This is a genomic window from Desulfocicer niacini (genome assembly GCF_054657595.1).
Window position 1 is genome coordinate 1 of sequence record NZ_BAAHYK010000017.1, and the last position, 115343, is coordinate 115343.

92 protein-coding genes and 3 tRNA genes (1 of these 95 running past the window's edge) are annotated in these 115343 nt (G+C 48.5%); 56 read left to right on the plus strand and 39 right to left on the minus strand.

Translation table 11 applies throughout. The features are described 5' to 3' along the window. Positions 1–1236 precede the first annotated feature (1236 nt). From dctP to ACYQ2M_RS10710, 6 genes are all read left to right on the plus strand, one after another. Positions 1237–2292, plus strand: coding sequence for a TRAP transporter substrate-binding protein DctP (gene dctP, locus ACYQ2M_RS10685; RefSeq protein ID WP_459916328.1), 1056 nt, complete (start codon positions 1237–1239; stop codon positions 2290–2292). Positions 2293–2678: 386 nt separating this feature from the next. Further along, entirely contained in the window at positions 2679–3134 is a 456-nt protein-coding gene (locus tag ACYQ2M_RS10690; RefSeq protein ID WP_459916329.1) for a TRAP transporter small permease subunit, read from the plus strand. Then, on the plus strand, positions 3131–4450 hold the full coding sequence (locus ACYQ2M_RS10695; RefSeq protein WP_459916330.1) for a TRAP transporter large permease: 1320 nt from the start codon (positions 3131–3133) through the stop codon (positions 4448–4450). Before ACYQ2M_RS10690 ends, ACYQ2M_RS10695 begins: the two co-directional genes overlap by 4 nt. A 104-nt stretch (positions 4451–4554) precedes the next feature. Next, entirely contained in the window at positions 4555–5283 is a 729-nt protein-coding gene (locus ACYQ2M_RS10700; RefSeq protein ID WP_459916331.1) for a (Fe-S)-binding protein, read from the plus strand. A 12-nt stretch (positions 5284–5295) separates the two neighbouring features. Beyond that, positions 5296–6732, plus strand: coding sequence for a LutB/LldF family L-lactate oxidation iron-sulfur protein (locus ACYQ2M_RS10705; protein ID WP_459916332.1), 1437 nt, complete (start codon positions 5296–5298; stop codon positions 6730–6732). Further along, positions 6732–7478 (plus strand): LutC/YkgG family protein, encoded by a 747-nt coding sequence (locus ACYQ2M_RS10710; RefSeq protein ID WP_459916333.1) that lies wholly within the window; start codon positions 6732–6734, stop codon positions 7476–7478. The genes ACYQ2M_RS10705 and ACYQ2M_RS10710 overlap by 1 nt, the downstream gene beginning before the upstream one ends. Positions 7479–7910: 432 nt before the next feature. On the opposite strand, the gene dapB is transcribed toward ACYQ2M_RS10710, so the two are convergent. The 3 genes from dapB to ACYQ2M_RS10725 all read right to left on the minus strand — a co-directional run bounded on the left by dapB (position 7911) and on the right by ACYQ2M_RS10725 (position 13514). Then, a complete protein-coding gene (gene dapB / locus ACYQ2M_RS10715; protein WP_459916334.1) occupies positions 7911–8753 on the minus strand; it encodes a dihydrodipicolinate reductase in 843 nt (280 codons plus the stop codon). 127 nt (positions 8754–8880) lie between these two features. Continuing rightward, the gene (locus ACYQ2M_RS10720; protein ID WP_459916335.1) at positions 8881–10740 is read right to left on the minus strand and encodes a sugar phosphate nucleotidyltransferase; all 1860 of its coding nucleotides are present in this window, start codon (positions 10738–10740) and stop codon (positions 8881–8883) included. 128 nt (positions 10741–10868) lie between these two features. Then, positions 10869–13514 (minus strand): 1-acyl-sn-glycerol-3-phosphate acyltransferase, encoded by a 2646-nt coding sequence (locus ACYQ2M_RS10725; RefSeq protein ID WP_459916336.1) that lies wholly within the window; start codon positions 13512–13514, stop codon positions 10869–10871. A 263-nt stretch (positions 13515–13777) separates the two neighbouring features. Here ACYQ2M_RS10725 and ACYQ2M_RS10730 point away from each other — a divergent pair, with 263 nt between their 5' ends. After that, positions 13778–14035, plus strand: a complete 258-nt coding sequence (locus ACYQ2M_RS10730; RefSeq protein ID WP_459916337.1) for a hypothetical protein — start codon at positions 13778–13780, stop codon at positions 14033–14035. Positions 14036–14299: 264 nt separating this feature from the next. On the opposite strand, the gene ACYQ2M_RS10735 is transcribed toward ACYQ2M_RS10730, so the two are convergent. Next, positions 14300–15478 (minus strand): exo-beta-N-acetylmuramidase NamZ family protein, encoded by a 1179-nt coding sequence (locus ACYQ2M_RS10735; protein ID WP_459916338.1) that lies wholly within the window; start codon positions 15476–15478, stop codon positions 14300–14302. 174 nt (positions 15479–15652) lie between these two features. Between ACYQ2M_RS10735 and hisC the strand changes: the two genes are divergently transcribed. From hisC to sppA, 4 genes are all read left to right on the plus strand, one after another. Beyond that, positions 15653–16759: a histidinol-phosphate transaminase gene (hisC, locus tag ACYQ2M_RS10740; RefSeq protein WP_459916339.1), complete on the plus strand. Its 1107-nt coding sequence runs from the start codon at positions 15653–15655 to the stop codon at positions 16757–16759. Then, positions 16756–17439 carry a (d)CMP kinase gene (gene cmk, locus ACYQ2M_RS10745; protein WP_459916340.1) on the plus strand — a complete coding sequence of 228 codons (684 nt, stop codon included), beginning with the start codon at positions 16756–16758 and terminating at the stop codon, positions 17437–17439. Before hisC ends, cmk begins: the two co-directional genes overlap by 4 nt. 247 nt (positions 17440–17686) lie before the next feature. After that, the gene (locus tag ACYQ2M_RS10750; RefSeq protein ID WP_459916341.1) at positions 17687–19477 is read left to right on the plus strand and encodes a 30S ribosomal protein S1; all 1791 of its coding nucleotides are present in this window, start codon (positions 17687–17689) and stop codon (positions 19475–19477) included. A gap of 189 nt (positions 19478–19666) precedes the next feature. Next, positions 19667–20566 carry a signal peptide peptidase SppA gene (gene sppA / locus ACYQ2M_RS10755; protein WP_459916342.1) on the plus strand — a complete coding sequence of 300 codons (900 nt, stop codon included), beginning with the start codon at positions 19667–19669 and terminating at the stop codon, positions 20564–20566. Here sppA and ACYQ2M_RS10760 read toward each other — a convergent pair. After that, positions 20504–21112 carry an L-threonylcarbamoyladenylate synthase gene (locus tag ACYQ2M_RS10760; protein ID WP_459916343.1) on the minus strand — a complete coding sequence of 203 codons (609 nt, stop codon included), beginning with the start codon at positions 21110–21112 and terminating at the stop codon, positions 20504–20506. The genes sppA and ACYQ2M_RS10760 overlap by 63 nt on opposite strands. 526 nt (positions 21113–21638) lie before the next feature. Here ACYQ2M_RS10760 and guaB point away from each other — a divergent pair. The 3 genes from guaB (at position 21639) to ACYQ2M_RS10775 (ending at position 27784) form a co-directional block, all read left to right on the plus strand. Further along, positions 21639–23111 carry an IMP dehydrogenase gene (gene guaB, locus ACYQ2M_RS10765; RefSeq protein ID WP_459916344.1) on the plus strand — a complete coding sequence of 491 codons (1473 nt, stop codon included), beginning with the start codon at positions 21639–21641 and terminating at the stop codon, positions 23109–23111. A 344-nt stretch (positions 23112–23455) separates the two neighbouring features. Then, positions 23456–26992, plus strand: a complete 3537-nt coding sequence (dnaE, locus tag ACYQ2M_RS10770) for a DNA polymerase III subunit alpha (protein ID WP_459916345.1) — start codon at positions 23456–23458, stop codon at positions 26990–26992. 33 nt (positions 26993–27025) lie between these two features. Next, positions 27026–27784: a TerB family tellurite resistance protein gene (locus ACYQ2M_RS10775; RefSeq protein ID WP_459916346.1), complete on the plus strand. Its 759-nt coding sequence runs from the start codon at positions 27026–27028 to the stop codon at positions 27782–27784. A 118-nt stretch (positions 27785–27902) separates the two neighbouring features. Here the strand turns inward: ACYQ2M_RS10775 and ACYQ2M_RS10780 are convergent, their stop codons facing one another. From ACYQ2M_RS10780 to ACYQ2M_RS10805, 6 genes are all read right to left on the minus strand, one after another. Further along, positions 27903–28268, minus strand: a complete 366-nt coding sequence (locus tag ACYQ2M_RS10780; protein WP_459916347.1) for a hypothetical protein — start codon at positions 28266–28268, stop codon at positions 27903–27905. A 70-nt stretch (positions 28269–28338) separates the two neighbouring features. After that, the gene (locus tag ACYQ2M_RS10785) at positions 28339–29085 is read right to left on the minus strand and encodes an N-acyl homoserine lactonase family protein (RefSeq protein ID WP_459916348.1); all 747 of its coding nucleotides are present in this window, start codon (positions 29083–29085) and stop codon (positions 28339–28341) included. After that, positions 29082–29474: a CGGC domain-containing protein gene (locus ACYQ2M_RS10790; protein WP_459916349.1), complete on the minus strand. Its 393-nt coding sequence runs from the start codon at positions 29472–29474 to the stop codon at positions 29082–29084. The genes ACYQ2M_RS10785 and ACYQ2M_RS10790 overlap by 4 nt, the downstream gene beginning before the upstream one ends. 150 nt (positions 29475–29624) lie before the next feature. Beyond that, entirely contained in the window at positions 29625–31046 is a 1422-nt protein-coding gene (gene mtaB, locus ACYQ2M_RS10795) for a tRNA (N(6)-L-threonylcarbamoyladenosine(37)-C(2))-methylthiotransferase MtaB (protein ID WP_459916350.1), read from the minus strand. Continuing rightward, entirely contained in the window at positions 31043–32074 is a 1032-nt protein-coding gene (mnmA, locus tag ACYQ2M_RS10800) for a tRNA 2-thiouridine(34) synthase MnmA (RefSeq protein WP_459916351.1), read from the minus strand. The genes mtaB and mnmA overlap by 4 nt, the downstream gene beginning before the upstream one ends. Further along, the gene (locus ACYQ2M_RS10805; protein ID WP_459916352.1) at positions 32071–32502 is read right to left on the minus strand and encodes an NIL domain-containing protein; all 432 of its coding nucleotides are present in this window, start codon (positions 32500–32502) and stop codon (positions 32071–32073) included. Before ACYQ2M_RS10805 ends, mnmA begins: the two co-directional genes overlap by 4 nt. Positions 32503–32684: 182 nt before the next feature. Here ACYQ2M_RS10805 and ACYQ2M_RS10810 point away from each other — a divergent pair, with 182 nt between their 5' ends. Continuing rightward, positions 32685–34886 (plus strand): serine aminopeptidase domain-containing protein, encoded by a 2202-nt coding sequence (locus ACYQ2M_RS10810; RefSeq protein ID WP_459916353.1) that lies wholly within the window; start codon positions 32685–32687, stop codon positions 34884–34886. A gap of 51 nt (positions 34887–34937) precedes the next feature. On the opposite strand, the gene ACYQ2M_RS10815 is transcribed toward ACYQ2M_RS10810, so the two are convergent. Continuing rightward, positions 34938–35627, minus strand: a complete 690-nt coding sequence (locus tag ACYQ2M_RS10815; RefSeq protein ID WP_459916354.1) for a hypothetical protein — start codon at positions 35625–35627, stop codon at positions 34938–34940. Between the two features lie 213 nt (positions 35628–35840). Next, a complete protein-coding gene (gene fusA, locus ACYQ2M_RS10820; RefSeq protein ID WP_459916355.1) occupies positions 35841–37919 on the minus strand; it encodes an elongation factor G in 2079 nt (692 codons plus the stop codon). A 548-nt stretch (positions 37920–38467) separates the two neighbouring features. On the opposite strand from fusA, the gene rsmG reads away from it, so the two are divergent. Beyond that, positions 38468–39130, plus strand: a complete 663-nt coding sequence (gene rsmG / locus ACYQ2M_RS10825) for a 16S rRNA (guanine(527)-N(7))-methyltransferase RsmG (protein ID WP_459916356.1) — start codon at positions 38468–38470, stop codon at positions 39128–39130. Between the two features lie 286 nt (positions 39131–39416). Here rsmG and ACYQ2M_RS10830 read toward each other — a convergent pair. From ACYQ2M_RS10830 to ACYQ2M_RS10845, 4 genes are all read right to left on the minus strand, one after another. Further along, positions 39417–39493, minus strand: a tRNA-Met gene (locus tag ACYQ2M_RS10830). A 42-nt stretch (positions 39494–39535) separates the two neighbouring features. After that, positions 39536–39612 (minus strand) — tRNA-Met (locus tag ACYQ2M_RS10835). Positions 39613–39833: 221 nt separating this feature from the next. Continuing rightward, positions 39834–40442 (minus strand): bifunctional phosphoserine phosphatase/homoserine phosphotransferase ThrH, encoded by a 609-nt coding sequence (thrH, locus tag ACYQ2M_RS10840; RefSeq protein ID WP_459916357.1) that lies wholly within the window; start codon positions 40440–40442, stop codon positions 39834–39836. Between the two features lie 8 nt (positions 40443–40450). Next, positions 40451–41767: a homoserine dehydrogenase gene (locus tag ACYQ2M_RS10845; RefSeq protein WP_459916358.1), complete on the minus strand. Its 1317-nt coding sequence runs from the start codon at positions 41765–41767 to the stop codon at positions 40451–40453. Between the two features lie 272 nt (positions 41768–42039). On the opposite strand from ACYQ2M_RS10845, the gene purM reads away from it, so the two are divergent. Both purM and tsaD read left to right on the plus strand, forming a co-directional pair. Next, on the plus strand, positions 42040–43083 hold the full coding sequence (gene purM, locus ACYQ2M_RS10850; RefSeq protein WP_459916359.1) for a phosphoribosylformylglycinamidine cyclo-ligase: 1044 nt from the start codon (positions 42040–42042) through the stop codon (positions 43081–43083). 11 nt (positions 43084–43094) lie between these two features. Continuing rightward, complete coding sequence (gene tsaD, locus ACYQ2M_RS10855) at positions 43095–44096, plus strand: tRNA (adenosine(37)-N6)-threonylcarbamoyltransferase complex transferase subunit TsaD (RefSeq protein ID WP_459916360.1); 1002 nt, start codon at positions 43095–43097, stop codon at positions 44094–44096. Between the two features lie 146 nt (positions 44097–44242). On the opposite strand, the gene ACYQ2M_RS10860 is transcribed toward tsaD, so the two are convergent. Next, the gene (locus tag ACYQ2M_RS10860) at positions 44243–45283 is read right to left on the minus strand and encodes a glycoside hydrolase family 3 N-terminal domain-containing protein (protein WP_459916361.1); all 1041 of its coding nucleotides are present in this window, start codon (positions 45281–45283) and stop codon (positions 44243–44245) included. Positions 45284–45817: 534 nt separating this feature from the next. On the opposite strand from ACYQ2M_RS10860, the gene ACYQ2M_RS10865 reads away from it, so the two are divergent. Beyond that, positions 45818–46804, plus strand: a complete 987-nt coding sequence (locus ACYQ2M_RS10865) for a DMT family transporter (protein ID WP_459916362.1) — start codon at positions 45818–45820, stop codon at positions 46802–46804. 164 nt (positions 46805–46968) lie between these two features. Here ACYQ2M_RS10865 and ACYQ2M_RS10870 read toward each other — a convergent pair whose 3' ends face one another. Together ACYQ2M_RS10870 and ACYQ2M_RS10875 are read right to left on the minus strand one after the other, a co-directional pair. Beyond that, a complete protein-coding gene (locus tag ACYQ2M_RS10870; RefSeq protein WP_459916363.1) occupies positions 46969–47295 on the minus strand; it encodes a DUF8180 domain-containing protein in 327 nt (108 codons plus the stop codon). Between the two features lie 110 nt (positions 47296–47405). Next, the gene (locus ACYQ2M_RS10875; RefSeq protein ID WP_459916364.1) at positions 47406–48068 is read right to left on the minus strand and encodes an L-fuculose-phosphate aldolase; all 663 of its coding nucleotides are present in this window, start codon (positions 48066–48068) and stop codon (positions 47406–47408) included. Positions 48069–48372: 304 nt separating this feature from the next. On the opposite strand from ACYQ2M_RS10875, the gene ACYQ2M_RS10880 reads away from it, so the two are divergent. Together ACYQ2M_RS10880 and ACYQ2M_RS10885 are read left to right on the plus strand one after the other, a co-directional pair. Beyond that, on the plus strand, positions 48373–49125 hold the full coding sequence (locus ACYQ2M_RS10880) for a TIGR04211 family SH3 domain-containing protein (RefSeq protein ID WP_459916365.1): 753 nt from the start codon (positions 48373–48375) through the stop codon (positions 49123–49125). After that, positions 49122–50300 carry an iron-containing alcohol dehydrogenase gene (locus tag ACYQ2M_RS10885; RefSeq protein WP_459916366.1) on the plus strand — a complete coding sequence of 393 codons (1179 nt, stop codon included), beginning with the start codon at positions 49122–49124 and terminating at the stop codon, positions 50298–50300. Before ACYQ2M_RS10880 ends, ACYQ2M_RS10885 begins: the two co-directional genes overlap by 4 nt. A gap of 38 nt (positions 50301–50338) precedes the next feature. Here the strand turns inward: ACYQ2M_RS10885 and ACYQ2M_RS10890 are convergent, their stop codons facing one another. Both ACYQ2M_RS10890 and larB read right to left on the minus strand, forming a co-directional pair. After that, the gene (locus ACYQ2M_RS10890; RefSeq protein WP_459916367.1) at positions 50339–51835 is read right to left on the minus strand and encodes a two-component system sensor histidine kinase NtrB; all 1497 of its coding nucleotides are present in this window, start codon (positions 51833–51835) and stop codon (positions 50339–50341) included. Next, the gene (gene larB, locus ACYQ2M_RS10895) at positions 51835–52629 is read right to left on the minus strand and encodes a nickel pincer cofactor biosynthesis protein LarB (RefSeq protein WP_459916368.1); all 795 of its coding nucleotides are present in this window, start codon (positions 52627–52629) and stop codon (positions 51835–51837) included. Before larB ends, ACYQ2M_RS10890 begins: the two co-directional genes overlap by 1 nt. 416 nt (positions 52630–53045) lie before the next feature. On the opposite strand from larB, the gene ACYQ2M_RS10900 reads away from it, so the two are divergent. Continuing rightward, positions 53046–53318, plus strand: coding sequence for a Trp family transcriptional regulator (locus tag ACYQ2M_RS10900; protein ID WP_459916369.1), 273 nt, complete (start codon positions 53046–53048; stop codon positions 53316–53318). Further along, positions 53311–54612 carry an MFS transporter gene (locus ACYQ2M_RS10905; protein ID WP_459916370.1) on the plus strand — a complete coding sequence of 434 codons (1302 nt, stop codon included), beginning with the start codon at positions 53311–53313 and terminating at the stop codon, positions 54610–54612. The genes ACYQ2M_RS10900 and ACYQ2M_RS10905 overlap by 8 nt, the downstream gene beginning before the upstream one ends. Before the next feature lie 281 nt (positions 54613–54893). On the opposite strand, the gene ACYQ2M_RS10910 is transcribed toward ACYQ2M_RS10905, so the two are convergent. Together ACYQ2M_RS10910 and ACYQ2M_RS10915 are read right to left on the minus strand one after the other, a co-directional pair. Next, positions 54894–55640 carry a class I SAM-dependent methyltransferase gene (locus ACYQ2M_RS10910; protein WP_459916371.1) on the minus strand — a complete coding sequence of 249 codons (747 nt, stop codon included), beginning with the start codon at positions 55638–55640 and terminating at the stop codon, positions 54894–54896. A gap of 132 nt (positions 55641–55772) precedes the next feature. Continuing rightward, complete coding sequence (locus tag ACYQ2M_RS10915; protein WP_459916372.1) at positions 55773–57008, minus strand: OmpA family protein; 1236 nt, start codon at positions 57006–57008, stop codon at positions 55773–55775. 428 nt (positions 57009–57436) lie between these two features. Here ACYQ2M_RS10915 and resB point away from each other — a divergent pair, with 428 nt between their 5' ends. From resB to qrcD, 6 genes are all read left to right on the plus strand, one after another. After that, a complete protein-coding gene (resB, locus tag ACYQ2M_RS10920; protein ID WP_459916373.1) occupies positions 57437–58813 on the plus strand; it encodes a cytochrome c biogenesis protein ResB in 1377 nt (458 codons plus the stop codon). Beyond that, a complete protein-coding gene (ccsB, locus tag ACYQ2M_RS10925; protein ID WP_459916374.1) occupies positions 58813–59643 on the plus strand; it encodes a c-type cytochrome biogenesis protein CcsB in 831 nt (276 codons plus the stop codon). The genes resB and ccsB overlap by 1 nt, the downstream gene beginning before the upstream one ends. 192 nt (positions 59644–59835) lie before the next feature. Beyond that, on the plus strand, positions 59836–60510 hold the full coding sequence (qrcA, locus tag ACYQ2M_RS10930; protein ID WP_459916375.1) for a menaquinone reductase multiheme cytochrome c subunit QrcA: 675 nt from the start codon (positions 59836–59838) through the stop codon (positions 60508–60510). A gap of 51 nt (positions 60511–60561) precedes the next feature. After that, positions 60562–62715, plus strand: a complete 2154-nt coding sequence (gene qrcB / locus ACYQ2M_RS10935; RefSeq protein WP_459916376.1) for a menaquinone reductase molybdopterin-binding-like subunit QrcB — start codon at positions 60562–60564, stop codon at positions 62713–62715. A 123-nt stretch (positions 62716–62838) separates the two neighbouring features. Continuing rightward, positions 62839–63678, plus strand: a complete 840-nt coding sequence (gene qrcC / locus ACYQ2M_RS10940) for a menaquinone reductase iron-sulfur cluster-binding subunit QrcC (protein ID WP_459916377.1) — start codon at positions 62839–62841, stop codon at positions 63676–63678. A gap of 27 nt (positions 63679–63705) precedes the next feature. Continuing rightward, positions 63706–64944: a menaquinone reductase integral membrane subunit QrcD gene (qrcD, locus tag ACYQ2M_RS10945; protein WP_459916378.1), complete on the plus strand. Its 1239-nt coding sequence runs from the start codon at positions 63706–63708 to the stop codon at positions 64942–64944. On the opposite strand, the gene ACYQ2M_RS10950 is transcribed toward qrcD, so the two are convergent. Both ACYQ2M_RS10950 and ACYQ2M_RS10955 read right to left on the minus strand, forming a co-directional pair. After that, positions 64927–65325, minus strand: coding sequence for a hypothetical protein (locus tag ACYQ2M_RS10950; RefSeq protein WP_459916379.1), 399 nt, complete (start codon positions 65323–65325; stop codon positions 64927–64929). The genes qrcD and ACYQ2M_RS10950 overlap by 18 nt on opposite strands. Positions 65326–65571: 246 nt before the next feature. Beyond that, positions 65572–66213 carry a GntR family transcriptional regulator gene (locus tag ACYQ2M_RS10955; RefSeq protein WP_459916380.1) on the minus strand — a complete coding sequence of 214 codons (642 nt, stop codon included), beginning with the start codon at positions 66211–66213 and terminating at the stop codon, positions 65572–65574. Positions 66214–66894: 681 nt separating this feature from the next. Between ACYQ2M_RS10955 and ACYQ2M_RS10960 the strand changes: the two genes are divergently transcribed. From ACYQ2M_RS10960 to ACYQ2M_RS11005, 10 genes are all read left to right on the plus strand, one after another. Continuing rightward, complete coding sequence (locus ACYQ2M_RS10960; RefSeq protein WP_459916381.1) at positions 66895–67659, plus strand: ABC transporter ATP-binding protein; 765 nt, start codon at positions 66895–66897, stop codon at positions 67657–67659. Between the two features lie 140 nt (positions 67660–67799). Beyond that, the gene (locus ACYQ2M_RS10965) at positions 67800–68936 is read left to right on the plus strand and encodes a branched-chain amino acid ABC transporter substrate-binding protein (RefSeq protein WP_459916382.1); all 1137 of its coding nucleotides are present in this window, start codon (positions 67800–67802) and stop codon (positions 68934–68936) included. Between the two features lie 118 nt (positions 68937–69054). After that, a complete protein-coding gene (locus tag ACYQ2M_RS10970) occupies positions 69055–69969 on the plus strand; it encodes a branched-chain amino acid ABC transporter permease (RefSeq protein ID WP_459916383.1) in 915 nt (304 codons plus the stop codon). Next, on the plus strand, positions 69953–71176 hold the full coding sequence (locus tag ACYQ2M_RS10975; RefSeq protein WP_459916384.1) for an ABC transporter permease subunit: 1224 nt from the start codon (positions 69953–69955) through the stop codon (positions 71174–71176). Before ACYQ2M_RS10970 ends, ACYQ2M_RS10975 begins: the two co-directional genes overlap by 17 nt. Before the next feature lie 3 nt (positions 71177–71179). Continuing rightward, positions 71180–71902 carry an ABC transporter ATP-binding protein gene (locus tag ACYQ2M_RS10980; RefSeq protein ID WP_459916385.1) on the plus strand — a complete coding sequence of 241 codons (723 nt, stop codon included), beginning with the start codon at positions 71180–71182 and terminating at the stop codon, positions 71900–71902. 144 nt (positions 71903–72046) lie between these two features. Beyond that, complete coding sequence (locus ACYQ2M_RS10985) at positions 72047–73288, plus strand: DEAD/DEAH box helicase (RefSeq protein ID WP_459916386.1); 1242 nt, start codon at positions 72047–72049, stop codon at positions 73286–73288. Further along, positions 73285–74325: a TRAP transporter substrate-binding protein gene (locus tag ACYQ2M_RS10990; protein WP_459916387.1), complete on the plus strand. Its 1041-nt coding sequence runs from the start codon at positions 73285–73287 to the stop codon at positions 74323–74325. The genes ACYQ2M_RS10985 and ACYQ2M_RS10990 overlap by 4 nt, the downstream gene beginning before the upstream one ends. Then, entirely contained in the window at positions 74309–74869 is a 561-nt protein-coding gene (locus ACYQ2M_RS10995) for a TRAP transporter small permease (RefSeq protein WP_459916388.1), read from the plus strand. The genes ACYQ2M_RS10990 and ACYQ2M_RS10995 overlap by 17 nt, the downstream gene beginning before the upstream one ends. A 12-nt stretch (positions 74870–74881) precedes the next feature. Further along, entirely contained in the window at positions 74882–76183 is a 1302-nt protein-coding gene (locus ACYQ2M_RS11000) for a TRAP transporter large permease (RefSeq protein ID WP_459916389.1), read from the plus strand. A 367-nt stretch (positions 76184–76550) separates the two neighbouring features. Further along, positions 76551–78416 (plus strand): bifunctional acetyl-CoA hydrolase/transferase family protein/GNAT family N-acetyltransferase, encoded by a 1866-nt coding sequence (locus ACYQ2M_RS11005; RefSeq protein WP_459916390.1) that lies wholly within the window; start codon positions 76551–76553, stop codon positions 78414–78416. A gap of 71 nt (positions 78417–78487) precedes the next feature. Here the strand turns inward: ACYQ2M_RS11005 and ACYQ2M_RS11010 are convergent. Beyond that, a tRNA-Phe gene (locus ACYQ2M_RS11010) sits at positions 78488–78563 on the minus strand. Between the two features lie 42 nt (positions 78564–78605). Then, complete coding sequence (locus ACYQ2M_RS11015; protein ID WP_459916391.1) at positions 78606–79358, minus strand: 16S rRNA (uracil(1498)-N(3))-methyltransferase; 753 nt, start codon at positions 79356–79358, stop codon at positions 78606–78608. A 131-nt stretch (positions 79359–79489) separates the two neighbouring features. Here ACYQ2M_RS11015 and ACYQ2M_RS11020 point away from each other — a divergent pair, with 131 nt between their 5' ends. The 4 genes from ACYQ2M_RS11020 (at position 79490) to ACYQ2M_RS11035 (ending at position 86040) form a co-directional block, all read left to right on the plus strand. Then, positions 79490–79855, plus strand: coding sequence for a hypothetical protein (locus ACYQ2M_RS11020; RefSeq protein ID WP_459916392.1), 366 nt, complete (start codon positions 79490–79492; stop codon positions 79853–79855). 343 nt (positions 79856–80198) lie between these two features. Then, on the plus strand, positions 80199–82859 hold the full coding sequence (locus ACYQ2M_RS11025; protein WP_459916393.1) for a valine--tRNA ligase: 2661 nt from the start codon (positions 80199–80201) through the stop codon (positions 82857–82859). 640 nt (positions 82860–83499) lie between these two features. After that, a complete protein-coding gene (gene lepA, locus ACYQ2M_RS11030; RefSeq protein ID WP_459916427.1) occupies positions 83500–85293 on the plus strand; it encodes a translation elongation factor 4 in 1794 nt (597 codons plus the stop codon). Between the two features lie 174 nt (positions 85294–85467). Beyond that, a complete protein-coding gene (locus tag ACYQ2M_RS11035) occupies positions 85468–86040 on the plus strand; it encodes a chalcone isomerase family protein (RefSeq protein ID WP_459916394.1) in 573 nt (190 codons plus the stop codon). 188 nt (positions 86041–86228) lie between these two features. Here ACYQ2M_RS11035 and ACYQ2M_RS11040 read toward each other — a convergent pair whose 3' ends face one another. The 5 genes from ACYQ2M_RS11040 to ilvD form a co-directional block, all read right to left on the minus strand. Next, positions 86229–87776, minus strand: coding sequence for a 2-isopropylmalate synthase (locus ACYQ2M_RS11040; protein WP_459916395.1), 1548 nt, complete (start codon positions 87774–87776; stop codon positions 86229–86231). Positions 87777–87821: 45 nt separating this feature from the next. Next, complete coding sequence (gene cimA / locus ACYQ2M_RS11045) at positions 87822–89417, minus strand: citramalate synthase (RefSeq protein WP_459916396.1); 1596 nt, start codon at positions 89415–89417, stop codon at positions 87822–87824. Positions 89418–89433: 16 nt separating this feature from the next. Further along, positions 89434–89931 carry an acetolactate synthase small subunit gene (gene ilvN / locus ACYQ2M_RS11050; RefSeq protein WP_459916428.1) on the minus strand — a complete coding sequence of 166 codons (498 nt, stop codon included), beginning with the start codon at positions 89929–89931 and terminating at the stop codon, positions 89434–89436. Between the two features lie 143 nt (positions 89932–90074). Beyond that, a complete protein-coding gene (gene ilvB, locus ACYQ2M_RS11055; RefSeq protein WP_459916397.1) occupies positions 90075–91775 on the minus strand; it encodes a biosynthetic-type acetolactate synthase large subunit in 1701 nt (566 codons plus the stop codon). Position 91776: 1 nt separating this feature from the next. Continuing rightward, positions 91777–93450, minus strand: coding sequence for a dihydroxy-acid dehydratase (gene ilvD, locus ACYQ2M_RS11060; protein WP_459916398.1), 1674 nt, complete (start codon positions 93448–93450; stop codon positions 91777–91779). 450 nt (positions 93451–93900) lie between these two features. Between ilvD and ACYQ2M_RS11065 the strand changes: the two genes are divergently transcribed. The 3 genes from ACYQ2M_RS11065 to ACYQ2M_RS11075 all read left to right on the plus strand — a co-directional run bounded on the left by ACYQ2M_RS11065 (position 93901) and on the right by ACYQ2M_RS11075 (position 99531). Continuing rightward, positions 93901–96243, plus strand: coding sequence for a sensor histidine kinase (locus tag ACYQ2M_RS11065; RefSeq protein WP_459916399.1), 2343 nt, complete (start codon positions 93901–93903; stop codon positions 96241–96243). 6 nt (positions 96244–96249) lie between these two features. Continuing rightward, entirely contained in the window at positions 96250–96891 is a 642-nt protein-coding gene (locus tag ACYQ2M_RS11070) for a response regulator (RefSeq protein WP_459916400.1), read from the plus strand. Positions 96892–97683: 792 nt separating this feature from the next. Then, positions 97684–99531, plus strand: a complete 1848-nt coding sequence (locus ACYQ2M_RS11075) for an EAL domain-containing protein (protein WP_459916401.1) — start codon at positions 97684–97686, stop codon at positions 99529–99531. Here the strand turns inward: ACYQ2M_RS11075 and ACYQ2M_RS11080 are convergent. Beyond that, complete coding sequence (locus ACYQ2M_RS11080) at positions 99508–99741, minus strand: hypothetical protein (protein WP_459916402.1); 234 nt, start codon at positions 99739–99741, stop codon at positions 99508–99510. The two genes, ACYQ2M_RS11075 and ACYQ2M_RS11080, sit on opposite strands and share 24 nt — an antisense overlap. A 97-nt stretch (positions 99742–99838) precedes the next feature. Between ACYQ2M_RS11080 and ACYQ2M_RS11085 the strand changes: the two genes are divergently transcribed. Together ACYQ2M_RS11085 and ACYQ2M_RS11090 are read left to right on the plus strand one after the other, a co-directional pair. Then, a complete protein-coding gene (locus ACYQ2M_RS11085) occupies positions 99839–101161 on the plus strand; it encodes a PhoH family protein (protein WP_459916403.1) in 1323 nt (440 codons plus the stop codon). Between the two features lie 297 nt (positions 101162–101458). Beyond that, a complete protein-coding gene (locus ACYQ2M_RS11090) occupies positions 101459–101821 on the plus strand; it encodes an HMA2 domain-containing protein (RefSeq protein ID WP_459916404.1) in 363 nt (120 codons plus the stop codon). Between the two features lie 73 nt (positions 101822–101894). Here ACYQ2M_RS11090 and ACYQ2M_RS11095 read toward each other — a convergent pair whose 3' ends face one another. From ACYQ2M_RS11095 to ACYQ2M_RS11115, 5 genes are all read right to left on the minus strand, one after another. Further along, on the minus strand, positions 101895–102785 hold the full coding sequence (locus tag ACYQ2M_RS11095) for a hypothetical protein (RefSeq protein ID WP_459916405.1): 891 nt from the start codon (positions 102783–102785) through the stop codon (positions 101895–101897). 358 nt (positions 102786–103143) lie between these two features. Further along, entirely contained in the window at positions 103144–104169 is a 1026-nt protein-coding gene (locus ACYQ2M_RS11100; protein WP_459916406.1) for a sodium:calcium antiporter, read from the minus strand. Positions 104170–104326: 157 nt separating this feature from the next. Beyond that, a complete protein-coding gene (locus tag ACYQ2M_RS11105; RefSeq protein WP_459916407.1) occupies positions 104327–107587 on the minus strand; it encodes a cation-translocating P-type ATPase in 3261 nt (1086 codons plus the stop codon). Further along, a complete protein-coding gene (locus tag ACYQ2M_RS11110) occupies positions 107584–108117 on the minus strand; it encodes a hypothetical protein (RefSeq protein WP_459916408.1) in 534 nt (177 codons plus the stop codon). Before ACYQ2M_RS11110 ends, ACYQ2M_RS11105 begins: the two co-directional genes overlap by 4 nt. Before the next feature lie 152 nt (positions 108118–108269). Then, on the minus strand, positions 108270–108527 hold the full coding sequence (locus ACYQ2M_RS11115) for a DUF5132 domain-containing protein (protein ID WP_459916409.1): 258 nt from the start codon (positions 108525–108527) through the stop codon (positions 108270–108272). A gap of 569 nt (positions 108528–109096) precedes the next feature. Here ACYQ2M_RS11115 and phnG point away from each other — a divergent pair. From phnG to ACYQ2M_RS11155, 8 genes are all read left to right on the plus strand, one after another. Continuing rightward, entirely contained in the window at positions 109097–109576 is a 480-nt protein-coding gene (gene phnG, locus ACYQ2M_RS11120; protein WP_459916410.1) for a phosphonate C-P lyase system protein PhnG, read from the plus strand. After that, complete coding sequence (phnH, locus tag ACYQ2M_RS11125) at positions 109573–110154, plus strand: phosphonate C-P lyase system protein PhnH (RefSeq protein WP_459916411.1); 582 nt, start codon at positions 109573–109575, stop codon at positions 110152–110154. The genes phnG and phnH overlap by 4 nt, the downstream gene beginning before the upstream one ends. After that, positions 110151–111323 carry a carbon-phosphorus lyase complex subunit PhnI gene (locus ACYQ2M_RS11130; RefSeq protein ID WP_459916412.1) on the plus strand — a complete coding sequence of 391 codons (1173 nt, stop codon included), beginning with the start codon at positions 110151–110153 and terminating at the stop codon, positions 111321–111323. Before phnH ends, ACYQ2M_RS11130 begins: the two co-directional genes overlap by 4 nt. Next, on the plus strand, positions 111320–112174 hold the full coding sequence (locus ACYQ2M_RS11135) for an alpha-D-ribose 1-methylphosphonate 5-phosphate C-P-lyase PhnJ (RefSeq protein WP_459916413.1): 855 nt from the start codon (positions 111320–111322) through the stop codon (positions 112172–112174). Before ACYQ2M_RS11130 ends, ACYQ2M_RS11135 begins: the two co-directional genes overlap by 4 nt. Next, entirely contained in the window at positions 112171–112932 is a 762-nt protein-coding gene (locus tag ACYQ2M_RS11140; RefSeq protein ID WP_459916414.1) for an ATP-binding cassette domain-containing protein, read from the plus strand. Before ACYQ2M_RS11135 ends, ACYQ2M_RS11140 begins: the two co-directional genes overlap by 4 nt. A 185-nt stretch (positions 112933–113117) precedes the next feature. Continuing rightward, positions 113118–114125 carry a phosphatidylserine decarboxylase gene (locus ACYQ2M_RS11145; protein ID WP_459916415.1) on the plus strand — a complete coding sequence of 336 codons (1008 nt, stop codon included), beginning with the start codon at positions 113118–113120 and terminating at the stop codon, positions 114123–114125. Beyond that, positions 114125–115174: a prolipoprotein diacylglyceryl transferase family protein gene (locus ACYQ2M_RS11150; RefSeq protein ID WP_459916416.1), complete on the plus strand. Its 1050-nt coding sequence runs from the start codon at positions 114125–114127 to the stop codon at positions 115172–115174. The genes ACYQ2M_RS11145 and ACYQ2M_RS11150 overlap by 1 nt, the downstream gene beginning before the upstream one ends. A gap of 2 nt (positions 115175–115176) precedes the next feature. After that, on the plus strand, positions 115177–115343 hold the start of the coding sequence (locus ACYQ2M_RS11155; protein ID WP_459916417.1) for a hypothetical protein. It continues 247 nt past the right edge of the window; only the first 167 of its 414 coding nucleotides appear in the window; its start codon is at positions 115177–115179; the stop codon falls past the right edge of the window.

Sequence of the window (115343 nt, forward strand, 5' to 3'; positions counted from 1 at the left end):
ATACGGTCAATCATAGATTGCCTCCTATATTAGAATGGGTGATTTTAAGTTATAAGCAATATACGTGCCATAAATATTGATTTGCTAAAAAGCTAGTGTGATAAGTTATTTGCCTCTCTTTTTTTAGGAGCATGAACGGTGGTTTGGGTAGTTACGTGATACTATTTTCCTGTGATAGGGAAATAATTGCCCACTTTGAAAATGGTCTGTCTGAGCAATGGAATCGCCGAGCAAATGGATAAGTCCTGCCATATGATAAGAAAATATCTTTTGGGGAATATCGGGTAGGTGATGCGCCTTCAATAAAATGATTTTTTTTAAGACGAAGCAGAGTTAACGCAATTCCTGCAAAGCATGGTTCGGCAATGGCACCAATAGATCCAGACGTTCAAGGTCTTGAATATGTGCCTTGCTTCAGACCGCCTCCATCAGGCTGGGTGTGGGACTTGCCTTGACCTTCATAATCCTAAGGTGTAGGCTCACCCTTAAGACGTGTGCCGTGCCCAGCATGCAATAATCAAATTCAGGGGACGCAAAATAGGCCATGAAAATATCTAACCTACAATCCCGTTTCATATTTTCTTCTCCTACGATGGCGCAGACAGCTGTGTGTGGAGCAGAGATAATGTGGGGGACAGGTGCGCTCCTTGTTCTAAGTATTTGGGCCTTGGGGAACAGAACCTCAACACTAAATGATGGCACATAAGCCAATATAGTGGCAATAACGCCCATAACCTTTGATTTAATTGTTTATCTTAGCGCAGCCCAAAATTGAAAATATATAACGAACAAGGATAGATCGTGTGAACGCAGCAAACCACGATCTTATCCTGTTGTTGAACAAGCCCTATAAATATTCGGGGTATCGCTATAAGAAAATGTCCTTTTTCAAAGAGGCGTCAGGAATTTTTTTATGTGCCCCTTTAATTTATCAATTTTTGCAGAAAGGGGGACACCCCCCTTCTGACTGTTTCATGGTATACTTTCCTGTTAAAAAGGTTTGTGAAGCGCTTCCGTATGAACGCGCCACATAGTATACATGACTTCAGCTTTTTTTGCCGCGTAGCGGCTTGGTTCATCATCCTCTGATTTTTATACACCCCTTGACAAAGCCAGGGTGATTATCTTAAAAGATGCCCTGCTGCCGGAGTCGTAACCATGCGCCGGCCAGCGGATGGCCCCATGGTGTTTACTGAATTTATTTTTTAACTTTTTATCAAAGAGAAGGTTTTTAGAATGAAAATTAGATCCTCCATATCTGCACTTGCTGTGAGTTTGCTGTTCTTTACTGTCATGGGCGGCAGTGCCTTTGCGTCAGACAAGATTGTCTGGAAAATGGCCAGTTCCTGGCCAAAGGGAACCATACTCCAGGAAATTGCCGATGATTTTGCAGCCCAGGTCACCAAAATGAGTGATGGACGACTTACCATTAAGAGTTATCCGGCCGGTGTTTTAATGGGCGCTCTGGAAGTGACCGAAGCCACACGCATGGGAACCATAGATGCTGCCCACAGCTCTCCGAGCTACTCCGTGGGACAACTTCCCGCCGCCCCGCTTTTTGGATATATTCCCTTTGGCATGGAAGTCATTCCCTACCTGACTTGGATGTACGAAGGAGAAGGAAAAGCGCTATTAACAAAGCTCTACGAGAAGTATGATTTTGGTTATGTGGCCCCCTGCGGCATTCTTCCCAGTGAGGATCTGGCCTGGTCCAATAAGCCCATTACAAGCATGGAAGACTTTAAGGGACTTAAGTTCCGAACCTCTGGTTATTGGGGAGAAATTCTCAGTGCCGCTGGTGCATCGGTGATGATGCTGCCTGCCGGTGAGGTTTATGAAGCTCTCCAGAGAAACGTTCTGGACGCCGGTGAGTTCAGTATCCCCAGCATTGATAAGGACCTGGCTTTTTATGAAATTGCCGAATACCTTCTGGTTCCCGGCATCCATCAGACCAGTACCTTCATGGATATTAAAATCAACAAACGTTCCTGGAATAAATTGCCCGAAGACCTTAAAGAGATCGTCCGGGTGGCCAGTGAATCTGCCACCATGCGCCTGTTAACCAGATCCATCAGCAGGGATATCCCCGCCCTGGATTTCTTTAAAGCCAAGGGCGTAAAAATTCAGTATTTGGATGCCAAGATCCAGACAGAACTTGCCAAGACCTCCCGGGAACTCATGGAAAAGAAAGCAGCCAATGACCCCTTCTTTAAGGAAGTGTGGGAATCACAGAAAAAATTTCGGGCAGGGTATGAAAATTATAAATCGCTTATGACCCCCTCCTATCAGTAAAGGTCTCGTCCTGGAACAACCGGCTGATTTTCAGTTTTCCATATAACTGCCATGGGCAAACCTCATTCTGACCCGGTTCCGCCCACAATAAAGCTTGAAATATTCCCTGTATTTACGGAGTATTTCATATAAACCGTCATGGAAAAAAGTGCGGGCCGGAAATCCAGTGTTGAGATTTTAATCATATAAGAGCCGCCATGACACATCGTGCGGCTTTTATGTATTCTTCTGGACTTGCTCATACCATCGGCCACTTTGCCCGCCAATGATGACGGCTGGTCGATGTTATGAGCAGGCTCCTTTTTTTAGGGCAGGTCAAAATAATGAACCAGATACAGACGATAATAAAATTTATAGATGGATTGAGTGAATTTACCGGAAGGATTATGATCTGGCTTGTGGTTGTACTCACGGCGGTGATCGGGTACGAAATTTTCTCCCGATATGCCCTGAATGCACCCACAAAATGGGCCTTTGATATCAGCTACATGATCGGTGGAACTTTTTTCCTCATGGGCGAAGCCTGGACATTGAAGAAAAAGCAGCATGTAAGAATCGATATCTTTTACAATCAGTTTTCAGAACGAAAAAGGGCCTTCATTGATATTTTTTTCTACCTTCTCTTTTTTTTCCCCCTCTGGGCTGGGCTTCTTTATGCCCTGATTCCCTATGTCCGGTTTTCCTGGGAAATGGGTGAGCGATCCATGCAGGGATACTGGCAACCCATTCTCTATCCATTTAAAACCATCATGCCCGTGGGTGTGTTCCTTTTGCTTCTCCAGGGAGTGGCGGAATTTTTAAAAAGCGTTGTCATCGCATGCGGGGGAGATGAAATTCAATGAGTCCCGAATTAACCGTTCTTTTAATGTTTATCATGCTTTTAACAGGGATTTTCATGGGATTTCCCACCGCGTTCGTACTGGGGGGTGTCTCTGTTATTTTCGGCACCATTTTCATGGGGGGAGATATATTCGGGCTTTTTATTGCCCGTCTTTTTGGCCTCATGAAAAACTACACCCTGCTGGCGGTACCCCTTTTTCTTTTCATGGGGGTATTCATGGAAAAATCCGGAATGGCTGAACGACTTTTCAGCGCCATGCACCTGCTGTGGGGGCGCATGAGAGGAGGGCTTGGCATTTCCACCATTGCCATCTCTGCCATTTTTGCTGCGGCAACGGGGGTGGTGGGTGCGTCTGAAATAACCATCGGTCTTATGGCACTTCCCATCATGCTGGAAAAGAAATACAACACCTCCATGGCCTGCGGTGCCATCTGTGCTGGCGGTACCCTGGGTATTCTGATTCCCCCCAGTGTCATGATCATTATTTATGGGCCCATTGCCCGCATATCCGTGGGGAAACTTTTCCTTGGTACCCTGGTGCCGGGGCTGTTGCTGACCTTCCTTTACATGCTCTACATTGGCATAAGATGTTATTTAAATCCCCAGGATGGACCTCCCATGCCCAGGGAAGAGCGCCAGGTTTCGTTTAAAGGAAAACTGCGGATTCTTTTTACCTCTGTGATTCCCCCGGCCCTGATTATCTTTTCGGTGCTGGGAAGTATTTTTTTTGGCATAGCCGCCGTGACCGAAGCCGCCGCCGTGGGCGCTGCGGCAAGTATGATCCTTGCCGCAGGATATGGCCGTCTGAACATGGCCGTGGTCCGGGAGGCGTGCCAGCAGACCCTGACCATCACCTGCATGATCATGATGATTGCCATTGGTGCAAGCTTTTTTTCCACGGTGTTTGTGGCCATTGGCGGAGATGAGGTGATAACAAATCTGTTTTTAAATCTTCCCATGGGTAAATGGGGCATATTAATGGCCATCATGCTTCTGCTTGTTCTGTGCGGCATGTTCATTGACTGGATGGGTATCCTTTTTATTATTGTACCCTTGATTACCCCCATTGCGGCAAAACTGGGATTTGATCCCGTGTGGTTTGCGGTGCTTGTCATGGTAAACCTGCAGATATCCTTTCTGACCCCACCCTTTGCCTACTCTATTTTTTATTTAAAGGGGATAACGCCTCCGGAAGTGGAAACAACCGATATTTATCGAGGGGTTATGCCCTTTGTGGGGCTGCAGTTGGTGACCATTATCCTTTGTATACTCATTCCCGGGATTATCACGTGGCTTCCCAGTCACTTTATTCATTGAGGTATGCTTTATACCCTGTATCTTTTGACGGGTCCGGCATGTTTTATGGTATTTTTGTTCCACACCATATGGAATCCCCAAAATCAACCAATGGAAGGTTTCTGATGTACAATAAAAAAGTAACCCTGTTTATCCAATGTCTTGTGGACACCCTTTATCCCGAGGTGGGGGGAGCCATGGTCTCTGTTCTGGAGAATCTGGGACTGAAACTTGACTGCCCCACGGACCAAACCTGTTGTGGACAGCCTGCCTTTAACGCCGGACATCAAGCCCAGGCTCGGAAGGCTGCGGTGAAATTTCTTGAATGTTTCAAGGATGCTGAGGTGATTGTCTCTCCGTCCGGTTCCTGCGTCAACATGGTGAGAAACCACTATCCTGAACTTTTAAGGGATGATCCCATTTTGTTGAAACAGGCCCAGCTCATTTCAGAAAAAACTTTTGAATTCAGTGAGTTTCTGGTGGACGTGCTCAAGGTGGAGGATCTCAATGCACGATTTTCCGGCAGGGTGACCTACCACGATTCCTGTCATCTCAACCGCAATCTTGGCATTAACCATCAGCCAAGGACCCTGTTGGCAAATATCCGGGAGTTGACCTTTGTGGAAATGAAGGCTCCTGATAAATGCTGCGGTTTCGGCGGCACCTTTGCCGTTAAATATTCCGATATCTCCACGGCAATTCTTGAGGAAAAGGTCAACAACATTATTGATTCCGGTGCAGAGGTGGTCACCGGGTGCGACATGAGCTGCCTTATGAATATCCAGGGGATGTTGACGCGTAAAAAAGCCCCTGTTCAGGTGATGCACATCGCCCAACTTCTTTCCCGAAAATAGCAGGTACCCAAGATGGAATTAACAAGTAAAGACTATAAAAAATCGGCCAGAAAGGCCATTGGGGACCCTGTACTTCAGTCGGCCCTCACCGGATTGCAGGGCCGTCTGGGACCGGCCACGGCAACACTTTATAAGAATCTTCCGGAAGGCCCGGGCCTTCGAAATGTGGCCTACCAATACCGTAGGAAAGCCGTGGATAATCTGGATGTCATGCTCACCACCCTGGCTGAGAATATTCGAAAACAAGGTGGGGAGGTTCATTTTGCTCCCACAGCCCGGGATGCCGTTAACATTTGCCTTGATATTGCCGCCAGGAACAATGTCAAAAGGGTGGTCAAGGGTAAATCCATGGTCACCGAAGAGCTTGGCCTGAACCGCGCTCTCATGGACAAGGGCATTGAAGTAAATGAAACCGATCTTGGTGAATATATCATCCAGCTGGCCGGGGAAAAACCCTCTCACATTGTTGCCCCGGCCATCCATAAAACCCGTAAAGAGATTGGCAGGCTCTTTACAGAAAAATTGGGTACTCCCTACACCGATGATCCCCCCACTCTGACATGGGATGCCAGACAGGCCCTGAGAAAGAAATTTTTGGAAGCCGATATGGGGATTTCCGGGTGTAATCTGGCCTGTGCGGAAACCGGCCACATCACCACTGTGTCCAATGAGGGAAATATCCGCATGTCCACCACCCTGCCACGGGTACATGTGGCCTTCATGGGCATGGAACGTATTGCCGCCAACCTGGAGGAGCACCAGGCCATTTTAAGGCTCATGTCCATGGGGGCCGCAGCCCAGCAAATCGGCGGTTATGTGAGCTACATCGGCGGCCCGGCGGGTCCGGACCATGTTGACGGTCCCCGATCATTTCATCTTGTGATAGTGGACAATGGTCGATCCCGGATACTGGCGGATGATGAGTTCCGGGAAATGCTTTGCTGTATCCGGTGCGGGGCCTGCCTGAATGTATGTCCGGTTTATGGAAAGGTTGGCGGGCATACCTACGGATCTGCCTACACCGGACCTGTGGGGGCCGTGGTTACGCCTCTTCTGGGGGGGATAAACGAGGCCGGAGATCTGTGCCAGGGAGAGACCCTTTGCGGGGCCTGCCGTCAGGCCTGTCCCCTTCAGTTGAATCTTCCCAGAATGCTTCTTGCCCTTCGTTCCAAACTCTCCCAGGGAGATCCCCAATGGAATGTCAAACCCAAAAGCCGCTGGGAAAAACTTCTTTTTAATGGGTGGAATTTAATTAACAGCCATCGCAGGGTCTATGATGCATCCCTTGCCATTGGGCGGGTGATTCAAAAAATCATGCCCAAAAGTGAACAGATGCTGACGAAATTGCCTTACCCGTTCAACGGATGGACACAAAGTCGCGACATGAAACCCCTGGCTGCCAAGACCTTCATGGAACAGTGGAAAGAAAAAAAGGAGGGGAGGTCCTGATGGACATGGAAAAAGAATTTATCAAAACCATTCAGACGGCCTTGAATAGACCTGAAACCAAGGTACCTGAAGATCTTTTTACCAGAACGCCCTCTCCGGAGGAAGTGAGCCTTCTTGAAAAAATCCGGACAAGGACAGACCAGGAAAGACAGCCCCTGATCGAGGTGCTGAAGCAGGTCGTGCCCGCTCTTCACATGGATCTTCATGTGGAAGAGAGCATCCAGGATGTGGCCCGGGGTATTGAAAAGCTTATTCTTGAGAAAAAACCGGAATGGGGAACCCAAAAAAGCGTGGTATGCTGGGATCACCCCCTGATCAATGAGTTGAAACTCACAGATCGTCCCAATCTCAAGGGAATTGATGTTTATACCACCACCATGGCAGAGGACTCTCCCCGGCGTAGAGAAGAGATTCGCAAAGAGGTGGAAGACTCCTTTATTGGTATTACCTCTGCGGATTACTGCGCTGCAGCCACTGCTACCCTGGCCATGAAAACCCGCCCGGGACATGCCCGATCGGTATCTCTGGTACCGTCCATCCATGTGGCAGTGGTAAGGCGGGAGGACATCCTTGCCGATCTCCGGGAACTTTATACCCTTTTAAAATGGGATGAAAAGGAGAGAAAAGAGGGTTTAACCAACAACCTTTCCTTGATTTCAGGGCCAAGCAAAACCGGTGATATTGAGCTTGTCATGGTCCATGGTGCCCACGGCCCCCGGGAGCTGCATCTTTTTGTTATCCCTTGATCCTTATGTCCTGGCGGACACAACGAATATAGGGTCGTAGACGTGGAGCCAAATGGCATTATGCCGCCCCTCCCCCGACGGGCAATGGGCCCGGACCGGAACTGTAGACAGCTCGATTGTCCGGTTTCTATTGCCAATCGGGGGAGGGGCTCTGCTGAGGTAGACTTGAAGGCTACCTTTTCATATAAAACCCACATGGCTGTAAACACCTGTCACAACGAAAGTTGAAACTCTAATCATTGCAGCGCCTTGGATGGAGTTTTATATAAAAAGTATCAATAAATGCGCTGTTTTACCCTATTGAATGTATTATTTGATGATTTCAAGCCCTTATAATCAAACACAAAAATAAGACCCCGGAATCCAACAAGAGCCTGAGAAAATATTTCTTGGTGAACCTGGGGTAGGTGATGCGCCTTCAATACCTGCCCTTTATTTCCCCTTGAGCACATCAATCATGGTAAAAATCCGGCCCTTTGCGGGCTTTTTTTCCATTCCCTTTAGTTTTTCGTGCAGAAAAATTACAGCATCCATGGTGCCCTGGGCATAGATATCCCTGCCGTTAATGTTGTGGGTAAATTCAAAACACACGGTGTTGTCCGGTGAGGTCAGGGTATAGGTGTGCCAGGCATGGCCGTTAATATGCTGTTCCGGGATTTTCCACTGGTTTTTCTGGATGGCAGGATCTCTTTCCTGGTGAATATCGCTGTCGGTGAAGGGAATGCCCAGCTGGTTGAAATAGCCCACCATGGCCTTTGCCGTGCCGCTGGTGTCCGCCTTGGTTTTTTGATGACTTTCCCGTATTGTAAGACTGTAATCCTTAAAAAGATCGGGAAACGTGGTGGCGGCATATGCCATCATGGCCTGGAATCCCACGATCTGCTTTGCCATGTTGGGGGCAATGACCGCGGGGGTTGTGCCGGATAATATGGTTTCATAAAGTTTTTCCCTGTCCCCTCCGGTGGTCCCCATGACAAAGGGGATGTTGTGGGCAACATAAAATTTTGCATTGTCATTCACCGCCGTGGGGTGGGTGAAATCAATGCAGATAAAGTCGGGAACGTCTTTTTTTATGTTTTCTATGGCACCCTCCCGGTCCCCGGGTCGGATGAGACGAATTTCTGTGTCACCCAGGAGATGGGTTTCAGTCGTGATCTCCGGGCCGGTCATGGCATAGGGTAAAAGTTGAAACCGGGGATCCTTTTGTATATGTCCGGCAATGGTGGTGACCACGTTTCCGGGGATACCGTTCATCATGACTTGTATCTTTTTCATGGTAGTATTTCCTTATTTAAGTCAATTTTTTGGGTTGGTCATAGCATCGGCCAGCCGCCATCATTGACGGCCCAATGGGTTCGGGCTTTTGTTGTTGAATACTGACTACTCCCCAGATTGGCCGATATTATGAGCAATCCCGGCTTTTTTGTGATGTGGCCTTGAGGGCCTTGTAGATGGTTTCTTTCAGGGCCTCGGTCCTGGGCACCGTAACGGCATGGATGGCGGTGGCAAGGGTCTCAAGGGCTGGGCGGATAAAGGGTTCAAACCAGGTCTTTCCACGGTTGCGGCTCAAATGACTGAAGGCCCCCAGCATCTGAAAATTCCGGGTGAGGGAACAATAATAATATCCTGTTTTAAATGTGTTTTCATCAAATCCTGTACGATGATTCACAGCCTTGGCACAATGGTCAAGAAGCATCTTTTTTAGATTGGTACTAAGATTAACATAAGGATCAATAAGCAAAGATGCCACATCATACTGCAGAGGTCCCGTTCTTGCCGATTGAAAATCAATGATTTTGAGGTGGCCTTGGGTGACCATTATATTTCTGGACTGCATGTCCCGGTGCATGAGGCCGGTGAAGGCATGGTTCAGGCATTGATCTGCTATGAATTCAAACGGGGGCAGGAGATCTTCAAATTTAATTTTAAGATTTAGATATCCCCTTAAAAATGAATCCACAAAATACCGGCATTCTTTTTCAAGAATGAGCTCCCGGGAATAATCCGGTGTCTGGAAGGTCCAGGCAGTATTAAACCCCTGGCGGCCTTTTATGGAAAGATCCATGACAAGATCCAGGGCTGTTTTGTACCATGAAAAAATTTCCTGTTCATTGTTTTCATGCTTCCGGAGCTCCAGGATGATTTTTTGAAGATGAACATCCCCCAGATCCTCCAGCATCACCAGGCCGGAAAAAAGATCATACCCCATGATTCTCGGCACGGGGATCTGGTGATTATAAAGGTGGGTGCCAATGTTGATAAAGGCATCCACTTCCCGGGGGCAAGGGGGCAACTTACCAAGGGGTAAGGGGGCAATGCCATGGTCTGCCACCACAAAGGCTGTGTCGCCATGGCTCAGGCGGTACCATTTTCTATCTGAACCATCCCCGGCAAGGGGGGCGATGCTCAGCTCCTGGCGCAGCTTTTCATTCCGGATGTAAGCCAAGGGGGTGGCGGTACCCTGGATGGCATTTTCCCTTTGCATTGATATACGGGTTTCCATGAAAAGTTCCCGGAGTCCTGCATCTGTATATGTATCTGGGGTACCCATGTCCTGCCAGTAAAAATCTTTCGCCACAAAGGCTTTGACGGTATTGCCCTGACGGCACAGGGTTTTATAAAGATCAATACTACTGAAAATGTTTGTATCCGGCAGGTGATTAAATATGGACGGAGACAGAATTTGAATACCCGTGAAGGCCATTTTCCGGGGGGAAGGTGTGGTAAATATGTCTGTGCATGGATTTTGTGCCCATTGATCCGGGGAGGTGTGTGTTTCAGGCATTAAAGAAAGTGCACCGGTGCCGGGAAAGGCCGTGATAAAGCCTGTGTCATTTACATTCACCCCGTTAAACCGGGGATAATCATGGAGCACAAGGGTGGCGGGCCAGTGCCCGTTCATGTGGAAGTCCCATACCTTCGTCAGATCAAGATCCGTGATTATATCTGAGTTGATCACCCAGAAGGGGTGATCTGCCATGATATCTTGCACATTTTTAATGGCCCCCCCGGTGTCCAGAAGCATTGGCTCATGCCGAGTTTCCACCGGAACGGGCCAGGTTCCCTCATGAATAAATTTTGCCACCTGCCCATGCAGGTGGTGGGTGTTGACAACGATGTGTTCACATCCCGCATGGATGAGTCTGTCAATGGTCATCCCCAGAAGGGGGGTACCGCATAGGGTAAACAATGGTTTGGGGCGGTGGGCGGTGTGGGGAAGCAGCCGGGTACCCCGTCCCGCAGCCAGGATAAGTGCTTTCATGGATTTTTTATTTTGCCTTTGGTCCCGGGTTTGCGTTCTGTTGGAGTCTGATGTCGGGGGAGCGTTGTTGTGATCTTAGGCCCTCCAGTCAATTGGTTGTATCGATGCAATTGGGTTCATGCAGGTGCTTACACCGCCAGTATGGCCAAAAATTTTTCAATGGTTTCTTTATTTTTTAAAATGGCTTCCTCGTCTTCAGGTCCTGTTACGCCATTGTTCAAGAAAAAGGTAACTGCATTGATATAATTGATTTTGGACAGGGATTCCTTAAGAAATATATCCTGTCGCTTGTACATTTTAAGGCCCTTGGCCTGGATCTTTTTAATACGTTCCTTATCATCGTGCTTGTCTTTGGGATACTTCTCAAAATAAAGCAGAGCGACTTTGTAGGATTCCAGGAACGGTCTTAAGAATACGGCAAAGGAGCGCAATTTTCTAAGTCCCTCGGAGGTGAGGTTAAAGGTGTCTGGAGCATCGGGATGGGGAACGAGTACACCCTCTTCCATAAAGGCTTTTATGCTCATGGCAATGAGTTCACTGCAGGTTCTCTCATCATCGTAGGAGAACTCATCAATGAAGAAATTCTGGAGAAAGGTATAGGTTTCAATGAGATCCGTTGAAGAAAACTGAAAACGATCAATTTTTAAGATGGCAAGGGCGGTGTATGCCGCCGGGATAAAAAAAGCAATGGCATTGTTTTTGTAATAATCCAGAATGGGACGCTTGTTATCCTTTACAAAAAAGCGGGTATTTTCTGTTATTTCATCGTCCTCTTCATCGGCAAGTTCAATGAACTTTCTGGAAACGAAATTTTCCAGTACCCGGTTAAGGGCATTGTCCGGGTCAATGGTCAGGGTGTCTGCAAGTTCTGCATTGCAGAAGGTGAGCATATTCATGTATGCGCTCACTCTGAACATCAACTCTTTTTTAGAGAATCGACTTATGGGCGAGTTTAAAATGCCGCTTGCAATAATGCCGTGGGGGGTAATGATGGTGGTATTGTTGATGGCGTTGATCAGCTTGTACCCCATGCTCCGGCACAATTTTTTGTGCTGATCTTCACCCATATACCGCTGAAACTCATCCTTTTCCCGGAGGTAGGCATTCAACGAGATAGGTTCGTGAAATTTGATGTACACCTTGCCGTATTTTTTCTTGAGAAATTTTCTGGCCTTGATGAGCTGGGAGAGATTTTCCGATTGTTTTTTCCCCCCCTCGATTTCGTGGAGGTAGGCATCTTCTTCCAGCACCCGGTCATATCCCACATAGGTGGGAATAAAGATCAGATCCTCGCAGGCCTGGTTGCGATGGGCCTTTATAATCATGCTTAAAAAACCCAGTTTGGGGGATAACAGCTTGCCGGTGCGGCTTCTTCCGCCCTCTATGAAAAATTCCAGGTTAAAGCCTTCAATCAGCAGTTTTTCAATGTACGCGGCAAATATTTTTGAATAAAGAGGTATCCCCTTGAAGGTTCGACGAAGAAAAAATGCCCCGCCACTTCTAAAAATGGGACCAAGGGGCCAGAAGGACAGATTTTTACCGGCGGCGATGTGGGGGCAGGGCATGTTGTTTTTAAACATGAGATAGGACAAAAGCAGATAATCAAGATGGCTTTTATGACAGGGGGCAAGAATTACCGGGGCTTTTTTTGACTCTTCCCGAATGCGGTCAAGTCCGTCCTGGTCCACCACCACCCCTTCAAAAATATTATTAAATGCCCAGGTCAGGATTTTTTCAAGGATGTAAATCACCGGAAGGCTGTAGCTTGCGGCGATTTCCTTGATATAGCTTGCGGCTTTTTTATGGGTCACCATCAGAGACTGTTCATTCTGTTCTGAATGGGTCTTCATGAACTCCTGGAGAGATTTCTGGGTCAGGATATCTTCCGTGATTTCCGCCTGGGTTTTGAGCACCGGACCGGTGAAGCTTTTCTTCTGGCGATTCAAGAGATCAATGAGATGATTTCTAAGACTGTAGGCCTGGAAATCCTCATCAATATTTCTGATGTCCGGCCGGTCAAGAAATTCTTTGAGATTAACCGGTTCGGCAATTTCAACACAGATTTTATCGGGCTTCTGGAACATGGCTGCCAGACGTTTGAGCCGTCCTGGCTTTTCATTGCTGCCCAAAAGAATATCAAACAGAGAAGAGGTGCTTCTGATGGGTTTCAAGCTGTATACGATGGTTTGGGGAAGCAGTAACAGGGGGCGCTCACTGGTTTTCTGGAAATGAATCAGGTGCAGCAGGGGGCTTGGCCGGGAGCGGATGAACCGTTTATAAAAACTTTTGCTCTCCACCAGATGAATAAAACCGGATCTGCCCCGGGAGAACTCATCAAAAAAATATCCCGATGCATAAGGATCTTTTAAAGAAAAATGGCGGAGGAAATGGTCCATTTGGGTGATGAAAATCTGGAAAAGGCGTTTCACCGGTAAAAGAAAGAAAAAAGTGGTGTCGAAAATAATTTCAGGGTAGGGCAGTGCCTTTTTTTCAAAGATGGTCCGGTAAAAGCAAAAATCGATCAGACTCTTATATTTACTCACATAGATGACTGTTCCTGCCTCATTGAGCCGGGTCAGTTGGGCCGCTTTTTTTTTGTCCAGGCCAATTCGGGAAAAGAGTTTGCCAAATAAAAAAGGAGAAAGAAAACCAGTATTCCCGGGATAAAAACAGGCAAAATAATTTGTCCGTCCACTGAGGGTTGCGGTGATCACCCGGTTATAGAGCCTTTTGGCTGTCTGTGAAATGTCACGGAATATTGAAAAGCGTTTCATTCTTATTTCCTTGGGTTCCATGGTGTACCATGGGGATCTTCTGTTTTTGTCTGACGCTTGATACAGAAAAATTTTTTTATCACAGGCCTTGATCCCATGGCAACAAAATAATTGCCATCCAAAAATTGCCTTGATTTACTTGTTTTCATATGCTAATTGATTGATCTTAATTGACGTAAAGTGGAGTAATTTAAGATTTAGTTGTGATTTTATATAGTTATTTTATATTTTGCAATCATTAACATGGTAAGGAGGGTTAATTTATGAAGACTTTGATTGGTGGTGCGGTTGCCGTTCTATTGGGTATTATTGGTATTGCTGTCTGGTTTGGCGAGTTTCTGCAGATTCTTGCCGGAGCCATTCCACCGGTTCTCTTGCTGGGTGGCGGACTTGCCCTTTACCTGGGTTTTGATGAACTCAAGGACAGCTGGAAAAAAAATGACGGGGACGATGCCCCTGTGGCTGACGATAAAGATAGAATTGCTGAGCTGGAAAAAGAGCTGGCAGACCTTAAGAAATAAGTATTTTTCATCATTTCAGGGGCATCAGGTTTCAGCCTGTTGCCCCTGTTTTGCCTTTGCCTCCGACGACGATAAGATATTTACGGTTTCCTTTCCAACCCCCTCCCTTTTCTACAGCCCCCCCATGTTGTGACCAAGCCCTTTTTTCTTGATTTTGTCGTGTACATGTCCGTCATAGGTTTTTCAATTTACCATCACATAATGTGGCGGGAAATCGGAGAGATTATGCTTTGCCATGTGGTATGATAAATAAAAACCCAGACATCATGTGTAAAGATGATATTGTTGTGTTTTCTGTTTGAAATTCGACAGTTCCTGGCTCCATGATTGTTCCAGGTCATCCATGGGTTCCTGATCGGCAATGCGTTGTTTTAAGTTTCGGTTGCCAAGGATCATATCCATGGGGGATTTATGAAATTCATATTCATAGGGAGGTTCCTTCCAGCGAAAATCATTTTCATGTCGTTTAATGATCTGCTGCAAAAGAAGAAGGGCCGTGCGATAGGGCTTAAACTGTAGCGTGTCGGTGACATGGATTTGGAATCCACGGCAACATTGCCCGGCCCATTTTCCGGAGGTGGGCTCAAAACAGATGGGGCGAAGGTGAGCACCTGAAATATCCCGGCTGATTGATTCCACAATGGCTAACGGATTAATAAAAGGAGCCCCCAGAAATTCAAAGGGCTGGGTGGTTCCCCTTCCTTCTGAAAGATTGGTTCCTTCAAAGATCACCTGGCCTGGGTACACCAGGGCCGACGCAGGTGTGGGAAGATTGGGGGAGGGAGCCACCCAGTCAAGGCCGGTATCGTTAAAGAACATCTCTCTTTTCCATCCCTTCATGGGGATCACCGTGACATCGGCATGGATGCGATATTCCTGGTTGAAAAAAAGGGCAAGTTCCCCCATGGTCAAACCATGGCGCATGGGCAGGGGAAATCGCCCCACAAAGGAACGGCAATCATCACAAAGGATATTGCCCTCCACTGAATGGCCACCCACAGGATTGGGCCGGTCCAGAATAAATACCTGTCTTCCCTGTTTTGCAGCTGCTTCCAGGCAATAGGACATTGTGTACATGAAGGTGTAGACCCGTGTGCCCACATCCTGGAGATCAATGATTAGTACATCAATGAGATCCATCATGTCCCGGGTGGGAATCCGGGTGTTGCTGTAAAGGCTGAATACCGGTATATTTAATTGTGGGTCCACCCCATGATCTGATTCGATCATGTTGTCCTGCTTGTCGGCATAAAATCCATGCTGGGGGGAAAAAAGGGCCTTTAGTTGTCCGGGGAACACATTATCAATAATGTGGGAGGCATGGGTGAATTTGCTGTCCACGGATGCCGGATTGGCCAGAAGGCCAAGTCTTTTTCCCTTTAATTCATGGGGGGGTGTTATTCCAAGTGCTTCAAGGCCTGTTTTGACTTCAGGGTGTGTCATGTGATCTCCTTTCTGGGGCATCCTTGATTTGAGAGTCTCTTAGCATAAATATTGACAAAATATCAAATCCAAACTAATCAAATGGGTAAAAATTGATCCTGTTTCACGACCGGGGCAATAAATCTTGCCATGGCCGTTTTATAAAATAAAGAAGAGGAGTGCATAAAAGACTTCATGAAATTAAATATTCCTGAGTATATCAAGACCATCAAAGCCTACGAGCCGGGCCGACCCATAGAGGCCATAGAGCGTGAATATGGAATTAAAAATTCCGTAAAACTTGCCTCCAACGAAAATCCCCTGGGACCTTCTCCCAAAGCCCTGGCTGCCGTTCAAAACCAGCTTGCATCCATGCATCGTTATCCCGATGGCAGCGCCCACGTCTTGACTGATAAGCTTGCACAGAAATATGGTGTGAAGCCTGAAAATGTGATTGTCGGCAACGGCTCTGATGATATTATTGCCCTGTTGGCCCAGGGATTTCTCAGCCGGGGAAACGAAGCGCTGATGCCGCTGCCCTCCTTTTTAATGTATGAAATATCCGTGAAGGTTGCAGGCGGTGTTCCGGTGATGCTGCCCCTGAAAGGTCTTGATATTGATCTTGATGCCATTTTGTCCGGTATTACCCCCCGAACCACCATGATTTTTCTGACAAATCCCAATAATCCCACGGGCAGTCATATCACAGGAAAGGCCCTGTCGGAGTTCATGAAAGGGGTGCCTGAAAACGTTCTGGTGATCATGGATGAAGCTTACATTGAGTTTGCAAGGGATAAGGGTGTGTTTGACGCCCTGGCGGACCCACTGAAAGATCCTCGGATTATTTCCCTGAGAACCTTTTCCAAGGCCTATGGTCTTGCCGGTTTCCGGGTGGGGTATGGTATAATGGACAGTGCCGTTGCGCAAATACTTCACCGGGTGCGACAGCCCTTTAATGTCAACGCCCTTGCCCAGGTGGCTGCTGCTGCTGCCCTGGATGACCTTGAGTTTCTTGATAAAAGTGTCAGGGCCATGCACCAGGGTATTGATTTTCTTCGGGCGGAACTGAGTAGCATGGGGGTTGAATCCTTTCCCACCCAAGCCAATTTCTTCTTGCTGGATGTCAGAACCGATGCCACGGCGGTGTTTCAGAAAATGCTTGAAAAAGGGGTTATTACCCGCTCCATGAAATCCTATGGGTTTGACACCTATCTGAGAATAAGCGCCGGGACTGAAGCGGAAAACAGGCGGTTTCTTTCTGTGCTTGAACAGGTGCTGGCACAAGGCGGGTTGCCTGGATGATAAATCGAATTATCACCATTGATGGACCGGCCGGTGCCGGTAAAACCAGTGTGAGCAGCGCCCTTGCCCGGCGTATTGGCTTTATATATGTGGACACCGGTGCCCTTTACCGGGGGGTGGCCCTGGAGGTGAAACGCTCCGGCATTGATTGGGAAAAAGATGCAGTATTGGAACCTTTTTTAGATCAGATTTCCCTGGGGTTTGTCATGGATGGTCATGAGCCGGTGCTGACAAGCGGGGAGGAAAATATTGCTTCACTCATACGCACCCCGGAGATTGCCATGCTGGCCTCGGCCATTTCGGCTCGTCCTTGTGTCAGAAAGGCACTGCTGGGGCTTCAACGCGCCATTGCCGAAAAAAATAATGCCGTGTTTGAAGGAAGGGACATGGGAACGGTGGTGTTTCCCCATGCGGATTACAAGTTTTTTCTCTTTGCGGATCTGGATACCCGTGCCCTGCGCCGATTCAAGGAAAATCACGTACCATCCCTAAAAATTTCAGAGGTAAAAGAGTTGATGAGTAGCCGGGATGAAATGGATAGCAACCGGGACATTGCCCCCCTGAAACCGGCAGCGGATGCCGTTTTGATTGATTCCACTCACATGACCCTGAAAGAGGTGGTGGACAAGATGTTGTCGATAATGGGGTCATGGTGCTGCAATGCTGCGCCCCGGCACTAAAATAAGAATGATTGTTTTTTTAAATCGGCGCTCTTTAAAAAAGTGTCTGGCGCGTGTTATGCATTATTGATAAGGCTTTTCGTGAACCCGGAGTCCTTCAGATAATACCCATAGCACGCGCCTGAGCCCTCCTTATGTGAAAAAAATATTTTTTTTATATTGTTTTTCCCCTTTTGTTTTGATATTTATATTAGATTATACTTTTTTGCGAAGAAGTGTAAAATTTGTCTATGGGGGATTAATATTAATGAATAACATTGCTGAAACAAACGAGAACAACGAAATGAATGAAGAATTAGAAACTGCTGAAGAATTAGAGGCGTCCATGGCTTCGGAACCTGTGTTTACCGGAGAAGAAACCATGGAAGAATTAATGGGCATTTATGAAGAGAGCTTCAAGCGCTTCGAAGAGGGCCAGGTTGTAACCGGTACCATCATTGCCGTGGACAGAGACCACGTCTTGGTGGATGTGGGTTACAAGTCTGAAGGGCAGATCTCAATTCATGAGTTCAGAGACGAGGAAGGCAATGTCAATGTCAACCTGAATGATCGGGTTGAGGTAATGGTTGAAGTCTGGGACGAAGAAGAAGAAACAGTTATTCTGTCCAAGGAAAAGGCCGCCAAGGTTAAAGTATGGGATGCCATCCGGGATATCTATGAAGAGGATGGAACCATTGAAGGTGTCATCACAAGCCGTGTCAAGGGTGGATTCTCCGTTGATATCGGCCTGCCAGCATTCCTGCCTGGTTCCCAGGCAGATCTTCGGCCCATCCGGAACATGGATGAAATGGTGGGTCAGACCTATACCTTTAAAGTGCTTAAATACAACAGAAAAAGAAGCAACATTGTTCTTTCACGACGGGTTATCCTTGAGAAGGTGCGTGAGGAAGCCAGGGCCAATACCCTCAGCTCCATTGAGAGCGGAAAGGTCATGGAAGGCGTTGTTAAAAATATTACAGAATATGGCGTTTTTGTTGATCTCGGCGGTGTTGACGGACTCCTTCACATCACTGACATCTCCTGGGGCCGCGTAAAACATCCTTCAGAGTTGTTTTCCGTTGGCGATAAGATCAATGTGAAAATTCTTTCCTACGATATGGAAAAAGAGCGGGTATCTCTGGGTATGAAACAGCTGACGCCTGATCCCTGGACCATGGCGCAGGAAAAATATCCTGTGGGTTCCAAGGTTCTCGGGAAAGTGGTCAGCCTCACCGATTATGGTGCCTTTGTGGAGCTTGAAGAAGGTGTTGAGGGTCTCATTCATGTGTCTGAGATGTCCTGGACTCGCAAGATCCGTCACCCATCCAAGATGGTTTCCGTGGGTGAAGAGGTGGAGGCCGTTGTCCTTGATCTCAAACCGGATAACAGAAGAATTTCCCTTGGTATCAAACAGACCGTTGAGAATCCCTGGGAAGTCATCAGTGATAAGTACCCCGTGGGCACCGTCATTGAAGGAAAGATTAAAAATATCACGGATTTTGGTCTTTTCATCGGTATTGATGATGACATTGATGGTCTGGTACATATCTCAGACATTTCCTGGACCAAGCGCATCAAACATCCTTCCGAGGTTTACAAGAAGGGTGATGTGATCCAGGCTGTGGTTCTTGATATTGACAAGGGCAGTGAGCGTTTCTCCCTTGGCATCAAACAGACCCAGCCCGATCCCTGGGAAACCGTGGGACAGCGCTATGAAGTGGGTACTGAAATTTCCGGCGTTATCACCAATATTACTGATTTTGGTGTGTTTGTGGAACTTGAAGAGGGCATTGAAGGTCTTGTTCATGTGTCTGAAATCAGCAAGGAAAAAATCAAAACGCCTTCAGATCAGTTCAATGTTGGTGACTCCATTACCGCACGGGTTATGAACATCAACAGTGACGAAAGGCGTATTGGACTTTCCATTAAACGACTTGAAGAAGAGGAAGAAGAGGATATTATCCAGGATTTTGCAAAGAACATGAAGCCCGCAACTTCTTCTTTTGGTGAGCTGCTTAGGAACAACCTTGAGGAGGCTGCCAGGTCTGAAGATAAATGATCAATCCTGCAGGGCCACCTTTTTTAAGTTGGTTGCTTTTTGATCGGGGAATGATATCAGACTGACAAAAGTGGGTCGGACACAGAGCTGTTTCTGTGTCCGGCCTTTTTTTTCATCCTTAATAGTTGTTTCGGCACCCCGACATGGCTGTTAACAAAAATCATAAAATTTTCACAAGTGAGGCATTCCATGTTTTCCAGAAGACATCCCTTTTTATTTTTCTGTCTTGTGGCGCTGACAGTGGCATCAGCAGCGCTGGTTCTCACCACGGGACTGCTCGTGGGGGGAGGTGTTGTTCTTCAATCATCCCTTGGTGCCAGCCAGGGCGGGGCAGGGAATGTGGGTATTGTGGAGATTTCCGGGATGATCGCCTCGTCAAAGGAAGTTATAAATGATCTGAAAACCTTTCGGGAAGATTCTAACATCAAGGCCATCGTACTGCGTATTGATTCACCGGGCGGGGGGGTGGGACCCTCACAGGAGATTTACCGGGAGGTGATGAAGACCCGATTGATTAAAAAGGTGGTGGCATCCCTGGGATCGGTTGCAGCTTCGGGGGGGTATTATTCTGCATCGGCCTGTGACGGCATCATGGCAAATCCCGGAACCATCACCGGCAGCATCGGCGTCATCATGGAATATGCCAATTTCAAGGATATTATCAAGAAAATCGGTCTGACCCCGGTGGTGATAAAGAGTGGTGAGTACAAAGATATGGGCTCTCCCCTGCGGGATCTGGAAGATTCCGAAAAAAAACTTCTCCAGGGGGTGGTGGACGAAATTCATTCCCAGTTTGTCAAAGATGTGGCCACGGGTCGTAATCTGGACGAAGAAAAAATGGCCACCCTTGCCGATGGCAGAATATTCACCGGTGCCAAAGCCCTGGATCTTCAGCTGGTTGATCGTCTGGGGAACTTTGGCGATGCCGTTGAATGGGCAGGCACATTGGCAGGTATCACCGGGGAGGTGACACCGGTCTATCCATCCGAGGATGGTATGACCGTTATCAAGAAGGTGATAAGCTCTTTATTCAAAGGTGCTGACATCACCGGCGCCATAACGGATAATTTCGGGTTCATCGTCAATTAAAGACACAACGCTGGATGCCTTGCCGGTGACGGGGCCACCGTCAATGACGGCATCAAGAAGGGGGCCGAAAAAATCATGGAGCAGGGAGGGGTCTTCAAATACCTGGCCATCGGGGTCGGTGGCACTGGTACTCAATATGGGATGTCCCAGACTTTTGGCAATGGCAAGGGAGATAGTGTTGGCTGGCACCCGGATGCCTGCGGTTTTTCGTTTGGTCAGCATGATCTTGGGCACCATCTTTGATCCCGGCAGGATAAAGGTAAATGGCCCCGGCAGCAGTCGTTTCATATTGCGGTAGGCAAAATTGGACACTTTGGCATATTCGCTGATATGGGTAAGATCGGCACAGATGAAGCTGAACGGCTGGGATTTGTCCCGCTGTTTCAGGCGATAGACCTTTTCAATGGCCTTTTTGTTCATGATATCACAGCCGATACCATAAAAGGTGTCCGTTGGGTAGGCGATGAGGCCCCCCTGTTGGAGGATTTCCACAATTTTGTCGATTAATCTGGGCTGGGGATTATCGGGATTTACGTTTAGCAGCATGATTTCATTCCATTCTCAGGTTAAAGCGGTTCTGATCAGAGGGTGTCGTAGGGCTTGATATTATTAAGATCCTTTACCCATTCCATGGATTTACTTAATCGGGTACCGGGTAATGGGTGCATGGAAAATATTTATAGATAACAGGTTCAAACCACCGATACCTATATCGTTTATGGGGCAAAGCATCAAGAAATTTTTCGTATTCAAGCAATCCCGGTACTGAATGTCGGGGATAAATACTCAAGAACAGGCCCGGGGGATTGGGCCATAGGATTATCCGTTTGATTTGTCCTTTGTTTTTTGATATTAAAGCAGATTTACAAAAATGGGGTGACAGGTCGCCATGGTTTTTGATTAATGGGTTCTGCTGGATTTCGGAGTGTGCGTTCCTGCAGGACAGATCTGATTATTTCGGGCATGTTTTTAATGTCGGCCACCCAGGCATTGTTCTGGGTGGCCGACATTAGAGCCATGTCAAAGACATTAAATAAATCGTGATTGAAAAAAATCCCACGGGAGGATAAAAATGGTGAATATTATAACAGAGGACGGACTGTCCTTTGATGATGTACTTTTGCTGCCGGATTACTCTGCAATATTACCCGATGATGTTCAGACAAAAACCCGGTTGACCCGGACCCTTGATCTGAATATCCCCATTGTCAGTGCCGCCATGGACACCGTCACCGAAGCCCGGACGGCTATCAGCATGGCAAGGGCAGGGGGGCTTGGGTTCATCCACAGAAACCTTTCCATTGACGAGCAGGTGCTGGAAGTGGACCGGGTAAAAAAGTCCGAAAGCGGCATGATTGTGGATCCCATTGTAATTTCACCGGAAACCTCTATCCAGGAAGTGTTGACCATCATGGCCCGGTATCGCATTTCCGGTATTCCGGTCACCGAAGGTCCCAAGCTTGTGGGGATTGTCACCAATCGGGATTTGCGATTTGAGACCCAGCTGGATAAACCGGCAAGGGATGTCATGACCAAAGAAAATCTGGTCACCGTTCCCGAGGGGTGCTCCCTGGAAGAATCAAAAAAAATGCTTCACAAGCATCGCATTGAAAAGCTGCTGGTGGTGGATAAAGAGGGGGGGCTGAAAGGGTTGATCACCATAAAAGATATTGAAAAGATAAAGAAATATCCCCATGCCTGCAAAGATGCCATGGGCAGACTCAGGGCCGGTGCTGCCATTGGTGTGGGATCTGACATGATGGCGCGTACCGAGGCCCTCATCCGGGCCGGTGTGGATGCCCTGGTGATTGATACTTCCCATGGTCATTCCCAGAATGTCATGAGCGCTGTGGAAAAAATCAAGCACAGCTTTCCCGATGCCCAGTTAATTGCCGGTAATGTGGCTACGGCCAAGGGAGCCAAGGCGCTTATTGATGCCGGCGCCGACGGTGTCAAGATCGGTATCGGACCTGGCTCCATCTGTACCACCCGCATTGTTGCCGGTGTGGGCGTTCCCCAGTTGTCGGCAATCATGAACTGCAAGGAGATTTCCAACGAGACCGGTGTACCCATCATTGCAGATGGCGGTATTAAATTTTCCGGTGACATTGCCAAGGCCATCGGTGCCGGTGCCCATTGCGTAATGCTGGGCAGCCTGCTGGCAGGTACCCAGGAGAGCCCCGGGGAGATTGTGATTTTCCAGGGAAGAAAATATAAGGCCTACCGGGGCATGGGATCTGTGGAAGCCATGCGAAAGGGCAGCAGTGACCGATATTACCAGCGGGACAGCTCGGAAGATGAAACCCTGGTGCCAGAAGGTATAGTGGGCAGAATTCCCTATAGAGGAACCATTAAAGAAAATATTGTTCAGATGCTGGGGGGCTTGAAAGCCGGTATGGGGTATATTGGGGCCTTAACCATTGAAGATCTCCGTCAGAAGGCAAGTTTTGTCAAAATCAGTGCTGCAGGCCTCAAGGAGAGCCATGTGCATGATGTGATCATTACAAAGGAAGCACCCAATTACAGCATTGACAATATGAAGTAATCACTCTTGTTTACCGTAAATATTCGGCCAGCACCCCATTTTCCCCTATTTTGGCCTGCTCACATACCATTTTGGGTATGCTAGGTAGTCCCCAATCGGCTAAGATGGGGCACTGACCAAACGTATTACAATACCAAACCGAATATTTACTGTTTACCTTCCCCTGGCCCCATGCCGTGGATTTTGAACGGCCCCATGTTTAAAAATTCACAGCATGGGGCCAGGAGAGTTGTCCGTTGATATAACACGCGGTGCTCTAGTTTTTTTCATCGATCCCGGAAAGAACAGGGTCGGGATTTATCAAGAGAAAAACCGGGTTATCGAGTAACAGGATTTCCATCCCCATGACAGAATTCGCATCCGCATCAAAATTTTATCACCTCCATGTTCACACCGAGTATTCCCTGCTGGATGGGGCCATCCGTCTCGATGGATTGCTTCAGCGATGCCGGGACTTTGGCATGGATGCCGTCGCCATGACAGACCACGGCACCATGTTTGGCGCAGCCCCCTTTAATGAAAAGGCCATAAAGGCCGGTATCAGGCCCATCCTCGGGTGTGAAATGTATGTGGCTCCCCGGACCATTGCCCATAAAACCGCCCAGGACAATAAGGCTCTGAATCATTTGGTGCTTCTTGCTAAAGACCGGGAAGGCTACGCCAATCTGTGTAAACTGGCCTCCAAGGCCCAGCTGGAGGGGTTTTACTATAAGCCCCGGGTGGATAAGGAGCTGTTAACTCGCCATAGCAAGGGCCTTATCGCCATGTCTGCCTGCCTTAAGGGAGAGCTGGCCCAGCGGATTCTGGAAAAAAAGATAGATGAGGCCGATGAGGCAGCCCGTTATTTTTTGAAGACATTCGGGGAGGATAATTTTTTCCTGGAGGTGCAGTATAACGGCATGGCCATCCAGGAAACGGTGAACCAGGGTCTGCTGGACCTGAGCCAACGGCTTTCCATACCCATGGTGGCCACCAACGACTGCCATTATCTTTCCAAAAACGATGTCCGGGCCCACGAAGCCCTTTTGTGCATCCAGACCGGAGATACCCTGAACAACGAAAATCGGTTCAAGTTTGATTCCGATCAGCTCTATTTTAAATCCCCCCAGGAGATGATAGACTCCCTGGGACAGTATCCCGGTGCCATAGAAAACACCTGTGAGATTGCATCCCGGTGCCAGGTGGACTTTGATGATAAAACCTATCATTTTCCCCGGTATGAAACCGACACCAATGAAACCGTGGATCAGATTTTTGAACGGCAGGTGCGTGAGGGATTTGAAAAGCGCATGGCGGCTTTGAAAAAGAAAAATCCGGATATTGATGAGAAGCTCTACCAGGAACGCCTGGATTACGAGATCGGCGTGATTCTGGACATGGGCTTTCCCGGGTATTTTCTCATTGTGGCGGACTTTATCCGCTATTCCAATGAGAACGGTATCCCCGTGGGCCCTGGCCGGGGGTCGGCGGCGGGCAGCATGGTGGCCTACTCCATGGAAATAACGGCCCTGGACCCCATAGAGCATGGGCTGATTTTTGAGCGGTTTTTAAATCCCGCACGTATCAGCATGCCAGATATTGATGTGGATTTCTGCATTGAAGGAAGAGAGCAGGTCTATAAATATGTCATTGAACGGTATGGCGGTGGGGACTATGTATCCCAGATCATCACCTTTGGAAAATTAAAGGCCAAGGCTGTTATCCGAGATGTGGGAAGGGCCCTTGGCATTCCCCTGTCCGAGGTGGATATCATTGCAAAGATGGTCCCCGATGGTGCAAAAAACCTGACCCAGGCCATGGAAGAGGTGCCGGCCATTCCCGGCAAGGCCGATGATGATGAGTCCATCCAGGAGTTGCTGGATATTTCCCTGCTGCTGGAAGGATTGCCCCGCCACGCATCCACCCATGCCGCCGGGGTGGTGATTTCCGATAAACCCCTGGTGGAATACCTGCCCCTTTATAAAGGTAAAGAAGGGGAGGTGGTCACCCAGTTTGACATGAATTATGTTGAAAAACTGGGATTAGTAAAATTTGATTTTCTGGGGCTTCGCAACCTCACCGTCATTAAAAATACCCTTGCTTTGCTTGAAAAGCAGAACAAACCCATCCCCGATCTTCTGGATCTTGATTTTTCAGATAAAGAAACCTATGCGCTTCTGGCACGGGCGGATACCACCGGGGTGTTTCAGCTGGAAAGTTCGGGCATGAAAGAACTCATTGCCCGGTTGCAGCCCGCCTGCTTCAGTGATATCGTCGCCTTGGTGGCATTGTATCGTCCCGGTCCCCTGGACAGCGGCATGGCCGACTCCTATGTGGAGAGAAAACATGGCCGGGAAGAGGTGGTGTATCTGTTTCCCGAACTTGAACCCATCTTGAAGGAAACCTATGGGGTAATCCTCTACCAGGAACAGGTGATGAAGATCGCCGGGGTTCTGGCCAATTATTCCATGGCCGATGCAGACGGGCTTCGAAAAGCCATGGGTAAAAAAATTGCCGCTATGATGGAGGAGCACCGTGCCCTGTTTTTAAAGGGGGCCAAAGAAAACAATCTGTGTGAGAAGAAAGCCGCCGAGCTGTTTGATCTCATGGAGAAATTCGGCGGCTATGGATTCAACAAATCCCACAGTGCCGCCTATGCCCTGATCTGTTTCCAGACGGCATTTCTTAAAGCACACTATCCCAGGGAGTACATGGCAGCCCTGATGACAAGTGAAATGAGCAACTCCGACAGTGTGGTCAAATACATGGAGGAGTGCCGGAATCAGTCCATTGAGGTTTTGCCCCCGGATATAAACGAATCCGATGCCGTTTTCACCGTTACCAGCACGGCCATCCGTTTTGGCATGGCCGCCGTTAAAAATGTGGGCTCTGCTGCCATTGATTCCATTGTGGAGGCCCGTGACAGTGGCGGTACCTTTAAAACTATTTTTGATTTTTGTGAACGGGTAGCCCTTGGCAAAGTAAACAAGCGGGTGCTGGAGGCCCTTATTAAATGTGGTGCCTTTGATTCCACAGGTGCCAGGCGCAGCCAGCTCATGGCCACCCTGGAGGACGCTCTGGACCATGGTAATCGTATCCAGCGTGAAAAAGCCGATTCCCAGATGGATCTGTTTGCAGACATGGAAGGAGGCGTTGCGGCTCCCGTAAGCCTTCCCCGCATGCCCGACATTGAAGAATGGGACACCAATGATCTTCTGGCCCTGGAAAAGGAAACCCTGGGCTTTTATATCACTGGCCATCCCCTGGAAAAATACCGGAAAATTCTGGCCACCTACGCCAATTATAATTCCTCCACCATTCATGATGCCATGGATAACATGGGGGTGCGTGTGGGGGGGAGTATTCGGCCTTTGAAGATATTGAAAACAAAAAAGGGAGATCTCATGGCCTTTGCCGCCCTGGAAGACATAACGGGCAGCGTGGAGGTGGTGGTGTTCCCCGAAGCCTATGCGGAATTTCATCAACTGATCTCCGACGAGGTGCCGGTGATTGTCCAGGGTCAGGTCCAGAAAAAGGAGAATGCCGTAAAGCTCCTTGCCGATCGCATTGTGCCGATGGAAATGGCGGAAAAAGAGTGGACATCCAGCATTCTCATGCACCTTCATACCCATGGAGATGAAATGGATGTGCTTGAAAAATTGAAAACCATTGTGGATAGATATCCGGGGGAGTGTCCGGTGTATCTTACCATTCACATAGAAGACAAATCTTCGGTGGTGGTCCAGCTTTCCGAAGCCGATCGTCTGGAACCGGCCCCGGGGCTTTTTAAGGATGTTATGGCCCTTCTGGGGCCAGATGCCATTGAATCGCGCTGTGCACCGGTGAAGACCCGGGCAAAAAAGAAAAAGTGGTATCCCAGAAATGGGAGTGGTGGAAACTGATGATGGCAAGAAACACAAGAAAGGTAGGATGATATGGGATGGCTTGGAAAAGTGGTGGGTGGTACCATCGGGTTTGCATTGGGAGGCCCTATTGGTGCTGTGGCAGGGGCGGCCTTTGGTCATACATTTGATAAAAAAGAGGAATTGTATCTTTCGGAAGGGGAAATATCCCCTAATCTTTCCACGGATGAACAGGCCCAGATGACATTTTTTGTGGCGGCTTTCTCCATGCTTGCCAAACTGACCAAGGCCGATGGCAAGGTGACAGATTCTGAAATTGCCTCCATTGAGGCATTCATGACAAGAGATCTTAACCTTGATGCAGAGGGCAGAAACAGTGCCGTGAATATTTTTCGCCAGGCCCTGAATTCCCCGGAAAGCTTTGATGCCTTTGCTTTGCAGTTTTACCGGGTATTTCGCATGCAGCCAAGAATTATTGAGCTTATGATGGATGTTTTGTTCCGAGTGTCCGTGGCAGATGGTGCCATGTCCCCCCAGGAGGAGGTTCTCCTGCAATCAGCAGCGGGTATTTTTAATATTCATGCCATGGACTATGAAAAAATAAAGGCACGGTATGTAAAGACGGTTAATAAAGCCTATGCCGTGCTCAAATGCGATGAAAACGCCAGCAATGAGGACCTTAAGAAAAGTTATCGAAAGCTGGTGTCCGAATACCATCCGGACAAGATCGCATCCAAGGGATTGCCCGAGGAATTTACCGCCCTTGCCAGTGATAAGTTCCGGGAAATTCAGGAAGCTTGGGAAAGCGTTAAAACCGAACGGGGAATTTAGATTTTTATCTCTGATTTTCGTGTTATTTGGGCAAAAGAATCAGAAAGCATCTTTGGTCCAGGTTAGGTGTTGTGATCAAGTCCGGAATGCCATACGGTAATTGTTTTTTAAATCTTGTCTACCACAGTGTCCACAGGATTTTGTCTCCTTCTTTTTTACCTTTTACTTTTTCCATGTGGCGAAGGGTGGAGAATTCGCGTTCCAGATCTTTTAATTGTAAATCGGCTGTTACCAATTCAAGTAACCGCGATGGCTCCATGGCACCGTTTTCTTTAAGAATTTGCAGGATCTCCTGCTGAATGGGCATTAAGACGCGATGATCACCGGCATGTTTTTCGGTGATTTTGGCGCTGTGTACGGCCCATGGATCACAGGTTTTAATGGGTGAAAGAGCCACCATGTAACAGTCCTCGCAAATACACTGCCCATGATGGTCTCTTTCCTCTCCGGGTTTAATAACTGCATTACAGCGATTACATTTCATATAGCCTCCTTTATAAAGCCAAACGAATAATGAAAAAGATGCCGCCCCAAAGGGCGGCTTTAAACCGAAATCAGGGAATACAATCCACACCTGCAAATTCAGGTTCATGCAGGGGTAGCAAAATATCTGCCATATCCCGAACCTTGAGCATGATATCGTAGGCATCAAAGGCGTTGACAAGGGTTCCCGGCGGAATGACTTCCATCTCCATGGCCCGGATTTCCCTAGGCGGATTGAAATTTTCTTTGATCACGCAAAATCCGGTGATCACGGCCTTGCCCTTTTGTGTATCGATTACCACACTCATGCCGCCATCGGTGTGCACCGGTGTATGCATGCAGGTGATGCCCGGCACCACCTCCGTATCTTGTGTCATGATACGGATCTGGTTATTTTCTTCAACGTCCTCAATGTAATCCTCCAGGTATCGAAAATCAAGGGGATGGGGATTGTGGACCCGCTTGAGTTCCTTTTCATGGACATAAATGGCAGCATTACTGCATTTATAGTCATTCTCACAGTGATCGTTGTGCAGATGGGTGTGGATGATGATATCAATGGATTCCGGGGTCAGCCCAAATCGGGCAAGGCCTGTTTCAAAGGTATAAATTTTTCCACCAATGGCTTTTTCCCGTTCTTTGGACTGGATGGGACTTATCTCTCCGGTGTCCACCAGAATATTTTTCTCCCCTCCCTTGATGTACCAGCTATATATGGGAATTGTGTAAGATTGACCGGCACCGTGCTGATAGGTCATCATGCTTTTATCAAATACTTTTGTGCCCACCACAATGGGATGAATTGTGTAGGTGGTCATGCCGTTTTTTCCCATACCCGGGGTGTATAGTTTGCCGGCAGATGGGCAGAGCCTTTGACGCAGGTTATACCGGTTTCCTGGTGTACCTTTTCAATGATACCGTCAATGTTGTCGCAGAATCCCCCTTGTGCATCCTCCCATTTTCCATCTTTTTTACGGGCAAAGGTGCAGGTGACAAAATGGATGGCTTCCACGCCTTTTGATTTCAGAATCTTTGCGAAATTCACCACATTGTCCCCGGGGCATCTGCAGGTAAAGACTCCTCCGGGAAAACAATTGTCATCATACCGGGCAAAACCCTGTTTCTGATCCATCATGCATTTAAAGCAGCCGGTTAAAGGGCAGCTGCTTTCATTTTTTTCACAGCGAATAAGGGCAGTTTTTGTCATAATGATACCTCCTTTTTAAATTCGATAAAAAGTAAGAGCAGCCTTTATTTGTTGTTTGACACTTTTCCAGACCGTGACCTTGTTGTTTGGGAATCTTTTTAAAAAAATATTAACGACCGGGCTGTATTACAACAGTTGGAATCTGTTGTTTTACGGCTGTAAAATATGCCCTGAAAGCAGGGGAGAATCCACTTGTGTCTGGACATGATCCAGTTGCACGGACAGCACTTTTTTTTTCAGATCATCGGGTCCATCCACCTGAATGGTGAGATAATTGGTGGTCACAGCCTTTAATTTTCCTGTGGCGGCATCTCTTTTCTCCTGGATCACTGCTTTCAGGGATCTACCCACATGGCTTAGCTCAAAGGCCCGGGTTTTTTCTTCACCCAGGCTTCGCATCAGGCTACACCGTTCCCGGATGATGTCCCGGGGCACCTTGTCTGGATAATTAAAGGCCGGCGTTCCCTCCCGGGGTGAGAATGGAAACACATGGAGATGGGTGACGGGAAGGGACTGGATAAGATCAAAGGTATTTTGAAAGGCGGTCTTGGTTTCTCCGGGAAATCCCTGGAGAATATCCACTCCGATGGCGGCCATGGGCATTTTTTTTCGGATTTTAGTAACTAGGTCGGCGAACAGGGCCGTGTCATAGGGGCGTCTCATGCGTGCCAGAATACCATCGTCCCCACTTTGCAGGGGAATGTGAAAATGGTCGCAGAAGATATCGTTGTTCGCCATGAGCTCAATGATGTTATCGCTGAACTCCCGGGGTTCCACGGAACTTAAGCGAATGCGGTGGATGGGTTTTTCCCGGCCAATGTGCCGGAGAAGAGCCTCCAGGGAACTTTTTTTTTCAAAGTCCAGACCATAGGCCCCGGTATGAATGCCGGTGATGATGGCCTCGGCATAACCTGCCTGGTGCAGGGCCCGGAGGTGGGACATTACCTCATCCTGGGGCATGCTCCGGCTGCGACCCCGGGCGTAGGGAACTATGCAGTAGGTGCAGAAGGCGTTGCATCCATCCTGGATTTTCAGGTAGGCCCGTGTATTGTCCCCAGTGACTGCCGGGGAAAAACAATGAAACTGGGTGTCCTGGCAGGCCGTGGACTCGGGATCTTTCAGGTTTTTAAGGCCTTCTTGAACCACAGACGTCTCCCTGGAGCTGGAACCATGAAGGTTTTTTTTCGGACTTCCGGGGAGAGGGCAGCGTTCTTGATTCAGATTCTCAAAGCGGCCAGATGTCAGGATGGCACCTGCAATGCTGAATTTGTCTTTATGACCAATGACATGATCCACTTCTTTGATTTTTCTGATTTCATTGGCCGCTGTCTGGGCATGGCATCCGGTGACAATGACTCTGGCCCCGGGGTTGCCCCGGATGATGCTTCGGATTTCCTGGCGGGACTGCCGGGCAGCCCGGGCGGTTACGGCACAGGTGTTGATGATACACACGTCTGCCTTTTCGCTTTTGGGGGTGGGGGTCCATCCATGGGCCGCCAGTTCCGATGCAATACCGTCGGATTCATATTGGTTGACCTTGCATCCCAATGTGGTGATATAAAATAAATTCATTGAATAATTCCCGCCCCGATTACCCTGTTTTCCAGATAAAAAACAGCTGCCTGCCCCGGGGTGACGGCATGTTGCGGCTGGTTGAATCTTACCTGGATGCCATGGCAACAGGGTGTCAGGCGCGCGGTTTCTCCTTTGTGGCTGTATCGAATTCTGGCTTCAACGGTCATGGGCTCTTTAAGGGGGGTGGGCAGCAGCCAGTTCACCTGGTCTACCCAAAAATGCCTTTCCAGAAGATCTTCCTTGAAGGTCACCACCAGAAGATTGTTTTTCATGTCGATTTTTTTGACATAATAGGGGGCAGGTCCCGGGCAGTTCAATCCCCGGCGCTGTCCCACGGTGTAGCGATGCAGACCATTGTGTTGTCCCACAATGGTCTTATCGGGGGTGACAATGGCACCGGGGGCAAAGGCATCTTTTTCAGCACGGGAAGCAATAAATCCGGCAAAGGAGTCTGCTTTGATAAAACAGATATCCTGACTTTCTTTTTTTTCAGGAGGGGTCAGTCCATTGGCCACAGCCAGTGCCACCACAGCCTGTTTGGTCATCTCTCCTAAAGGAAATATTGCGTTTTTCAGCTGATCCGTTGAAAGCATGGCCAGAAAATAGGATTGTTCTTTGAGGATATCCATGCCCCGGTAAAGGGCGGGGTTGCCCTTATCATCGTCGTGAATCCGGGCATAATGACCCGTTGCAATGTGAGTGGCCCCCCGTTGTTTTGCCGCCTTTACCAATGCACCGAATTTGATGGTGCGGTTGCAGATAACACAGGGGTTGGGGGTCTGGCCGGAAAGATAGGTGCTGGTAAAGTAATCCACCACATGGGAGGTGAAGGCTGCAGACAGGTCAACGGTGAAAATTTCCAGGTTCAGCTGTCTGGAAAGGGCAGTCATGTCAACAGGATGGGCTTCATACCCCGTTGTGAAATGGATACCAAACAGGTCATCCCGGGTCTTTTGCCGGAGTAGAAAGGCGGACACAAGGGAGTCCACCCCCCCGCTCAAGGCAATGGCAATGGTTCTTTTCACTGAAACATTTCTTCGGCGTTTTTGGAGTAAAGTCCCATGGCACGGGTGGGGCAGGTGACTATGCACAGTTCACACACGGTGCATTTGTCCTTGTCATAAATGACTTCCATCTCCGGTCGTTTCACATAAAGGGCCTGGGTGGGGCACACGGCTGTGCAGGCACCGCAGTGAGTGCATTTTGAGGTGTCCCGCCAGATTTCCTGTTCGGCTGAGCTGACCCGGACCCCTTGATTTTTAAGGAATTGAACCCCTTTTTTATAATTGTCCCGGGTGCCGAAAATCTCAAGAACCATGTAACCATCTTTACTGTTGGACACCCTGGCACCAAGGATGTTGAACAATAGATCGAATTTTTTGGTCAGGTAGCACACCACAGCTTTTTGTGCCACATCCGGTGGAAAATGAAGAATTAATATCTTAGAGTACAAAGCAGTTCCTCCGCTTTTTTGAAATAATTTTTTGACAAAAAGATAATTTAAGAAATATTATGGTTGCGGTCAAGGCTTATATTTGTGCACTGTGTTTGAAAGCTGGTTATTTCGATTTTAATAAATGAAAAGTTGAGCATCTTTCATCTTACCCACAATCTACCTCTTCAGAGACTGAAACTGTGAACAGATTTGCTTATTACATGTCCAGCTATGCGCTTAAGGCCTTCACCGGTTTGTCAAAAACCCGGGTGACCCTGCATGGCCAGGAAAATATTCCCCAGGGTTCCGTTGTTTATACCGCTAATCACTTTACCCGCATTGAAACCATTTTTTTGCCCTATTACATCCATGCCATTACCAAGAAACCCGTGTGGTCCCTTGCCGCAGCAGAGTTGTTCCAGGGAGGCCTTAAGGGAACTCTGGAAGCCATGGGGGCGGTGTCCACCAAGGACCCCCAACGTGATTTTCTAATTGTCAAAGGCCTTTTGTCTGGTGATGCGGAATGTATTATCTTCCCGGAAGGGCTCATGGTGAAAAACAAGAAAATTCTGGTGGATGAGGGTTTCCATATTCACCAGGATGGCGAGTTTCAAAGACCCCATACCGGAGCTGCCACCCTGGCACTTCGAACGGCCTTTTACAGGGAACGCCTTCGCCGGATGAAATCCATAAACCCAAAAGAATACCAGCGGTTGCTGACATGCTATCAAATAAAATCCCCGGAAACCGTGTGTAAAAATGAAACCTATATTGTGCCGGTGAATATCACCTACTACCCGATGCGGGCCAGGGAAAACCTGTTGAGTCGCATTGCCCAGAATATGATGGAAAATCCATCCCCGCGTATGATGGATGAACTGATGACCGAAGGCACCATGGTATTTTCCGGTGTGGACGTGGACATCCGTTTTGGGAATCCCATTGGGGTCAAGGATCTTTTTTTCAACGGTTTTGTGGAAAGTGATGTGACATCCAGAAGACCGGTGGAATTTTCTCCCCGCCTGAGTTCAAACCACGTGATACGTAAGGGGGCTCTGTGGCTCATGCACGAATACATGTCCCGGGTGTATGGCATGACCACCCTGAACTATGATCATATTTTCGCATCCCTGTTAAAATATCTGCTCGATGGCGGCCGGGGCATTGATACCTATGATTTCCGCTGCCGGGCATTTCTTGCAACCGCCGCCTGTACCATGTCCATGCATTGCCATTTTCACAAGAGTCTGTACAGCAATCAGGTGCATTTACTCATTGATGATCGATTTAATCGCTATGAAGATTTTATGCAGGTGGCCAGTGAAACGGACATCATTGAGGTCAAGGGCAATAAAATTTATAAAAATCAAGCAAAATTTTTTACTCATTCGGAGTTTCATTCCGTGAGAATTAAGAACCCGGTGTCTGTCATTGCCAATGAGGTGGAACCCCTTGTGGCATTGCAGGATTATTTCCAGGCATTGGCATTGAAATCCACCGGGGATATTTTTGACCAGGTCCGGGAGCGCATTCTGGAAAAGCATTTCAGTGAATTTGAAACGGATTTCATGGAAACGGCATCACCTGCAACTATCCGGGACAAGCGCATGGGACGGCCCCTGCTTCTTAAAGGTAAAGATATGGAACGAGGAGTGGTGTTGCTCCATGATTATCTGTCATCCCCCGGAGAAATGGGTGGATTGGCAAGAAACCTTAATGAAAAAGGGTTTACCGTGTATGTGCCCCGGTTTAAAGGGCACGCCACATCCGTGGAGGATCTTGTCAAAACCACCTATGAAAAATGGCTGGAATCCGCAGAGGAGGGCCTTGTGGTGATAAGGCATCTATGCCGGGCTTTTGCCGTGGGAGGCGTGGGGATCGGTGGACTTATTGCCATATATCTCCAGGCAAAGGCTACGGATTGTCAGGCCTTTTTTGCAGTGGCACCACCCCTTCGCATGAAGGATTTTTCGGACGCCTTTGTGTCATCTTCGGGATTGTGGAATCAGGTGATGAAAAAAGCCGGGATGAAATCCGATGATGAATCAACGGGGCACTATGTCCCTGCAAATCCCCGGGTGGCCTATGATAAAAATCCGGAGGCTGGAATGAAGCAGGTGGAGGAGCTTATGGAGCAGGTGGAACCTCTTTTGAAAAACTTAAAGGCACCTGGACTGATAGTACAGTCCCGGGAAAATCCCATTGTTGATGTAAGGGGCAGTGAAAAACTGTTCAACAGGGTGGGGTCGCAGCTAAAGGAGTACTACCTGTTTGATACCAGGCAGCATGGGCTGCCCTGGGAAGATTCCCAAAAAAGTGCACGGATGTTCGGGGCCATCTCCAGATTTCTGATGACAGTGATGAACCCTGTTCATCCGGAGGAAATTTCCCCGGGTCCTTAGAGATCTTGGTTTAGCCCATGGACCCGGAGAAACTGTAACTGAAGGGCTTGATCAGGATTTCATCATGGTTGCCGGATCAAGGAGAAAGGTTCTGTTTTCACTGTCTCCGTCCTTGAGCACAACAATTTCAATCTTATCATCCTGGGGATTGAGAAAAAGGGCTTTATCAAAACGCTCTTTGACCTTGTCCAGCTGGGGAGGAAATCCCTGGTCTGTCAGGGGTTCTTCCCGGTGACTTTGGATGGAAAACCATGCACTGATGGAAAAATCAGCAGTGAGGGTTGCCAGTTCATTTAAAAGATCTGTATTGTCATTGTCAAAATTAATACCGTCAATGACCATCATGGCAGGCAGTTCCAGATTCTCTTTTTTCAGGGTGGTCAGGTATTCGCGAATGTTATCTGAAGAAAAGGATGCTTCACTGTAGCTGATGCCAAGCTTCCCTGTGTCAATGTCTTCCCACAGGCGATTGGCTTTGATGGGATCAATGTAACCGACACTGTCAATGAGGTTGGTATATCCCTCTTTGTATCTGATGTTTATTTTGTCAATGGCTTCGTTAAGGCTGATATGAATGGTCTTTTTACCATCCAGCAGCCAGCACAGGGCAATCTGGACAAGAAACTGTGTTTTTCCAACACCGGCCCTTGAGATCACTGCTCCAAAACGTCCACTTTCAAGATTCTCTTGACCCAGTATTTGAATGACCGGGCTTTTGGGGATGAGATCTTTTCTCAGCATTTTTTCCTCTCTTTATGTATTCATAAGAAATCCAGAACTGCCAGCGTGGAGCCTTTGATTTGGATTTCATTGTTTATCATAACCGTCTTATGTTTATTAGCAAGGCTTAAAAGCACTTTGTTTTTTTTGTTGAGGTAAAATCCTGTTGAAAGGACATTTCCCCCTAATAATCTAAAGTGCTTTTGACCTTATATAAAGTTATATCAGGGATGTCTATTTCTTCTTTTCTTCTTCTCTGGCTTTTATGATTTCCTCGGCCACGGACTGGGGCACCTGCTTGTAGGTGGAAAATTCCATGGTGAACTGGGCCTTGCCCTGGGTGGCGGATCGAAGAATGGTGGAAAATCCGAACATCTCAGACAGGGGAACCTGGGATTCAATCACAGACATGACACCTTCTTCCTGGGAACCCTGGATGATTCCCCGGCGCTGGTTGATCAGCCCCATGCAGGAGCCCTGAAATTCATTGGGGGTTTCGATGACTACCTTCATGATGGGCTCATGGATAACGGGTTTCGCCTTCATGTACGCTTCCAGAAAACCACCCCGGGCAGCTGCCTGGAATGCCATTTCAGAGGAGTCCACCGCATGGAATGCGCCATCCTCCAGGGTAACCTTTACGCCGGTAACGGGGAATTCCATTTTGGGCCCCTTGGCCATGCAGGATTGAAAACCCTTTTCGCAGGAGGAAATAAACTGGGTGGGAATACGTCCACCGGTGACCTTGTTGGAAAATTCAAATTCTTCTTCACAGGGTTCCATGAAACCGGAAACTCGGCCATACTGACCGGAACCACCGGTCTGTTTCTTGTGGGTATAGTTGAACTCGGCTTTCCGGGTGATGGTTTCCCGGTAGGCCACCCGAGGTTTGCCCGTAATAACTTCTGCTTTGTATTCACGCTTCATACGCTCAACATACACCTCCAGATGAAGCTCTCCCATGCCCTGGATGATGGTCTCATTGGTTTCTTTGTCCACATAGGTTCTGAAGGTGGGATCTTCTTTGGTGAAACGGTTCAGAGCTTTGGACATGTTGATCTGGGACTTGTTGTCCACCGGTTTAAGAGACAGTGAGATAACAGGCTCCATGATGTGCATGGAAATCATGGAGTAATTGATGCTCGGGCTGACAAAGGTGTCACCGGAGGCGCAGTCAACGCCGAACATGGCACCGATATGGCCTGCGGGGATTTCATCAATGTCTTCCATTTCAGAAGAGTGCATGCGGATAAGACGTCCCACCTTCACCTTTCTGCCATCCCTGGAATTGATGACGGTGTCGCCCTTTTTGAGGCTGCCCTGGTATACACGGATGTAAGTGAGCTGGCCGTATTGACCGTCTTCAAGCTTGAAGCCAAGTGCCACGGTGGGTTTGTCAAAATCGCTTGAGAGGTTGACCGTTTCTTCGTTGTTGTCCAGGTCTATGGCCTCATTTTGAATATCAATGGGGGCAGGCAGAAATTTGATGACGGCATCCAGAAGGGGCTGAACTGCCGTGTTTTTGTAAGCAGAACCCATGAAAACAGGGGTCATCTGCCGGGATATGGTGCCCTTGCGAACGGCATCCACAATGAGTTCTTCGGTGATCTCTTTGTCTTCGAGAATGGCATCTGTCAGATCGTCGGAATACATGGATGCGGCATCAATCATGATTTCCCGTTTTTCCTGGGCTTCTTCACGCAGCTCTTCGGGAATTTCCTTGACGACTACATTTTCTCCATTGTCACCCTCAAAGTAATAGGCCTGCATGGTGATGAGGTCCACCACACCCTGGAGGCGGTCCTCAAGGCCGATGGGAATCTGCATGAGTACGGAATTGTGTCCGAGTTTGTCCCTGAGTTGTTTGGCCACCCGGTAGGGGTTGGCACCACTTCGATCACATTTGTTTACAAAGGCGATGCAGGGAACCTGGTAACGTTTCATCTGCTGGTCAACGGTGATGGACTGGGACTGTACACCGGAAACAGAGCACAGAATCAGGACCACGCCGTCAAGTACCCTCAGGGAACGTTCCACCTCCACGGTGAAGTCAACATGGCCGGGGGTATCAATGATGTTGACATCATTTTTTTTCCATTCACAATGGGTGGCGGCGGAGGCGATGGTGATACCGCGTTCCTTTTCAAGCTCCATGGAGTCCATGACGGCACCGGCACCATCCTTTCCTCTGACTTCATGGATTTGATGTATTCTGTCTGTATAAAACAAAATTCGTTCTGTAAGGGTTGTTTTACCTGAATCAATGTGGGCACTGATTCCGATATTCCTGACTCTTTTTAAATCCTTTAACATGATCACTAAATCCTTTAACTGAAATTAATACACAATTCAGCTGTCACCATTGCCCGCCATGGGGAAATCCGGTGAAAATTGTCTGTGTTGCCTTAAATCGTTTTAATATTGATAAATGAAAGTTGCTCTGCTATTATCAGCTTTTTCAGGTACTGAAAGTACATTGTAAAAAATTTTGTTATTATAATTAAATTGGACAGTGAAGTCAATACAAAAAGGTACCTTTTGATTATCTGTCCGTGATGGACTTTTGCCGGAGCGGATATGCCTGTCATTTCTTTTTTTGGGGGGGGGGGCTTGGTCATAACCTGGGCCACTCGTCATTATTGGGGGATTACAAGGTAAGGCTTGTGTTATTGTGTTTTTGACAACTATCTGTGTTTCAATGGCAATAAATAAAAGTGTTAAGAACCCAAGCCATACCTCAGTCCCATGTGGACCATGTTGTGAATAAGCTCCTTTTGGGGATGAGGCGATGTTTTAAAATGTTGGCTGATTTTGTGCCGTCTTTGGTAAGGTCTGGGATATAATACGGGTTTGTCGGGGGCATGGTGATAAAAGAATTTGATGAGGAGTGGAAAGCGTTGGTGGCCCGGGGGGCTGAGTCCATGGGTCTCAGCCTTGATGATGCCCGGCTGGATGCCATGGCCTTCCATGGAGCTGAGCTCATAAAGTGGAATAAAAAATTTAATATCACCGCCATTACTGACCCCCATGAAGTAGCGGTGAAACATTTTGTGGATGCCATGGCCCTGGTGTCCTTCGTGCCCCGGGGGGGCACCTTGATTGATGTGGGTTCCGGCGGGGGATTTCCAGGACTTCCATTTAAGGTGTGTAGACCGGATGTTCATGTGGTCATGGTGGACGCTTCCCGGAAAAAAATAAGCTTTATAAATCATGTTATCCGCATGTCTGGTTTAACCCATGCGGAGGGTATTCATTCCCGGGTGGAAGACCTGGGAAAAGATCCTGCATTTTCAGGCCGGTTTGATGTGGTTGTCTCCCGGGCATTCACGGCCCTGGGGCGTTTTGTGGATCTGTCCCTTCCGTTGCTGTCAGATACGGGAATGGTGATTGCTATGAAGGGGAGATTGTCCCATGGGGAGTTGGACGGTCTCGGGTCGTCCGGTGTTCATGTGGAGGTTGATCGGTATCATCTGCCCTTTGGAGATCACCAGAGATCCATTGTGCGGGTACGTCTTGGTCTTTGATTTAAATGCCTTAGTTGCAGCATCGTCCGTTTTTATGGGAAGGTTTCATTGCTTGGTCTTGATCACAACATGGCCCATTAATTTGGATGGCTGGTTCATGTTGTGACCAGGCGCCATCGCTTTTACTGATATTAAAGGCATAATGACCAAACTCTGACTCCCATTGGTCTGTCAATGTGACGGCTGACAGATGCTGCGCTCGGGTTAAGTAAACCAAATAAAAAAGGTCAACCTGATTCAGGCTGACCTCAATATCTATTGTCTTTATTTTTTTGCATCTGTATCTTGGTAGCGGGGAGAGGATTCGAACCTCTGACCTTCGGGTTATGAGCCCGACGAGCTACCAGACTGCTCCACCCCGCAACACAATTTTTTAATGCATATCTTAGCTATAAAATTACTTGTTGGTAGCGGGGAGAGGATTCGAACCTCTGACCTTCGGGTTATGAGCCCGACGAGCTACCAGACTGCTCCACCCCGCAACAACCCGATAAAAATAGAGTAAAGCGGTGTACAAGTCAAGCTTTTTTTTGTTCTCAGGAATTTTTTATTATCCCTTAGGTTTTTTTTATGTAAATTCAATCAGTTGTGCTCTTTGGGAGGAATATTCAAAAAACAGGTGAAGGGAATAATGGTGTGTATTAGACCCTTGATTTGATTTTGGATGGTCCCGGCAGCAGATCCTGTCTGGCCGGGGCCTTTGTCATGTCATGGGCAAAAGGGTGGATAGTTTTGCCTTGAGTTCATCATAATTTCTGGTGACGTCCAGTTCGGGAAACTCTTTTATTACATTGGCCGGGGGGCAGAACAGGAATCCGTGATCTGCGGCCTTCAGCATGGCGGTGTCATTGTAGGAGTCACCAAAGGCAATGGTTCTGTAATTCAAAGCTTTGAAAGCCTTGATGGCATTTTTTTTCTGGTTGGCCTGTCTCAGGTTGTAATCCGTGATGCTGCCATCGGGGCCAATGGTCAGGCTATGACACAGCAGGGCCGGATAGTTGAGCTTTTTCATCAGGGGCCTTGCAAATTCTTCAAAGGTATCTGACAAGATGATGATCTGATTTCTTTCCCGAATCCAGTTCAGCGTTTCAAGGGCCCCATCCAGGGGGTCCATGGTGGCAATGACATCTGTAATGTCCTTGAGTTTCAGGCCATGGGCTGCCATGACCGAGAGTCTTTTCTGCATTAATACATCATAATCAGAAATATCTCTGGTGGTTAGTTTTAATTGTTCAATGCCGGTTTTTTCGGCAACGTTGATCCAGATTTCAGGGATGAAAACCCCTTCCAGATCCGAGCATATGAGATTCATTTTTTATCCTACTGATCGCTGTCTTTGTCTTCTATTCGAATGATTATAGGTGTTTCCGGTATGGAATCCAGGGCGGCAATGCCGGCCAGGGCATTTTGAACATCCTCTTCCTTTGCGATGTGGGTGGTCATCACAATGGGTACTGTGCCGTTGGATTTTCGGCCCTTCTGGTGAACGGACTTGATGCTGATGCCGTGATCCGCCAGAATGCCCGATACCCGGGACAACACACCGGGCTGGTCCAAGGCCGCCAGGCGGATGTAATATCCGGTGTGAATATCGGCCACCGGTTTTATGGGAATGGCTTTAATGCTGGTTGCGGGATAGCCCAGAATGGGCACACGCTGCCCGTAACCGGAAATAATGTTGCGGGCAATGTCCACAATGTCGCTGACAACGGCGCTGGCCGTGGGCAGCATGCCGGCCCCGGCCCCGTAGAGCATGGTCTGACCTGTGGCGTCCCCTTCAATGGTGATGGCGTTCATGGCTTTGTCCACATGTGCAAGGGGGCTGTCCAGGGGAATCATGGTGGGGTGCACCCTTGCTTCCACGCAATCATCTTCATTTTTGCTGATGGCCAGCAATTTGATGCAATAGCCGAATTCCCTTGCAAATTCAATATCCATGGGGGTAATGTGGGTGATGCCCTCCACATGGATATCTTCAAGATTAATTTCCATGCCATAGGCCAGGGCCGCCAGAATGGCAAGCTTGTGGGCCGAGTCATGTCCTTCCACATCCAGAAAGGGGTCTGCCTCGGCATAGCCCTTTTCCTGGGCCGCCTTCAGAGCCTGATTAAAGGGACATCCCTCTTTGGAAATTTTGGTCAATATATAATTGCAGGTACCGTTGAGGATGCCGGTAAAAGATTTGATGCGGTTGCCCACCAGGGATTCTCTGATGCTTTTAATCACGGGCATGCAGCCCCCACAACTGGCCTCAAAGGCATAGTCCACCCCATGGTCCGTGGCGGTTTTGACAAGATCATTTCCATGGGCTGCAATCAGGGCTTTGTTGGCAGTCACCACATGCTTTTTATTTTCGAGGGCCTTTGTGGTAAATGTCCGGGCTATGTTTTTTCCACCGATGAGTTCCACCACAATATCTACATCCGGGTCGTTGATTACCCGGGATGCATCGGAAATAAATACCCCGTCTTTAAAAGTGATGCCACGGGGGGTATGGGTGTCTAAGTCTGCCACATATTTAAGGTTTATATTCACACCGGTACGAGATGTGAGCAATGCATGGTTTTCCATGAGGAGCTTTGCGACACCGGTTCCAACAACACCGCAGCCCAGTATGCCTATATTAATTTTTTTCATTACAAAATCTCCTGAGGTTTGATTGTAACCCAAGGCTGATCCCGTTGGGCCACCGACACTGTAGCTGCAGTTGGTGGGGTGATCATGCCTGAAAAAACAAGTTCGTTGCGTGTAAATCCGCGGTTAATATAGAAATGAAATACATGATATGCTGCTCGATGTCAAAAAGGTTTTGACAATTGGAGAGAATAAGTTTAAAATTTTTGACTTTAATTTAATCTATATATAGATGCAACAAAAATACATGCAATAAAACCTTAGGAGTGAATCAGATGGGTGAGTCCATAACCTATGCCGATGCAGGCGTTGATATTGATAAAGCCAATGACCTTGTCGGCGTCATTAAAAAGCTTGCAAAATCCACACCACGAACCGGTGTAATGGGAGAAATCGGTGGCTTTGGCGGCCTCTATTCCCTGAATTTATCTAACTGCTCCAATCCAGTGCTGGTCAGCTCCACAGATGGAGTGGGTACAAAGCTTAAGATTGCCTTTAAAATGGACCGCCATGATACCATCGGCATTGATCTGGTGGCCATGTGTGTCAACGACATTGTTGTGCAGGGGGCCAAGCCGCTTTTTTTTCTTGATTATCTTGCCATGGGTGCCCTTGATAATAAAAAGGCAGCTAGTATCATTGAAGGCATTGCCAAGGGATGCTGTGAAGCCCAGTGTGCCCTCATCGGTGGGGAAACTGCTGAAATGCCCGGGATGTACCAGGGTGGGGAGTATGATCTGTCAGGCTTTTCCGTGGGTATTGTGGACAATGCCAAGATTATTGACGGTTCAGAGATTCGCAACGGTCATAAACTAATCGGCATTGCTTCCAGCGGGGTGCACAGCAACGGGTTTTCTCTGGTACGTAAGATTTGTTTTGATGCCTGTGGATACGAGGTGGATACACATATCCCCGATCTTGGTAAAACCCTTGGCGAAGAGCTGATAACCCCCACCCGCATTTATTGTACGACCTTGCTTGGGCTTGCCAGAGATCTACCTGTGCATGGCCTTGCCCATATCACCGGTGGCGGCATTGATGAGAATATTATCCGGGTTATCCCCGATGCCTGCAAGGTTAACATTTTCAGGGACAGCTGGGATATTCCACCGGTGTTTACCTTTCTGCAGAAGGCTGGAAATGTAACGGACCGGGAAATGCATCGTACTTTTAATAATGGCATCGGCATGATGGTTGTGGTGCCTGAAGAAAGTGCACAGGAGGTACTTGATCGTCTCAGCGCCATGGATGAAAAAGCCTTTCTCATGGGTGAGGTGGCTTCAAGAGAAGCCTCGGACCCCCAGGTTGAGTGGGTATAACGCCGGATATCATGATAATTCTTGGTATTGAATCCTCCTGTGATGAAACCGCAGCCGCAGTGGTGGAAGATGGCTGTATTATTCGTTCTTCCGTTGTCTCCACCCAGGTGGAAGTGCATCATAAATATGGTGGCGTTGTTCCGGAACTGGCATCGCGAATGCACATGGAAGCCATATTTCCCGTTGTCAGCCAGGCCATTGAAACCGCCGGTATTTCCATGAATGACATTGACGGGGTGGCTGCCACCCGGGGACCGGGACTGGTGGGTGCTCTTCTGGTGGGATTTTCCTTTGCCAAAGCCTTTGCCTGGGCCCGGGGGATTTCCTGGACCGGGGTCAATCACCTTGAAGGACATATCTATTCTGTTTTTCTGGGAAAAACGCCTCCCAAACCTCCCTTTGTAATCCTTCTGGCCTCCGGTGGCCACACCAACATCTATCATGTCACCTCCGCCAATGATTTCCAATTGATGGGACAGACCCGGGATGATGCCGCCGGTGAAGCCTTTGACAAGGTGGCAAAGATGCTGGGGTTGGGATATCCCGGCGGGGCTGTCATTGAACAGTTGGCCCAGCAGGGAAATTCCGACCGCATTCGGTTTCCCAGAAGCTATCTCGACAAAGAAGGTTTTGATTTCAGCTTCAGCGGTTTAAAATCCGCCGTTGCTCGGCAGGTGCAGCTGTGGGAAGGGGATTTGTCCCGCCAGGATGTGGCGGATATTGCCGCCTCCTTCCAGGCTGCTGTACTTGATGTTCTTTCCTTTAAACTCATACATGGTGCCATGGCAAGGGGATGTACCACTGTGGCGCTGGCTGGTGGTGTGGCAGCCAACACAGCCCTTGTAAGGCGGGTGGCAAAGGATGCCGCCGACAGAGGAATGACCCTTGCATTGCCCCCTGTGTCCCTTTGTGGTGACAATGCCGCCATGATCGCTGCCCGGGGTCATCGACTTATTCAGGATGGGGTGTTTTGCCGGCTTGACCATGATGTATTTTCCCGGACCCGGATATAGTTTTACCCCTCCCTCCCAGGTGTCGTAATCACCCCTCAAGAAGAGTTATGGTACAGCTGGCTAAGGTCATCACCATTACGCTTATTGGAGTTTCTTTTTCCACTATTGTATGGAGGTTCCAAAAGACTTACGCCATGCTGTAATCGTCAAGCCTCAGAGTGGGCCTTCCCATTAACCGGCCACAGTTCCGGTGCCAGATACTGTCTTTTTGTGTTCAGAATCCTTCGCATCGATGTGATTCCATGTTTATACATGGTTTCATCCCTATCCATACATTTTCGTGTTTCCACAATGGCCGTTTCTATGTCAGGGCCACTGTGGCAGATCAGAAACATGTCAATGCGGGCCTTTAATATGCGCTGAACCGCAGTGGGTATATCGTATGTAATGGCTTTCATGTCAAGGTCATCGGTCATTACAATCCCGTCGTATCCCAGCTGATCCCTCAAAAGTGTACCGGCAATTTTAACAGACAGACTTGCTGGCCATTGGGAATCAAGCCCGGTATAAAGGATATGGGACAGCATGATGCCTGAAACCTTGCCGTTTATGGCCGCTTTAAATGGGATCAGGTCCGTGTGCATCAGGTCTTCTTCGGGGGTTTCAAGCACCGGAAGATGGAGATGGGAATCCAGGGTGGTTCTGCCTATGCCGGGGAAATGTTTGGCCACGGCCATGATGCCCTGTGCCTGAAGGGCATTGATAACGCCCATGCCCAATGCGGCAACCGTGTCCGGGCTTCCCTGAAATACCCGTTGGGTCATGATCCCTTTAAATCCACGGGGAACTGTGTCCATCACCGGCGCAAGGTTCATGTTCAAATGAAGTTTTTTTATGAGGATTGCCATTTCTTCACCAAACAGGGCAGCTTTTTCCGGACTGGTTATGGACGGTGTGCCCTCGAATTCTCTGAACATCGGCCTTTTAAGGCGGGCCACCTGTCCCCCTTCCTGGTCAATAGCCACAAAAAGCGGCGGGCAGTTGCACTGGCGGGCAAAGGTCTGGGCGTTTTTACACAACCGGGCCACCTGGCTGGAATCTACCACATTCCGGGTAAAAAGGATGATGCCTCCTACCCTTAGATCATGAATGAGAAATTTAAGTTCATCGTCCAGATCCGTGCCGTCAAAACCGGCCATAAGTCTTTGTCCTGCAAGTGCTTTAATGGTCATATTTGTTTCTATCATGATTTTTTTATCCCCTGGATGAAATCCCTACACCAAGAACACTAATATAGCGTTGTATCCTGGTATATTCCTTTCCGTCAATGGGTTTGATGGTATTATCAAGATTGATTAAAAGTACTGCCTTCCTGTCACAATGCAACGTAGGGAGTCAGCAATTTTTAATTTACCGTTTTAGCCGGGGTAGCATTCATGGCATATGAGCAACTTGGGCTTGAAAGATGGCAAATTAAAAAGATCTGACTCCCTTAGGTTTTCCCATCACAATTGGTGGGCCAATGGGGTAGGACTTGTGCGATTGGGCTTTTGACAACTATCTGTGTTTCAAAGTTAATTTTAGCAAAAGCGCCAATAATATAATCCTGGTCCCTCCCCAGCATTGCCGATCTTATGTTCAAGCCCCAAACTTTTCCCTGGCATGACAGACAGTCTTATCAAAGCCGGAATTGTCTTGACTTGTTTTATCTTCTGTTATTTAAATTCCCAATTGTATTTTGATGGCCTGATCCTGTTATCCATAGGAGAACGGGGCCGGGCTTGTGGTTTAAATTAAGTGATGCCGGAAAAATAAGGGCCGTTTATACCATGGAAGTTAAAACATTCAAATCAGAACTGATATTGCTTTTTGCCGCCGCCATATGGGGCTTTGCCTTTGTGGCCCAGCGCCTGGGCATGGGCCATGTGGGACCCTTTACCTACAACGGGCTTCGGTTTGCCCTCGGCGGTCTTTCCCTGCTTCCGTTTTTGCTGGTGGGGATACAACGCAAAAAAAACAAGCTGGTAATGGTCTCGCCCCCTCCGTCAATGGGACTGATTATTAAAAGCGGACTGGCTGCAGGGGCTGTCCTTTTTACCGGGGCATCCCTTCAGCAGGTGGGCCTGGTCCATACAACAGCGGGCAAGGCTGGATTTATCACTGGACTTTATGTGGTTATTGTGCCCTTCATAGGGCTTTTGTGGAAACAAAAATCAGGTGCCGGCACCTGGATCGGCGCACTGCTTGCCGTCCTGGGGCTTTATTTTTTGAGTATCACCCAGGAGCTGGCCATTGAATATGGTGATTTCCTGGAGTTCCTGGGTGCCTTTTTCTTTGCATGTCACGTGGTTATAATTGGCAGGGTTACCAACCGCATTGACACTGTGACCCTTTCTATAATCCAATGCAGCATCTGTTCTGCGTTAAGTCTTTTGGTGGCGGTTGCCTTTGAGGAGATCGCCTGGCAGGGAATCAAGGCCGCGGCCCTTCCCATTTTTTACGGTGGTGTGTTTTCCGTGGGTATTGCCTATTCCCTTCAGATTTATGGGCAGAAGGGCAGTCATCCTGCCCATGCTGCCATTCTGCTGAGTCTGGAATCCGTCATCGCTGCCCTGGGGGGGTGGCTTATCCTTAACGAAGTCTTGTCAGGGCGGGCATTGTTCGGCTGCGCTTTGATGATGGCGGGCATGCTCGTCTCCCAGCTTTATCCATATGTTGTCAGGAACAATGCCAAGCGTTCCAAGGCTAAGAAAGAGGCCAGTGCATAAATGGGAAAGCACATTGATTTGTGTGAAAATTCATGATTTTCAATGCGTAAGTACGGATAATTGTGCACCGTAAGTTTTCCCAATTGCATGAACACGAATCTGCGAAGCTCTGATTCTCGTCATGGTCCCGGAATCCTGGGGGCAATACTGCCCCTTGTAGGTGATCAGGGGATGGATTTCAGGGCAGCTTCCAGGGTTCTGGTGATTTTTTCGGAAATTTCAGCCGTTTCTTTCAGACGGTCCGCCACATCTGTAAGGCTGGCGGCTTCGGCCTTTTTTGCCCAGCCCCGGTAGGTATCAAGGTGACTGTTGTTGTGGGCAATCCAGTGGTTGAGGAGGGTGGAAAGCTTTTCTTCAAAAGTCATTTCATGACCGGGTTCATGGGGGGATGCATGGGAATGCCCATGGTCGTGGGAATGGGTGTGATGGTCATGGTCATGGTCATGTTCATGGTGGTGGTGATCATGATCGTCGTGGTGATGATGGCTCATGGTAAGACTCCATTATATTAAGGTGTTAACAGTTGTGGTTTGGAGGGAAATCCGGGAAGGGGATTCCACTCACAATGGGCATTGAATTCAATGCCATGGTGGATCAGGATTCATGTTGCATTTTTACGTTCCCGGGGGCCATAGTCTGCAAATTTTACCATGACCCGCTCCATTTCTTCGTCAGACAGGATGACGGGTTTTCCGATGCATTCCGCCTGGTAGCAGACTCTGGCCACCAGTTCAATTTCTTCTGCGGTATTAAAGGCTGCCGTCAGGTTTTTCCCCACCGCCACCAGGCCATGGTTGGCCAAAAGAACGGCATTATGGTTTTCAATGGTGCTTGCAACGTTGAATGCCAGTTCCGGGGTTCCATAGGTGGCATAGGGGGCCAGGGGGACCTTTTTTCCGGCAAATCCCACCAGATAGTGCACGGCGGGAATTTCCCTGTTCAGGCATGCAAAGGTGGTGGCATAGGTGGAGTGGGTGTGAACCACGGCATTGACGTCCTTTCGCGTATCATACAGTGCCGTATGAAATCCGAACTCGCTGGAAGGGCGGTTGCCGCCAGCCTTGTAGGGGGTACCGTCGGGGTGCAAAAGAACAATATCTTCGGGGCGCAAAAGGGGGTATTCAATGCCGCTTGGTGTAATGGCAATGCATTGTTGCTTTCTGTTGAAACAGCTTATATTTCCGCCGGAACCAGTGGTCAGACCCGCTTTAAGCATTTTATTGCCAAAGTTGATAATGTCTTGTCGTTCTTTTAAAAGTCTCATGATTAAGAATTGATACACTGCATTTTAATGCATTGCAAGTACTTTTGCCCCCGGCGGCAATTCTGTCCATGCCCTGGGGCTGGATCGGGTGAGCGTTGGGGGTGGCATAAATTCATTTTCATGCTTTGTTGTGTTCACCAGGAAATGTGGAATCCTAATAATATTTGTCCAGATATCTGAAATAATTAGGATTATAAACTTTTTTGTGGCAGGTGGTTACTGCCAACTATGTTATAAATGATGTTGTAAAATTAGCCAAGTGTTGGTATTGAACACAAAACCCTCTTGGAAAGGAGACGTGTAAATGAAAATAACAGCATCTGTTAAGACTTTCTGTTTAATAACGTTGATAATGATTCCAATGATCTATTGTGATATATCCTGTGCTGAAACCGGTTATGTTTCTGATATGCTCATTTTGACTATGCGGAAAGGCCCTGGAAGTAATTTTAATGTTATCAGAACCTTAAGGAGTAATGCTCCCCTTGATATTCTGGAAAAAGGTCAGACCCATTTTAAGGTTAGAACCATGGAAGGAGATCAGGGATGGGTTGAAAAACAGTACATCACCATGGAAATACCCAAGGCCATGGTCATTGAGGAACTCAATGGCAAAATAATGGCCCTTGAAAAGGCATTGCAGGCAAGTGAAGCCGCCGGTATAGCCTCTTCTGCAGGGGTGAGCAAGGATTTGAAGAACTATAAAAAACGTGCTGAGATCCTTGGGGAGTCACTTGAAAAAATTCAAGCAGAAAAAAAGGCTCTGCAGGAGGCCAATGACCGCCTTAATGCATCTGTTGAGCAGTTAAGGTCTTCCCTAGACCAGTTGAAATCAAGCCTTGAATCCGGGGAACTTGTGACAGAAAATGAGACCCTTAAAAAAGAGGTGGAAACCTTGAGCGGGGAAATAGCTTCCCTGACATCCACGGGGGATGATCCCCTTAAAACAGGGATGATCAAATGGTTTGTTTCCGGTGCCGGTGTGTTGCTGGCAGGATGGCTCATGGGCAAAAGCATGAGCAGCAGTCGAAAGAAATCAAAGGGGCTTTTAGGATGATGGCGGAGGTGGAACAGATGTTTTTTTCCTTGAGTCTTCCCACAAAGATACATTTTGGAAGGGGAGTTGTCCGCAACATCGGGAGCATTGCATCAGGCCTGGGCCAAAATACCCTGGTAATTTTAGGCAATGACCCCTTCCGCATCAATGAGCTCCTTTCCTGCCTTGACCAGCACAATATTCGCCACACCCTTTTCTCCCAAAAAGGGGAACCAACCATTGAGGACGTGGAAAGGGGGAGGGGGCTTGCAGGGGATCTGGGGGTGGATTTTGTGATTGCCGTTGGAGGGGGCAGTGTCATGGACGCAGGCAAGGCCATTGCCGCCCTTGCGGTTAATCCCGGTGCTGCCATGACCTATCTTGAAGTCATCGGTGAAGGCCGACCCCTTCCCTGTCCGCCCCTTCCCCTTGTGGTGCTGCCCACCACCGCCGGGACCGGTGCCGAGGTGACCTTTAACAGTGTGCTTGCCTCCCCGGAGCACGGGGTGAAGGTAAGCCTTAGAAGTCCTTTCATGGCACCGGATGTTGCCATTGTGGACCCGGAACTTACCCTGACCATGTCACCTTCTGTGACGGCAGCCTCTGGTATGGATGCCTTGACCCAGCTTATTGAGGCCTTTATCTCCAATGCTGCCAGTCCCTTCACTGACATTCTTTGTCGGGAGGGGATAAAGCGGGTGGGGCGTTCCCTGAAGATGGCCCATGACAGGGGAGGGGATGTGACAGCAAGGGAAGACATGAGTCTTGCCGCGCTTTTCAGCGGCATTGCCCTTGCCAATGCCGGGCTCGGGGTTGTACACGCCATTGCTGGCCCCATGGGAGGCATGATCCCTGCTCCCCACGGGATTATCTGCGCACATCTTTTAGGGCCGTGCATGGCATTGAATTTGGCCGAAAGCCGTTCCTGTGATACACCAGCCAGCCTTGTTGACACAAAGCTTGGGGAAGTGGCTGGTCTGTTAACAGGAAATGCGGCATCCAAGGCCGGAGATGCCATGGAATGGATTCATGAAATGACCGCCTGCTTGGCTCTGCCCCCCCTGTCGCACTATGGTCTCACAAAAGATCACTGCAAAAGATTAAGCACACAGGCACTGAAGTCCAGCAGCATGAAAGGCAACCCTTTTTTGCTGACCGAAGAAAAATTGCTGGCACTTTTGCGTATGCAAACATGATTTTTCCCCGACTGCCCGGTTTTTTTGATCCGGCTGGATCAATGTTTTTTCTTGGCGGTGGAGGGAATCCTGCGTGGCATTTTAATGAGAAACTTGGTACCGATATCCGGTGATGATTTTACCTTGATTTCTCCGCTGTGTTGCTCAAGCACCTTGTTTGTGATGTAAAGCCCAAGCCCTGTCCCCTGTTTTCCCTTGGATGAAAAAAAGATGGTAAAGATATTTTTCAAGGTTGCGGTATCCATGCCTTTACCATTATCTTTTACCAGAAAGATGATTTTGTCCGGCTTGATGCGGCAATGAAAAAGGATGGTGGGTGGTGAGGCTTTATTTAGAGAAACGCAGGCATCTATGCTGTTTTCAAGGATGTTTATAAAGGCAGACTGCAGGCTTTTCTCATCAATTTCAAAGGTGTCGTCCCGGGTTTCGCACTGCACATTCACATTGAGCCGAATGTTGTGTTTTGTGGCCGCAGGCAAAATGGGCATCAAAACTTCATCAATAAAGCTTCTGGCGGAAACGGATTGCCAGACCGGTCGTCTTGTTTTGGTGTAATATAGGATATCAAGCACCAGTTTTTTTATCTTTTCGGTCATCTGATTTGAGATATCAAGCCCTTCACTGATACGGGGCATATCCCCCTTTTTAAATCCTGTGTTCAGTAGGTACATTCCACTGTCCAGGCTGGTCAAAAGCCCCTTTATTCCATGTGAGATGGAGCCGATCATCACCCCCAGGGAGGCAAGATGGTCTTCAAGGTGTCTTACTTCGGTGATATCGGTGAGCATGACAAGTACTTTGCTTATATTACCGGCCCCGTCACGAATGGGTGCCGTCCAGGACAGCACAATGTGCTTGACACCGTCCGAGGATATGATTTCCGATTCCAGGGCGTGGTTCTGCCCATCTTCATAAGTCTGCTGCACGGGGCATTTTCGACAGGGATCGTCCCGGTTTTTGCAGATCCCAAAACAGTACTCACCAATGTGACTGCCGAAATACTCATTGAATTTTCTGTTGGAATCGGTGATAAGGTAGTCCTTGTTCAGGGTAAAAATAAAACAGGGGACTTCGTCAAAGAGCTGCTGATATTTTTTCTCCGATATATTGTAACGGCTTTTGTAGTATTCATTTTTAAACAGCAGGTCTTTCTGAATGCAGATTCGGTCCATGGCCCTTTTTACATAGATATCAAAGGTGGTGCCATCCGCAGGTAGCACCATGAAATCGGCCACATCAATACCCAATGCGGTGATACCCATGGAAATTTCCGTGGCAGACACCATGGCGATGATGATGGTGGGGCGCATGCCGGTGGTGAGTCTTTTTAAAACCTCAAAGCTGATGACATGGGTTCCGTTGAGGTATATAAAAAGGATCACCGGTCGTTGTTTGAGTGACAGGGCCTCCAGCAGTTGCTCCGGAGTCATGGTGACACATTCCGTGTCCTGGTAGAAATCGGAATTTTCAATGTCTATGGCATTTTCCGGGCAGTTTACGATGCGTATGCTTTTATCTATGGGTGCGTTTTCCATCACAGGGCTGCTCCATGATCTTTTGTTTCATCCCGGGGCAGGGCGGTGAGTCCATTGATGGTGGCGGCCATGTGTCCACCCCCGAATCCATTGTCTATGTTCACCACGGCAATGTTTGAACTGCAGGCGTTGAGCATGGCCAGAAGGGCCGTCATTCCCCCGAAACTGGTGCCATACCCCACACTCGTGGGAACGGCAATCACAGGAGATTTTACCATGCCTGCCACCACGCTTGGCAGGGCTCCCTCCATACCTGCCACCACCACGATTACCGCTGCCTGTTCAATGCTTTTTCGGTGGGCAAAGAGCCTGTGGATACCGGCAACCCCCACATCAAAAATGGTGGTGACACGGTTGCCCATGGCCCGGGCAGTTATGGCCGCTTCCTTGGCAACGGGGATATCTGATGTGCCGGCGGAAATAACCAGGATTTCACCGCTGTTGCGTATTTCCGGGGGGCTTTTTTGCAGCTGAAGTATCCGGGCATCGGCATCATAGATGGATTCGGGAACATTCTTCATCACCTGGGCGGCCTTGTTTTTGCCGATGCGGGTAACCAGCACCACATCCTCAGCCATGGTCATGGCCTGGAGTATCCGGGTTATCTGAACGGCTGTTTTGCCCTGTCCGAAAATAACTTCAGGAAATCCCTTTCTAAGGGATCTGTGGTGGTCAATGTGGGCGATGTCAATGTCTTCAAAGGCCAGGTGTTCCAGCTTTTGCCGGGCCGTGGCCGCGGAAAGCGCTCCTTGGGCCACTTGGTTCAGAATTCTTTCAAGTATTTTGCCATTCATGTCATAATATCCTTGGGCAGTTATGTTGTATCCCTCGCGTAAGGGGCTCTGGAAGGTATTGAGTGACCCGTTATAGCTCACTGCCGGCGATTGTTTTTTCGGGTTTGGTCATAACATCTTCCACTCTGGGAAGAGCATGTGTTGTAAAATCAATGTCAGGTATTAATACATCAAAGTGATGCAAAAACCAAGAAAGATAACCGGTGGTTTAGCATTGGCGATGATTCCATTAAAATTTTCAGTTTTCTTTGAATTTTTGACAAAATCGTGTAATTTTATATTCATGATAGCTGTAATCCGCCGATTTTTCTTAACAGTATTATTCCGGGTCAGTATCCGGGTTGAAAATACGCCCAATGTAAATGTCTGGCCAAGTAGCCCATATTCGCCATTCATGAGATAACCGAGGAGAAAAAATGTCCGTTGATAAAGACTTGCTCACCGCAATTTTATCCATTAACAGTGTGGATGACCTTGATGCTCTGTTTGAGGATCTGTTCACCCCGGGGGAGCTGGCAGATCTTTCCCTTCGTTGGAAATTACTCAAAGACCTTAAACAGGGCTTGACCCAGCGAAAAATTGCCGAAAAATACGGCATCAGTCTGTGCAAAATCACCCGGGGGTCAAAAATATTGAAAAATAAAAATTCCATGGTGTATCAATTGTTTGAAGAAGAGAAGAATGAATAAAAATCTGGAATTCCCCGAACCGGGCCTTTCAAGGAAGGAGCTTGCCTGGATTTTGTATGATGTGGGTAATTCTGCCTTTGTTTTGGTGATGATAACCGCTGTTATGCCCATTTTTTTCAAGGATGTTGCTGCGGCAGGGCTGCCGTACGTGGTTTCAACGGCCTACTGGGGATTTGCCAATGCCGGTGCTTCTGTGATTCTGGCATTGTTGTCCCCTGTCCTTGGGGCCATGGCAGATTACCAAGGTAAAAAAAAGGCCTTTTTTGTTTTTTTTCTGGGAATGGGTCTTTTTTTCACCATGGCCCTTGCCGGCATTGGGCCCGGCATGTGGATGGTATGTCTGATATTTTTTGTGCTGGGCCGGGTGGGCTGGGCCGGTGCCAATTTGTTCTATGACGCATTTGTGGTGGATGTAACCAGCCCGGAACGCATGGATCTTGTGTCTTCCCGGGGGTATGCATGGGGCTACATCGGCAGTGTGATCCCCTTTGTATTCATCCTGTGGCTTCTCACCCGTGCTGGGGATATTTCCCGGGACGGTTTGTCCTTGGATGCTGTTCGCATGGGATTTGTGGTTGTGGCCGTGTGGTGGTTTGTCTTTTCTATACCCCTTCTTAAAACCGTTGGGCAAAGGCATTTTCTTCCTCGGCCTGCTCGACCGGTGCACGACAGCTTTAAAAGGCTGTGGTATACCTTTCAGAGCATCCGTACGCATCCATCTGTTTTTATGTTTTTGGCCGCATATTTTTTCTACATTGACGGGGTGGGCACCATCATAAGCATGGCCACCGCCTATGGCCGGGATCTTGGCTTTAGCATTAGCCTTCTTATTGTTGTGATCCTGTTCATTCAGATAATTGCCTTTCCCTTTGCCCTTGTCTATGGGCGGCTGGCTAAGAGGTTTTCAACCAAAACCATGCTCAACGTCGGTATCTGTGTCTATTGCGTGATTACTGTAATGGCCTTCCTGCTTCCAGAAATTCAGAACCCGAAGCTCAAGGTGGGACTGTTCTGGGTCATCGCCTTTCTGGTGGCATCTTCCATGGGGGGAATACAGGCCCTCAGCCGCAGCTTTTTTGCCCGGCTGATTCCCATGGAAAAGAGCGGTGAATTTTTTGGTTTTTTCAATGTGTTTGGAAAGTTTGCCGCTATTTCAGGCCCTCTTCTCATGGGAGGAGTTGCAAAGATATCCGGCCATACACGCTGGGGAGTATTGAGCCTGATGGTATTGTTCCTGACAGGGTTATGGCTGCTGAACCTGGTGAAGGATGGCGCTTTGCCTTCTCCCGAATGACGGGCAGCTCCTGTCCGTGACACAGATGCATTCCCCTCCAGTTTCAGGCATGGCTCAGGGGCTTAGCCGTTTTCAATCCACCGCTCAATCAGACCAGAACTCAGGCATGGTAATGGCCCTCTGGAGTTTATGAAGGTTTTGGCCATAACATGGGCCAATGGGGTCAGGCTTGTGATATTGTGCTTTGATCAACCGCAAGAGTCAATAACGCAAGCCTGACCCCTCCCCACATGTTGTGATCAAGCCTTTTATGTACGGTAAATCAATAGAATCTGACTTCCTTATGCCTTGTCCCTCATCTCCATGAGAACCACGGACACCTGTTTTTCAGGAGGGCCTATGGTCTGTTTTTTCATGCGGATCTGGTAATGTTTTTCCATCTCCTGGATGAACTTGAGTGAGGTTTTTCTCATGCCTTCGGCAAGCACAATCCTGCCTCCGGGCTTGAGATATTTTTGAAATAGAAAATAAAGGCCGGGAAAATCTGTTTCCTTGAATACCACCTCTGATCCGATGATATAGTCAAATTTCCCCTGGACCATGGGCTGGTTCCAGTCAAGCTTTGCGATGATGGATGGGTCCATGCCGTTCAGCAGGGCGTTGGCTTTGGCAAAGTTGATGGCATCTTCGTTGTATTCGGTTATGGTGATGCGATGTCCCATTTTATTACCACACAGACCTGTCACCCCCATTCCAGAGCCAATTTCAAGTAAACGATGGTCTGGATTGACCTTCATGGTGTTCAGATGGTTGGCTAGCACTGCCGTGGCTTCCCATATTTTTGACCACAGGGGGAAATCAGTGAATAGATCGTCCGGGTTGATAAAAGCATCAATTTTGCGGGGGACAAAAAGTTGTAATTGATGGCTGCCCACGGAAAATGTGGTCAGCTCTACATCATATTGTTGCTTGAACTGCTCTATGGAAAACATGATCATCCTTATCTTTTGGATTTTGACATGGGGTATACTTAAATTAAAAACCCCCTGGAAAGAATATTCCAGGGGGTTGGTTTGAACTGATGTCATCACCAGTGATGTTTCCAGGCTATCTTGCCTTGTCGGCCTGTAGGTGGACTGACTGTGTCAGGTAAATCAAAATGTCACACACCCTCGAGCCGTTAAAAAGAAAGCAGGAAGATAACCACTGTCAATGGGGTCTTATTTTTTGGGTTTGATTTCCACACGCCGGTTCAAGGAACGACCGAAGTCGGTTTTGTTGGTGGCCACTGGCTGGCTGAAACCATATCCTTCACAGGAGATGCGACCGGCGCTGACACCCTTGTTGACAAGGTAATCCTTGGCGGCATTGGCACGTTTGATGGACAGTTTCTTGTTGTAGGCAGCAGTCCCTACATTGTCCGTGTGACCCATTAGAGTAATGGTCATGGCAGGGTTTTTCTTTAAGATTGCCATGACGTTGTCGAGTTCTGCAAAGCCAGCCGGTTTAATGACGGCTTCATCAAAATCAAAGAGTAAAGATCCAAGTACCCAGCAGCCCTGGGCATTGACCTTGGCTCCAAGGGGTGTTCCCGGGCATTTATCCATGTAATCGTAGACGCCGTCTTTATCTGTGTCAAGGGGACAACCATTCTCGTCCACCACAACACCTGCAGGGGTATCAGGGCAGAGATCTTTATCGTCGATTACGCCATCGTTGTCACTGTCTTTGGGTGCTGCTGCGGGAGCAGCTTTTTTGGTGAGAAATTCCTTTTTGACAAAGGTGGCCATACTTGCACCGGACATGAGAGCTTCACCCTGGGAAAATGAGCCACATTCCCCGATTTCGGCAAGTTTTTTCATCAGGTCCATGCCGGATCCAGAATCTCCGATGAGGACAGGATAAATGCACAAAGATTTTCCAAATTTATCTTTAAGGGCCTGGGCGGCTGCAGTGGCGCTGCCAGCGGTCTGCAGGCCGTCACTGACGATGATAATGGCTGTTTTGCCTTCTGCTTTGTCCAGATCCATGCCTGCAGCGTTAATGGCCTTGGCCATGGGGGTAAAACCACCAATGTTATTTATTTTTTTCAGGCCTTTATCAAAATCGGCAGTGGAATAAGTTGCCATGCCGTACTGAAGTTTGGTGGACATGGACTTATTGTTTCCAAAGGTGCGTAAACCGGCAGTCTGTCCCATTTCGGGAAGGGTCTGATTGAATCTGGAAACCAGATCAGTGGCAAGAATATATTTGTCGGTGCCCTTGCAGGTTCCTGTCATGGAACTTGATGCATCCAGAATAACAACAAAATTTTTCACCTTTGCATCATAGTTGGCTGCATTTATTTTAACGGGTGAGAACGCGGGTGTTGATGTCGTGGGGCCCTGGGCAGCACAGCCAACCATGAACACCAACGATATAAAAACGATAAGTCCTTTGATAATACGTTTTTCCATGAAATTCCTCCTTTTAAAAATTTCTGGTTGTATTTCTTCTGATTCTCTTGGGGTGTGGGATGTTGACATCCTTTCAGGCTTTACAACCTGACTGATTGGGGTTCCGAAGCAGATAGTTTTTCTTGCCCCGAACCCGTGTAATATGTGTAATTTAACTTTATGCTTCTGATGTGTCAAGAATTTAATGGAGGAGGTGCATAAATAAAGGGAATTTCATGGATCTTGAAAAGGTTTTGCGCTTGCATGGTGAATTTGATATAAAGGGTGGATTTTACCATCATCCCTACCAGCCAATAATCACTAACCAGTGTGACTTTTATGAGCCCGGGCGGTTGGTTTGACATCCTCTGTCACCGATGGAATCTTGTGCTGTCAGTATTCGGTACGGTGAACACACAATTTAAATAGAATTTAAGGACAAATCTGGTATGACCCGTAAAAAGAAAAAGATCGGATCTAACAATAAGATCTGGCAATTTTTTACCTCAGTGAAACTGACAGTGTTTGTGCTGCTCATGCTTGCAGCAACCTCTGTCATCGGAACGTTGATTCCACAAAATGCATCCCAAGCCTTTTATCTTCAAAAATATGGAGAAGTTTTTTTCTCTCTTTTTCGTGGATTAAACATCATCGATATGTACCACTCCTGGTGGTTTCTCCTGCTCATGGGACTTTTGGCCCTTAATATCATAGTCTGTTCCATTGACAGGCTTCAGCGCACCTGGAAGATTATCTTTCCTGCCAAAGTCTCATTTAATTTGAATCGGTTCCAGGGTATGGACACAGCCCATAGATTTGAAGTTGTAAATGAGGCCGGAGCCCTTCAAAAAGCCTGTGACAGTCTCATGGAAAGAGCCATGGGGCCGGTGATTCTTCAGGAAACAGACGATGGCGTTGCTCTTTTTTCAGAAAAGGGGCGCTGGACCCGCCTGGGGGTTTATGTGGTGCACCTGAGCATTCTTTTCATGCTTGCAGGTGCGGTGATCGGCGGCCTTTGGGGGTTCAAGGGGTTTGTTAATATTGCGGAAGGTGAAGCCGCCGATACCATCGAAGCCAGGAAAGGCCAGCATGAACACATTACGCTGGGGTTTTCCGTGCGATGCAATGATTTTTCCGTAAGTTTCTATGACACCGGGCAACCCAAAGAGTTTAAATCCAGCCTGACCATCATTGATGGCGGAAAAGAGATCCTGACAAGGGATGTCATCGTCAATGATCCCCTGCGATATCGGGGAATCAGTTTTTATCAGTCCAGCTACGGCACGGCCTCGGCCACCAACGTTCATTTGAAGTATACCAGTAAAGACAGCGGAATGACCTACGAACATACGCTCTCCTTTAACGAGGCACTTACCCTTCCTGAATCCGGTGGAAAGCTGGTGATGGATCGCTTTGTCAACGATTATCCGTTCCGGGGACATAACCTTGGAGAGGGATTTGTGGGACGTCTTATTCCGAATGCTGGGCCGGAAACAGATATTTTTATATCGGTGAGATTTCCCACATTTGATAAAATGCGACAGGGGCAGTTTGCTTTTGAGGTCGATGGCTTTGACAAGCAATATTATACAGGCCTTCAGGTAAACAAAGACCCCGGGGTGTGGTATGTCTATTTGGGGTTCCTCCTCATGATTGCCGGTTGCTGGATCACCTTTTTCATGTCCCACCAGACCAGTTGTATCTACATTACCAGGGGTGCAGGAAATGCCTGTGCAGTCATGGTGGCGGGAACCTCCCACCGAAATCCCCAGGGAATGAAGCTTAAAATTGAAAAACTTGCAGAAAAAATTAAGGATATTAAATAATGAACAGTTCCATGCTTTTGTCTGTGGTCACATTTATCTATGCCTTTGTTTCGGTACTTTACATCGGTGCTTGGACTTTTAAAAAGGAAATCATGGCAAAGGTGGGATTATATGTCCTGATTGCCGGTTTTATGGGAAATACCCTGGGAATTGCCATGCGGTGGATTGAATCTTACCAGATGGGGTATGGCCATGCACCGTTTTCCAACATGTACGAATCCCTGGTTTTTTTTTCCTGGACTGTGGCAGCACTTTATATCTTTGTGGAATTTAAATATCGCGAACGGATCATTGGTGTATTTGCCACGCCTTTAATTTTTCTGGCCATTGCATATGCCTCTTTGTCTCCCTCCATCGGGGACCGAATTACCCCGCTTATCCCGGCCCTGAAAAGCAACTGGCTCATTGCCCATGTGATCACCTGTTTTCTGGGGTATGCCGGTTTTGCCGTGGCCTTTGGCTTCAGCATCATGTACCTTGTAAAACCCGCAGACCCCAAGGCAGGTGGCCTGGCAGCAAGGCTGCCATCCCTTGGCCTCATTGACGAATTGACCCATCAGATGGTCATGTTCGGCTTTCTGTTTCTCTCCATTGGTATCATCACCGGGGCGGTGTGGGCCAACTCTGCCTGGGGAACTTACTGGTCCTGGGATCCCAAAGAGACTTGGTCGTTGATTACCTGGCTTATCTATGCCACGCTGCTTCATCTGAGAATGATGCGGGGCTGGAGTGGAAAACAGATTGCATGGGTCTCCATTGTGGGATTCATGGCGGTGCTGTTTACCTATTTTGGCGTCAACCTGCTGCCCGGGCTCCACAGTTATGCTTAGGATTTTATCTTGACAACAAATACAGTTCTTAATATAGATTAACGTTATTTGATCGGTTGAAAAACTGTTTTGTGGAAGTGACTGTGAAGCGGGTATGAAATACCTTTCACAGCGTAGATATGATGCCGGATGGATGTGTCATCCGGCACAACTGGTGTGTGTTGCATCAACAATTTAATTGATGGGGTTTTCATGAGCGAATTAGAAGAGAAAACTGAAAAAGGTTCTGCAGATGCCCTGGAGTTGGGCGGATCTGAAGACCAGAAGGCAGAAGGGGATTCCGGCGTTGGAACAGGGGTCCTCTTTTTTATTGCAGCCTTTGCTGTCTGCTTTCTATCGGGGTGGTTGCTGTTTCCCAACCTGCTTTATTCAAAAAAAGAGCAACCCTTTAATTTTGATCATGCCCTGCATGTGTCGGAAATGGGCGGGTGTGACTCCTGTCACTATTTCCGCGAAGATGGCAGTTTCGCAGGTCTTCCCAAGCTTTCCCAGTGTGTGGAGTGCCATGCCGAAGCCATGGGCGAAACCGAAGATGAAGCCATTTTCATTGCAGAGTATGTGGAAAAGGAAAAAGAAGTGCCATGGCTGGTGTATTCCGAGCAGCCGGACTGTGTCTTTTTCTCCCATTCGGCCCATGTGGTGGGTGCCCAGATGGATTGTGTTTCCTGCCATGGAAACATTGGTGAATCCACCACCTGTAAACCCTATGAAGAAAACAGGATCACCGGATACAGCCGGGACATCTGGGGTAAAAACATTTGGGGGTTTAAAAAGAACTCCTGGGACCGTATGAAAATGGATGACTGTGCAGAATGTCATGAAAAAGAAACAGGAAGCAAGGGCGCATGTTTTCAATGTCATAAATAGACAATTGCCTTTGCGTTGGAACGCTTTAAACTTTATTGAGGTATATAACCTATGAAAGTAGATAGAAGAAGCTTCTTGGGACTGGGACTTGGCGCAGCTGCTGGTGTGGCCGTATCTCCGGCAACCTGGAAACTTATGGATGATTCATCCATCTGGACCCAGAACTGGCCGTGGACCCCTGTTCCCACCGATGGAGAAGTGACATTTGAAAATACGGTGTGCAGTCTGTGCGCCGGCAACTGTGGGATCAGCGTCAGAAAAATAGATGGACGTCCGGTAAAAATAGAAGGAACCGAAGGAGACCCTGTCAATGGGGGTGGTGTGTGCCTGCACGGGCTTTCTGCGTTGCAGTATCTGTATGATCCTTCCCGGATTCAATCCCCCCTGATTAAAATAGATGGTGCCTGGAAAAAAGCCACCTGGGAAGAGGCTCTGGCCCATGCGGCAAAGGCCCTTGCTGCCGTCAGAAAGGCCGGTAAGTCCAATGCCATAGCCTGCGTCACCGAAAATGACCGGGGCACTGTTCCCGGGCTTTTTAAACGCCTGATAACCGTTCTTGGATCCAATAACTACTACACCATGGATACCATGGAAAAAACCTGGCGCGCCACCTTTGATGCCGTCAACGGCGTTAATGCCGAGGTGGGATTTGATCTGAAAAACAGTGATCTGATTTTAAGCTTCGGCACCGGATTCATAGAGGGCTGGGGGGCACCCATATATAATTTTCACGTTAATGCCCAGAGAAAAACCAGCGGAGCTAAATTGATCCAGGTTGAACCCCGGCTGTCCAATACCGCTGCAGCTGCCGATCAATGGGTTCCGGCAAAACCGGGCACAGAAGCCGACCTTGCCCTTGCTATCTGCGGTATCCTAATCACCTTGGGACGCTATGATGCCGAAGGCGTTAAGGCGGATGACAAGTCCTTTGCTGCCTTTGCCACCATGGTAAAAGATACCTATGCCCCTGCCAAGGTGGCACGGACCACCGGCATAGACGTGGGCGTCATCCAAAAACTGGCCATGGCCTTTGCCGATGCTGAAAAACCCCTTGCCATTGCCGGAAGGGGCCGGGGAGATACCGCCGGAAGCATGCGCGAATTTGCTGCCGTGTACGCCCTGAACTGCCTTGCCGGTAACATCAATGCACCGGGGGGGCTGTGGCTCATGGATAAAGATCCCGGTGAAGTATGGCCCGCCATTGAGATGGATGGCATGGCCACCGATGGTTTTGCCAAGGCCAGATTTTCCGAAAAAAATACCGTTGACGCTTTAATGGACAAGGTGATGGCATCAAAAACAAGTCCGGTGGAGGCATTGCTTGTCTATAATGCCAATCCCTGTCATACCTTGAAAAATGCAAAGGCCGTCACCGAAGCCGTAAAGAAAATTCCCCTGGTGATCAGTTTCTCTTCCTACATGGACGAAACCACCCAGCTTGCATCAGTGGTGCTTCCCAGCCACATGTTCCTTGAACGGCGTGAGGATGTTGTGCTTTCTAACACCCTTCCCCTGGACATCACTGCATTGTCCACCCCCATGGTTGACCCCATTTTCGATACCCGCCATCCCGGTGACAGCGTATTGTCTCTGGCAGGAGCCATGGAAGGTTCCGTTGCTGCAAGTTTTCCCTGGGAAAGTTATGATGCCTGCCTTGAAGCGGTAAAGACACCTGTGTGGAAGTCCCTTTCCGAGGAGGGCGTTGTCATGAAAGATCCCGTCTCCCTGGTTAAAGATCTTCCCCGGGTGGATTTTTCATTGCTGTTAAAGGATGCCGCTGCTATTGGGGCTGCAGGAGAAGAAAAAGCCTATCCCCTGGTATTGATCCCCGTGGATAATATCCGTTTGAGCCGTCAGGTGGCAGCCTCTCCCTTTGCCGTGAAAACAGTGTCTGATACAGTTCTTAAGGGAACCTACAGCTTTGTTGACGTCAATCCGGAAACCGCAGATGCCCTTGGGTTTTCCCAGGGAGATGATGTGGTGATCACAACCCCCGTGGCCAGCGCCACTGTGAAGGTGAATCTGTGTGACGGCATTATGCCTGGAGTGATAGCCATGGCCCAGGGCCTTGGTCATGCCATGGCGGAAAACCGTTATGTCGGTGGTAAAGGTGTCAATGTAAATGAACTTGTGGGGCCTGTCATGGATGCCATATCCGGTCTGGATGCCGCCTGGGGAATCCGGGCGAAGCTTTCCAGGGTCTGATGGGCATTTCTGAAGCAGACGTTTTCCAGGAAAATTTCCTGGACTAAAGCCATGAAAACCATTGGCCCGGAAGACCGGGCGGTTTTCAACAAAAGATGTGGATAAATTGCTAAAGAGGTTCTGATGACACAACAAAATCACGGAAATGCGCATAAATTTGGAATGGTGATTGATCTGGACAAATGCACCGGCTGCGGGTCCTGCATGGTGGCGTGCATGTCTGAGAATAACGTTCCATTTAAAGAAGATGAATCAAATAAAAAAGACAGCATCACCTGGATGCGGGTGTACAAGCTGACCAATGAAAAACCCTTCCCCGATACCGATATCTGTTATCTGCCACGGCCTTGCATGCACTGTGGCGGCAAGGGCGATCATGGACATTCCCCCTGTGTGTCGGTGTGTCCGGCCACGGCCACCGATTATGACCATGGCACCGGTATTGTCAGCCAGATTTATACCCGGTGCTTTGGCTGCCGTTACTGCATGGGTGCCTGTCCCTACCATGCCCGCTTTTTCAACTGGTGGGATCCCAAATGGCCCGAAGGCATGGAAGAATATCTCAGCCCCGATGTCTCTCCCCGCATGCGGGGGGTTGTTGAAAAATGCAGCTTCTGCTTTCATCGTTACCAGGCTGCAAAGGACAAAGCCTATCTTGAAGAAAGGGAAACCGTCGCCGAGGAAGAATATCAGACGGCGTGTACCCAGGCCTGTCCTGCCGGTGCCATCACCTTTGGAGATCTGAACAATCCCGATCATGCGGTTCATCAGCTGGTGAATCCTGATCCCCATCATTGTGGCCGTCCCCGAAATCCCAAGGCTTTCCGGCTTTTGGAGCGACTGCAGACCAATCCCAAGGTATATTATATCTCCGAACGGGAATGGGTTCGCAAAGCCGGGGACAATTACCTGGACGGCGAATGGGAAAAGGCAAAGATGAAGCAAACCAAGGGTCATGAATAACCAACCATCAGTTAGGAGTAAATAGATATGGATTCTGCATTAATACCTAAGGGCGCAAACCGCTGTCCGTTCCCTGTGTTTGCCACCGGGATCGCGGTGGTTGGTGTAATCGTGCTGTGGGGCGTTTATGCCATGGGGCTGTGCTGGCTTAAAGGCTTGAACCAGACCAACATGAATGACTATTATGGATTTGCCTTGTGGATCTGGGCGGATCTTGCCGTCATTGCCATTGGCGGCGGGGCCTTTTTCACCGGTCTGTTGAAATATGTGCTTGGCATTGACGAATTGAAAAATATTATTAATCTGGCCGTTGTCATCGGGTTTATCTGCTACAGTTCTGCACTTCTGATCCTGGCCATTGATATTGGGCAACCCCTTCGTGGCTGGTTTATTTTCTGGCATGCCAATGTGCATTCCATGCTCACCGAAGTGGCCTTCTGCCTGTCTCTTTATTTCAGTGTGTTGACCATTGAGTTCATTCCACTGATTCTGGAAAATCGTCAGGTGGATAAGGTTCCATTTTTTCATAACTTAAGCCACAACATGCACGGTGCCATGGCCGTTTTTGCCGCTACAGGTGCCTTTCTTTCCTGCTTCCATCAGGGCTCCCTTGGTGGCGTGGCAGGTGTTCTTTACGGAAGACCCTTTGCCTTCCGGGAAGGACTTCTTATCTGGCCCTGGACCTTTTTTCTGTTCACTTGGTCAGCCGCTGCCTATGGGCCGTGCTTTACCCTGCTTGTGGCAAAGATGGTGGAGGGAATTACCCGGAAAAAGTTGGTCAAGGACAATGTCATCTATCTATTGGCCAAAATTTCCGGCTGGATGATCACCACCTATATTGTGGCCAAAATCATTGATACCCTGTACTGGATTTTCGTGACCGCACCTTCCCTTGGATTTTCGGTGATGGATTTTTATACGGACAATGCCTTTTACGGCATCTGGATTCTATTTGCTGAAATCGTTCTGGGCGGCATTGTGCCAGCGGTTATTCTCATCACTAAGAAGTATAGAGAAAATTCCCGGCTGCTGCTTCTGGCCATTATTCTGGGCGTTCTGGGAGTCTGCCTCAATCGCTGGGTCATGGTGCTTCAGGTCATGGCGGTGCCGGTGATGAGCTTTGATACCTGGGCACTTTACATTCCCAGCTGGCAGGAAGTGGCCACCACCATTCTGCCCGTTGCCTATGGCGTTATTCTTCTGTCTCTGGCTTATCGGTATCTGCCGGTATTTCCCCAGGAGAAGGAATTATCTGCTGAGAAATAAATTGGATTGACCCCGGGCGATTAATTGCCGGATAAAAATATAATTACGTCTGTGCTGACTTTTTATTTGGTATTCCTGTCGGGCTTTCCCGTGCATTGTGATTTCTATGTGTGGGAAGGTCCAACCCGGAAGATAGATGAAAAAATCATGCAGGCTGATTATTCTTAGACAAAAAAATTGCCTTAATACGTAGGAGACATTAATATGTTGCCAAATTGCTTTGAGTGGGCCTGGGATGCCGGTCATTTTCTTTTCTTTGGCGGAATGTGGTACACCATTATTATCCTGAGCCTTGGAATGACTTGGTGCATTTTTAAAACCATTATGGATACCATGGCAGGGAAAGGTGGTGGGGACCACCACTGATTCAGTCTGTGCCATTTTTTTGCTGTTGTTAAACGAATAGCTAGGGCGAAAATCTGGATATTGAATATAACCCACATGGCAGTAGGCACCTGCCCCGGTCGCCTCTGTTATCGCGTTTCATGCCTTGTTGTGTCCGCCAGGTCATGTGAGTTTATACAAAGATGACAAGGCCGCCATGCAGTTTTTGATGCATGGCGGCCTTATTATTTTTCAGAAGTCTTTAATCTGGCGGTCTGATGTGCTCCCTGCCTGATGCCGGGATCAAATGGTCCCCAGAAATTTCTTGCTGATTCTATCGTAATGAAAAGTTAAGAAGTCTTTTTTCAGTTGCGCCGCTTTTCCAGAATCTCTCCGGGCCAGCGCATCGGTTAAATCTTCCATTTCTTTGGCAATGAAGTGCACTTCTTCTTTCCAGCCCCCCTTGTCCATGGTAATGACCCACAGCCTCAGGGTCAGTTCATACAGCGACTGTGCCAGTCGGTTCAGGACATTGTTTTTGGATGCGGCGTATAAAACCTGCCTGAAATCATAATCCAGCTGTACCAATTTTTTCTTGTTTTTATTAGCTTCCAGGTTGCTGCAGGCCTTCTGTATTTTTCGTAATTCCTCCAGATGCTGTTCTGTTATCTCTTCTGCGGCAAGTTTTCCCAGCAACCCTTCTATCTCTCCCCTGACCTGCAGTGCATTCATCATCTGCTGAAATTCAAGCTCGGTGACCATGGTACCCATTCGGGGAAATATCCGAATCAGATTTTCATTCTGAAGCTGATTGAGCACCTCGCGAAGGGGGGTGCGGCTGACATCAAATTCTTTGCACAGGGTGTTCTCGTTGAGGATGGCACCGGGGGCATATTCCAGAAAGAGTATCCGGGATTTAATGGTTTCATATATGGCTGTATTCATCAGTATGTCCTTGGGTTATCGGAAGGGGGGGGTAAAGCTGGCCAAATGGGGTCGGGACCAGATTAATATGTAACCTGAACCTTTGTCCACCTTGGTATGCCAGAAACAAAACGTCTGACCCCTCCCTAATATTTTTCAAGTGAAGAGAATATACTTGAGTGTTGAGTTATATAAATAAAAAATTCAATAGTCAATAATTAATGTTAAGACTGAAATACCTGTGGTATGAAAAGTTTTTATTGACAGGTTTTGAAAAAGCAGATACTTATCAATGCTATATGCAAAGATATGGGATGCCATAGACTTATATGGTGTCGGTCGTAACATCAGCCAATAATTATAAGTGCTGGGCCAATGAATTCAAGCCCGTGTCATTATAGGCTGCGATTTTTATCAGGTTTCAGGTAATTGCTTGTGTTTAAAGGAATAATTTGATCATAAGTATCAATAATGCAAGCCTGACACCTCCCCATTTTCATCAGGCCATTCTTTTTGTGCCATCCCCAGATATCCCAAAGGGATTTTTTTTGATATTATAAGGAGGGGTGATAATGGGGCCTTTAAACCTGTAAAAAGGCGACGTATCCTCTTTCTTTACCTGCAGGTGATAACAGTATTGAGCTATCGTGGTGCCAGCCCTCTGCATCGTCGATGAATCCATTTAGCGAACGGTTTGAACTCATGTCACAATTAGAATTGAAAAATATTACTGTGAAATTTGGTGGACTTTCTGCCTTGTCTGATTTGAGCTTTTCCATTAAATCTGGCGAAATAGTGGGCTTGATTGGTCCCAATGGTGCTGGAAAAACAACGGTTTTCAACGTGTTGACCGGGGTGTATCAGGCAACAAATGGAGATGTCCTGTTTGATGGAAAAAGTATTCTCGGGCATCGTCCCCATGAGATCTTTTCCCGGGGAGTTGCAAGGACCTTTCAAAATATTCGTTTGTTTTCCAATATGACTGCCGTGGAGAATACCATGGTTGCAAGGCATTGCCGTTCCACTAAGGGGATTGTAAGTGCCTTGTTCAGAAGTCGTTCCCAGAGGCAGGAAGAGCGGGCCATTCGGAAAAAAGGACAGCAGGCGCTTGACTTCATGGGGGTGGGTGAATTCGCAGACACGGTGGCATCAAATCTTCCCTATGGCTTGCAGCGGCGACTTGAAATCGCAAGAGCCATTGCCTCTGACCCCAAAGTTTTACTTTTAGACGAACCCGCCGCTGGCATGAATCCTTCCGAGAGTTCGGAGCTGATGAAAGATATTTCGCGTATTTCGGATCTTGGTATTGAAGTGCTTTTGGTAGAGCATGATATGAAAGTGGTTATGGGCGTGTGTGACCGTATTATCTGCGTTGACCATGGCGTTAAGATTGCAGAAGGGACTTCCCAGGAAATTCAGAATGACCCAAAGGTAATTGAAGCGTATCTGGGGCAACCGGCTACATAATAACCCAACCTTTGACGATGACGGATTTGTCCGAGAGCTGCATTCAAAACTCCATGTGTTATTTGATAATAAAGCGATCGGATCGGTTCTGCCTGCCTTTGAAGGTTGCGATAACAACAGAAACGATAAGGAGAATCAGGATGAGAAAGAAAAACTTTGCACTGTTGATTTTGGGCATGATGGTGGTTCCTTTTATGTTAACCACGGCATCAGCCAAAACCCTGAACATCGGTTCCATGAGTCCTCTGACCGGTCCCTATGCATCCGATGGAACGGACATTAAAAACGGTGTTCTCACCGCCATTGAAGTGTTTGAAGAAGCAGGCGGGATTCCGGGGTATGACAAGATTGAACTTCATGCCCAGGACACCGCATGTGATCCACGCCAGGCCGTTGCCGCCGCCAACAAACTCATCAACCTGGAAGTCGCGGGTGTCATCGGTGCCTATTGCTCCTCTTCAACCATTCCTGCCTCCACCACCCTTGATGAAGAAAATATTCCCATGATCACCCCTGCCTCCACCAATGAAAAAGTGACAGACAGGGGGCTGCCCTATATGTTCAGAATGTGCGGCAGAGACGATGATCAGGCCCCGGCCTCTGCACGCTTCATGAAAGAATCCCTCAACGCCAAGACAATTTTTATTGTGGATGATAAAACCACCTATTCCCAGGGGCTTGCTGACGGCGTGAAGAAAAGCTGTAACGAGCTGGGTATTAAAGTTGTGGCCCACGAACATGTCAACCAGGGCGACAAGGATTTTTCCGCCATACTGACCATGGCTAAAGAAGCCGATGCCGACATTCTTTACATGTCTCTCCAGGGATTTTCACCGGGTTCCATGATGGCTATCCAGGCCAAACGGCTAGGTGTTAAATCCCAGATTGTTACCCAGGATGCCATGTTTCAGCCTAAATTCATGGAAGTTGCAAAGGATGCGGCTGAGGGGATCTACCTGACCTATGGATACACAGACCCCACCACCCCGGAATACAAGGCATTTGAAGAGAGGTATGTACCCAAGTATGGTCCCATTGCGGCTTATGCCACCTATGCCTATGATTCTGCCACAGCCCTGTTAAAGGCCATAAAAGCCGCTGGTTCCACGGAACCTGAGAAAATCAAGGCAGAACTGATGAAGATGGAATTTGCCGGGGTTTCCAAGCATGTGAAATTTCGGGCCAACGGCGATACCGGTTCTTCTTATATTGCCTTTAAAATCGTTGACGGCAAATTTGTTCCCTATTGGGATCCTGAAAAAGGATTGCTGAATTAGTTCATGCTGGACGAAATGCCCGCACCACAAATGTGGATGCGGGCACGTCGGGCATAGACTCTTATGATCTTGACCCCTTCCGGAAATAAAACCTTCTTTTTATAAAAAAGCAAATAATATGGAATATTTCATACAACAATTGATCAACGGGCTGACCCTTGGTGGTGTATATGCCCTGATTGCCTTGGGGTACACCATGGTTTACGGTGTTATTCAGCTGATTAACTTTGCCCATGGTGAATTTTTTGCCGCCGGTGGTTACATGGGGGTTATCCTTTTAAGTTATTTTGCCGGGTGCGGTTACATGGAAACCCACCCGGTTTTTTGTCTGACCGCCTCTTTTGCCTTGTCCATGGCATATTGCGCCTATCTTGCCATTGGTGTGGAAAAAATTGCCTATAAGCCCCTGAGAAAAGAGTCTCGACTGGCGGCATTGCTGTCGGCCCTGGGTATGTCCATTTTTCTTTCCAATGGATTAATGCTCACCCAGGGGGTGTATGACAAGGCCTATCCCAGTGAACTGTTCCAGGGGGGGGTTGACTTTGGCGGTATGGTCACCATCAGTTATCTTCAGATGCTGATTGTCTCCATCACCGGGGTTTTGCTCATCGGGCTTAATATTCTTGTGTTCAAGACTAAAATCGGTATGGCCATGCGGGCCACAGCCCAGGACAAAACCATGTCCGCGCTGGTTGCAATCGGCAGTAATCGGATTATTTCTCTTACATTTGCCATCGGAGCTGGCCTTGCGGCAGCGGCGGGTATCATGGTGGGCCTTTATTATGGCTCGGTGCGGTATGACATGGGCTTTGTTCCCGGGATCAAGGCCTTTGCGGCGGCGGTGCTGGGGGGTATCGGAAATATTACCGGTGCCATGGTGGGGGGATTGATCATCGGCATGGTGGAAATCTTTGGTGCTGGCTATCTTTCCGGAGAATACAAGGATGTGTTCGCATTTATCATATTAATTGCGGTGCTCTATTTTAAACCAACTGGAATTATGGGCGAGAATATCGATGATACAAGAGTTTAGACGAATCTGGAAGCAATATGCCATCGGCATGCTCTGGCTGCTGGGGCTTTTATGGCCTTTACTGGGAATACATCCCGATGGTACCCTTACCTTTGGTAAAACCTTTTCGGTGTGGATTTATCTTCTGGCGGGAACATCGGGGTGCCTGTTGATCTATTTGGCCAACCATGGTGGACAGCTCAATTTTATTACCACTCCCGTTAAAGCCGTAAGAACGCACGTAATGGCCCTGGCTGCGCCCCTGCCCACATGGGTGTGGTTGGTTGTAGGGTTTGTGCTGGCCGTTATTTATCCCCAGCTTACCGGCCGTTATGCTACGGATGTGGCCATCAATGTGTTGCTTTACATCTGCCTGGGACTGGGGCTTAATGTGGTTGTGGGGCTTGCTGGCATGCTGGATCTCGGGTACATCGCCTTTTATGGGGTGGGGGCTTATACCTATGCCATTCTCAATGTAACCTATGGGGTGGGGTTCTGGATCTGCCTGCCCCTTGCCGCCTGCTTTGCCTCCCTTGCTGGCTGTATTGTGGGATATCCGACCCTTCGCATGCGGGGGGATTATCTTGCCATCGTCACCCTGGGCTTTGGGGAAATTGTGCGCATTATTCTCAATAACTGGATGGCGCTTACCAATGGCCCCAACGGTATTTTGGGTGTTAAGCCCATCTCCATTTTAATACCGGTGTTTGAAAATGGATTTTCCTTTGAAATTTTCTGGGTAAAAAAGCTTCAGTTCTTTTATTATTTTGCCTTGGCCCTGGCTATTATAACCATCATCGCCGTCCACAGACTCAATTTTTCTCGCATTGGAAGGGCCTGGGAGTCCATTCGCGAAGATGAAACCGCAGCCGAACTCATGGGTGTGAATACGTTTATTTATAAGCTTATGGCCTATGGCATGGGTGCCTTTTTTGCCGGTTTGGCCGGTGCCTTTTTTGCCGCCAGAATGCGGTTTGTTAGCCCTGAAAGTTTCACCTTCCTTGAATCGGCCATGGTGCTTTGCATGGTGGTGCTCGGGGGAATGGGTTCCATTCCAGGTATCATGTTGGGAGTTGTTGCCCTTATTGCCCTGCCCGAGGTGTTCCGGGGGCTTGAAGCCTATCGAATGCTTGTTTTCGGGGCCACCATGATTATCATGATGCTGTTCAGACCTGCTGGACTGATCCCTGCCAAACGTGTTGGAAAAAGATCTGAAGAGAAGGAGTAAACCATGTCGGCTGAACCCATCCTTGAATTGAAAAATGTCCATTCCGGTTATGGCACCATCAAAGCCCTCCGGGGGGTTTCTCTTAAAGTATACCCCGGTGAAGTGGTTGCCATCATCGGTGCCAATGGTGCCGGGAAATCCACCACCCTCATGACGGTGTGTGGTATTAATTCCGCCACGGCCGGTGATGTGCTCTACAACGGCCGGGTGATTAATAAGGTTTCCCCGGAGAAACTGCCCTCCCAGGGATTGTGTCAGGTGCCTGAAGGGCGTCGTATCTTTCCCCGGCTCACTGTGGAAGAAAATCTTATATTGGGAGCCTTTTACAGAAAGGACCAGGCCCAAATTGATGCTGATATTCAACATATGTACTCTCTTTTTCCCATTCTGGGAGAGCGGTGCAAACAACACGGGGGGACACTGTCCGGTGGGGAACAGCAGATGCTGGCCATTGCCCGGGCACTGATGACAAAACCCAAGGTACTTCTGCTTGACGAACCCTCCCTGGGGCTTGCGCCCATCATTATCCAGCAGATTTTTCACATTATCAAAGATATCAATGAAAAAGAGGGCACCACTATTTTACTGGTGGAGCAGAACGCCAATCTGGCCCTCCAGGCCGCCACCAGGGGATATGTGCTGGAAACCGGAGTGATTACCCTGGAAGATACAGCAGACGCGCTTTTACATAATCCGGAGATTCGGAAAGCCTATCTGGGAGAATAACCGTGGCCTTGACAATAATCCTGAGCGTTTGACTTTTTCAAGCGCTCTGAGTTGGCCTCAGGCCCGAAATAAGTTGTTTTTTTCATAATTAAAAGGTACGCTGGAACTTCATAAATAGTGATTGACTAACCCCATTGAGGTCCTATGAAGTTCGAAAAATATCATATATCAAGTGCCATAAAAGACAATTTAGCCCAGTTGGGTTTTAATCGTCCCACGGATATTCAGTATAAATCCATCCCGGCCATCCAGAGAGGGGAAGATGTGCTGGCCATCGCCCAGACCGGCACTGGTAAAACCGCAGCCTTTGCCATCCCCATCATTGATCAAATCCACAAGGTCAAATCCAGCAAGCGTTCCCTTGGTATCAAGTGCATTGTCCTGGTTCCCACCCGGGAGCTTGCCATGCAGATCGGCAGGGTGTTCAATGACATTGCCCGGCACACCCGGGTGAAGGCTTTTGCTTTGTTTGGGGGGGTGGAACAGGATGCCCAGATCAAGAAGCTCCAGGACGGCATTGATGTGCTTATCTCCACCCCGGGACGCATGTTTGATCTGATTCATCAGGGCCACATCCGGCTTGACAATATCCAGACCCTTGTGCTGGACGAGGCCGATCATATGCTTGATCTTGGCTTTATCAAGGATATCCGCGCTGTTAAAAAGAGGCTCTTAAGAAAACATCAGACGCTTTTCTTTTCCGCCACCATCAATGCCGAAATCAAAAAACTTGCCTTTTCCCAGGTAAAAACCTCAGCCATCCGCATTGAAATCTCCCCAGATGATCCCGTTTCCAGAAATGTCACCCACGGTGTGGTGTTTGTGGAGATGGATGACAAACGTTTTTTTCTTTCCCGGTTCATCAAAGAGCATCCCCAGAGTCGCATCATCGTTTTTGTCAGAACCCGTGTCCGGGCCGAAAGGGTGGAAAAGGCCCTGGCCCGAGAGGATATCGCTTCGTGTAATATCCACGGGGGCAGGGAGCAGGCCCTGCGCACCCATACCATGGATCAATTCAAGCAGGGTGAATTCAATGTGCTCATCGCAACGGATGTCTCGGCCCGGGGAATAGATGTGCCCAATGTAGATTATGTCATCAATTACGATCTGCCGGAAAAGGATGAAAACTATGTCCACCGGGTGGGTCGAACCGGTCGAGGGGTTTCCAAGGGCATTGCGCTTTCCTTTTGCAGTGAGGGGGAAAAAGAGCGTCTCGGGGAAATTCAGGCTTTTTTGCAAAAAGATATTGATGTGATTCATCTCACCCGTCAGGAGTATGATACGGTGCTGCAAAAGCCCTTGGAAAATATGGATATCCAGGAAATGATAGAAGAAAATGAATCTTTTTTCAAAAATAAAAAGAAAAAAAGGAAGAACCGAAAATGATCCGAAAAATATTATTCATGGTTCTGGTGCTGTGCGCGGCCGGGGTGACGTTCTCTGGCGTTTCTGTCCATGCCGCCGGAGAAAAAATGAATATTCGTTTCAGCACCTGGCATGTGCCAGCCGGAGCAGATGTCCAGAAATTATGGATTCCCATGCTTGAGGAAATGAAAAAAAGAAGTGGCGGTCGGATTACCTACACCATGTATGCCGGAGGAGCCTTGGGAAAAGGGCCGGAGCACTATGATATTGTAAAAACCGGATTGTCCGACATGGGGTATGCCACCCTGAGCTGGACCCCGGGACGGTTTCCCCTCACCGATGTCCTTTCCTCCCCCATTGTATGTCCGGCCAAATGGAAAGGGGTTGAGGCGGGCATGGCGATGCATGAGAAGCTGTTGAAAGATGAATTTAAAGATGTCAAGGTGCTTCATATCAACAATTGTGTCATGGCCCATCTGTGGACCACCCGGAAGGTGACTTGCCTTGACGACCTGAAGGGAATGAAAATCAGAAGTCCCGGTGGCCTTCAGACCAAAGCCATTGAAGCCCTGGGAGCCACTCCCATTTTTATGCCCCTTGGCGATGTGTATCTGTCCATGGAGACCGGTGTCATTGACGGGGTGGTGACCTGTCCGGCCCTTGTCAAGGCTTTCAAGCTTCATGAAGTGGCAAACTTTGCCGTGCCCACTTCCTTTGGCTGTGTGTCTGAAGGTCTTTTTGTGAATCAGAAATTCTGGAATAGAGTGCCGGCGGACCTTAAGCCTATCATTGAAGACGTGGGACGAAATGCCTACCGCATTGCCGGGATATTTGATGAACACTGGTATGAGGACACCATGGCCGGATTTGAAGAAAAAATTGAGATACTTCCCTTGGCCCCTGCTGAACAGAAAATTTGGGATGAAAAATTAAGAGCCATGCTGTCTGCCTGGGCATCGGATCTGGAGACAAAAGGTCTGCCTGCAAAAAAGGCATTGATGCAGTTTAAAGAGGAACTTGAAAAAGTGGATGTCCATTTTGATGCCTGTCCCTACTGATGCACCCCTGGACCTTTTCCTTGCCGGATGTAAAAAAAGAACCCGTCAGCTCAACGCCTGGGCCCTTGCCGTGGGCATGGGGTGGGTGCTGGTCATGATGTGTCTAACCACCCTGGATGTGGCCGGTCGGTATTTTTTTTCACGGCCTGTTCCCGGGGCCATTGAGATGAGCCAGTTCATGCTGGCAGTTTTCGGTATCCTGGGCATGGCCTATACCCATGGGATCGGAGCCAATGTCCGGGTGACCCTCTTCACTGGCAGATTGCCCCGACGTCCCGGATTATTGATAAAGGCTGCAACGGATCTGTTAAGCCTGCAGATGGTTTCCATGCTTGCCTGGTATGCCGGGGCCATGGCCGTCGAGGAGTTCACAGGCGGTACCACCACCGATACCCTTGCCATCCCCATTTATCCATTGTATATTTTGTTAGCAGTGGGGGCTTTTCTGCTGGCCCTTGAAATCCTGGCGGATTTCATGATCTGCCTTGTGGGGGCTGTGAGGGGCAGCCGGGGACAAATTTTCAATGATGCTGTAAAGGGGTAAGGTTTCGCCGCAATGGATCCTCACACCGTTGGATTGATGGGAATTGCTGTATTGTTTTTATTGCTGATGCTGGGAATGCCCATAGGGTTTGCCCTGGCATTTGTGGGATTCTGGGGAATCAGTTTCCTCACCGATATCTCCGTTGCCATGCCAGCCATGGTGAGATCTTTTTTTGGCACCTTTACCACCTACTCGTTCACGGTGATTCCCCTTTTTGTCATCATGGGGGAACTTGCCACGGTTTCCGGCCTCAGCCAGGGCATCTATGAGGTGGCAGATAAGTGGCTGCGACGATTGCCGGGGGGAATGGCCATTGCCACCATCGGCGCCTGTTCCGGTTTTGCCGCCATCTGCGGTTCTTCAGTGGCCACGGCCGCCACCCTGGGGCGCGTGGCGCTTCCTGAAATGAAAAAGTACAATTATGATATACACCTTGCCACGGGCAGTGTGGCGGCAGGGGGAACCCTCGGGTTTTTAATCCCTCCCAGCATTGGTTTTGTGGTGTATGGGATTTTGACGGAACAGTCCATTGGTAAACTCTTGATTTCAGGATTTATACCCGGATTTCTTCTGGCATTGACCTATGCCATGATCATTGTGTTATGGGTAAAGCAGCAACCCCAAGCAGCACCCCATAATCCCCAGCGGGTGTTGTTTAAAGAGAAGGTTCGATCGCTTTTAAAGGTGTGGGAACTCATTGTGGTGTTTTTTCTTGTGATGGGTGGCATCTATTTTGGTTTTTTTACCCCCACCGAGGCAGGTGCCCTGGGAGCTTTTTTTCTGTTTGTGGTGACCCTTTTCAGAAAAAAACTCACATGGAAGGCTCTTGTGGCCGCCATGACCACCACCACAAAGGTTTCGGTGATGATTTTCATCATCCTTGCCGGTGCCTATGTGTTCACCTATTTCATGGCGCTTACCATGATTCCCATGAAACTTTCCATGTGGCTTGGCGCAATGACCTTGTCCCGGTATTTCATTCTTGCGGTTATTTTGCTTATTTATCTTCTGCTTGGCTGTTTTCTGGATGCCACGGCCATGATGGTTCTCACCCTGCCGGTGATTTTTCCCACCATTGTGGAACTGGGATTTAATCCCATCTGGTTCGGTGTGATTTCGGTTCTCATGATGGAGGCGGGCCTGATTACGCCGCCTTTGGGCTTGAATATTTTTATTATTTCTGGGGTGGCACAGGTGCCCATGGAAGTTGTGTTCAAAGGGACATTTCCCTTTCTTCTGGCCATTTTTGTGGTGGTAATTCTGGTTACTGTGTTTCCCCAGATTGCCCTGTTGCTGTCAAACATCATGGGCTGATTACCTTCGCCTTGATTATGTAAATGTTGGGGCAGTGCCTCATCTTCACCTGTTTGAGGCTGCGCAGTATACGAATGCTATGTAAGCAGACCAAAACAGGTGGAGTTTGCTGACCGAACATGTACGATGGGGAAGTTGTCAGGTTAATGTCCCTTGAAAAATGTATTCATGGAATGGAAAAAACATCTCTTTTATGCCATTTTAAAACAACTTTTCATTTTTGGCGTATAATACTTTAAAAATAAAGTGGCAGGACGTCTAAATTGAAAGATGAAGGATACCACAAAAACCGAACCTGAAATCCCTTACCCAGAACTTAAAACCCAGAACCTGCTTTTTCATAAAAACCCTCGCAAAAGGAGTTCCCATGCCAAATTCCAGTTACTGGGCAGATGATTTTGTAGTAAAGAAGAAGTCCACTGAAGAGGCCATTAAACTGATAAAATCGGGACACCGCGTGTTCATCGGTTCTTACTGTGGGGAGCCCCAGGCACTTGTCAAGGGACTTGCCGATGCCCACCGGCGACTCACCGACGTTGATATCATCCGACTCATGTCCCGGGAGATAACCCCCCTGACCCGTATTGCCGATGAGACCCTGGATAAAAGCATGAACATTCGTTCTATTTATTTGGGGTCGGCAAAATCAGAGGAGTTGTCAAAGAATAAACGTTTTTATACCCCTGTGAATATGGCGGCTATTCCCGGCCTTTTCTCAAGCAGAAGAATTCCCATTGATGTGGCGCTGATCCAGGTCAGTCCCCCGGATGATTTTGGCTGGATGAGTCTGGGGGTTTCCGTTGATGTTACCTTGTCTGCGGCTCTGGCGGCAGATGTGGTCATTGTCCAGGTGAACAATAACATGCCCATGGTGCTGGGGGAGAGTTTTATCCATGTCAATGATGTGGATGCCATTGTGGAACATGACGAAGATTTGATGACGGTCTCTTCTTCGCCCCCCTCCGAGGAAGCCTTAAGTATCGGTCGCAACATTGCCCGCCTCATAGAAGATGGCTCCACATTGCAAATCGGACTGGATGCCGCATCCCAGGCCACCACCCAGGCCCTGTCCAATAAAAAAAATCTGGGCATCCATTCCCAGTTTCTCACCGATGACATCATGCATCTTTACGCCATCGGGGTGGTGAATAATCGTAAAAAAGGCTATAAAAATGGCAAGTTGGTGGCCAGTTGCTCGGTGGGGAGCCAGTCTCTTTATGAATTTCTTCATCTTAATCCCGCCGTGGAATTCATGTCTTCAGAGCATGTCAATGATATTGAAGTTATCGCCCGGCACAATAAAATGGTCTCCATGAATGTGGCCGTGGGGGTGGATCTGGCAGGGCAGGTGAGCTGTGAAGCCCAGGCCCATACCCATTTTGCAGGGGTGTCCGGGATAGCAGACTTTATTCGTGGAGCCAATCGATCCAAAGGGGGCAAATCCATCATAATGCTCAATTCCACCACGGAGGATGGCAGTGAAAGTCGCATTGTTCCTTTTATGCAAAATACGGTGATCACGGTTCCAAGGGAGGATGTCCGGTATGTGGTCACAGAGTATGGGGCGGTGAATCTGTTTGGAAAAAGCACCCAGGATAGAGCCATGGCGCTCATCAGTATTGCCCACCCCAAGTTTCGGGATGATTTGCTCAAAAGCGCCAAGGAACTGGGAATGGTCGGCAAGGAAAGAGTCCTTGGAGAATCGGTGTTCGGGGTCTATCCGGTGAAGCTTGAAGAGGTGCTCACCATCAAAGATCAGACCGTTACCTTTCGCCCGGCAAAGCTGGTGGACGAAAGAAGAATTCAGGAGCATTTTTATCACCTGGACAAAAAAGATGTGGTTTCCCGGTTTTTCAATGAAAGAACCCATTTTTTAAGGGATGATGTGGAGGTGATGAGCCAGATTGACTATAAACGAAATCTCACCATCATTGCCCTTGTGGGGGAGATGGGCTTTGACACGGTGGTGGGCATCGGCAGTTACTATCTGGAGCCATCCACCAATATGGCAGAGGTGGCGTTTTCCGTCAGTCGGGACTGTCAGAGCATGGGGATTGGCCGCATCCTCATACGAAAACTTGCCGAAGCTGCAAGGGATCTGGGGATCAAGGGCCTGTTTGCCATCACCTCACCGGGAAATACCAAAATGGTGAAATTATTTAAAACACTGCCGTACAAAGTCACTTCGGAACTGGATGAAGATATTTTGTTGAAATGTCTTTTTGATAAATAATTCAGCGGGTGCGTTTCTGTTTCCACAAACAAAAAAAGAGTTGTATCCGTAGATATCAACTCTTTTTTTTGTGGTGCCCAGGAACAGAATCGAACTGCTGACACGGGGATTTTCAGTCCCCTGCTCTACCGACTGAGCTACCTGGGCCCGTCAAAAACAATGCTGTTATAGTTGAATGCCGTGTAGGTGTCAAGGCCTTTTTTGGCCAAGATCCCCAAAGTAGTGCTGTACAAGGGCGCAGGCCGTCAGGGATGCCGTTTCGGCTCTCAGGATTCTGTTGCCAAGGAAAAGGGCAGAAAATCCTTCATTGCCTGCCGCTTCCATTTCTTCCCGGGTAAATCCGCCCTCGGGACCGATGAGTACAATGATTTTCCGGGGCCGGGGACCTGGTTCGTCGGTGATGTTACCAAAGGGAACACAGCCCTTTTCCCAGAAGGCAATTTTTTTATCATGTTCCTGACTGAGGGTAAGCAGTTCTTCAAAGGTGACGGGGGTGTCAATTTGCGGCAGTCGGCTTCTTTTGCATTGTTTCATGGCCTCCCGGGCGATCCGTTGCCATCTTTCCACCCGGGCCGTCAGTTTCCCCGGATCGGGCCGGGGAATGGACCTGTGGGCAAAAAAAGGAATCCATCGGGTCATGCCAAGTTCTGTGAGATGGCGGATCACCATGTCCATTTTTTTGTCCTTGAGCATGCCCTGGGCCACGGTGATGGACACCGGGGACTCGCCATGTAAAACGGTGCGAGATATCAGATCCAGGGTGACACCCTGGGAATCTATGGCAATGATGCGGGCCTGCCAGCAGGCACCTCTACCATCGGCAAGCTCCACATGGTCTCCCGGGGACAGTCTAAGGACATGGGTCAGATGTCTGGCATCCTGTCCCTGGATGAGTGCAGTTTTTTCTTTGATGTCCTGTTCTCTTATATAAAATCGATGCATGGGGCTTCCTTTTCGTTCCGGTTTGATTGACAGGGCTTGACACAAAAAGATGCCTTTGATATTTCAGTTGTGTCCGGGGTGAACAATAATTTTATTATGAGCTGGTGTCAACAGCTTGTCAGGAGATATTCATGGTGGACCCACAAGACCTTAAAATGGATGATATCCCAGAAATGGATGATATCTCTGAAGTTGATCCCGATGGTGAGATTATTGAACTGACCCAGATTGTTGACGACGATGCACCACTTGACGATGTGATAGAGCTCACAGACCCGGTGTCGGACGATGTGCCGGATGACGCTTTCCAGGAGATCATGGAACAGGACAGCGCTGCCTTTTCCGAAGAGGCTATCCGCAGTGTGCTAGAAAAAATAATTGATGAAAAATATGGCCATCGAATGGAAGCCCTTTTTTCAGAAATGATCTATAAGGCGGTGGAAAAAGAAATGGAAAGAATTAAAAAATCTTTCTTAAGCGCCCTTGCAGAAAAATAACCGGCGTGGTGTTTTTTTATATGAAAAGGTAGCCTTCAAGTCTACCTCAGCAGAGCCCCACCGATGGGCAATAGGAACCGGCCAATTCAATTGGGCCGTCTACGGTTCCGGGCCGGGCCCATTACCCGTCGAGGGGTCGGCATAATGCCATTTTCATTATTCGTTATGGGCAGACCGGGTCCAGAATACGGTCTGCGAGTGGCAGTTATATACTTTATTTGATCAGCAAACCCTTGATTTCAGCCTTTTCTGAGCAATGGGTTTTTTTGCAAATGTGTTGGATTTTGAAGGGGAAAGACTATCTGTCCCCTTTTTTTATTAATATGTTTTTAGGAGTTAGTGTATGAGTTCTGATTCTCTTGACAAAGGATATGATCCTTCCGGAATTGAGGAAAAATGGTATAGCTACTGGGTGGAAAACGGTTTTTTCAAGGCCCGTGAAAAGAGTGATCAAAAGGCCTATGCCATTGTGATTCCTCCCCCGAATGTCACGGGTGTCCTCCACATGGGCCATGCCCTGAACAACACCGTGCAGGACATCATGTGCCGCCACAGAAGACTTTGTGGAGACAATGTCCTGTGGATGCCGGGAACGGACCATGCCGGTATTGCCACCCAGAACGTTGTGGAAAAAAATCTTGCAAAAAAAGGGGTGACAAGGGACCAGCTCAAGAGAGAAGAATTCATTGAAGAGGTCTGGAAGTGGAAGGAACAATCCGGCGGGGCCATCATCAATCAGCTTAAACGCCTGGGAGCCTCCTGTGACTGGGACAGAGAGCGATTCACCATGGACGAGGGGCTGTCCGATGCCGTCAGAAAGGTGTTTGTAAGGCTTTACAAAGAAGAACTCATCTACCAGGGGTTATATATCATTAACTGGTGTCCCCGGTGTAAAACCGCCCTGTCCGACCTTGAAGTGGAGCATGAAGAACAGGACAGTTTTCTTTATCACATCCGGTATCCCTTTGAAAATGGCAAAGGAGGGCTGGTGGTGGCCACCACCCGGCCCGAAACCATGTTTGGAGATACCGCTGTTGCACTCAATCCCGGGGATGAACGATATCTGGACTTGACCGAAGAAAAGGTGTGCCTGCCCCTTACCGACCGTAAAATTCCCATTATCCGGGATGATTATGTGGACACCACCTTTGGCACCGGTGCCTTAAAGGTGACCCCGGCCCATGATCCCAACGATTTTCACATTGGCCATCGCCATGCCTTGGAAAGCATCAAGGTTATTGACGATGACGGCAACATGACCGACGGGGCCGGACGATTTAAGGGCCTTGATCGCTTTGAGTGCCGCAAAGAAGCGCTTGCAGCCCTGGAGGCAGAGGGGCTTCTGGTGAAAAAAGAACCCCTGAAAAATTCTGTGGGTCACTGCTATCGATGTAAGTGCGTGGTGGAACCCTCCCTTTCCAAACAATGGTTTGTAAAGGTCGGCCCCCTGGCCAAAGAGGCAAGCGATGCCGTAAGGGACGGCAGAACCCGTATCATTCCTGAAAACTGGTCTAAAACCTATTTTGAATGGATGGACAATATCCAGGACTGGTGTATTTCCCGGCAGATCTGGTGGGGGCACCGCATTCCGGTGTGGACCTGTCAGTCCTGCGGTAAAATGATGGTGGAAGAGATCGATCCCACGGTATGTGATAGCTGTGGCTCGGCGGAGCTGATTCAGGAAACCGATGTACTTGACACCTGGTTCAGCAGCGCCCTGTGGCCCTTTTCCACCATGGGATGGCCGGAAAACACCGAGCTTTTAAAAACCTTCTATCCCACCAATGCCCTGGTCACCGGGTTTGACATCCTATTTTTCTGGGTGGCCAGAATGATGATGATGGGAATTCATTTCATGGATGAGGTTCCCTTTAAAGATGTGTACATTCATGCCCTGGTCCGGGATGAGCATGGCAAGAAAATGAGTAAATCCAAGGGCAACGTCATTGATCCTTTGAAGGTGATTGATCAATATGGTGCCGATGCCTTCCGGTTTACCCTGGCTGCCTTTGCCGCCCAGGGACGGGATGTGAAAATGTCCGAAGACCGGGTGGAGGGCTATCGTAATTTTGTCAATAAGCTGTGGAATGCAGCACGGTTTACCCTGATGCATCTGGAAAAAGGGGAGGGTGAAATGGATGTCCAACAGTTTGCCGCCCCGGAAAAATGGATTTTGTCCCGGGCCACGGCCACGGCCCTTGCAGTTCATGAATCCATTGAAACATTCAAGTTCAATGAAGCGGCCAGTGCCGTGTACCAGTTTACCTGGCATGAGTTCTGTGACTGGTATGTGGAAGCGGCCAAGCCAGCCCTTTATGGCAAGGAAGGGGAAAAGCGATGCCGGGCGGTGAGGGCCGTCATCACCGAGGTGTTGAAAAATACCCTGATCATGCTGCACCCCTTCATGCCCTTTGTTACAGAAGAAATCTGGGATAAACTGCCCACCACATCGGGTTCCATCATGTCCGCCCGGTTCCCGGGTATTGATGAAGATGCACTGCTGGTCCGGGACGAAGCCGTTGAAGGGGATATGGCCCATGTGTTCGGAGTTATTTCCGGTATTCGAAATATCCGTAGCACCATGAATATTCCCCCCTCCATGGAGCTTGGGGTGAACATGCAGACCCAGGATGCCCATGAAAGAAGGATCATCGAAGAAAACCATGCCATGATCGAGAACCTGGCCCGGCTCAATCGTCTTGAGGTCACGGACTCAGGTGATGCCCCCCCATCCTCGGCCACGGCCGTGGTCAACGGCACGTCCATTTATGTGTCTCTGATGGGGGTTATTGATTTTGTCAAGGAGGCGGCTCGCCTTGAAACCGAGATTGCCAAGGTAACCAAAGAGCTGGTTGCCGTGTCCAAACGCCTTAATAATGAAAGCTTTCTTGAAAAAGCCCCGGAAGAGGTGGTGGACAAGGTTAAGACCATTCAGCAGGGTCTGGAAGAAAAAAATGACAAACTTAAGGAAAACCTTGAGCGTATTCATAAAATAGCCGGATAACGAAGCAAGCGGGCGGGGAAGGGGGCACAGTAATGCCTGTGCCCGTTCCCCCACATGTTGTGACCACGCCCTATCCTTGTTTTGTCAGGCCTGAAAGTTCATCCGTGCCCCCCGTGGTCGTCCTGGCCAGGGGGGATTCCCCGGCATTCCCTTGACCCTCATGCCCGTAATGACACCCCACCTTATGCATCTTTCTTGACACAATGTGATTGTACTGTTAAAAATAAGGGGCTTGATTTACAATATCTGAATTAGAAGTCAACATCCCCTGAGATAAGGGCTTCAGCCGTTTTAAATCCACCGTTTAATCAGGTTAAAATTTTAAAAAAAATCCTTGTCCGGGTGTAAATATTGGGCTTGCTCATGTAAATGTTTGGACAGTGCCCCACATTCGCGTGTTTGGGGCTGCGTTGCATACGAATGCCATGTGAGTAGACCAAAATAGGTGAAGATGGGGTGTTGACCGCATATTTACGGCCGGGTTTTGTTATTGGTAAATCAGATAAGATCTGAGTTCCTGAATACCCAGGGGGATTCTTGCCGGTTTTTATAAAATTTTTTTATTGAGCCTGTGGCTGTTTCCCTATGTCTTTTATCCAATGATATTAACATTTTGCTTGAGGTTAATTTGTCTGTAAAGATAGAAAATATTAGAAATTTCAGTATTATTGCCCACATTGACCATGGAAAATCCACCCTGTCCGATCGCCTGATTCAGCTGTCAGGAATTATTGCCGATCGTGACTTCAAGGATCAGATATTAGATTCCATGGACATCGAAAGGGAACGGGGAATCACCATTAAAAGCCAGACGGTGAGCCTGCCTTACAAGGCAGCAAATGGTCAGACATATTTGCTGAATCTCATTGATACTCCCGGTCATGTGGATTTTTCCTATGAGGTATCCCGGGCCCTTGCCTCCTGTGAGGGGGCTTTTCTGCTGGTGGATGCCAGCCAGGGGGTGGAGGCCCAGACCCTGGCCAACATTTACCTTGCCATGGAACATAATTTGGAGATTGTGCCGGTGATCAACAAAATTGATCTGCCATCGGCGGAAATCCAGTGGGCCAAGGATCAGATTGACGAAGATCTGGGACTTGACGGAGAGATGGCCCTGCAGGTATCGGCCAAGACAGGGCAGGGTGTGGAGGCGGTGTTTGAGGCCGCGGTGAATCTCATGCCCCCTCCTGCGGGTGATCCGGCGGCCCCGTTACAGGCATTGATATTTGATTCCCATTATGATCCCTACCGGGGTACCATTGTCCATGTGCGGGTATTCCAGGGTACCATAAAAAAGGGGGACAGAATTGAGTTTCTGTACAACAACTCCCGGTACAAGGTAGAGGAGGTGGGGCTGTTTCAGATTGTAAGAAAACCCATGGATAAGCTGGAAGCAGGGCAGGTGGGCTATCTCATTGCCGGCATCAAGACCATCCGTGATGTGAGTTGTGGTGACACCGTCACCCTTGCAGAGAATCCTTGTGTGAAACCTATGCCCGGATTTCGGGAACCCAATCCCGTGGTATTTTCGTCCATGTATCCGGTGGCATCCGATGATTATGCCGAGTTAACCGAAGCCCTTGAGAAACTCAAACTCAACGATGCCTCCCTGGTGTTTGAAAAGGATGCCTCTGCTGCCCTGGGATTCGGTTATCGCTGTGGGTTTCTGGGGTTACTTCATCTGGAAGTGGTCCAGGAACGGCTGGAACGGGAATATGATATTTCTTTGATTCTCACCTCGCCCTCTGTTCAGTATGAAATCACCCGAACGGACGGCACCATTGAAATCATAGACAACCCTTCCCTTTACCCCGATCCCATGGAGATAGAAAAAACACGGGAACCTTATATCAAAGCGTCCATTATCATTCCCGATAGATACATGGGGGCTGTCATGCAGGTATGCCTGGAACACCGGGGGGTGAGCACCAACTACCAGTATCTCACCAGCAATCGCATTGAGATGAAGTTCACCCTTCCCCTGGCAGAGGTGGTGTATGAGTTCTATGATCGACTCAAGAGTGTTACCCAGGGGTATGGATCCTTTGATTATGAAATTGCCGGATACCAGGAGACCGACCTTGTGAAACTGGATTTTCTGGTCAACGGAGAGCGGGTAGATGCCCTTTCCCAGCTGGTACACCGGGACAAGGCCGTTGATCGGGCTCGCAATGCCTGTAAAAAGCTCAGGGAAGAAATTCCCCGTCAGATGTTTAAGATTGCCATCCAGGGGGCCATTGGTGGCAAAATTATTTCCCGGGAAACTGTTTCTGCCTATCGAAAGGATGTAACGGCCAAATGTTATGGCGGTGATATTTCCAGAAAGCGTAAACTCCTTGAAAAGCAGAAAAAAGGGAAAAAGCGTATGAAAATGGTGGGCAATGTGGAAATTCCCCAGTCGGCGTTTCTTTCGGTGCTTAAATCCGGTAAATAAAGCCAGGCCTCCCTGGTGAAATGGTGAAGGTGTATTAAGCCATCTGTATTGTGCCCGGGATAAAAATGTGGGCATTGAGTAAAAGTTCTGGCCAGTCTTTGGATAAATTGATATAGCCATAAACAGTGTTCATGGCTTTAAACTCATCATATTTATCCACAGGAGGAAGGTGTTATGGTAAAAAGAGTGCTTGTTTTAGTACTGGCCGGACTTGTTTTTGGTTTGGTTCCCGGGGTTCAGGCAGCGGAACTTCAGGGGGTTACCTTTCCCGAAGAAAAGGTTGTGGCGGGCAAAACCTTGACCCTTAACGGAGTGGCCCTGCGAAAGGCCCTGGGGTTTATCAAGGTCTTTGCCGGGGGATTTTATCTGGAAACCCCCACAACCGATGCCGATACAGCAATAGAATCCGAGCAGGTAAAGTATTTTTATCTAGAATATCTCACCTCCAAGGCCACGGCCAAAAAACTTCAGCATGGGTTTATGGAAGCCATGGAGAAAGCCAATCCTCCGGAACTGCTTGAAGCCCAGAAGGAAAACATCGCCCTTTATGCCTCCTGGCTGGACCAGGACATGAAGCCCGGTGGCACCTCAGAATCCATCTATGTTCCGGGAAAGGGGTTGACCCTAATTTTAAACGGTCAGGAAAAAGGCACCATTAAAGATCTCACCTTTGCCCGGATGTATTACCGTTACAACCTGGGTGAAAAAGCCAACAAAAAACTTAGAGAAGGATATCTCGGGTTGTAAGCTAAGCAGACAGGGAGGATGGTTTCTGGTTCCGAGACTGTCCACGGAGTGCCGGTGTTCCTTCCTGTTCCCAGTATCTTTTTGGGGACCTGAACCCTCCCCAAACTGCCCCATGTTGTGACCAGGCCCATTTTTTAAACCGTTTCCGGATGCCCACATTGTCTGGAAACGGTTTTTTTTATGGCATTTTACAGACTCTCTTTTCGCATGGTACCAGGATTTTCCTTGAGATATTCCAGACGATTCAATCCATTGATGTAGGCCAGGGCACTGGCGGTGAGAATATCGGGGTCTGCCCCCTTGCCCAGGGCCACAATGCCGTCTTCGCTCAGGCGTACCGTTACTTCACCCTGGGCATCGGTGCCGGCGGTGAGGGCGCTGATGGAGAATCGCAGCAGATCTGATTTTGTATTTGTAAGTTTCGAAATGGTGTCATAGATCGCATCAATGGGACCATTGCCTTCGGTGGTGGCCTTGACCGTGCGGTTATGGATTTTCATGTGCACCGTGGCGCTTGGAAATACCGTTGTACCCGTAGATACATGGAGATATTCCAGTTTGAAAACATTGGAACTTCTCAGTACACCTTCATTGATCAGCGCTTCAATGTCCTCATCCTGAATGGCTTTCTTTCTGTCGCACAGATGTTTGAATTTTTTGAAAACCGTCTCCAGCTCCTCGTCGGAAAGGTTGTATCCCATGTCGGCAATGTGGGAATTCAAGGCATGACGTCCGGAGTGTTTGCCAAGGATCAGGGAATTCTTATTCAACCCGATGGTTTCAGGTTTCATGATCTCGTAGGTCATGGGATTTTTTAATACCCCGTCTTGGTGAATACCGGCCTCGTGGGCAAAGGCATTGGCCCCCACAATTGCCCGGTTGGGCTGGACCAGAATACCGGTGATCATGCTCACAAGGCGGCTGGTGGGATAGATCCGTGTGGTGTCAATGGATGTTGTTTCCGGGAAAAAATTGGGGCGGGTATTAAGGGACATCACCACCTCTTCCATGGAGGTGTTGCCAGCCCGTTCCCCGATGCCGTTGATGGTCACCTCGGCCTGGCGGGCCCCGGCTCGGATGGCCGCCAGGGTGTTGGCGGTGGCAAGGCCCAGATCATTGTGGCAGTGAACACTTAATATGGCTTTGTCCATGTTGGGGGTGTTTTTCATTACATATTTCACCAGATCGCTGAACTCACCGGGGATGGCGTATCCCACGGTGTCGGGCAGGTTCAATGTGGTGGCGCCGGCCTTAATGGCTGCCCCGAAAATTTTGCACAGAAACTCCGGGTCACTTCTGGATCCGTCTTCAGCGGAAAATTCCACATTGGGTGTCAGGGTTGCCGCATGGGATACGGCCTTTATGGCGGCCGCCACCACCTCATCCCGGGACATTTTGAGTTTATACTGCATGTGAATGTCCGAGGTGGCAATGAAGGTATGGATTCTGGGGTTTACGGCAAGTTTCACCGCATCCCAGGCAGCATTGATATCCGCTTCCGATGCCCGGCTCAAGGCCGCCACCTGGGTTTTTTTAAGGACCTTTGAAACCATTTGTACGGCCTTGAAGTCCCCTTCCGATGCAGCGGGGAATCCGGCTTCAATGACATCAACCCCCAGGGCCTCAAGCTGGGTGGCAATGCGTACTTTTTCTGCTTCGTTCATACTGGCTCCGGGCGACTGCTCGCCGTCCCTGAGGGTGGTGTCAAAAATAATAATTCTGTTGTCTTTATTCATGGCTGCCTTCTATATGTTGTCTTGTGGTTAGAATTTCTGTTGTGATCAAGCCCTTTTTACGGATTTATTGTCCAGAGACAGTTTGTACTGAAAACTGTCGGCCAGGGCCTGCCAGCTGGCTTCAATGATATCTTCAGAAACACCGATGGTGTTGAAAATATCGTTTTCATCCCGGGATGAGATAATGACACGAACCTTGGCATTGGTCCCGGCATCTCCTTCCAGCACACGCACCTTGAAGTCCACCAGATGCATGGCATTAAGATCGGGAAAGATATTGGTCAGGGCCTTTCGAAGTGCATTATCCAGGGCACTAACAGGGCCGTCTCCTTCGGCCGCCGTGATTTCAACGGTATCCCCCACACGGATTTTGATCATGGCATGTGCATAGCAGGGCCGCTCCTTGTCCTTTTCAATGGTTACCCGGAAGGATTCAAGGTCAAAATGGGGCTGGAACTGACCGGTGAGTTTTTCCATGATGATCTTGAGCGATCCTTCGGCCACATCAAACTGATAGCCGTCATCCTCAAGATCTTTGATGATGGAAACAATGCTTTGCTGTTTTCTGGCATCCATATCAATGCCAACCCCCAGCTCCCGGGCTTTGTATTCGATGTTGCTTTTACCTGACTGCTCGGACACCAGTACCCGCCGGGTATTGCCCACAAGCACAGGATCCATGTGCTCATAGGCCCGGGGTTCCTTCATGACGGCGCTTACATGTATGCCTCCTTTGTGGGCAAAGGCGCTTTGTCCCACAAAGGGTCGACTGTTCAGGGGAATCATATTGGCGGTTTCACTGACAAACCGGGACAACGTTCTGAGTTTTTTCAGGTTTTCCAGGGAACAGCAGTCCATGTGAAGCTTTAAGCGCAGCACCGGGATGATGGCGGTGAGATCGGCATTGCCGCATCGTTCTCCATACCCGTTGATGGTGCCCTGTACCATGGTGGCCCCGCATCGCACCGCAGCAATGGAGTTGGCAACGGCCATGGCGCAGTCGTTGTGGGCATGGATGCCAAGCATGATGGGCTCATCATGGTGCTGTTTAAAAAAGCAGTCCACCTCCCGGGTGATTTTTTCGATGTCATGGGACAGGGTGCCGCCGTTGGTATCGCATAAAATTAAAGTGGTACACCCGCCTTTAACAGCTGCCTCCAGAGTCTTAATGGCATAGTCCGGATTGTCCAGATACCCGTCATAAAAATGTTCTGCATCATAGAAAACCCGCATGCCATGGTCCATGAGAAAGGCGATACTGTCTTTGATCATGGCCAGATTTTCTTCAAGGGTATTTTCCATTATTTTTACATGGAGATCCCATGATTTTCCAAAAATAGTAAGGGTCCTGGCACCGCAGTTGACAAGGGCGTTGAGGTTGGCATCCGTTTCCGGGGCGGTGTTGGGCCGCCGAGTGGAACCAAAGGCCGTAATTTCACTGTTTTTAAACTGGGTGGTGGCCGCCAGTTCAAAGAAACGCCGGACATTGGGATTGGCCCCCGGCCATCCCCCCTCAATATAGGAAATACCCATATCATCCAGTCGAAGGGCAATTCTTATTTTGTCTTCGGGGGAGAAGAAAATATTTTCCCCCTGCATGCCGTCCCGCAGGGTGGTATCGTACAAGGTTATTTTTTTCATGGGATTTTTTGCCCTTCTATAATTTTTTCTTTTCCCGGGCCAGTGCAATGGAGCCGGTTCGTGCCGTTTCAATGATTCCCATGGGCCTTAAAAGATCTATGAAGGCTTCAAGTTTCCCCTCGTCCCCGGACATTTCAATGGTGTAATGATCCGGCCCCACATCCACCACCCGGCACCGGAAAATATCCACAATTCTGAGAATTTCAGCCCGCTGTTCCGGCCGCGCATGGACCTTTATGAGAATGAGATCACGCTGGACATATTTTTTTTCGGTCAGATCGCTGACGGTGATGACATTGATCAGTTTATGGAGCTGTTTTTTAATCTGTTCAATGATGTGTTCATCGCCATTGGTGACCATGGTCACCCTGGACAGCTGATGGTTTTCCGCCGTCTGGGCCACACTGAGACTTTCAATATTGTATCCCCTGCCACTGAACAGACCGGCGATGCGGGACAGCACCCCCGGTTCATTGTCCACCAGTATGGACAGTAAGTGTTTTTCTATTTTCATGTTTAATCCCTTTGGGGGGGCGACTTTGACGCCCCCGGCAAGTGACGGAAAGGGTTTCAGGGCTGTGAGAGCCATTTTCATGGCTGATTGTACCTGCTACCTTGCCGTGATTAATGACAGCTGGAATCCACCTGACAGGTTTTTTATACCAGAATCATTTCCGTTATGGCCCCACCCGCCGGTACCATGGGGTATACCAGTTCCTCGCGTTCCACCACAAATTCCATGATTACTGTGCCCGGCCGTTCAAGGCCCTCTTTAAGAGCAGATTCCACTTCTTCTGGTCGGTGGGTTCTAAGGCCGGTGGCCCCATAGGCTTCGGCAAGCTTTATAAAATCCGGGCTTTTTTCCATGTTGGTGGAGGCATACCGTTTGTCGTAAAACAGTTCCTGCCACTGGCGCACCATGCCAAGATACTGGTTGTTGAGAATCACGATTTTAACAGGCAGATCCGCTTCAATGGCGGTCATCAGTTCCTGGCTGTTCATCTGGATACTTCCGTCTCCGGCCACACACACCACCAGTTTGTCCGGGCAGGCGGCTTTGGCACCGATGGCGGCGGGCAGGCCAAATCCCATGACCCCAAGTCCTCCGGAGGTGATAAAGTGGTTGGGGTGATCAAAATGATAATATTGGGCCGTCCACATCTGATTCTGACCCACCTCGGTGGTGATGATGGCGCCGGGGCCGGCCAGTCTGTGCAGGGTATCAATGACAAACTGTGGTTTGATAACGTCGGGACCCTGTTCGAACTTCTGGGGAGAGGTGGCTTTCCATTCGGCAATCTGTTCAATCCAGGCATCCCGATGGGTTGTGCTTCCATTGATCTGAGAGATTTCTTCTTGTTCCAGCAGCTCATTGAGCAGGCCCAGGCTGATTTTACAGTCTCCCACAATGGGGCAGGTGGCTTCAACGTTCTTGTGGATGGAGGTTGGATCAATGTCAATCTGCACAATGGTGGCACCAGCGGCAAATTTGTCGGTGCGGCCGGTGACTCGATCATCAAAGCGAACCCCTGCTGAAATCATGAGATCACAGTTGCTGATAGCCATGTTGGCCCGATAGGTGCCGTGCATTCCGGGCATTCCAAGCCACAGGGGATCTGAGCCTGGAAAGGCCCCAAGCCCCATCAAGGAGGCAGTCACCGGCATGCGGGTTAACTGGGCCAGACGGGTGAGTTCCGTGGTTGACTTGGAAAGAACCACCCCTCCTCCAGCAAAGATAAGCGGTTTTTTTGCCTTTTTGATCATTTTCACCACCTTGGCCAGCTGCTTCTTGTTGGGATCATAGGTGGGGCGGTAGGATTTTAGATTGACTTCACCGGGGTCTTTAAACTCAATGGTGGCCGCCATGATATCCTTGGGTAGATCCACCAGCACTGGTCCTGGTCTACCCGAGGTGGCAATGTAAAAGGCATCCTTGATTGTTTTGGCAAGTTTGTTAATATCCTTTACCAGATAGTTGTGCTTGGTGCAGGGCCTTGTGATGCCCACAATGTCCACTTCCTGGAAGGCGTCATTGCCGATGAGGCCCGTTGGTACCTGGCCGGTGAAAATAACCACCGGGATGGAATCCATGTAAGCCGATGCAATACCGGTGACGGTGTTGGTGGCTCCGGGGCCGGAGGTGACAAGCGCCACCCCCACACCGCCCCTGGCCCGGGCATAGGCATCTGCCATATGGACGGCCCCTTGCTCATGGCGAACAAGTATGTGGCGCAGGTCCTCGTGTCTATCAAGTTCATCATAAATATCAATGACCGCCCCACCGGGATATCCGAATATGGTGGTGACGCCCTGGTCTTTTATCATTTTTATCAGGATCTGCGCACCTGTCAGTTTCATTTTATTGCTCCTTTAAGATGGCACCGTTACCGGCAGAAGTCACCTGCCGTGCGTATCTTGCCATGTATCCCTTTTTGATTTTGGGTTCGGGTTTTTTCCATTGGGAAAGCCGATTGTTTATTTCTTCTTCGGACACTAAGAGTTCAATGGATTTTCCCGGAATATCAATTTTAATCTGATCATTTTCTTTAACAGCGGCAAGAACACCTCCCTGCATGGCCTCGGGGGAAATGTGGCCAATGGATGCCCCTTTGGAGCCCCCGGAAAACCTGCCATCTGTGATCAAGGCCACATCCCCGTCAAGGTCCATGCCGGCTATGGCAGAGGTGGGGGTGAGCATCTCTCTCATGCCGGGCCCCCCTGCAGGTCCTTCGTATCGGATGACAATGACATCGCCTTTGTTGATGCTGTTGGACAAGATGGCCTCGGTGCCAGCTTCTTCAGAGTCAAACACCCGGGCCGGGCCCTGGTGGGTTAGCATTTCAGATTTCACCGCAGATTGTTTTACCACGCATCCCTCCGGGGCAATGTTGCCAAAGAGCACTGCAAGTCCACCTTCTTTGTGGTAGGGATCGTTACAGGGACGGATCACATCGGCATCCTTCACCGTGATCCCTTTAAGATTTTCTTCAAGGCTTTTGCCGGTGGCGGTGATGCAGTCTCCTTGGACAAGGCCTTGCTCCAGCAGAATTTTCATGACGGCTCCGATGCCACCTGCGTGGTAAAGATCAACAATGTGATCCTTCCCCCCGGGGCTTAAAGAACACAGATGGGGAGTGATTTTACTGATCTCGTTGATGAGTTCAAGGGCAATGTCAAGGCCTGCCTCGTGGGCAATGGCTTTTAAATGAAGTACGGTGTTGGTGGAACAGCCCAGGGCCATGTCCACGGCCAGGGAATTTCTAAAGGCTTGTTCCGTTAGAATATCCAGGGGTTTTATGTCTTTTCGGTACAGTTCCATCACAGCCATGCCCGCCTGTTTGGCCAGCCGGATTCGTTCGGACATGGGGCCGGGGATGGTGCCGTTGCCGGGCAGGCCCATGCCGATGGCCTCTGTGAGGCAGTTCATGGAATTGGCTGTGAACATCCCGGCGCAGGAGCCGCATGTGGGGCAGGCGGCATCTTCGATAAAGGTCAGTTCTGATTCGGACATTTTCCCGGAACTGACAGCCCCCACGGCTTCAAAGACGGAGATTAGATCTATTTTTTTTGTGTGATCATGGGGATGTTTGCCCGGCAGCATGGGGCCGCCGCTGATGCAGATGGCAGGGATGTTAAGACGTGCTGCGGCCATGAGCATACCCGGAACAATCTTGTCGCAGTTGGGCACCAGCACCAGGGCATCAAAGGGGTGAGCTGTGGCTGAGACTTCAATGGAGTCGGCAATGAGTTCCCGGCTGGCCAGGGAGTAATGCATGCCAGCATGGTTCATGGCAATGCCGTCACATACCCCGATGGTGGAAAACTCCATGGGGGTGCCGCCTGCCATGCGGATGCCCGCCTTTACGGCATTTACAATGGTGTCAAGGTGCATGTGACCTGGAATCAACTCGTTGGCGGAATTGGCAATACCCACCAGCGGTCTTTTGATTTCTTCATCCGTGAATCCCACGGCTTTCATCAGACTCCTGTGGGGTGCCCGTGCAACGCCTTTTTTGGCAATGTCGCTTCTCATTATATCTGATCTCCTTGGTAAAATTTTAAAGTATGTTCCGGTATCCATCTGGATACAGCTGTTGAAATAAGTTTGATAAAACTAAAAAAGCCGTTATCAGCATCCGGGGCTGATAACGGCTTTTTTAATAATTCTTATTGCTTATGCCACAGTCAGCCCCGTCTCCGTCGGGTGATAATAATCACCTCCACAAGAATGAGAGATAGTAGCACGTTGAGAATAAGCATATTGATCATCTTTAATTTATTGTGCTTTTTCTGTTTCATTGGTTTTCTAAAAAAAACAGGAAAAGGTACACCTTTGCTGCTGTAAGAATATTTCTGATATTTAAAAATCATCCATCCATACAATCGTTAAGATCATTTCCTACAGGAGCGGAAATTATATGTCAAGATAAAAAACGGGAATTAACGGTATCGCCCCCTGGCCTTTTGACAGGGTACCTGGCCCATGAAACCCTGGGGGCAATCCAGTAAAGCCTTTATGGTGGTCCGGGAAAGAAGTCACCTCAGGCAGGAAGAAGTCATTGACTTATGCAGGGAAAAGCTGGCAACATACAAAGGGCGTATTCCCGCTTTTTTGGTCTCTGGCTTAATTAACGATGGGTTCACTGCCAGTGGGGCCTTGGCAGGATGTGGTTTCACCTTGGTTAATATCTCATTTTCAGGAAAGGGGCTTATGCGGTTAAGGGTTATTGTTCTTGTGCTTGCCATTCTTGCCGTTCTGTCGGTGTCCACCGGCGGGGGACTTTATTATCTCTCGTTGAGAAAAACGGTGTTCAACCAGGCCGAAGATCATGCTGGAACCCGTCTTGAACTGCTTCGGCGACAGTTAACCACCTTTTTATCGGAACATATCCGGCCGGTAAAAATTCTGGCTGGACTTAAAGAACTTAGAATGGTGCTGGAAACAGACGATCCGGTGGCCCGGGGCAATGTGGACAGCATTCTGGACAATTTCTTGAAATCTTTGAACGTTGAGGTGTGCTACCTCATGGATTCAAAGGGGATCACCATTGCATCCAGTAACCGCAACGATTACGACAGTTTTGTGGGAAAAGATTTTTCCTTCAGACCCTACTTTAAAAATGCCGTTACTGGATCAGCGGCTGTTTACCTTGCCCAGGGAACCACCTCCAGAAAGCGGGGTATTTATTATAGCTACCCCGTTTATGACCGCCATGCCATGATGATTGTGGGTGTGGCGGTCATAAAATCTTCTGTGGAACGCATTGAATCAAAATTGTTTGCCGGTTCTGAAGGGGTATTGCTTGTCACTGATGCCAACGGGGTTATTTTTATTGCCAACAAACCGGAGATGCGGTTCATGCTGTTGTGGGCACTTTCCCGGGAGCGCATTGATGCCATCAACGCCTCCCGGCAATTCGGGGATGGACCGTGGCTCTGGACGGGGTTTGAAAAAGAAGACGCACAGAACGCAGTGGATCGTAACGGTGCCCGGTTTCTCTACTCCGACATGGCGCTTGATAATTTCCCGGGCTGGAAAATTGTGCACCTAAGAAGTTGGGAAGATATAGGCAAGCAGCTGGCCGACCCATTTGTCCGGGTGATCGGTCCGGTGATTGTGGTGATTATGCTTCTTGTGGGTATTTCTGTTTTTATCCTTTACCACATGGCCCTGCAGGAGATTATCCGAAGGAAACGGGCGGAAAAGGAGCTCAGATACAGTGAAGAAAGGTACCGCCACATCTACAATCACACCCCGGTGATGTTGCATTCCATTGATACCACCGGGCGGGTCATCCGGGTCAGTGACTACTGGCTGGATAAGATGGGGTATGAAAGAAATGAGGTCATTGGAAAAGCTCTCACGGGATTTTACACAGAATCCTCCCGAAAAATTGCCGAAGAATTGATTTTTCCGGTGTTTTTCAAGACGGGTTTCTGTAAGGATGTACCCTATACATATGTGAAAAAAAACGGTGAGCACATTGAAATTCTGCTTTCCTGCTTCGGGGTGAGAGACGATGATGGGAAGGTGGTACGATCCCTTGCCGTAAGTGTGGACGTCACGGAAAAAAATCAGGTCCAGAAGGATCTTGAGCAGGCAAAAGAAAAGCTTGCCCGGTATTCCCAGGATCTGGAACACCAGGTGGAGACCCGGACCCTGGAATTGAGAAAGGTGCGCGATACCCTGCGGCAACTGTCCGGTAAAATCATGGCAGCCCATGAAAATGAGCGGCGAAAGCTGGCAAGGGAACTCCACGATCACCTGGGACAGATTCTCACTGCCCTTAAAATGGATACGGTGTGGTTGGAAAAAAATCTCATGGTATCCAATGAAAACGCTGCCCTCAGGGCCAGGCGTATTTCATCGCTCATTGATGATACCATTGAAGATGTCAGGCGTATGGCCTTTCGGCTTCGCCCCGGTGTGCTGGATGATCTGGGACTGGTGGCGGCACTGGAGATTCTCACCCGTGATTTTGAGGATAGATCAGACATTTCCTGTATTTTTCGCCATGATAATGTGCCGGAGGTGGACGATACCCTGGCCACAGCCTTTTATCGCATTGCCCAGGAGGCCGTGACCAATGCCGTACGCCACGCCGGTGCCACATCCATCAAGGTGGAACTGAAATTAACCGGCGGCAGCCTTGTCTTGTGCGTAACCGATAATGGTTCGGGTTTTATTGAATCAGATCAGAACGAATCCGTGGGGCTGGGGCTCACCGGTATGAAGGAGCGGGCTACCCTGGTGGGGGGCGATTTGCTTATTGACAGTGGGCATGGCCAGGGTACCCGGGTCTGCTGCCATGTGAAAAGGGAGTAAGGAAACATGATGATTAAAGTGCTGCTGGCCGACGATCACCAGATTGTGAGGGAAGGCTTGCGCCGGATAATAGAAGAAAGTGGTGACATGGAGGTGGTTGCCGAGGCCGCAGATGGCAATGAGGCCATTTCCAAAACATTGGATACTCGACCCGATGTGGCGGTGGTGGATATTTCCATGCCCGGCATGGATGGCCTGGAGGTTGTGGCCCAGTTAAAGGCCCTTGCCCCTTCCATGCCGGTGCTGATTTTGACCATGCACGATGAAGAGCAGTATGTGGTGCGGGCGGTGGAATCAGGAGCCATGGGGTATGTCACCAAACAGGCGGCACCGGAACAGCTGGTGGATGCGGTGAAAAAGCTGTATGCAGGTGGATTGTATCTCACGGAAAAGGCTAGTGAAGCCTTGGCATTACGGGTTATCAGGGGCGATAAGTTTAAATCCGATGCAGAATCGCTTTCCATGCGGGAGCTCCAGGTGCTGCGAAAATTGGCGTTGGGCCAGACCAACCATGAAATTGCAGACAGCTATCACCTGAGCGTTAAAACCGTTGATACCTATCGGTCCCGGATTTTAAAAAAACTTAATTTGAGAAACAATGCCGAACTGTCCCGGTTTGCCATGCAGAATAAAATTATTCAAATCTGATGGGGGCTTGGTCATAATATCGGCCGCTTTTACATCACTTTTTTTTATCCTGACCTGGACAAGCCAGAACCAAAAAAATTTTCTAATTCTCTTGCCAAAACAACACGAGAATCAGAGATAAGAATTTAATTTTAGCCTAACAAAAAACTGATCATTTTCTCATACATGTCAGTTAATATCGAACATTAACGTGGCCTATCGTAAATATTCGGCAACACCCCATATTTACCGGAGGCAGCAACTGACCTAGGTTCTGTTGACATTTTGTATTCTGCTCATAATTTCTTCAAATTTAATAATTGAGGGGCATATTATGAGCAACGCAAATTTATCAGACTCTGTGTGGGTTAAAATATTGGCTTTTCTGAAAAAGCTGAATAGCATCTATATTGGCAAAAAGGAATCCTGTCGAAAATTTGTCGAAGCCGTATACTTTAGGTGCTTCGAAGTGGTGCACAAAGGCGATTATTTCCGTCGAACAGAGGTAAATGGAACAGTGTGTACAAGCGTTTTATCAGATGGGGAGATAAAAGCGTTTGGGCACAGATGCACTCCTATTTTGCCAATGATCCAGATATGGAAAGCATTATGATCGACAGAACCATTGTGCGTGCCGCTGGGTCTTCTCACGGTTTGAAAAATGGGCAAAGAATTACATGCATTTTATCCGTTTTGCCTCCGTTTTGATATGGCTACGCTGAAATGTCAACACAACCTAGGGTATGAAGTTAAAATCAAGCCCGAAATGCTATGATTTTTGCTTATCTGTAATTTGAGGAAAATGGTTATAATATGGTAAAGCTTACCTATGAAAAATGGTTAACGCGTCTATCAAAACTGGACTATGCGTTTCAGCCCATTGTCAATATTCACACCGGAAATGCGTTTGGCTTTGAAGCGCTGCTGCGATGCTGGGAGGCAGCCGGATTCGATTCAATTGGTGATGTGTTTGACTGTGCGTACCAGGATGGGGTACTTCACCAGGTGGATCTTTTTCTGCGCAGAAAAGCCATTGGCAAGTTTGCCGAATTTAAAGGGCATCGTCATATCAAATTGTTTTACAACCTGGATAACCGCCTGTTTGATTCCAGGGATTATGCCCCGGGAAATACCATGGATATGTTAATGGAATATGGATATTCCCATGATGATCTTTGTTTTGAAATTTCGGAAAAACATCCCTTCCATGAGGGTATGGATATCCCCAAAACCTTCAGTGCCTATCGACAGCAGGGGTATAAAGTTGCAGTTGATGATTGCGGCATCGGATTTTCAGGGCTCCAGCTTCTGTATTATGCAGAGCCAGACTACATTAAAATTGATCGATTTTTTATCCAGAACATGGGAAACGATCCCAAAAAACGGCTGGTGGTCTCCACCATTGTTAATTTTGCCCATTTCATGGGAAGTCTTGTGCTGGCTGAAGGTGTTGAAACAAGGGATGAGTATTCCCAGTGTAAGGAAATTGGGTGTGATATGATCCAGGGGTATTTTGTGCAGTACCCCCAGCTGGATCTGGACGAGTTGAAAATCCGGTATGATAAAATCGATGCCATCTCCCGGGAAGAGAAGCGAAATGGTGCTTTTAAAGACAGATCTCTTATTGTCAACGAGATCAGTTACATTAAACCGGTGTTCTCGGACTGCGATATCATCACCATTCTGGATCAATTCAGGAAAGGGGGACATGGGGGATTTTTTCCAGTGATAACCCGTCATGAAGAACCCGTGGGGGTGGTCTGTGAGACCGCTTTCAATGAATATATTTTTTCTAAATTTGGACGTCAGCTGCTGGAAAATCCCTCTTTTGGCAAGAATATTTCAAAATTCACCAAAAAAATGCCCACGGCTGATATCCACTCCTCGGTTGAAAAACTCATTGAGATCTTCACACAGTGCAGCAACACTGAGGGGCTCATCATGGTGGACGATATGAAGTATGTCGGGGTTTTGAGTACCCAGGCCATGTTAAAAATTATCAATGAAAAAAATCTCACCCTTGCCAGAAATCAGAATCCGTTGACCAAACTTCCCGGCAATACCATGATTCATGAGTATTTCAGTAAAAGCCTGTCTGATTTTTCCGCCACCTACCACCTGGTCTATTTTGATTTTGATAATTTCAAGCCCTACAATGACAAGTATGGATTCCGAAGCGGTGATCGGCTGATCCTCATGTTTGCCGATCTGTTGAGGAAATCCCAATTTTCGGAAAACCGGTTTGTGGGGCATGTGGGGGGAGATGATTTTTTCATGGGCATTAAAAATATGGAACGCTGTGAAGTGGAGACCGAGATGGCGCAGCTTGCCCGGCGATTTCAGCAAAATGCAGAAAGTTTTTATGACAAGGAAACCATGGAAAAGGGATTCATGGTGGCAAAGGACAGAGAGGGCATTCTTAAAAAAATTGATTTGATCACCGTTTCTGTTGCCGTGCTGGAGCTTCCCAGGCAAACCTGCCGGCACTGCTCCATTGAAAAGGCCGGTAACGTCATTGCCACGCTGAAAAAACAGGCCAAGCAGTGTAAAAAAGGCATTGTCAGCGCTGACATCATGGTCTATCTCAATGGTGAAACAGAGGAGCCCCAGCCCGTGGAAACGGTGATGCGTTACGAGTTACGTGCCATGGAGGGTGTGTAATCTGATTATCCGATCTCCGGGTTTGATAGCAAACCGAATACCCACCCAATTGGCCCAATGGTAGATGGTCTCAACTCCCCTATCCAGCTGCGCATCCTGGAGTTCGTAGAGGTGGGTCACCTTGAAGTTCAGTTCAATACCGTTTTTTTTTGTAAGTCTGAACTTTTGTGGTTGCTCAGGGTGGCCTGCGGTTAGACTTATCTTGGTCATTCTCTGTTCTGTCAGACGTCAATTACTGTGTACGGTTTTCCTAACATGTTAAAGCAAGAAAATTAATATGACAATAACCCCACCAAGCAAGGCTGCCATGAAAAAAAAATTCATACTGGACACAAACGTAATTCTCCACGACAGCGGCTGTATCCATCAATTCAAGGACAACAATATCTGTATCCCCATCACCGTCATTGAAGAACTGGATAGATTTAAAAAAGGCAACAATGTAATCAACTGTAATGCCAGGGATTTTTTGCGAACACTGGATGCTTTGTCCAGTGACAGGATGCTCAACGGAGGCGCTCCCATTGAAAACGGAGAGGGAACCATTTCCATTCTTCTGGACACCCCCATGGATGAAAAGATTAAAAGTAATTTTAAAGATATCACATCGGATGTACGCATCATCAATATTGCTTACTGCCATGCCAAGGCCCACGATTTTAACAAAGTGGTGCTGGTCACAAAAGATGTCAACCTGCGCCTTAGGGCCCGCTCCATCGGCTTAAAAACCGAAAATTACCAGTCCCAGTATGTGCAGAACCCCTCTGATATTTACAGCGGTATGCAGATGATTAAAGACATACGCCATGAACTTCTGGAGCAGATATTCCAGAAACCCTTTGAGCTGGATGCGTCCTCTCTGCAGCCAGAATCTGACCTTCTTGCCAATCAAAACATTGTTTTAAAAAACGCCTCCAGTTCTGCACTGGCATTTTTTGATGCGGGGCGAAACACCATCCGCCGCATCCAGTCCCGGGTGTGTTACGGAATAAAACCCAGAAATTCCGAGCAGGCCTTTGCCCTTAACGCCATGCTAAACCCGGATATTCCTCTTGTTACCTTGTCTGGCAAGGCAGGAACCGGTAAAACCCTTCTGGCTCTGGCAGCAGCCATGGAAACACGACGCAGTTACCGGCAGATTTTTATTGCCCGGCCAGTGGTCCCCCTGAGTAACAAAGACCTGGGATTTCTCCCCGGGGATGTGGCTTCCAAGCTGCACCCTTATATGCAGCCCCTTTATGACAATCTGTCTGTATTGCAAAACCAGGTAAATGTAAGTGGAAGCGGTAAATCCAAACCCATTTCCCAGTTCATTGAAGATGAAAAAATCGTTATCACCCCAATTTCCTATATCCGGGGAAGAAGTATTGTCCGGGTGTTTTTCATTGTTGACGAGGCCCAGAATCTCACCCCCCATGAGGTGAAAACAATTATCACCCGGGCAGGGGAAGGCACTAAAATTGTCTTTACCGGAGATATCATGCAAATCGATCACCCCTACCTGGACAGCCAGACCAACGGACTTGCCTACATCATTGAAAAGATGAAGGGGCAGAAACTGTATGCCCACGTCAATCTGGAAAAGGGGGAACGCTCAGAACTGGCAGAACTTGCTTCGGAAATCCTTTAAGAAAAAATTAAATACCCATCCGGCAGCAGCGCCTTTGACCCCGCAAAAAGCAAGGCACTGCTGCCAGCAGAACCAAATTCATCAGCATGCAAAGCGTGTCTGTTGCAATTTTTTAGATGAAAGGCAAGCCCAGCAACTCCCTTAAACATTCAGTTAACATTATTTTTATAATTTGCTAATAAAAAACCAATAATAGGAGGGTATACATATAAATTATGTCAATGGACGTCCCCAAGGGGCGTTATCATAAAGGTGGCGTTTGACAATAGATGTGCCATGACCCGGAGGTTAATTAATATGTATATCGTTCATAACGTGCCCGGCAGAATCAGAATCAAACTGGAGAAAATGAAAAATGATTCCACTCGGCTCAATCATGTAAAAAAATGGCTGATGGTTGACGGGGTTAAGCAGATAAAATCCAATGCTTTAACCGGAAGCGTGGTTGTAGAGTTTGACCCCAGCAGGGTTTCTTCTGATAAATTCTTAGAAATACTGAATAAAAACAATTGCCATGTCAGCACCCGGAGCAAAAGCCTTGCAAAGATGGAAAAAAGCCATGAAAAAATTGCCGTTAAAGTCGGCAAGGCAACCTTTTCATGGCTTGCGGGGCAGGTGCTGGAGGCCAATGGCCTTTCCTATATTGCCGCATTTATCTGATTTTTTTGAACACAGGGCCTGGGGTAAGAAAATAATTGTACAACGGCAACACACCCATTGATAAATGGATTTATTAAAATTGTTTTTTATGTGAAATCCGTTTGATACGTCCAATAAACCCCGTGCGTGTGCCATCTTCAAGCCCATGATCTATGGCTGTATTGCAAACCTTGATGGCATCATCATAGGCCTGGATTTCATCCAGTACAATGGCCAGATGCTTAAAAACAGATACAACACGGGGACTGTCCCCGAGATGCTCAAATATCGTTGATTTAACCCTGGGGAAATGTTCAATATAACGTTCTCCATATATAACAACAATGTCTATCATCCGGGGATCAGTTGATCTTTTTTTATATGCATCCTCGATTCCCCGCATATAAACACTATGCCATTCCCATGGGTCCACTTTGTCAGAAAGGGATTCCATGGCCATAATATGTTCAGATTTTTCCCAGAATTCATCAGATACATCCTGTTTATGATTTGATTCCTGAGAATCTTCTTTCCCACCATTCCTCTCCTGCTGGAGACGGTCTGTGTTTTCATCAATGCCTTCCCGGAGGGCCTTCTCTCCATCACCATTTTCCGTCATGTTGAACTTTTCATCTTCTGCAACGGCATGATCGGAAACGTCATCTTCCGGGGAGGTTTCTTTTTCCTGGGGAGAAATTTCCGTTTCTTCAACAACATCTGCAGCTTCTTTTATTTTTTCTAACACTGATATTTCTGCGCCGTTTTCAGAATCTTTTAAAGCAGATTCTTCCTCAGATTCAGCAGGGGTGCTGATGTCGGAAAGATCTGCCGGTTCATCCACAACTTCCTCTGCATCTGCTGAAGTCTCTGCACCGGGGGGATCATCCCTTACCGCCGGGGATTCCCATGGCATGGCCTTGTTCTTTTTTCCTTTACAATAAAAATAAAACAGCGCACTAATCGTTGAAATTGAAATCCAGTACATGATTTTCCCCTTATGATGATCTGGCTTATAACCGCCACAGGCGGACCGCATTATGACCTCGTACCGCCACAACAAAGATTGAAATACTCCCCGGGTGTGCGGTGTATTTCATATAAACGGTCATGTCCTGCCGGACACAACAAATATAGAAAATGGTATTATACCGCCGCCCCCCGTCGGGCAATGGGCCCGGACCGGAACTGTAGACAGCTCAATTGTCCAATTCCTATTGCCCATCGGGGGGGCGGCTCTGCAGAGGTTGCCTTTTCATATTAAAAAATATCATTGCCCATGGTTGAACTCAGGATATCCTGCCATTGGTGCAGAAAACCCCAATATGTTTTACGAATTGATTTGACTATCCAAAATAGCTGGAGAGTGTAGCAAATGCGTAAATACTCAACAACATGATGCTGAAAGGTTTTCTAAAAACAGATCCTGAAAAATGAATTCCCAGGCGAAAAATGATCAAGGTTGCAAGCATGGCCGGAAACAAAAGGGTGAAAAAATGAACAGGTGCTTCCAGACCGCCATGGGTTACAGATGCCGATGCTCCGGCCACAAAAAGCACATTTAAAATATCAGCCCCAATGATGTTTCCCAGGGCCAGTTCTCCATATCCTTTGCGTACAGCTGTAACAGCAGTGACAAGTTCCGGCAGGGATGTTCCAAAGGCAATAAGAGTGGCACTGATGATCCCTTCTGGTATGTGCAGACGAAGAGCAGATTCCTGAACCGTGGGGATAAGAAAATGGGAAGAAACCACCACCAGCATGGAACCAAAGATAATTTTTCCCAGAATCACCGGTGTGGATGCAGATGGGTTATCTGCATCAACTTCCAGACCGGTTTCTTCCTTGGGATCATCTTTCATCCACATGATTGATCCCCAAAGGTACAATGCCAGAAGTACCAGAAACACAAGTCCCATGAACCGGGGCAGTAACCCGCCGGTCTGTAATATGTGCCCGTCACTGAAATAAGGAATACAGGAAGCCACCAGAAGCAGACCCGCCATTAATTGAAGCCAGCCCTGCCGATGAATAATACGGCTTTTCAGGGAAATGGGGGCAAACAAGGTAATACAGCCCAGGATCAGGCCGGTATCGCAGATAATGGATCCCACAGCGTTGCCCAATGCAATTTCCGGACGACCCTTTATGGCGGCCAGCACGGAAACAGCAGCTTCCGGCACCGTGGTGCCCAGGCTGACAATGGTCACCCCGATGAGCACCTTGGAAATTCCAAGACGTGTGGAAAGAGAGACCGCTTCATCCACCAGCATATCTGCTCCTTTACCCAGAAAATAAATCAAGACGGCAATGGTGAGAAAAAGTAAAGGTGCAGATGTATTGGATATATATGTGATAAAAAAATCAGTCATTTATAGAATTACCTTTATATTTGGCAGGCATCTCTTCAGGATAGCCCCGTTTATTCTACTGCCATGTGCAGACCGTATTCTGATCCGCCCCTGCCCACAACAAATATTGGAAATGAGATTATCTGGTCCCCTGAAACAACCTTATATGAGCAGGAGGTTAATTGCAGAGGGTTTTATAATCAACCTCAATGAACTCCGAAGAAAGCTCATCGTCCATGTCGTCGGTATCATTTATCTTGTTAATGGCAGCCATGACCCGGCTGTCGTCGCAGGTTGCCCCATGGTCCTGTGAATCTTCCTGGGAAATATCATCTGGGTCCGCGGCGACATCCTTTTTCCGATTTTCGGCCAGGGCCTTGTGTTCATTGTTCATTTTTCCCACTTCACTGATAATAAGCGGCATCAATGCAGTTCCACCGATGACGGCACCGTCCATCAGGGATATGGCGCTGAGTCCCAGCAGGGAGCGCAGGGGCGGTACAAACATTGTCAGAACCTGAACAGCAATGGAGCCACCCACGGCCCAGTTGAGATAACCGTTGCGGGGCAGACGTTTTCGTGTCATGAGACCGGCTGAATCAGAACGGCAGGTCAATGCATGGAGAAGTTGGCCGATGGTCAATGAATGAAATGCCAGGCCTCCGGCCCGGGCACCTGCCCCATACCGGGATATACCAAAAAGAAATGCTCCAAGAGCACCACAGGTCATGGAGGTGGATTCCATCATCATCTGGCTGAAATCCCGACGTTCAAACAACGGTGCTTCCGGATCTCTGGGGGGATGTTCCATGACATCGGTTTCCGGTTTTTCAGCACACAATGCAAGGCCCGGAAAAATATCAGAAATCAGATTAATCCACAGCAGCTGCATGACATTAAGTGGCGGGTTCAATCCCAGTGCAATGGCCGTAATAAGCAACTGGATCTCGCTGATGTTGGTGGCCAGAGAAAAATGTACTGATTTTTTAATATTATGAAAAATGGTACGTCCGTCGGCCAGGGATTTTGCCATGAGTTCAAGATTATCACGGGTTAATACCACATCGGCCACATCCCGTGCCAGGTCAGTACCGCTTTCTCCCATGGCAATTCCAATGTCTGCAGCCTTAAGGGCGGGGCTGTCATTAATCCCGTCACCGGTCATGGCCACGGTGTGTCCCGATGCCTTGATTGCCTTGACAATTTTTAATTTCTGGGAGGGTGTAACCCTGGAAAAGACATGGATGGACGGGGCCCGTTCAATCAAAGATGCCTCATCCAGACTGTTTAATTCCCGGGCATCCATGATTTCCAGGGGTTCCCCATGGGAAAGGTTCAACTGTCTGGCAATTGCGCAGGCACTTATTTCCTGATCCCCTGTGATCATAACCGTGCGGACCCCTGCTGCGTGCAGACGGCCCAATAACGCTTTTATGCCCGGTCGTGGGGGATCCATCATACCCACCAGTCCAAGCCAGGTCATGTTTTCCTCGGGTTCCTTTGTATCATGGGCACCTATATGACGAAAGGCCAGTCCCAGAACCCTTAATGCATCTTCTGCCATGTTGCTGTTGGCCGCAATGATGCCCCCACGCAATTGATCTGTCAGGGGAATTTCCCGGTCATCCACGATAATGGTGTCACACCGTGCCAGAACATCCAGGGGACTGCCCTTGACCATGACCATATACGAGTCTTTGTCTTGTGTTTCATGGACTGTACTCATGAAAAGACGCTGCTCGGAACGATGGTGGATGGTCACCAGTGGAGAGGCTTTGCGGATTTTCTTTACATCCACGCCCGTATCGTTGACAAATCCTGTCAAGGCACTTTCCGTGGCAGATCCGGAAATATCCAGCCGGCCGTCGGCACAGAGGCCATTGATCTTGGTTTCACAGCAAAGGGCGCATACATTAATAATTTCTTTCAGGGCCACAGGAGAAAGGCTATGATCCATACAAGACCCGTCATTGCGACAATTCAGAGTATCTCCATCCATGTCATACCACCCATCTGCAGTATGAATCGTGGTCACCCGCATCTGATTTCGCGTAAGGGTACCGGTCTTATCCAGACAAAGGGTCTGGATGGCCCCCAGGGTTTCCACTGCCGGAAGGTGACGGACCACAATATTATCTTTTTTCATGCGGTTGATACCAATGGCAAAATTAATGGTGGCCATGGCCGGCAATCCTTCGGGAACGGCCGCCGCTGCAAGGGAAATGGACATGCGAAGCATATTAAGAAAGCCAAATCCCCTTAACAATCCCAGTCCAAACACTCCGGTACAAATGGCACCGCACATCCAGATCAGCTGGTTACCGATGGCATCGAGCTGCCGCTCAATGGGGGTTTCCGGGGTGTCGGTCTCATTGAGCAAATTTTTTAGTGCGCCGATTTCCGTATGGGCTCCGGTGGCCACCACCACGGCTTTTCCCTGCCCCCCGGTTATGCATGTCCCCATAAAGGCCATATTTTTCCGGTCAGCCAGCATCGTCTGGGCATTATCAATAACAGCTGCGTGTTTTTTAGCAGGCATGCTTTCACCGGTGAGCATGGATTCATCAATGGTCAGGTTGCTTGCCTGGATAATCCGGCTGTCAGCGGGAATATAGGTTCCCGGTTTCAGCAGCAGCACATCTCCGGGAACCACTTCTTCAGCAGAGATAAACATGGGTTTCCCCCCCCGTACTACCTCAGCCATGTGATGGACAAGATCATTGAGGGCATCAATGTTCTTTTCGGCCCGGGTTTCTGTGGCATATCCAATAAAACCATTGGCAATGACCACTCCGAAAATAATGGCCGCATCCACCAGACCTCCTGTGAGTACGGAAACACCGGCTGCTGCCCCCAGAAGATAGACGGGCAGGGAATTCATCTGCTCCATGAAAATTTTCAGGCCGGAACGAGATGAAGTCCGGGGAAGGACATTGTCTCCGTACACCTTGCGCATTTTAATAACAGCTTCAGGTGACAGCCCCTCATCTGGATGGCTGTTAAAGGCGGCAAGTGCCTGGTCCGCAGGTTTATCATGCCAATTATCCGGGCCGGCTTCTCCGCCGCCTTCCATAAAGGCGGATACAGACTTAATTGCCCTTTGAACGGCGGATTTGCCCCGGCCTTTTTCCTTGGAGGCTTTTTTTCCCTCACCGGCCGTAAAAGACTGCCTGGGCAAGCTCTTCTGGATATCTCCAATAAGGGTTACAATTTTTATTTTTTCAGTGGCTGTATTAAAATGGATGAGTACCTTACCGGTTATGGTACTGGCCCTGCATAGAAAAATATCCTCCCGGGTCTGAGCCAGGGCTTCAAGGGCCAGCTTGAATTCATTCCGGTATTTCAGTCCCGGTACATAAAAACGAACTCTGCCGGGAACATGGGTATGAACAGCCGTAATGGTTGTCATTTTTTTTCTGGTGTATAGTCTTGGTATCATTCACAACTGTCCCCGCCGTCCTCCACCGGAAAATCAGATATATTTCCAATGCCTCGGGCTGAATTTTGTCGATTATAAAGAGTACATGCCATCCACAATGCGGTGAACCAGGACGGCATTTTTAAGTTGCCCCGGAACATCTCCACCATGGCGTGAAAAATCAATATAAGAAAAACAGATCCGGCAGTATCAAGCTTATTGCCGGTGATGCGGCGCATGCCGCGGTCCATGCCACCCAATAAGGTGCCGGCAAGGTTGAAAATATTACCTTCAGGCGCTTCCCCCCGGGAATTTACATCAAATAGCTCTGCTTTCCGGCAGTATTGGGCTACCGCATCCAGATCCAGGGCCGGATCAATGAGTAAAACAGTGGCGGTAATCGGGGAGACACTGATGTGGTGGTAGTTAAACGCCTGTTTCAAATGGGATTCAATGTGTTGGAAATAATTTCCCCCACTGTTTTTTGCACCCGCTATGCGGATACGAACCCGGTGTCTCAGTTCATGGACAACGGCGGCTCTGGGTGTCATATCTTGCCTCTTATAAAATCAATGCTATTGCAATGGCGACAACCCCGCAGTGTCGACCTGGTTTTCATTTTCTATTTATGGAAACAAAAAACCGTAAAAGTCGATGTTTCAGATCTGGCCACCACGGGAATTGTCGGTTAAAAACAAAAATATCAGCTTTCAGCAGCCTCGGCAGCTCCATCCTGAGCAATTTCTGCCTTGGCTTCGGCCGTGATGTCTTCAATGGCTTCTTTGGCTTCGGCAATGGCCATCCGGGTTCCTTCATAGGTTACCAGGGCACCTTTGATGGCAGCTTTGAAAATGGGCTTTGCAATACTGCCCAGCAGGGGAAGTACAATGGGTGTCAATACCACAATACCGGCACCGATGGCCAGATTGGTAGGGGTAATGCCTTTAGGGATAAATTTCATGGTCGACCTCCTTAAGTCAGTTTGTGGTGGGATAAGAATAAAACCTTAAATCACACCAAAATAAAAAAATAATTAACCATCCGGAACCACAAAAAACACCACGGGATAATGCCAGATTTTCCACAGGAAGTGCCGGGGAGAATTCTCAGAAAAAAAATAGATGAGATGTTCCGGAAAAGAATTGCTTGAATCCAACGTATCAATTCTGGTTTTATGGGTCAAGGAAAATATTAGGATTGTGTTAGGATAATTTTCTATTGATTCAATGGTTTATTAGGTTTGTGTTAGGTTTTTGTTAGGGGGGGGTGAAAAAAATTAAATTAATTATGGAGAAATTAGTATGTTAGGTCACTTGATCTCGATTTCAGGTGGTGCTCCCCAGAGTCGGGCAACAATAGCTTGTTGTGGGCAGGTCAAGATCTGACTATAATTCAAATATTTTAATTGTTTTATAATGAAATTTTAATAAGATGCTAACGCATTTGGTGTTTAATCTGGTTTAAAATGGATTAGCAGTTAATGATTCCTGATTTGCAGGACAAAGGTCGTCATCCGATTGAGAAAATAAAATGCACAACACCACGAATATTCCTGAAACCGAGAGTAACAGACAAAATTGGATGGCCCTGCTGGCACAAGCTGATCCGGCGGATCTTGAGGCTGCCCGCAGGCAATTGGACGATAAGGTCTCTTTTACCTTGATAACCCCCCCTGAAACGGGGCTTTTCATGGTCCAGTGTAAAAAAGATGGATCAGGTTCACGGTTTAACTTGGGGGAAGTTACGGTTTCAAAATGCATACTTGAAGTCAATGGTACCTGGCAGGGTGCTGCATGGGTCATGGGCTCTAATCCCAGGCATGCAAAACTGGCTGCATTGTTTGATGGACTGTTGCAGGACCCCGATTATCACGACCGTATCAAAACAGGGCTGTTAAAGGTCTTACTGAAAAAAGAAAAGATCAGGGATGATCAGCTGAACCAGGCTGCTCGGGCTTCCAGAATGGGCCGTTCTTCCCAGGCAGAACCGTTAAGGGGTTCAAGCTCATGAGAAAAGGATTTATGGTTGAAGCCCATGAAAGCCAGGCCATCTTTAGACGATTGTTGACGGCCATGGCCCATCCGGGCACTCTCATGGAGTCCCCGATGGAAATCAATCCACCGGGTGAACTGCATAATGCGGCCGGAGCCATTCTCCTGGCATTGCTTGATGATGAAACACCGCTGTGGTCCAATTTGAGAACCGGTTCTGAAGAGATTCAGTGGCTGCGATTTCATACGGGTGCATCCGCTACCTTGAACCCGAAAAATGCCCTGTTTGCACTGGAAACCAGTTGGGAAAATTTAAATGACCCCACCTGTTTTTATCCAGGTTCCGCCATGTCTCCGGAAACGGCAACCACTCTTATTGTCCAAACCCCTGATCTTCTAAGTGCAGGTGGATTATCTCTGACAGGTCCCGGCATTGAAACCCGTACAACACTTCACATTGAAGGTGTAAATACCTCTTTTTTTCACAATAGAAAAAAGTTAAAAAATCAATGCCCCCTGGGGGTGGACATGGTCTTTGTCAGCCACACCACTTTTGTGGCCATCCCGCGCACGATATCCATTGAGGTCTTGTCATGAACAGCCGTACTAACGAAGTGATAGATGCCGTTGACGCGTCCCGGAAACAGACCATCCTCAGGGGCAGGGGGCCATGTGACATTCCTGAAATCAGGGCAGATCAGATTGAGCACCAGCTGGGGCTTGCCGTGGAACGGGTCATGGCTGAAGGTGCCCTTTATGATGCCAATATTGCGTCCTGGGCCATTAAACAGGCCCAGGGGGACATCATTGAAGCTGTTTTTCTGGTGCGGATGTTTCGAAAGACGCTGCCACTGTATGGTTATTCCCAGCCTGTGAATACAGAAAAGATGCAGATAATACGACGGATATCAGGGATATTCAAAGATATTCCCGGTGGGCAGATTCTTGGCCCCTCCTTTGACTCCGGGTACCGGGTCCTCAGTTTTGAACCCCATGGGGATCATGGGGATGGTCCGAAAATAGACTCCCACCCACCGTGTTCCTCCCCGGAAAATAAGGAATTCGACTGGGATGAGTCTCTTCATGTTTCCCAACGGTTTCAATCATTCCCCCGGGTAACGGATCTCCTGATAAGTCAGAAATGCCTCCCCCCTGACCCGGAACCCCTCATTGGTGAGCCTGTGCCGGACTTGACCCGGACACCCCTCACCATACCGGCAGAGCGCTCCATCAGGCTCCAGGCCCTTGCCCGGGGTGACGAAGGTTTCCTGTTAGGCTGCGCCGATTCACTGCAACGGAAAGGAGGGCAGGAGCACCAGCCATTCATGGCAGAGCTGAGGGTCGGGTACGTGGAGGTCTGCATCACTCCTCCGGAGCTGGGGTTTAAAATTTCCATGGGTAAAATCAAACTCACCGAGTGCGTCATGGTCAACCGAGCCCGTAAAATTTCCCCTAAAAAAAAGGCAATTCTGAAAAGGGGATACGGGCTTGTTTTTGGTCACAACGAGCGAAAGGCCATCTCCATTTCCCTACTGGAACGCTCCTTTGAGGATACGGTGAAAAAGGATCTCTCCTCCACAGAAAAGGCTTCCTGTCCGGGCTGTGATCAGGCCTTTGTTCTCTCCCACAGCGATACGGTGGAATCCTCCGGGTTTGTCCAGAATTTGACACTTCCCCAACACGTTGATTTCCAGGCAGAACTGGCAGCCATGGGTTTCACTGCCGGCCCTGGCATCTCAGATGTTCCTGGAGATCCTGCGGTATGATCTTTCCTTCTTCGCCCGCATGCCTGGACGTTCGGTCAATAAAAAAAAATCGCCGGGCAATACTGAAGGCCGTGGCTGTTCCCGGATACCAGGTCCCCTTTGTGGTAGGGGAAATAGGCCTGCCCAGGGGATGGGGCACCGGCGCCATACAGATCACCGCATCTCTCCTTGGGAAAAACGATACCCTCAAGGTCATTGACCAGGGAGACGACAATACCCTGAATGCCTTGGGGATAAAGGATTTTTTTAAAAAAACAGCGGCTGTGTGTACCACGGAAAAGACTTCCCATGCCACCATTATTCAAACCCGTCACCGGATACCGGAAACAGGGCTGTCAAAAAATCAAATCGTGGTATATCAGGTTTCCTGCCCGGAACCGTTGCAGCGCATTGAACCGGACAGGTGCCGGGCGGCTCGCATGCATGCCTTTCAGGAGTATGAATCCATGTATGTAAAATTGTACGAGGAAATTGTCAGGAACAATGCCATGGATTTTTCCTTTGACCATCCTGTTCGGGTCAACAACCATTATATGATGAGCCCCTCCCCCATTCCCCCATGGGACAATGCCAAACTTGATCAATCACCGGCCCTCCACCTGTTTGGTGCCGGTCGGGAAAAAAGAGTCTACGCCGTTCCCCCCTTCACAAGGGTGAAAAGTCTTGATTTTGAAGATTTTCCTTTTAAAGCAAAGACATGGACGGGTGCGTGTGCCATCTGTGGTGCATCCAACTCTTTTTTATGCGAAACCCTTTTTAAAACAAATGGTTCAACCTGTCAGATTTGTTCAGACAGGGAGTACTGCCGCAACAACAATCAAAGCCCGGAACCCTGTCGCACACTTGTATGAAACCAACAGATAACACCGTGCCTTTATTTCCCGCTATTCACCCTGGAGACCGAAACATACCCCTGCTTTCCGTCCGGGATCTGTCCAAGTTTTACGGCAAAAAAATGGTATTACACGGCATTGAGTTTGACCTGGCCCCAGGCGAAGTCCTGAATATCGTGGGCAGAAAAGGCTCTGGTAAGTCCACCCTGCTGCAATGCATTGCCGGGTGTATTCCCTCCACCAATGGAGCCATACGTTTTAACACTTCAGAAGGGCAGGTCAACCTTTGCAGAACCGATGAAATCACCTTAAAAAAGATTGTTCGCTCCCAGATCGGTTATGTGCAGTGCAATGCTCACAGACAATTATCAATGAAGATCACCGCCGGAGGAAATATTGCCCAGGGGCTCCTGACCATGGGAATGCGTCATTTGGGAACCATCCGGCACATGGCACGGCAATGGTTGGAGCTGTTTGAACTTGACCCTGCTCGTATGGATGAGATGATCGATTCCTATTCAGGGGGGAAGTTGAAACGACTTCAAGTCGCTGCTGTACTTGCTTCCAATCCTCGATTGTTACTTCTGGATGACCCTTTTACAGAATTGGACACTTCCAGTAAATCATGCATCATCAAGGTGCTTAAGAAAGAGGTGGCTCACAGGCAGCTTTCCGTTATTATGGTGAACCGGACCCGTAAAACCGCCCGCCTTTTCAGTCACAACATCTGTGCAATAATAAAGGGCAGATTTATCCATTGGACTGATGTGAAATAAAATCTTCGAAAAATTTCTTGATCCCCAGCCCCAATTCACCTGAAAAATAATCAATTCATAATCAACACCAAATCAAAAAACAATGATCTTTTGATAATGTTTTCTTACAACAATGGCTTTTCCCGGGAGGTGCTTTTGCCGCTTATCCATATTATCATCATTTACATTGACAGGAAGACCAGAAAATGAACCTTGTTTCCCACCAGTACATTGAAAGGGGTAGCACCGCCGCTATGACAGAATCCCTTTACCAAGATGCAGTGGTTCAGACACTTTACGCCACCGTGCGGGAGAACGCCCCGTTCCTTTTTAATTTACTTGTGTCCAGAAGATTTTCCAATTTTCTGGGCTTTTTAAACTATGATTTTCCATTGCACTCTTTGGGCATGACACCCACAGAGGTGTTGAATCGGCTGGGTATTTCCCAAAAAGATATCCATGGACCGGTGGACGCGCTCTCTTCCTATCGCAAAATATTTGAAAGACAAATTCGTTACTGGGACGTCCGCCCCATGGAAATTCATTCCAGGGGCGTTGTATCGCCAGCCGATGCCCGGGTTTTGTTCGGTGCTTTCAACAAATCTTCCAAGCTTTTTATCAAGGAAAAATTTTTTTCCTATGCCGAGCTCATCGGTAAAGACAAGCCAGAGTGGTTCAAAGCATTCCACAATGGAGATTATGCCATATTCCGGTTGACACCGGATAAGTACCATTACAATCATGCCCCGGTTTCCGGAAGAGTAGTGGATATTTACGAGATCAACGGCCTGTTTCACTCCTGCAACCCTGGTGCGGTGGTCCAGGCGGTTACCCCTCTTTCCAAAAATCGGCGGGTGGTCACCATCATTGACACCGATGTGAAAAACGGCACCGGCGTGGGGCTGGTGGCCATGGTGGAAATCGTGGCCCTGATGATCGGCCGCATCCAGCAGTGCTACAGTGACATCCGTTATGATCATCCCGTACCGGTGGAGAAAGGGCTTTTTATTCGGGCGGGTCAGCCCAAAAGCTTGTTTCGTCCCGGGAGTTCCACCACAGTTTTAATCTTTCAAAAAAATCGCTGTCAATTTTCCGAAGATCTGTTGAAAAACAGAACACGGCAGGATGTCAGCAGTCGTTTTACCCGTTATTTTAACCATCCACTGGTGGAGACGGAAATCCACCTGCGCGAAACAATAGGAGGGGGCATCTAATGGAGCAACTTGTGTTTATCACCCTGCTTGGGGGGATCATTACCGCAGCCATCTGGTGGGGAACTGTAACCCTGCCCGGAGAAAAATGGCAAATCATGGCCGTGGTGCCCACCACCCGGACATCCCAGGGCCGTTGGCAGGGCATGAATTTGACATATTACGGCGCATTGAGTGCCACTGCCTACAGCTTTGCCGTGATTATTTTCATTATTCTGGCAACCGCTGCCGGTGCTTCACTGGTATGGGTGGGGATCTTCACGGGCCTGATTCTTGCCGTGTGCATGCCCGCTTCCCGTATTGTCGCCCGGCTGGTGGAGAAAAAGAAAGCCACCCTCACCGTGGGCGGGGCTGTTTTTGTGGGTAGTCTTACCGCCCCACTTATTACTTTTTTAATGAACAATACCTTTGGCGGCATTGCCGGGCAGTCGGTACATGTTTTGGTGATTCTGGCTGCCATATCCGTTGCCTATGCCTTTGGCGAAGGGATGGGACGGCTGGCCTGCCTGAGTTTCGGTTGCTGCTATGGCAAACCCCTGAATCAATGCAGCCCCCGGGTTCGTAAACTTTTTCGTGGGTTCTGCCTGGTATTTCACGGGAAAACAAAAAAGATCGCCTATGCATCAAACCTGGACGGACAGCAGGTCATTCCCATACAGGTTATAACGGCCATCCTATACAGTGCCTGTGCCCTGGTGGGTACCTGGTTGTTTCTGGCCGGACACTTTGGAGCCGCCTTGGTGGAAACCCTGGTGGTCACCCAGGTGTGGCGAATTGTGTCAGAATTCTTCAGGGCCGATTTTCGGGGTAAATTCACCGTCACCCCTTATCAGGTCATGGCTGGAATCACAATTCTCCTTGCACTTGTCCTTTCTTTATTTCCCGTACCTCCAGCGGATTTGCCCCGGCTTTACATCGGACTTGATGCCCTCTGGTCCCCCGGGGCACTTCTGGCGGTGGAGTTTGTCTGGGTGATCACCTTTTTGTTTACCGGCCGCAGCTCCGTCACCGGAGCCAGAATTACGTTTAATGTACAGGAAGACAAGATATAGATATGAATCTTGATGCCTTGACGGGGCTTGCCACCCGCCGGAACATGGCCCGGGCCATGGTGGTCCTGTGTATTTATGATGTGATTAAATTCATATCCGGGTATGACATCATGGCGCGGTCCGGCATCAATCCCTGGATATTCCTGTTGATAGATCTTGTGACGATACC

Excerpts from the sequence above, each read along its gene's own strand:
- dctP (WP_459916328.1), top strand. The coding sequence starts at position 1,237 with ATGAAAATTAGATCCTCCATATCTGCACTTGCTGTGAGTTTGCTGTTC.
- ACYQ2M_RS10690 (WP_459916329.1), top strand. The coding sequence starts at position 2,679 with ATGATCTGGCTTGTGGTTGTACTCACGGCGGTGATCGGGTACGAAATT.
- ACYQ2M_RS10695 (WP_459916330.1), top strand. The coding sequence starts at position 3,131 with ATGAGTCCCGAATTAACCGTTCTTTTAATGTTTATCATGCTTTTAACA.
- ACYQ2M_RS10700 (WP_459916331.1), top strand. The coding sequence starts at position 4,555 with ATGTACAATAAAAAAGTAACCCTGTTTATCCAATGTCTTGTGGACACC.
- ACYQ2M_RS10705 (WP_459916332.1), top strand. The coding sequence starts at position 5,296 with ATGGAATTAACAAGTAAAGACTATAAAAAATCGGCCAGAAAGGCCATT.
- ACYQ2M_RS10710 (WP_459916333.1), top strand. The coding sequence starts at position 6,732 with ATGGACATGGAAAAAGAATTTATCAAAACCATTCAGACGGCCTTGAAT.
- dapB (WP_459916334.1), bottom strand. The coding sequence starts at position 8,753 with ATGAAAAAGATACAAGTCATGATGAACGGTATCCCCGGAAACGTGGTC.
- ACYQ2M_RS10720 (WP_459916335.1), bottom strand. The coding sequence starts at position 10,740 with ATGAAAGCACTTATCCTGGCTGCGGGACGGGGTACCCGGCTGCTTCCC.
- ACYQ2M_RS10725 (WP_459916336.1), bottom strand. The coding sequence starts at position 13,514 with ATGAAACGCTTTTCAATATTCCGTGACATTTCACAGACAGCCAAAAGG.
- ACYQ2M_RS10730 (WP_459916337.1), top strand. The coding sequence starts at position 13,778 with ATGAAGACTTTGATTGGTGGTGCGGTTGCCGTTCTATTGGGTATTATT.
- ACYQ2M_RS10735 (WP_459916338.1), bottom strand. The coding sequence starts at position 15,478 with ATGACACACCCTGAAGTCAAAACAGGCCTTGAAGCACTTGGAATAACA.
- hisC (WP_459916339.1), top strand. The coding sequence starts at position 15,653 with ATGAAATTAAATATTCCTGAGTATATCAAGACCATCAAAGCCTACGAG.
- cmk (WP_459916340.1), top strand. The coding sequence starts at position 16,756 with ATGATAAATCGAATTATCACCATTGATGGACCGGCCGGTGCCGGTAAA.
- ACYQ2M_RS10750 (WP_459916341.1), top strand. The coding sequence starts at position 17,687 with ATGAATAACATTGCTGAAACAAACGAGAACAACGAAATGAATGAAGAA.
- sppA (WP_459916342.1), top strand. The coding sequence starts at position 19,667 with ATGTTTTCCAGAAGACATCCCTTTTTATTTTTCTGTCTTGTGGCGCTG.
- ACYQ2M_RS10760 (WP_459916343.1), bottom strand. The coding sequence starts at position 21,112 with ATGCTGCTAAACGTAAATCCCGATAATCCCCAGCCCAGATTAATCGAC.
- guaB (WP_459916344.1), top strand. The coding sequence starts at position 21,639 with ATGGTGAATATTATAACAGAGGACGGACTGTCCTTTGATGATGTACTT.
- dnaE (WP_459916345.1), top strand. The coding sequence starts at position 23,456 with ATGACAGAATTCGCATCCGCATCAAAATTTTATCACCTCCATGTTCAC.
- ACYQ2M_RS10775 (WP_459916346.1), top strand. The coding sequence starts at position 27,026 with ATGGGATGGCTTGGAAAAGTGGTGGGTGGTACCATCGGGTTTGCATTG.
- ACYQ2M_RS10780 (WP_459916347.1), bottom strand. The coding sequence starts at position 28,268 with ATGAAATGTAATCGCTGTAATGCAGTTATTAAACCCGGAGAGGAAAGA.
- ACYQ2M_RS10785 (WP_459916348.1), bottom strand. The coding sequence starts at position 29,085 with ATGACCACCTACACAATTCATCCCATTGTGGTGGGCACAAAAGTATTT.
- ACYQ2M_RS10790 (WP_459916349.1), bottom strand. The coding sequence starts at position 29,474 with ATGACAAAAACTGCCCTTATTCGCTGTGAAAAAAATGAAAGCAGCTGC.
- mtaB (WP_459916350.1), bottom strand. The coding sequence starts at position 31,046 with ATGAATTTATTTTATATCACCACATTGGGATGCAAGGTCAACCAATAT.
- ACYQ2M_RS10815 (WP_459916354.1), bottom strand. The coding sequence starts at position 35,627 with ATGCTGAGAAAAGATCTCATCCCCAAAAGCCCGGTCATTCAAATACTG.
- fusA (WP_459916355.1), bottom strand. The coding sequence starts at position 37,919 with ATGTTAAAGGATTTAAAAAGAGTCAGGAATATCGGAATCAGTGCCCAC.
- rsmG (WP_459916356.1), top strand. The coding sequence starts at position 38,468 with ATGGTGATAAAAGAATTTGATGAGGAGTGGAAAGCGTTGGTGGCCCGG.
- thrH (WP_459916357.1), bottom strand. The coding sequence starts at position 40,442 with ATGAATCTCATATGCTCGGATCTGGAAGGGGTTTTCATCCCTGAAATC.
- ACYQ2M_RS10845 (WP_459916358.1), bottom strand. The coding sequence starts at position 41,767 with ATGAAAAAAATTAATATAGGCATACTGGGCTGCGGTGTTGTTGGAACC.
- purM (WP_459916359.1), top strand. The coding sequence starts at position 42,040 with ATGGGTGAGTCCATAACCTATGCCGATGCAGGCGTTGATATTGATAAA.
- tsaD (WP_459916360.1), top strand. The coding sequence starts at position 43,095 with ATGATAATTCTTGGTATTGAATCCTCCTGTGATGAAACCGCAGCCGCA.
- ACYQ2M_RS10860 (WP_459916361.1), bottom strand. The coding sequence starts at position 45,283 with ATGATAGAAACAAATATGACCATTAAAGCACTTGCAGGACAAAGACTT.
- ACYQ2M_RS10870 (WP_459916363.1), bottom strand. The coding sequence starts at position 47,295 with ATGAGCCATCATCACCACGACGATCATGATCACCACCACCATGAACAT.
- ACYQ2M_RS10875 (WP_459916364.1), bottom strand. The coding sequence starts at position 48,068 with ATGAGACTTTTAAAAGAACGACAAGACATTATCAACTTTGGCAATAAA.
- ACYQ2M_RS10880 (WP_459916365.1), top strand. The coding sequence starts at position 48,373 with ATGAAAATAACAGCATCTGTTAAGACTTTCTGTTTAATAACGTTGATA.
- ACYQ2M_RS10885 (WP_459916366.1), top strand. The coding sequence starts at position 49,122 with ATGATGGCGGAGGTGGAACAGATGTTTTTTTCCTTGAGTCTTCCCACA.
- ACYQ2M_RS10890 (WP_459916367.1), bottom strand. The coding sequence starts at position 51,835 with ATGGAAAACGCACCCATAGATAAAAGCATACGCATCGTAAACTGCCCG.
- larB (WP_459916368.1), bottom strand. The coding sequence starts at position 52,629 with ATGAATGGCAAAATACTTGAAAGAATTCTGAACCAAGTGGCCCAAGGA.
- ACYQ2M_RS10900 (WP_459916369.1), top strand. The coding sequence starts at position 53,046 with ATGTCCGTTGATAAAGACTTGCTCACCGCAATTTTATCCATTAACAGT.
- ACYQ2M_RS10905 (WP_459916370.1), top strand. The coding sequence starts at position 53,311 with ATGAATAAAAATCTGGAATTCCCCGAACCGGGCCTTTCAAGGAAGGAG.
- ACYQ2M_RS10910 (WP_459916371.1), bottom strand. The coding sequence starts at position 55,640 with ATGACATCAGTTCAAACCAACCCCCTGGAATATTCTTTCCAGGGGGTT.
- ACYQ2M_RS10915 (WP_459916372.1), bottom strand. The coding sequence starts at position 57,008 with ATGGAAAAACGTATTATCAAAGGACTTATCGTTTTTATATCGTTGGTG.
- resB (WP_459916373.1), top strand. The coding sequence starts at position 57,437 with ATGACCCGTAAAAAGAAAAAGATCGGATCTAACAATAAGATCTGGCAA.
- ccsB (WP_459916374.1), top strand. The coding sequence starts at position 58,813 with ATGAACAGTTCCATGCTTTTGTCTGTGGTCACATTTATCTATGCCTTT.
- qrcA (WP_459916375.1), top strand. The coding sequence starts at position 59,836 with ATGAGCGAATTAGAAGAGAAAACTGAAAAAGGTTCTGCAGATGCCCTG.
- qrcB (WP_459916376.1), top strand. The coding sequence starts at position 60,562 with ATGAAAGTAGATAGAAGAAGCTTCTTGGGACTGGGACTTGGCGCAGCT.
- qrcC (WP_459916377.1), top strand. The coding sequence starts at position 62,839 with ATGACACAACAAAATCACGGAAATGCGCATAAATTTGGAATGGTGATT.
- qrcD (WP_459916378.1), top strand. The coding sequence starts at position 63,706 with ATGGATTCTGCATTAATACCTAAGGGCGCAAACCGCTGTCCGTTCCCT.
- ACYQ2M_RS10950 (WP_459916379.1), bottom strand. The coding sequence starts at position 65,325 with ATGGCACAGACTGAATCAGTGGTGGTCCCCACCACCTTTCCCTGCCAT.
- ACYQ2M_RS10955 (WP_459916380.1), bottom strand. The coding sequence starts at position 66,213 with ATGAATACAGCCATATATGAAACCATTAAATCCCGGATACTCTTTCTG.
- ACYQ2M_RS10960 (WP_459916381.1), top strand. The coding sequence starts at position 66,895 with ATGTCACAATTAGAATTGAAAAATATTACTGTGAAATTTGGTGGACTT.
- ACYQ2M_RS10965 (WP_459916382.1), top strand. The coding sequence starts at position 67,800 with ATGAGAAAGAAAAACTTTGCACTGTTGATTTTGGGCATGATGGTGGTT.
- ACYQ2M_RS10970 (WP_459916383.1), top strand. The coding sequence starts at position 69,055 with ATGGAATATTTCATACAACAATTGATCAACGGGCTGACCCTTGGTGGT.
- ACYQ2M_RS10975 (WP_459916384.1), top strand. The coding sequence starts at position 69,953 with ATGATACAAGAGTTTAGACGAATCTGGAAGCAATATGCCATCGGCATG.
- ACYQ2M_RS10980 (WP_459916385.1), top strand. The coding sequence starts at position 71,180 with ATGTCGGCTGAACCCATCCTTGAATTGAAAAATGTCCATTCCGGTTAT.
- ACYQ2M_RS10985 (WP_459916386.1), top strand. The coding sequence starts at position 72,047 with ATGAAGTTCGAAAAATATCATATATCAAGTGCCATAAAAGACAATTTA.
- ACYQ2M_RS10990 (WP_459916387.1), top strand. The coding sequence starts at position 73,285 with ATGATCCGAAAAATATTATTCATGGTTCTGGTGCTGTGCGCGGCCGGG.
- ACYQ2M_RS10995 (WP_459916388.1), top strand. The coding sequence starts at position 74,309 with ATGCCTGTCCCTACTGATGCACCCCTGGACCTTTTCCTTGCCGGATGT.
- ACYQ2M_RS11000 (WP_459916389.1), top strand. The coding sequence starts at position 74,882 with ATGGATCCTCACACCGTTGGATTGATGGGAATTGCTGTATTGTTTTTA.
- ACYQ2M_RS11005 (WP_459916390.1), top strand. The coding sequence starts at position 76,551 with ATGCCAAATTCCAGTTACTGGGCAGATGATTTTGTAGTAAAGAAGAAG.
- ACYQ2M_RS11015 (WP_459916391.1), bottom strand. The coding sequence starts at position 79,358 with ATGCATCGATTTTATATAAGAGAACAGGACATCAAAGAAAAAACTGCA.
- ACYQ2M_RS11020 (WP_459916392.1), top strand. The coding sequence starts at position 79,490 with ATGGTGGACCCACAAGACCTTAAAATGGATGATATCCCAGAAATGGAT.
- ACYQ2M_RS11025 (WP_459916393.1), top strand. The coding sequence starts at position 80,199 with ATGAGTTCTGATTCTCTTGACAAAGGATATGATCCTTCCGGAATTGAG.
- ACYQ2M_RS11035 (WP_459916394.1), top strand. The coding sequence starts at position 85,468 with ATGGTAAAAAGAGTGCTTGTTTTAGTACTGGCCGGACTTGTTTTTGGT.
- ACYQ2M_RS11040 (WP_459916395.1), bottom strand. The coding sequence starts at position 87,776 with ATGAATAAAGACAACAGAATTATTATTTTTGACACCACCCTCAGGGAC.
- cimA (WP_459916396.1), bottom strand. The coding sequence starts at position 89,417 with ATGAAAAAAATAACCTTGTACGATACCACCCTGCGGGACGGCATGCAG.
- ilvN (WP_459916428.1), bottom strand. The coding sequence starts at position 89,931 with ATGAAAATAGAAAAACACTTACTGTCCATACTGGTGGACAATGAACCG.
- ilvB (WP_459916397.1), bottom strand. The coding sequence starts at position 91,775 with ATGAAACTGACAGGTGCGCAGATCCTGATAAAAATGATAAAAGACCAG.
- ilvD (WP_459916398.1), bottom strand. The coding sequence starts at position 93,450 with ATGAGAAGCGACATTGCCAAAAAAGGCGTTGCACGGGCACCCCACAGG.
- ACYQ2M_RS11065 (WP_459916399.1), top strand. The coding sequence starts at position 93,901 with ATGAAACCCTGGGGGCAATCCAGTAAAGCCTTTATGGTGGTCCGGGAA.
- ACYQ2M_RS11070 (WP_459916400.1), top strand. The coding sequence starts at position 96,250 with ATGATGATTAAAGTGCTGCTGGCCGACGATCACCAGATTGTGAGGGAA.
- ACYQ2M_RS11075 (WP_459916401.1), top strand. The coding sequence starts at position 97,684 with ATGGTAAAGCTTACCTATGAAAAATGGTTAACGCGTCTATCAAAACTG.
- ACYQ2M_RS11080 (WP_459916402.1), bottom strand. The coding sequence starts at position 99,741 with ATGACCAAGATAAGTCTAACCGCAGGCCACCCTGAGCAACCACAAAAG.
- ACYQ2M_RS11085 (WP_459916403.1), top strand. The coding sequence starts at position 99,839 with ATGAAAAAAAAATTCATACTGGACACAAACGTAATTCTCCACGACAGC.
- ACYQ2M_RS11090 (WP_459916404.1), top strand. The coding sequence starts at position 101,459 with ATGTATATCGTTCATAACGTGCCCGGCAGAATCAGAATCAAACTGGAG.
- ACYQ2M_RS11095 (WP_459916405.1), bottom strand. The coding sequence starts at position 102,785 with ATGTACTGGATTTCAATTTCAACGATTAGTGCGCTGTTTTATTTTTAT.
- ACYQ2M_RS11100 (WP_459916406.1), bottom strand. The coding sequence starts at position 104,169 with ATGACTGATTTTTTTATCACATATATATCCAATACATCTGCACCTTTA.
- ACYQ2M_RS11105 (WP_459916407.1), bottom strand. The coding sequence starts at position 107,587 with ATGATACCAAGACTATACACCAGAAAAAAAATGACAACCATTACGGCT.
- ACYQ2M_RS11110 (WP_459916408.1), bottom strand. The coding sequence starts at position 108,117 with ATGACACCCAGAGCCGCCGTTGTCCATGAACTGAGACACCGGGTTCGT.
- ACYQ2M_RS11115 (WP_459916409.1), bottom strand. The coding sequence starts at position 108,527 with ATGAAATTTATCCCTAAAGGCATTACCCCTACCAATCTGGCCATCGGT.
- phnG (WP_459916410.1), top strand. The coding sequence starts at position 109,097 with ATGCACAACACCACGAATATTCCTGAAACCGAGAGTAACAGACAAAAT.
- phnH (WP_459916411.1), top strand. The coding sequence starts at position 109,573 with ATGAGAAAAGGATTTATGGTTGAAGCCCATGAAAGCCAGGCCATCTTT.
- ACYQ2M_RS11130 (WP_459916412.1), top strand. The coding sequence starts at position 110,151 with ATGAACAGCCGTACTAACGAAGTGATAGATGCCGTTGACGCGTCCCGG.
- ACYQ2M_RS11135 (WP_459916413.1), top strand. The coding sequence starts at position 111,320 with ATGATCTTTCCTTCTTCGCCCGCATGCCTGGACGTTCGGTCAATAAAA.
- ACYQ2M_RS11140 (WP_459916414.1), top strand. The coding sequence starts at position 112,171 with ATGAAACCAACAGATAACACCGTGCCTTTATTTCCCGCTATTCACCCT.
- ACYQ2M_RS11145 (WP_459916415.1), top strand. The coding sequence starts at position 113,118 with ATGAACCTTGTTTCCCACCAGTACATTGAAAGGGGTAGCACCGCCGCT.
- ACYQ2M_RS11150 (WP_459916416.1), top strand. The coding sequence starts at position 114,125 with ATGGAGCAACTTGTGTTTATCACCCTGCTTGGGGGGATCATTACCGCA.